Source organism: Shewanella sp. SM95 (assembly GCF_025653595.1).
In the GTDB taxonomy this organism is placed as follows: domain Bacteria; phylum Pseudomonadota; class Gammaproteobacteria; order Enterobacterales; family Shewanellaceae; genus Shewanella; species Shewanella oncorhynchi.
Map to the genome: position 1 here is coordinate 230,687 of NZ_JAKKSE010000001.1, position 115,343 is coordinate 346,029.

Below are 115,343 nucleotides of genomic sequence, written 5' to 3' on the forward strand. Positions count from 1 at the left end.
TTGAAGTAAATTCTGGGTCTGTAAGTTAAACATATCCTCTAATTCAGTACTGACCACTTGCACTTTTACGCCGGTTTTTGCGGTGAATTTAGGTAACATTTCTTGGGTTAAATAGTCAGTCCAAAATCCTTTTTCAGCGACCAAAGTGATGGGGGTTTTGTTTGTTAGCGGCGGGATTTGTGCCAATGAAAATTCTGCGTAACAAGGCATCATTATCGCTGCGGTTAAACAAAGAAAAATAAATCTGATCCGGTTTAACAAAAATAATACCTTAATGTTACGTATTGACTCTGAGTTAATATCATTAATTCAGCATTATGTATATTTAAGGATAGGTGGGATCAGAACTTATGCCGCGATTTTATGATGGTTTTTATTGTGTTTTTTTACTTTTTGAGCAAAAAGCCGGTAACTCGATCTTAGCTAAGTTACCGGAAAAGGGTGGGAGTAGTGTGAATCGTTAACGGTTTTGGCGTTGTTGTTCTCGTAATTGCCTCAAAGCAATAGGTAGATCGAAGTGTTGTTCAATCAAGAGTCGGAGCAGCTTTGATTTGGATATACTGCTTTCTTCTGCCAGTGTAGCAAGATGGGTTATAGCCGCTTCACTGAGGGAAAATGTTGCTTTGCGATAGTGTGTTTTAGTTTCTACTTTTGCCGGGAATAATACGTCTATTTCTAGGCTTTGTTTGTGCAAGCTCAACACATTGGAATGGCTCCGCGCCATGTCAGTTGTGTCTGTGGTTTTTGTGACAGTTGCATCTGCTTTATGATCTAGATTGCTTTTTATCTTATTCAGACTTTGTCCCATTGCGTACAAGTTTGCCGCTTCAATAAACTCATCTAACGAAAGCGAGTGCTGTAAGCAGCTAGATGACATAGCGTTTTTCTTGAGATCGCTGAGTCCCATTTTGCCCCCTTCGTTGAGTAGTCGTGTGAGTGGATTGAGTTTGATGGGTCAAATGATGATGCATTTGACTCACCCCCTGAGCGTGTATCGCGGGATGTAGGAGATTGGCTAAGCTGGCAGCACAATCGACTTGGAATAGTTCGCAGGCGATAGTGCGAATTTCTTCGGCTGCTTTTCCTGTGGGCTCGATTTCAATTACCGATAATCCTGATTCTTCACTGTCATCATAAACATTGCGGCAATATGTTATCGCGTCAAGGACATGGATATCATAGGTTTTACAGACTTCTTTGGCCTCTAAAATTCGGTTAGCTTGATTGGGGAGACTTGGACATTGGGTGATCACAAAAGAAGCCTGTAACTTGGGATTAATCATCTTACACGTCGCGACGATATCGTCCATGTGACACACGGTTTTTAAATCGCGGCGCTTAGGTCTTAAGGGCATTAAAATGTAAGCGGCGACTGACATGGTTGCTCGTAGCGCTAGGTTATCTTGACCACCGCAGTCGACGAGAACGACATCATAGTGTTGCTCAAGACTGAGTAAGTCATTACGGATCTTACCGTAAAGTTGCACGCAATTGATGCTGGCAAGTTGCGGATTGTTGTTTCTTGCATGGATCCAGTCAGAGGTGGTGCGCTGGGGATCGCAGTCCACCATAATGACTGAGGCGCTACATTCTGTGGTTAGAAATACAGCTATATTTTGGGCCAAGCAACTTTTACCGCTGCCGCCTTTTTCTCCACCGATTAAGACTATCATGACGCATTCCTTAATTCTTTTGATGACCCTTGTGCAGCGAGTTGATGTGTTTGGAGCTATCCGCATTGATGTCCGAAATCGAATGTAAACCTAATGTTAATCTCGGTCAATTGGCTGATTTTTTGACGTTTTTTAATTAAATTGTCGTAGGCGTTTTTTTGTCAGTATTTGGTCATATGCCGTTAATTTGACAAAAAAGATAAGACGAGGAATTTATAAAAATGTTTTTTATCTTATTGGTTTTACATTGTTTTATCTGTTATCCGTCTGCTAAAAGGTTTGTTTGTGGTGATCGGTAACTGTGCATAGAATTTAGGGTGTAGTTTTTTATTTCTTCCTTGGTACAAATGTTAATTTTATATTTCTAAATGTTATTTAATGATCTGAGTAAATTATCAGCTTCTCAGTCGAAAGTGGTCTTGTTTGGTGAGGCACTTGTCATCAAACTGCCAAATGCTGGCTTTATCATCTCTATAGACTGACGTCTAAATCGCTTGAAATTTCAACCATGGAGAAGGGATGCCAAATGGATATCAAAACTATTATGCCTATTAAGTTTGAACTCGTTGAAACTGCACCGTTATTTCATGAACTACTTAATCTGCGGGCCACAGTTGGCCTCCCTTCTATTGGCGTTGAACTTGCGGATGTACAGGCATTGTTCTGGGTCTCTATTCGATTAAGTGACAAGACTGAATTGGAGCATGCCGGCGCTGGGGCCGCTAAGTCTAATCTATTGGCAACGGCGTGTGTTTATGGCAACAAGCCCGGGCATTTGATGATTGAAGATTTTATTGTCTTACCCGAATACCAATCCTATGGGCTAGCAAAGATAATACTTGAGCGGGTGATGGCCTTTGTTGATGACCATGCGAGTGCGGGAACTTGTGTCAGTATGACCGCCCATGGTGAGCATGAGCGCTTATGTAGTGAATATGGTTTTCAGTATGCTCCCTGCGCTAATTTAGGGCCTAATTTGTTAAAAATTATCGCTTGATATTCATGTGAGAATGCCTTTTAGGTGTTAGCTAGCGCGTATTTAAGCCCTTGGGTATATCGTCACTTTTGCGTGAGTTAACGGCGACATTCGTTCGCTTATGTTGTAGCATCCGTAGGATTATCGTGACGTTCTGTATGAGATAACAACCTATGGATCAGCAACTCCTTATTGATGCTGTTAATCAAAAAATGCCCTTTGGTAAGTACGCTGGACGTAAGTTGCTCGAACTACCCGAACCTTATCTGGTGTGGTTCCATAAGCAAGGTTTTCCTCAGGGGAAACTTGGTGAGCAATTAGCCCTAATGTACGAAATCAAACTTAATGGCTTAGAAGGCATGCTAAAACCGCTGTTGAAATGAGTTCCCTTCTTTTAAGAAAAATACTGCTTTTGCGATAAGTGTTGTATTTCGTGATAGAGATTAGCGATTTATTGTTTTTAGCATGCTTTAATGCAGCATATTAGCAAAACAAAAGGAACGCAGGCATGATGGCAAAATGGGTAAAATTAGCGGCAGTAGCGACTTTAGCGTTAGGCATGTCAAGTGCTTGGGCTCAGGGTGTCACCCACGAAGGTACTGTTGTTGATACGATGAACGGTGGCGGTTACACCTACGTACAGATTAAAGAAGCTGATACCACTTTTTGGGCCGCGGGTCCTCAAACTGAAGTGAGCAAAGGCGATAAAGTGGCTGTGGTTGAGCAAATGTGGATGAACGAATTCACCAGCAAAACCTTGAACCGCACCTTTGATAAACTGTTATTTGTTGGCCAAATCGATAAGAAATAGTCAGCAGTATCGAGTGCGCTAACCTGAGCGCCTCTGTAATTCAACGGCTTCGATACTTTCGAGGCCGTTTTTGTTTTTAGCGTTCAATGCCGCTAAATCTGAGTTTGTGACTATCTCGATGGGGACAAAGGCGGCAAAATAGCGGCTATTTTTCTAGCCGTTATTACTCAGCAGGGGATCACTCAAGTGATGGCGTTTGAACAGTTCGAGATCCAGCCTTATCAGTCATGTTATGCACGTGAAGTGAGTGAGTTATTTCACCTTTGCGTGCACAGCATTACCCATGTTCGTTATGCGCAGGCGCAGCTTATGGCTTGGTCTGCGGCGCCAAGATCGGCTAAACATTGGGATTTACGGTTACGTCGCTCGAAGGCGTGGGTGGTTTTAGCCATAGATGAAGCGACTGCTTCTTCTGTTTGTTGCGGTTTTATCAATGTCGAAACCCATTTCCCCCGTCAAGGTTACTTAGATAGCTTATATATACATCCAGATTATCAAGGTCAGGGATTAGGTGAGCGCGCTTATCTTGTTTTAGAAGCTTGGGCTAAGGCACAAGGCTATGTGCGCTTGAGCTTGGACGCATCTTATCTCTCTAAAGGCTTGTTTACTCGGATGGGATTTATTCAAATACAGCGCAGTTATCAGCAAAAACTTGGGCAAGTGATCCCCGGTTTCTATATGGAAAAGAATATAGGAAAGAATATTTAACGCGCGTTTACTATGGTTTCAGCTAGAAAGTGATGTAAGGTATTCCACAGTAAAACATTAGCTTAACGCCGTTTAGTGACACTATTTAACTAAATAAGCACTGTTTAGCTTAAATTAGAATTCGGTTAATCTAAGTCAATTAATGATTCAAGATGGAGGGCAGAGAATGAAGATTCGACTATTTACGCCATCGGATGTCTCGCAGTTGGCGGCAATCTTTGAGGCGAGTGTAATGCAAGGCTCTGGCGAGTTTTACTCGTTTGCCGAGCGCTCTGCTTGGGCTTATATCGAAGGTGAGATCCGCAGTGAGAACTATTGGCTTGAACGCTTACAGGGAACCACTATTTGGGTTGCCGAAACCGATAATATCCTGGTGGGTTTTATCAATCTTAAGATAGGCGCCGACAGCGATGTTGAAGCCGCTGCTGAAGTGGAATGTTTGTTTGTTCATCCAGAATATGCCCGTTCTGGGGTGGCTACCTCTTTGTATTTTGCGTTGTTTGAAGAAGTTAAAATCTTAGCGCTGAAACGATTAACGGTTGAAGCATCCTATCTCGCGCGGCCTTTTTTTGAGAAACAGGGATTTCGCAGTATTCGTCGTAATGAACATAAGCGTTTTTTGAATGCGGCGGATAAAGCACAGGGCCAAGCTCAAGTGTTGGTTAACTTCAGCATGACGCTCGCCCTCTAACTCAGCTTATCAAGGGCTGTTCTGGTAGCTAAACGAAGCCGTTAGCACTGCTTTATAACATCGCCATAGAAGCGCCAATAAAAAACACTGCCAAAGATGACTTGTGGCAGTGCTTCTAGGTGAGTGCTTATTAAGCTGGCATGTAATCACTTACTCAATCGTTTGCTTGGTAGTTTGCGAATAACCAATAACCAATAACTAATAAATAGTGAAGCCGCATTATTGAATCGCTTTGCTAAATCACTTGTATTATGCGTTAGGCGATAAATCGAACACTAATGCGATAACTGGGTCGCTTGTTGCAGTAAAGTCGACACTCGCGAGTTGTGTCAGATGTGCGCCGTCCCCAGCCGTGAGTGTTGTGCCATTGATATCCAACGTACCTTCAATCAATTGAACATACAGATGACGATTTGCTTGAGCGGCGTTTCTACTCATCGTTACTTTTTCGCCTTCACTCAACACTAAACGATATAGGGTCGCATCTTGTTGCACTTTGAGCGTGCCATTTTCACCGTTTGGTGTCACTACAGCCGTCAGTGGTGAGCTTTGCTCAAATGCTTTTTGCTGATAGCCCGCATCTATGCCTAAAGTATCTGGGCGGATCCAAATCTGTAAAAAGTGCAGTGGCTCGGTTTTAGAGGCATTAAACTCGCTGTGGTAAATGCCTTTACCTGCGGACATCAATTGAAACTCACCTGCGGGTAAGGTTTTGATATTGCCGAAGCTATCCTTGTGGGCGATAGTGCCGGATATCACGTAACTGATGATCTCCATGTCTTTATGACCATGGGTATCAAAACCTGCGCTGGGTGCCACTCTGTCATCGTTGATGACTCTTAGGGATGATATCCCCATGTGCTCTGGGTCATAGTAGCTAGAGAAAGAGAAGGTATGTTGACTCTTTAGCCAGCCTAAGTCTGCTTGACCGCGATCTTGTGCTTTTCTTAATGTGATCATCTTGCTTTCCCCTTTATTTGATGCGGTTAGCGAATACGTTATCGACAGCGAATTTGCCAGCACCTGATACCGTCAATGAGACTGTGGCTGCTAATAGGGCGAGACCAAATTCGTAACCGTTATTGGCAAGGAACAGACCGTTGCCTATATGTACCGAGAAAATCGCCACAACCATAGTGAATGACAAGACGAGGGCCGTTGGGCGAGTCAGCAGGCCGAGTAATAGGAATAGGCCGCCGAAGAATTCACTTGAACCTGCCATCAATGCCATTAAGTAACCTGGCGTCAAACCAATGGATGCCATCCATTGTCCAGTGCCTTCTAAGCCGTAACCGCCAAACCAGCCAAACAGTTTTTGTGAACCATGGGCGATTAAGATGATCCCGATAGGAATGCGCAGTGCCAGTGGGGCAAAACTCGGGGCTGATTTCAGTGTTTTTGTGATCAGTGCTTTCATGGGATATTCCTCATTTCAAATTATTTAACGAATAGTTAAGTGTATTGTTCACTCAGTCTTAAGTCAGTTTGGCTGTAGTTCCGCAGAACCTCTCCATTGCTAAGCAGTGTAGACTTGACCTTTGGCAAAGAAAATCGGAACATTTTCAATGTCTACTTCAAATAATTTGAATATGAGGTTTTTATGTTGCCATCTATTAGTCTCGATGGATTAATCGTGCTCGATGCCATTGATAAGAAAGGCAGTTTTTCCGCTGCTGCCGAGTCTTTGTTTCGGGTGCCGTCGGCACTGACCTACACAGTGCAGAAACTGGAAAGCGATTTAGGCACAAAATTATTTGAACGTAAGGGCCAGCGCGCCGAGCTGACCTTAGTCGGTCAACTTGTACTGCGCCAAGGCCGAGAAATCCTTGCGGCAACATCAAGGCTCGAAGAGGCGGTGCGTCAACTCGAGACAGGCTGGGAGTCTTCATTGACCTTAGCTATAGATACAGTGGTGCCGGATTTACCTCTGCTGCAGTTGATTGGTGAGTTTACTGAGCTGGGTAAGCAAGTGACTGTGAATATCAGCGAAGAGTCCTTAGGTGGTGGTTGGGATGCGCTCTATTCTGGCCGTGCCGATATCGCTATCGGCGTAACAGGGGAGTTGCCCAAAGGCCAATATCATGTGGTTGAAATTGGGGAGTTGGAGTTTGTATTTGCTTTAAATCCCGCGCACCCATTGGCGCAACATGCAGGTCCAATTCCGACCGAGGCATTGCTGCAATTTCCTTCTATTGTGGTGGCAGATAGTTCGACTGCCCTAGCACAGCGATCAAGTGGTTTATTTGATAGTCGCCAAGTGATCCGTGTGCCGAACATGCAGACCAAAATTAAGGCGCAGCAATTGGGATTAGGTGTGGGTTACATTCCAAAGCACTTGATCTTAGATGCGTTGGCGGCGGGAAGCCTAGTGGCTTGTCATGTGGAAATGCCGCGCCCAACTCAAGCTGTGTTTATGGCATGGCGTAAATATGCTGAAGGCAAGGCGCAGGATTGGTTTACTGCACGTTTACCGCAATGTGATTGGCAATTTTAAGCTCAGGTTTGGTTAGTGCTTTGTAAGCAGCCACTCACTTTGTTCCTCACAGCATTAATGCTTACGCCATGAGGAGCATAGCGCCTAACCTATACGTTGGCTGTGGCTGGTGTAATGCACATGCTGTGACAATAAATCAGACAGATTCGGTGAGCGATTCAAGAATCGAATAAAGGCCTGTGGCAAAGTCAGTGACTCCATCGACTCCTGCCAGCGGGCTTGCAGCAATGGAGAATAACCTTCTTTACCAGCGGCGGTATAAGATGTTGAAACTCCTACGTAAAGTGACTCAGGTTCAACGGGATACCATAGTGATTGGCTGTCCTGCTGCATCATCTCCAATCTAAATAAACGCTCACCCAGTGGGCGTCGCCCATCGTAGTAATACCGTAGGCCGTAAGTGTAGGGGAAGCTTCCAGCACCTGTACCACGGACACTGTTGTTGGTTGCCGCGTTAATCGCCGATTCGAGCGCTTGATAGAGGAACTGGCCTTGAATTTCATATTTAACTAATGGCAATTCGAAGGGCAGCAACTGCCCCATCACATCCGCTAGCGTCAACTGACCTTGGGCCACTGACTGGCGTACACCGCCGGCATTATGCAGAGCAAAGTTCACCCTAGGGTCGACCAGTTTGGCTTCTTGGAACATGCTGCGACTCACCCAAGGTGCTATTTCACTGCCGTGGGGCAGGGCTTTAGAGGGTAAGCGGGTATGGACTAAGTTCTTCGGCACCAGTGCTAACACTTTGTTTTCCATCTCTGCGATAGCGGGTTTGTAGATATCTCGGATCACGCCATCGATATCGGCATCGGCATCATCCCAAAAGATATTCGGATGCTGATTAAGCTGCTGGCGCACAGCTTGGTAATCTTGGTTATCGACTGCCGTGTTAGCACTTAAGATAAAGTGTTGATCTAGCATGAAGTAGTTGCCGCCTGTTAAGCTCAGCATTTTACCTTCAGCGTCAAATACTACCTCGGCCAAGCCGACGACTTCGGCATACTTACCCGCATGCACTATGGGCGTGTTATTGATGACTTCACCGTAGGGCAGGTTGCTCAAACCTAAGGCGCGAAAATCCCCCTGTAGCGTATGCGTGTGACCGCCGACGATAAGGCTAATACCATCGACTTCGGCCGCGAGGCGTTTATCCTGATCTAAGCCTAAGTGACTGAGCACGATAATATGCTTAATACCTTGATTTTTAAGGTGCTCAACCGTGCGCGCGGTAGTGGCGATAGCATCGACAAAATGGGTGTCGGGATCGGGACGAGCGATCTCTTTCATCTGATCTAAGGTAATACCGACAATGGCTAATGTCTTATCGTGGAAGGGCTTAAGCAGGTATTTCGCGCGTTTTTGCTCATGATCATAATCCAAGATATTAGGCAAACCCCGCAGACAACCGGGTTTGTTGAGATCTTCTTGGCTTAAATCCATATTGCCCGCAAGCAATGGGAAATCAATTTGCTTGGCAAACTCGGCAAGTCTGGCGTTACCTTCATCGATATCGTGGTTGCCAATGACCATAGCATCAGGTGCCAACAGATTGAGTAAGTGGGCGTTGGCCTTACCTTTAAAATGGCTGAAATACAGCGTGCCCTGGAAGCTGTCACCACCATGCAGGAAAATAAAAGGCGTATTAGTTTGTGCAGCGGTGTGACGCGCTTTTGTGATGTGATGGCCGATGCGGGCATAACCACCGCTATGGCTGGTCACATCTAGCTTATGTTGGCCTATGTTAAGGCTAAATTGGACGCGGCAGGGTTCAAAATTCGAATGGGTGTCATTAATGTGCGCGAGTGAGAGTGTGTAGCTCTGTGTCATAACTTACCTCTATTACGGCGGGTGAGTATATACCCAAGCAACCTGAAAATGCGAGTTTCAGAGGGTTCTGAGTCATCCGCATTCTAAAAGAATAAAGGGAGCTAGGCTCCCTTTATATTAACAAGCACTAAACTTGGTTAGCCTTCAGCCGGATTTGGCTTCGTCATCATCGGATGCGGCTTCAAAATCACCGTCATCGGATAGGCGAATGCCTTTTTGCTTCATGCGCTTAGTCCAAAGTTTACGTGCCAATTGCTGCATATCGGTCGCTGGGTCGTTTAGATCGACAATCTCTAATCCTAACATAGATTCGATAATATCTTCTTGAGTTACGATTCCTTGGCTACTGCCGTACTCGTCGACCACCATCGCAATTTGGGTGTTACGTTTAATCATACGCTCAAAAAGTGGCAGAATTTTTGCGGTTTCAGGCACCACAAATAAACTCCGTTTAAGTTCACCAATCGGTGCTTCTGGCGTGTAACGCTCTGCTAGCAATACATCGGTGCGGGTAATGTAACCAATCACATCATCATGATCTTGGTCGTAAACTGGAATTCGGGTAAAAGGCTTGTCGCGGTATTGGCGCACAAACTCATTTTGGGTGAGATCTATGGGTAAAGAAAACATCACAGTGCGCGGCGTCATAATCGCCGTAACGGGCATATCTCGCACCTTCAGCATTTGCGTCAAAATTTTTGACTCTTGCTCATCAAGCTCACCGGATTCATGGCCAATTTTGGCCATAGCACTCATCTCTTGGCGTATGTAGTGGCCTTCATCACCTTTGCCCATTAGGCGAGTGACTTGCTGTGACATCCAGATCAGCGGTTTAGTGGTACGCTTCATCCACAGCACGGCAACAGAAACACTTGGTGCGAGGCGACGCCAATGGTTTGCACCCAATGATTTAGGAATGATTTCTGAGAAAAACAGGATAATAAAGGTTAATACGCCCGAGAAAACACCTAACATATCGTCACCAAATACTTTAGCCGCTTGCGCACCTGCAACGGCGGCACCGACGGTATGAGCGATAGTATTTAGGGTAAGGATTGACACCAAAGGGGCTTCGACATTCTCTTTCAATCTACGCAAGCGCGCGGCTGCGGCACTGTCAGTTTGTTCGAGTGATGCGATATAACTTGGGGTAACCGATAACAGAACAGCTTCGAACACACTGCACAGAAAAGAAACAGCGACAGCGACAAGCACTATAATGATGAGGGTTAACATATAGGTGGAATTACAACTCCGTATTTTAGGCCAATATTAGCCCTTGGAGATTCTATCATAGGTGAATTGAGTTACTGGCTAAAATTTATTTGCGTCTGTATAATTCGCCGCCCTGTTACAGGATCCGGTTTTTGGTGTTGAGGTTAGCTATATGAGTGAAAAGAAGATCAATTTATTAGACCTTGATCGTAAGGCGATGCGCGCATTATTTGCGGAAATGGGTGAAAAACCCTTTCGTGCCGATCAGCTCATGAAATGGCTATATCATTTCGGTGTCAGTGACTTCGAAGAGATGACCAACATCAACAAAGTGTTACGTCAAAAGTTGGCGGCCCGCTGCGAGATCGTTGCACCAGAAATTTCGAGTTTCCAAAAATCGACCGATGGTACGATAAAATTTGCAATCAATGTTGGCCAAGGCCAAGAAGTGGAAACGGTTTATATTCCTGAGGATGATCGTGCGACCTTGTGTGTATCTTCACAGGTTGGCTGTGCGCTGGAATGTACTTTCTGCTCGACGGGTCAGCAAGGTTTTAACCGTAACTTAACGGTTTCTGAAATCGTCGGCCAAATCTGGCGCGTATCGCACTTTTTAGGGTTTGCAAAAGACACGGGCGAGCGTCCGATCACTAACGTCGTGATGATGGGCATGGGTGAGCCATTACTCAATTTAGCCAATGTGATCCCTGCGATGGACATCATGCTCGATGATTTTGGTTTTAGTTTATCAAAGCGCCGCGTGACCTTATCAACATCAGGCGTAGTGCCAGCGTTAGATAAACTGGGCGATGCCATCGATGTGGCACTTGCTGTCAGTATTCATGCACCCAATGATGAGTTGCGTGACATTCTGGTCCCGATCAATAAAAAGTATCCGCTGGATGAGTTTTTAGCGGGTATTCGTCGCTATATTGCTAAATCAAATGCTAACCGCGGCCGCGTGACGGTTGAATATGTGATGCTAGATCATATCAACGACAGCACAGACCAAGCCCATGAGTTAGCTAAGTTAATGAAAGATACACCTTGTAAGGTGAATCTGATCCCATTTAATCCGTATCCAGGCTCGCCTTATGGCCGCTCATCTAATTCACGTATCGACCGTTTTTCTAAGGTTCTTATGGAATACGGTTTTACTGTCATTGTACGTAAAACCCGTGGAGATGACATCGATGCCGCTTGCGGTCAGTTAGCTGGCGATATTCGCGACAGAACGAAACGTTTAGCGAAAAAACGCATGCAAGAAAACCAGATTTCAGTCACAATGAATTAACTCTTTGTTTGCACAGATTTATAGGCTTGCCCATGAAGCATGGATTGCCAAGGTTTTCGTTGATTTTAAGCCTGTCGTTATTGATGACAGGATGCGTCACTGAGCGTACTTATACTGGGACAGATATTCCTGTTTCGGAACGAAAGTTAGACAAAGTCGCCGCCGCAAGAGAGCGGATGCAGCTCGGTTTAACCTATTTAAATCGAGGTAGCACGGAACAAGCCAAATACAATCTTGATAAAGCATTAGAATATGCTCCAGAGCTCGAAGATGTGCATACCGCTCTGGCTTATTACTATCAAACCGTGGGCGATTTAGTGCGTACCGAAGAGTCGTACATGAATGCCATTAGTACTAAGGACGCCTCTGGCGATTCCATGAATAATTTCGGGGTGTTTTTGTGCCAACAAAAGCAATACAACAAAGCTGAAAAAATGTTTTTGGCCGCAATTGAAATGCCCAAATATACGCGCACTGCCTCAAGCTATGAGAACTTAGGTCTTTGTAGTCGCGAAGCAGGACAAGCAGAAAAGGCACGACAGTATTTTCAGATGGCGTTAAAGTATGACCCGAGACGCTCGGTGTCATTACTGGAGTTGGCAGAGTTAGAAGTCGATCAAGGTGATTTTATTCAGGCGCGAAACCAATTAGCGCGCTATCACCAAGTGGCTGAGCAAACTCCAGAAAGTTTAGCGCTCGGGATCAAAATAGAGCAGGCAGTGAATGATGATGCCGCTGTGAAGAGATTTGGTATTTTATTGCTTGCCAAATTCCCAGCATCACCTCAGGCCAAGCAATACAGAGTTAATTTGCATCAATGAAAGATCATGAAACCAATGCGCCAGTTGAGTCGGTAGCACCGCAATCAGTCGCGCTAGATGTCACGCTTGGTACTTTATTAAAAGCCGCCCGCGAAAAAATGGGCCTTAGTATTCAAGATGCCGCTGTAAAGCTGCATCTACGTCCTCGTATTATTGAAGATATTGAAGCTGACAATTTTACAAATATTGCCTCATCGACTTATGTACGTGGCTATGTGAAAAACTACGCGCGTATGGTCAGTGCCGATGCGGCTTTGATTGAAGCTTGTCTTGTGCAGCAAGTGCCAGTCGTGACTGAGCCTGCAATGCAAAGTTTTTCACGCAAAACCACATATCAAGCTCGCGATACACGTTTAACTTGGCTGAGTATTTTTATCGTCATAGTGTTACTCGGTTCGTTAGTCGTCTGGTGGATGCAAAAAACGACTTTGCTGAGCACTATTGATGTGTCGCAACCCACGGCTGAAGAGGTCGCAGCAGCGAATCAGACGCTGCCAGGTGATGTGTTATTGACCGAAACGGATGCCAGTCCTCGTTTGACTGAGATTGCCGCAAACGGCTCAATGTCTATCGATGGTCCAATTAAAGATACTGATGCAAGCACTATTGATGTCAGCACAGGACCAACGGACAATAATTATCCTCAGACCGTTGATACGAGTAATGAAGATGGCGGTTCAGCAATCGCAGCCACTACGACAACGCCATCGGTTCCGCAAACGACAGCTCCTGTGGTCCAACAGCCTGTTAGTGCAACGCCTTCACCGACCACAACATCAACGACCACTGCCACTGCAGCAAGTACTTTAGTTGCTGTTGCAGGACAATCGATTATAGATGTCCAGTTGACGGGTGATTGCTGGATAAATATTGTTGATGCTAAAGGTAAAGCGTTAGTCGATGGTGTTAAAGGCGCTGGCGCAACAGTGCAAGTGAGCGGTGTACCGCCGTTTAAAGTCATTTTAGGTGCACCCCATGTAGCGACCTTAAGCTTAGATGGTCAAATTGTTAGCCTAGCGGATTTCCCCAAGGGACGAGTCGCGCGTTTAACCTTGCCTAAAGCCTAACGACCGCGTAATGATCTGCAGCACGTACCGAAATAGAGCGTATTAAGCATGTATAATGAAACTCCCATAAAAAGACGTCCTTCCACCCGCATTTATGTGGGTAATGTACCGATTGGTGATGGGGCGCCGATTGCTGTTCAGTCAATGACCAATACTAAGACCACAGATGTTGAAGCGACAATTGCTCAAATTCGTGCCTTAGAGAAAGTCGGTGCCGATATAGTGCGTATCTCTGTACCCACTATGGATGCGGCTGAAGCCTTTAAACTCATTAAGCAAGCGGTCAATGTTCCTTTAGTGGCCGACATTCATTTTGATTATCGCATTGCTTTAAAAGTTGCCGAGTACGGTGTCGATTGCCTTCGAATCAATCCGGGCAACATAGGCAATGAAGAGCGTATTCGTAGCGTGGTGGAATGTGCCCGTGACCATAATATTCCTATCCGTATTGGTGTGAATGGTGGGTCATTAGAAAAAGATCTAATGGATAAGTACAAGGAACCCACACCTGAAGCCTTGCTTGAATCAGCTATGCGCCATGTGGATATTCTGGACAGATTGAACTTTGATCAGTTTAAGGTCAGCGTTAAAGCCTCCGATGTATTTTTAGCGGTCGAATCTTACCGTTTATTAGCAAAACAAATTCGTCAACCCTTGCATTTAGGCATTACCGAAGCGGGTGGCGCGCGCGCGGGTTCAGTGAAATCGGCCGTAGGCTTAGGTATGTTATTGGCCGAAGGCATAGGTGATACCCTACGTATTTCCTTGGCCGCTGATCCGGTCGAAGAAATCAAAGTCGGTTTTGACATTTTAAAGTCGCTGCGTATTCGTAGCCGTGGCATTAACTTCATTGCCTGTCCATCTTGTTCTCGTCAAGAGTTCGATGTGATCAGTACAGTCAATGAGTTAGAGCGTCGCCTCGAAGACGTGACTACCGCCATGGATGTGTCTATTATCGGCTGCGTAGTTAACGGCCCAGGTGAAGCCTTAGTGTCGCACATCGGTTTAACGGGTGGGCACAATAAGAGCGGTTACTATGATGAGGGTGAACGTCAAAAAGAACGCTTTGACAACGACAACATTGTCGATTCCCTCGAAGCGAAAATTCGCGCAAAAGCCAGTCAAATGGCGAACCGTATTCAAATCAAAGACACAACTGAGTAATATGTACCCGCATTTGGGCATAGATTACGCCTAATGATGTTGAGCTAGGCCCCGAAACCGACGGGGTCGTTTTACGTTTTACGCTCAAAAGCCTATAATGCGTGACATTTTTATTAATTTAGCGAAATCGGACGAGTCGATACAGTGGCAAAACAGATCCAAGCGATTCGCGGAATGAATGACATTCTGCCAACTCAAAGTCCTCTATGGCAAAAAGTGGAAGCGGTACTACGTTCGAGCGTCAGTGCTTACGGTTACAGCGAAATCCGCACTCCAATAGTGGAAAATACCGATCTTTTTAAACGCTCTATCGGTGAAGTAACTGATATTGTTGAAAAAGAAATGTATACCTTCGCAGATAATAACGGTGACAGCTTAACGCTACGCCCTGAAGGTACCGCGTCGACAGTGCGTGCAGGTAACGAAAACGGTCTGCTATATAACCAAGAGCAACGTCTTTGGTATATGGGTCCTATGTTCCGCCACGAACGTCCACAAAAAGGCCGCTATCGCCAATTTAACCAATTTGGCGTTGAAGTGTATGGCATTGGCTCGGCTGATATTGATGCTGAAGTCTTGATGCTATCGGCACGCCTGTGGGAAAAACTCGGTATTAGCGAGCACGTCTCGCTAGAGCTAAATACCTTAGGTGATCCTGCTGAGCGCGCTGTTTATCGTGATGCCTTGATTGCGTTTTTAGAGCAGCATAAAGATGCGCTCGATGAAGACAGTAAGCGTCGCATGTACAGCAATCCGCTGCGAGTATTGGATTCAAAAGATCAAAATGTCCAAGCCATATTGGTTGATGCACCTGAGTTAATGGATTTTCTCGGTGAAGAATCGAAGACACATTTTTCACAATTGCGTGAACTACTTGATGCTGTGGGTATCAAATACACCATTAATCCGCGTCTAGTACGTGGTTTAGATTACTATAATCGTACTGTATTTGAATGGGTTACATCTAGTTTAGGCTCACAAGGTACTGTACTTGCGGGTGGTCGCTACGATGGTTTAGTCGCCCAGTTAGGTGGTAAAGATACTCCAGCGGTCGGTTTTGCTATGGGCTTAGAGCGCATTGTCTTGCTGCTTGAAACCTTAGAGCTGACCAAAGATATTCCGCCAGAAGTGGATGTGTATGTCACGGCCATGGGTGATAGCTGTCTGGTTGAAGCCATCAAGGTCGCGCAGGAATTACGTAACGCACTGCCAAACCTTAAAGTGATGAGTCACTGTGGCGGCGGTAACGTGAAGAAACAAATGAAGCGTGCCGACAAAAGCGGTGCGAGTGTGGCACTACTGATAGGTGAAGATGAACTTGCCGAAGGTATGGTTACGGTTAAACATTTACGCAATGACATCGAACAACAACGGGTAGCTCGAAGTGCCTTAGGCGCATTTTTGGCTGAACTGATCAAATAAAGGGGACGTGCGCGTGGAAATTTATAGCACAGAAGAACAACAAGTTGATGCTATCAAGCAGTTCTGGAAAGATTACGGAAATTCAATTTTAATCGGTGCCGTAGTGGGTTTAGGCGGCCTATATGCGTGGAATTATTATTCTGACGTTAAAGTGGCGCAAGCGGAAGAAGCTTCAAAAGCGTTCCAAAATTTGACCACTAAATCTGCCGATGAAGCCGCTATGCTTGCGGGTGTCGCCGAGTTTTCTAAAAATCACGATCAAAAGGGCTATCAAGCCTTGTTAGAATTGATCGTGGCCAAAACTGCGGTAGAAGCGAAGGATTATCCAAAAGCGATTGATGCTTTGAACAAGGTGATTGCGGCTAAACCTGGTGCTGGTTTAGATGTGATTGCGACTTTGCGTGTAGCACGAGTACAAGCAGAGCAAGGTCAAATTGATGCAGCTCTAGCGACCTTAGATCAAGTAACAGATAAAGCTTTCTTTGCTCAGCGCGATGAGTTGAAAGGTGATTTCTTAGTACGTCAAGGTGAAGTTGAGAAGGCAAAAACAGCTTATCAAGCTGCCATGGACAATGGTGGTGTGGTGACAAGCCCTGCGCTTAAAATCAAACTTGATAGCCTAAATCAGGCATAAGGGATCCCTTGATGAAGTCTTGGTGCAAAAACCTGCTAGCCGCTGGATTAAGTCTGGCCATGTTATCCGCCTGTTCGTCGAGCGATGTCGAAGAAGAACCGGTAAGTGAGTTAACTGCCATTCAGGCGACAGTGTTTCCTGAAGTGAGTTGGAGCACCTCTGTCGGCAATGGTGTTGGAGATTATTATTCTCGCCTCGCCCCCGCCGTTAGTTATGGAAAAATTTTTGCCGCCGACCGTTATGGTGAAGTGGTTGCCTTCGATGAGGCCACTGGCGAGCGCGTTTGGACTAAAGATTTCAGCGAAGAGTTTCGTGATAACGCTTTAGCTAAAAATAAAGGTGCGCGTATTGCTGCTGGTGTGACTGCTGCGCGTAATAAAGTCTTTTTAGGTGGTGAAAGTGGGCTGCTTGCTGCACTGAACGCTGAAGATGGTCAAGTGTTATGGCATGTCGTTGCGGGCGGTGAATTACTGTCTGCTCCCACTGTGGCCGATGACGTCGTGGTGGTCAGTACCAGCTCTGGTTCACTCGAAGCGTTTAACGTCGATACTGGCGCCAAGCTGTGGGTGTATGAAATGCAATTGCCGAATCTGACCCTGCGCGGTACAGGTTCTGCAGCTTACGAAGCGGGTGGTTTCTTCATAGGTACCGCCGATGGCAAAGTGGCTGTTGTGATTAAAAACAATGGTCAAGCTGCGTGGGAACAGGCGATTTACAATCCAACGGGCGGTAACGAGTTTACGCGTATGGCCGACGTGGATATGACCCCCTTGATCCTTGGCGACAATTTATATGTGGTGAGCTACAACGGTAACTTAGTGTCGATGGAACTGCGCACGGGTCGAGTTGTGTGGACACGTAAGTATTCTAGCTTTAACGAGTTAGCATCAGCGGGCCTAAGCTTGTACTTAGTTGACGATCACAGCCGTATCTACTCAGTTGATAAACGTAACGGTTTGGAACTGTGGAGTAATTCTGAGTTAGCTAACCGCACTCTGACATCTCCGGCTGTGTATAAAGACTATTTAGTTGTGGGTGATTTCGAAGGTTATTTACACTTCATCGATCGCAGTACAGGGACGATTGTCGGTCGTGTCCAAGTGGACAGCTCAGGATTATACAGCCAGCCGTTAGTGGTGGATGATAAAATCTATGTTCAAGGTCGCAGCGGAAAGTTGGCTGTTGTAACACTTCCATAGTTAAAAGTGTTATCCTTGCTGAGCCCCTGGAAGTGTGTTCCGGGGGCTTTTTATTGAAAAGTTTTTTAGAGGCAAAATCATGATCCCTGTAGTGGCCCTTGTTGGTCGGCCGAACGTAGGTAAATCCACCCTATTTAATCGTCTTACGCGCACGCGTGATGCGCTGGTTGCTGACTTTCCTGGCCTAACACGTGACCGTAAATATGGTCGAGCATTCTTATCCGGCTATGAGTTCATTGTGGTCGATACCGGCGGTATCGATGGCACTGAAGAAGGGATCGAGACGAAAATGGCTGAGCAATCCCTTGCTGCCATTGAAGAAGCCGATGTCGTTTTATTTATGACCGATGCGCGCGCGGGTTTAACCGCTGCGGATCTGTCGATTGCACAGCACTTACGTAGCCGTGAAAAAACCACCTTTGTGGTTGCTAACAAAGTTGACGGTATTGATGCTGATTCTGCTTGTGCCGAGTTTTGGTCTTTAGGTCTAGGTGAAGTTTACCAAATGGCGGCGTCTCAAGGACGCGGCGTGACTAATATGATCGAATACGCGCTGACCCCTTATGCCGAAGCGATGGGCATTGTGCGTCAAGGTGAAGACGAAGTTACTGAAGAGCGTGAATATACTGAAGAAGAAGCGGAAGCTGAGCAAAAGCGTCTGCAAGATTTGCCTATCAAGCTGGCGATCATAGGTAAACCTAACGTCGGTAAGTCAACCCTGACTAACCGTATTCTAGGTGAAGAGCGTGTCGTGGTATTTGATGAACCCGGTACGACCCGTGACAGTATTTACATTCCAATGGAACGCGAAGGTCGCGAGTACGTGATTATCGATACTGCGGGTGTTCGTCGCCGGAGTAAAGTACATCAAGTCATTGAGAAATTCTCAGTGATCAAGACCTTGAAAGCGGTTGAAGATGCTAACGTGGTTTTGCTTATCATCGATGCCCGTGAAGGTATCGCCGAACAAGATTTAGGTCTGTTAGGTTTCGCACTCAACGCGGGTCGCGCTTTGGTTATTGCTGTCAACAAGTGGGATGGTATCGACCAAGGCATTAAAGATCGCGTGAAGAGTGAGCTTGACCGTCGTCTTGGTTTTATCGACTTTGCCCGTATTCACTTTATTTCGGCGCTGCACGGTACTGGTGTTGGCCATTTATTTGAATCGATTGAAGAAGCTTACGACAGTGCCACACGCCGCGTCAGCACTTCTATGCTGACCCGTATTATGCAAATGTCGCAGGACGATCACCAGCCGCCATTAGTGAATGGCCGTCGTGTGAAGCTTAAATACGCTCACGCCGGTGGTTACAATCCGCCAATCGTGGTTATTCACGGTAACCAAGTGAGTAGACTGCCTGACTCGTATAAGCGTTACATGATGAACTACTTCCGTCGTTCATTGAAAGTCGTAGGTACGCCAATCCAGCTGCGTTTCCAAGAGGGTGATAACCCATTTGAAAACAAGACTGAGAAGTTGACTATGAGCCAAGAGCGTCGCCGCAAGCGCGCACAAAGCCATATCAAAGACAGAAAAACCAAATAGTGTTTTTTACCAGACACATTTGAAACAAAAGGAACCTTAGGGTTCCTTTTGTGTTTTAAGACTGTTTAATCAGGGTTTACATCAATATCAATGTCCTCTAGAGAGTAGATTCCAATAATTAGATTAAATATGGCTAGCAGATTAAACCAGCAACATACCTAACTTAATATCTCGAATATTTTAGACAACTGTTTGTATCGGTCGTGCTCTTTTGTTTAGCATTTAGCTGCTCAACAGGAACTTAGAAGTCTTTCTCGCCTTTTATTAAGGCAGGATGACCCGATATCGCTTTTGATGTGTACATTCCCGCCATCGTCGCCGCTTCGACGCAGCCTGCATTAAGGCCTGTCTTTATCCAATCGCCCGTCATATACAGGTTATCTATCCCTGTGCCATCTGTCGTGATGCGATACTGCGAGCTGTCTTTAACCGATAAGACATAACGTTCAGATGGGTCTACATTTGCGCGCCAATATTGGCTATCGAAGCGGGCAACACCTTGGCGGTCTTGTTCATCGTGTAACCATTCCCAAGGGAAGCTATCACCGACATTTTGCCAAAGTTTATGGATTTCGGTATTAAGTTGATGGATAGCACCCGCTTTAGCTTCTAAGGTTTTCCGTTGTTGGAAATCTACATCCGAGCTTGGTGGATAGGCCTCGACAGGCAATGCCGAGCAAAAGTAACTGGCATTTTTAGGTTCTAAGCCGCGCCAATCTTCTTTGTCTAGCAGTTGGTTCATCGATGCCCAAGTATCGAAGGGTTCGGTGAAGCCCGATAATACGGGCTCCTCGCTATCTTCAGAGTAATTAGGCCAGCCTATCCCATTCAGATCTTGGTTCATCCACAGTTGATAGGCTTGAGTGGCGACAGTTTGCACCTTATCAACGCAAAGCTTGAGGGCTGGGCTTTGTGCCATGACTTCACTCGCCACGTGGGGCACAGAACCTATGGATAGACCGAAGATCACTTTGTCGAAATCTACGCCTTTGACTAAACGCTTTTTCGGCAGGGCTTTGCCAAAGTGAGTTTCATACACGCTGTCCCAATCGCTCCAGAAGTGTTCAAGATTGATATTATGGGCTTTAAGCAGTGCCGATTGCTCAGGCTCAAGCTGCTCATAATTGGGCGTACTCGGCCAGCAAGCGAGACCTTTCACATCGACTAAAGGATCGTAGTTTGTGACAGTCGGCGCCAGAGCTACTTGCTCAGTGATCTCAATCGCTTGAATACTTTGATTACGGCATTCGAGATTATCAACTCGATTGAAGTAGTGGAAATTGACTCCGCGGCGTTTGAGCACTTCGTAAAAAGGTGTAAACACAACATCACCCATGCCCGCCTGCATTTTCCACATCACGCCACCTTGATAGCACAGGGCAATACGCAGCATAGCGCGGATAATTGTGCCCGCTTCGACATTGGGTTTGTCGAAGTTCCCTTTTTCATAGGCAAACACTAAGTCGTAAAAACCGCGCACTGGCGCACTGTCGACTGTGTACTTAAGGCTGGCGCCGTGTTTGGTTAACCATTCGCGATAATCATAGCCATTGATGGCATCAAAGCCTTTTTCAAATACATCGTCGGCAAACATGCCCTTGAGGATCGTGAGCCCCAGATCGGCGGCTATATATAAGTGGCGCAGTTCGTCATTATTATCTAAATGTCCGCTAAAACGTTTCACGAGTCTTTGATGCAGGGCATCGACAGCTGATTCTACAAAACCATCGTCACTTTCACTGTGTACATGCTCATCGCACTCGCGGCCAATCATTTGATTAAAATGGCATTCAAGCTTATCACCGAGCGCGTCGAGTGATTCTTTGGCATCTTCGACCGAATCCTCTAACTTATCTTTTAAGCGTTCAAACCAGCTGCTATCGAGCCAGTTTTTAGGTGTTCCCATGACTTTTTGATCTGCATCGAGCAGGTCATCCATGTCTTTGAGCCATTCTTTGATCCACGCAAAGGCGACTTTAACGACTTTCCAGAAGGTGAGGGTTTCGGTGCCATCACCTGGGATGCCTGGTAGCATTGGGAAAGTGATTGGCCAACTTACAGAACGGCCATCAACTTCTTCCTGTAAGACGATGAAGTTATGGGGTTTAAAGGCATCAAAAAAAGTCGCAAGCGGCGCGTTTGCTGGCCTATCCAATTCCTCATACGCTTTGCGCATTAAGGCAAACGCGTTTTGATAGAAACCAAACCAGATGTGTAAACCATGTTCTTCGATGCGTTGTCCCATAGCGGCATTGCGGCCACTAGCCCCTTTACCACCGATACGCCAGCCGAGTTGATAGACATCAATCTCATATTGATTCTGCCAGCCGGGTTTGTCGGTGAGATAACAGGCTGCTGTCATTGCCGCGACACCGCCACCGAGAATGGCTATTTTCTGTTTTTTGATTTCGGAGTTATCGACTAATACCTCGCCGGGCGGCACTTCAAAATCGAAGTTCACATGGTAAGGGAGTAAAACGTGCTGCTCACCAATCTCGACCCCGAGCGTATCCTTTAACGGGAAGCTGGCATTATTAAAAATGGTCGCGACAAAATCATTTTTTAGCAGGGCAACACTGTGCACTTTATTCACTTGGGCAGGCGCGGCGACGATGGCTTGATAAATGGCTTTTTGCCCTGACGAGTCGGGGAACTGTTTTAGAAATACTTGATCGATAGCGGGTTTAAATAACAGATGAAATAGCTGCTCTTCGCCAAGCTGGTCAAGTTCTGGAATAAAATCGGTTTGTTCTTTAAAGAGTTGCCAAGTTTGGGTTATCGCTTCAAGGGTTGAAAGCTGTGCCTCGGGTTTGGCATCGCAATTCACTTCAATTAATGGATGCAGGGCAAGTTCGGTTTCGGGTGAGAAATGTAAAAAACTTTTGGTCTCAAGGGATAATCGCGTCAGAGGCTCGCTAACCGCTGGCATAGTGTATTCACATAAATACTTAGGATAACCAAAGAGTTCTCTGCCATTAATTAAGGCCATGGCATCGTTCACCCAAATGTGTAGTGGCTGAAAATACACTTGGCTGATTTGTTTACTGTCGCTGCTATCTTGGCGCCCGACCATGACCCAAGTGATGATGTCCGTTTCTTGGATCCAGCCCTTAGCTCTGTCCTCTGGATAAGCGGAGTAGGCTTTTTCAATTTGAGTGAAGGTTGTCAGTACGTAGGGAGACAGCACCTTAAAATACATTGCGCTACCGGCAACTTGATTCAGGGTTTTATCGATAGAGCGTTGCAGGTTTTCCTGTTTCCCCTTAAGAAAAAAACCGTACATATCGGCTTTATTTAGCACTAAGGGCGAGTGCATCAACATACTGCCTTGGGGATAAATAAAGTCGGGGCGCTGTTTTTCCATGGCGTTCATCCTTAAATTTCAGTGTAAGTCCAATGATTTGGGAGTTATAGCCCAAAAAGCATAGGGCAAATAAGCAATTAAGCCCATTGATTTTACACTGGAATGATTAAGTATTTGAGGGGGGATAACGGGGTTGAGTAGCAAGTTGGATATTATCCAACTTGCTCAGATTTGGCAGGTTTAGCACAGAACGACTTTGTAAAACAAACCCGTGAGAGCAAGGGTACTTAGATTTAGTTACTTCGATTTATTTTGGTAGAAATCCACCTCTGTATTATCGTCCGAGTAACGTCGCTTAGTATCTCTGCGGCGCTGTTTCACGCGTTTATTCTTTTGCTTACCTTTGACGTTATCGCCCCATGGCGCATCATCGTCGTCAAATTCATAGGAGTGTGACATGGTCAAAATTCCAAAAATACCTGTGCCATTCGCAGCACCCGATCTTTTTACCCAAAGGAGAGATGAAGCTAAAGCGAAATATTTCATCACTGATGGTGAAAAGTTTTGTCCAAAGGCTATATCTTGCCACTGAAATGGCCGTATCTGAGATTTTAATGGGGAGTTTGTTGGTTATCCTTATGATAATTAAAGGATAAGTGTAATTATCATCAGAAATTATATTATATGATTGAAACTGGCACCCAGAATGAAAGGCGCCAAGTTTTGATACAAAATAATGAGTTAGTGTTACTTGACGCGCAGCATACGCGCGACAAACATACCATCACTATTAGCTTCAAAGGGCCAAACGGTCAACATTTCTGTTTGTTCACCCGTAAAAGGATGGCGTATCGGCGTGAGCGTGAACTCTGGATGTTGCTGTAAAAACGCCGTCACCACGTCTTGGTTCTCGAGCGGCGACAAGGAACATGTGGCGTAAACGAGGATGCCGCCCGCTTTAACTGCGCGGCTACTGCGGCTTAAAATATCGAGCTGTAACGCGGCTTTATCGGCCACGGCTTCAACACCATCCAACCAACGCATATCAGGATTACGTCGCCAAGTGCCAGTACAACTGCATGGGGCATCGACTAACACACCGTCGAAATGATCCGCTGGTACCGGCAGGGCATCACTCTTCCAACGGGCCACGCTAATGCCGTTAAAGTGAGCTCTTTGGGCGCGTTTAGTCAGTTCTTCTAGGGCATTGGAGCGAATATCTGACGATATAATGCTGCCCGTGGAGGGTGTTTGATTATCAGCAGCCTTGGTCAGCATCAAAGACCGCAACTGCAGGGTTTTGCCGCCAGCACCACTGCAGGCATCCCACCAATGGGCATTGGGTTCTGGCGCGCAAATTTGCCCTATAACCTGTGAAGCCAAATCTTGGATCTCAATGTTGCCGTCTTTATACAGGGCGATTTCATTAAGATTCATACTCTTGCTGCCAAGGTTAATGGCATCGTTAAAGTAATGACCATAACTAGCATCGATACCGAGCGCTTGCAGTTGTGTCGCCGCATCTTGACTCGTGATCCCCTGTGCGCGGCCCCAAATCGGTGGGCGACTGGACATAGCCTCAATTAATTGCGCTTGCTGCGCCGCATCTACAGGGCACCGTTGCCAGAACCACTCGGGTAATAAGTCCTGTGGTTTAAACTCAGCCGCGGGAAATAAATGCTGCATTAGCGTGAGTTTGTCGTCGAGGCTTTTAACGGCAAGTGCTTGAGCCTGCTGATAATCGATAGGTGACTGCGATAACTCATGCCAAGCAGTGGCGATATCTTGCCAAGCATGGGCTTCCAATAATGCACTGGCACTTAGGCTGGCAAAATAAACGGCAGATTCTTGCTGATCGCCTAATCGCTGAAACCAACCCCACCAGCGAAATAGACTAAATAAGGATTCACGAATGACTTTACGATCCTTCGAGCCGTGTTTTTTATGTTCTCTAAAGTAGTTTGCCAAAATACGGTCGGCGGGCATTTTACTGCTTTGAATTTCATCGAATAACTGCTTAATTGTACTGGCGTAACTGAGCGCACGTTTTTGCGCTGGGGTGCTCGCCTCTGTATTTAACGCTGACGATGTGTTTGAGTTAGATGCCTTATCGGAAGAGAAGCTGCTTGGATTACCCATAAATTTAGCCTGAATTATGCTCTCTGTGGCTGCGCCTTATGTAGGAGGCATAACTGTAACAGAGGGGAAAAATAAGTGGCGCAGAGTGTAGCAGTTTTGCCCGATAACAGGCAGAAAAAAAGCCCCAAAGTAGCATCAACTTGCGGGGCTTTTTGTGGTTGAGTCACTGAGACTCATGGTGTATTCAGTACCAAAGGGTTATTTGCAGGCTATTCGCGCAATGACCGCTTAGCAGATGACTATTTCGTCACCATCTTTTGGATTTGCTTAGCCCGTTCTTCATCACTCATTTCCACAGGTGGCGGCGTGATTATGCCTTTTTGGCACGCGGGTCTGAGTGCTAACTCATCTAACCAACGTTGCAAATGGGTCAGACCTTCCATATTGATGCCGCTCCACTCGTGGATCCGCACCCAAGGCCAAGTTGCGATGTCGGCAATCGTGTATTCGTCACCAGCAAGGTATTGATTTGTAGCTAGTTGAGTATTCATAACCTCGAATAAACGTCGACCTTCTTTTTGGTAACGGTCAATGGCTGCGGGGATTTTTTCAGGGAAGTACCTAAAGAATACGTTGGCTTGTCCCATCATGGGGCCGACGCCGCTCATTTGGAACATTAACCATTGGATCACCTGCGAGCGTTTTTTAGGATCGGCTGGCAGGAATTTACCTGTTTTTTCGGCGAGATACAGCAGAATCGCACCCGATTCGAATACCACAAAATCCGCGTTATCGCGGTCGATAATGGCGGGAATGCGACCATTGGGATTGATGGCAATAAACTCGGGCTGTTTTTGCTCATTGGTGCTGAAATCTAATTTGTGGACGCGATATTCAAGTCCCATTTCTTCCAGTGCGATGGAAATTTTAAAACCGTTAGGGGTCGCGGCTGTGTATAAATCTATCATGATGATTCCTTTAGGTTATAACGCTTATAGCTACTCACTTTAGTGTCCATGAATATTCATCATCAGGCATTAGCGCCGCTATTTTTTAGGGGTTAACGATACTATGGCAGGACGCTGCGCCATAGTGTTGAACCAAGCCTTGAGATGCGGCAAGTTATCAGTCACTTCGATGTCTAAATTTTTAATAAAACTGATAAAAACGTAAGCCGAAATATCGGCAATGCTGAATGCATCGCCTGCCACAAAGGGTGACTTGCTCAATTGTTGGTCTAAGGTTGGTAGGAAGTCAATGACCCTTTGGCGTGATTCTGCGCCCCAAGACTCGACACAATTTTCCCTGTCTTTATAGACACCGCTTAAATTACGAAAGGCTTGAAACCCGACCATTAATCCTTGTAACTCTATGATGCGTTGCCACATTTCTACTTTGGCGCGCTCAAGCGGTGTATTACCAAACAGTGAACGCTCACTCGGGTGGATTTCGTCTAAATAGCGGCAAATGGCAACAGATTCACACAGGTAGCTGCCATCATCGAGTTCGAGCAGTGGAATGCGGCCATTTGCACTTTTGGCTTTAAACTCAGCGCTTAAATTTTCTCCTCCGCGGATATCGACGTTCACTCTTGGCACTTCTATGCCTTTTTCCGCAAGAAAAATACTGACGCGGCGTGCGCTGGGAGTCGGAGCTAATTCGTAGAGTTTCATCTAAAGTCCTGTAGTTTTTATCAGTGCTTTATGCTCGATTTGGGCACATAAGGCTTTTTCTGAACGTTCGGTTAGGTTAGAATTTACGCCATATCTAAACGAACAGTCAAGAATGATTTACCCCTCAACTTTCTGTAGCAAAGAGGAATGGTGAAGCTGAACGTGAACGCGTATTCAAGAGATTAGGTCGCAGGCTATGGCACGGAGTTGTAATTTTGATCGGCAAGAAAAACTCATATTGGCGATGGAGCTTTTTTGGCAAAAGGGCTTTGCCGAAACCTCGATTTCCGATCTCGTCGGCCATTTAGGCATTAATCGATTTAGTCTCTATAACAGCTTCGGCGACAAGCAGAATCTTTACCGCGAGTGCCTCAGTTTCTACCTTGATCATTATTCTTTTGGCGCTTCAGATACTTTGCTGCATGAAAAAGCGGGCTTAGCTGAAATAGAAGCTTATTTAGCGCGCTTTGTTGCTTTGCAGAGGGAGCAAAAGTATGGCTGTTTTATGCAAAATGCCGTGCTCGAAAAGAGCCTTAACGATGAAAGTGTGCTGCAGGAATGTCAGCGATTATTTTGTCGATTACAGACCTCATTCATCCAAGTGTTACAAGTTTGCCAAGCGCGTGGAGAGCTATTAGCCCATGTGCAACCACATCAAGTTGCTGCTTTTTTAGTGCTGCAATTACAAGGGATTAGAGTGTTAGGCAAGGCGGGCGAATATGAGTTGTTAGACAATGCGTTTGTTGTATTGCAAGACTATTTACGTAGTTTGAGTGCTAATCAGACGGCATAACTGCAAATGACATAGTTTGATTGGCCTAGGTTTTTGCCTAGGCCATGTTTTTTAGAAATCTATTTTTTAAAAGTTTATTTTTAAAAGCTATTTCTAAAAGTCCAAGTCCAGCGCAAAACACAGATAGGCCATCAGTTGAGTGCAGCGTGCAAACTGCTCGGCACAAAAACTGGCTGCATCTGGGCGGCAGAGTTCCTCAAAGGCGATATTTTTAACTGCGATAAAATCTTTTCGTTTTAGCTCTATCAGCATAGGGTGGTTTTTATCAAATCCCTTTGGTGGTCGAGTTAAGCTATCGCCATCCATATTAAATCCATGACTTTGTAAGGTTTGTAGCGCCTTTTTATAGCCGTTGGGATTCTCATCGATGCAAGTGCGAATGGCATTTAAGGCTTTCGATTCTGGGTGCCAAATCCCAGCAGCAATAAAACAGCCATCTTCAGCGATATGTAGATACAGTCCCGGGGCATGTACGTCTTTGCCCTGAAAATGGCGAAATTGAATGCCGACATTGGTTTTATAGGGCGTTTTATCTTTGCTAAAACGGCTGTCTCGCTGGGGACGCATCAAGCTGCCGCCGACTTTTTTTGGTACGGCAGTGAGCCTAGGCGAGAGGGCGAGGATACTGGGCTGCATTTGCTCGATAAACTGCAGTGCAGGCGTTCGCACTGTTTCTTCGTATTCCGCCTGATGGGCTTTAAACCAGTCGCGGGAGTTGTTTTGTGCCAGTTGATTTAAAAATTGCAGGCTCGCCGCGCTGAACGTTGCACCAGTCGCGATGGGGATTTTAGTTGTTAGAGTGGCCATTATCAGGGAACCTTATTAATGCCGATAAACCGAGCATAAGCAGTATTAATGCCGATTGAGGAGCAAGGTGAGTTGCTGACATATCCTTCCATATCGCCCGCTCGTTCTTACTCACGATAGTTAAGACACTATAGTTAAAACACGATAGTTAAGACTGCCAAATAGGGTGCCAATACTGCCATCCTTCGGCAAGATCTTCACTTAAATTTTTGCATTGTGCCGCTTCTACCTTGTTTTCAATAAGTCGGTTATTTACACGTAAAGCTAAGTGAGAACTATTCTTATCTTTCTCGTTAGTGCCTATAATGCCGCCCTATTTTTAGATTGGTTTGTTAATAGGATGACGTTGAATGGGTTGCCTGCCTAAGTGTGATAAGTGGAAAGCGAATAGAAATCTGTCGCTTATGGGATTATGTATATTGCCCTCAATGCCGTTGTACGCCGCTGAGGTATTGGGCGAGCCTAAGGTTGAGCCGATTGAGATCCTGCAGGTTCATGGGCAGCAATATCGCAGGGCTATCACAGTCGCTAAACCCGGTGAAGCGATTATTTCCATGGATCAAATCGAGGAGATGCAGGCGACAACTTTCGCCGAAGTGATCGATGATATGGCGGGGGCGCATATCGATGGCGGTACCCGCAGTGGCGGTGAGCGGATTAATATCTGGGGCTTTGGCGAGACTGAAGATTTTAACGTTTATGTAGATAATGCCCCGGTGGGATTTGAGCAGTATCGTTACGGATCATTTTTCCTCGATCCTGACCTCATCAAACGAGTGGAAGTGATTAAAGGTGCCCATGATGTACGCTCGGGCAATGGGGGTTTTGGTGGTGCCATGTATGTGGTCACTAAATCGGCTGATGATTTTCTTAAATATGATCAATCCCTTGGCGCGCGAGTCAAAACCAGCTACGCCAGCAATAATGACGCTATGGGTTATACGGGGACAGTTTATGGCCGCGTGAATTCACATCTATCTGGCTTGCTGCATCTTACGCGTCGCGATGCGGGGGATGTCACTTTAGCCAATGGTGAAGAGTTTGAATATTCAGGTTATGAGCAAAATAACTACCTAGGTAAGATGGATTACACGCAGGGCGATCACCAATTAGCCTTGAGCGTGACCCATTATCTTGATGAGGGCCGCAAACCTTGGGCTAACCGCCGTGGCCCTATGCCTGCAATTTCGGACTACAACATCAAAAAGTACGGTTCCTACGAGCAGGCTCTGTATGCCACAACTGCCTACAACACCTATGAAGACAACACTTGGTCGGCAAATTATCGCTATTCGCCGAGTAATCCCCTGATCGATACCCAAGTGGTGATTTCCCATTCGGCGAATGCACGCCACTGGGTAAGACCCGATATCGCGTGGGAGAAAATGACGGTTTCTGTAGGCAACTTCGGTCACGAATCTTGGCTAGACTATAAACGTGACTACATTGATATCAACAACTTGAGCTTGATTGGTGACCATGAGATCACCACCGGATTACAGTACCGTAGTCTTGACCGCACTTCGTTAGTGTTTAACAAAAGTTATGAAACAAATCCCGAGAAAAACTTTGGCTGGTACACGCCTTATTATCAACCTGAAGGCCGTCAAGATACCTATGCTGCCTATATTCGCGATGCAATTCATCTTACTAATGACTTAACTGTGACTCCCTCGCTGCGATATGACTTTATCTACAGCATAGGTCGACCAAATATTGCACCAGATTACAATGATATTGCTGCGGGCCATGATTATAGCTCAACCCATCATTCGGGGTTCTCACCAAGATTAGGCATAGATTATCAACTGACAAATCACGCTCGGTTAAACTTTGATTACGCTTATAGCTTGCAAGCCCCTGTGGTGGATGAGATTTATGCCGTGCAATACGCTAAAGCCAGCATTACCGGCACGAGTCGCGACATTGATGTCGAACGCTTACATGCCTTCAAATTAGGCCTAATGACGCAGCATCAGCATGTACTTGCCAATGAGGATGCTTTGTCGACGCAAATCACCCTGTTTGCCAATTTAGGTCGTGATGATATTGCCCAGCGCCGCGGAGCTAAGTCTGATAAAAACCAGTTAATTCAAAGTGGTTACACAAATCTTGATGGTTACCATATTTACGGTGCCGATTTTGAAGCCCAATATCGCTATCAAGATGTGTTCAGTGATCTTGCGGTTTCATGGCTACAAGGACAGCACAATGGGTCACTCAGAGACAGCCAAGATGACGATGAATATTTAGCTAACATAGCCCCGCTCGATATTCGATTGCGTTTAGGCATGTATATCACAGATGACATTTCTATCGCTTGGCAGGGCGCTTGGTATGATGCGCAAACCAATGTTCCCCACGGTGATATCTTTAATGCCGAGTCGCCAAGCGAGAATTATTTCCTACAGAATGTGTATCTCGCCTATGAACCTCAAGCCATCTTAAAGGGATTAAGTGTGCGTTTGATGGTAAAAAATCTTACGGATCTGCAAGTGGTGCCGTTTCTCTCCGATGGGATCCCCGCAGTTGGGCGTGATGTTCGTTTGAGTTTAGCCTATGAATTTTAAAGACTAATCACCAAGGCTGTGTGGACTAGGCATATATAGCTCATAAAAAATAGGGTTATATTGCCTCAGCCCCCTGCCGAAAAATGCCAGTTTATGGCATAATCCGCGTTTTACTAGGCATATAGAACAGAAAAATGACTGAAAATGAATTGCTAAGTCGCTGTGGCGGCAAGTGTGAACTGTGTGGCAGCGAGCTTGAACTCTCTATTTATGATCTGCCAGCCTCCGATGGCCGTGACAATGAGATCATGATTTGTGAAACCTGCAGTGGCCAAATTGCGGCACCGGATACCATGGACATGAACCACTGGCGTTGTCTGAATGACAGCATGTGGAGTCCTGTACCGGCAGTTCAAGTGATGTCATATCGTATGCTTAAGCGCTTAAATGGCGAAAGCTGGGCGCAAGATTTGCTGGATATGCTTTATCTTGAAGACGATTTAAAAGCGTGGGGTGATGCCGAAGTTGCCGCAGCAGGTGACGATGCTACGCCAACGTTAGACAGTAATGGTGCAGTGCTCAATGCTGGCGATACTGTGGTCATCATCAAAGACTTAAACGTGAAAGGCACTAGCTTTGTAGCTAAGCGTGGCACAGCTGTGCGTAACATTGCTTTGACCAACAACCCAGAGCATATCGAAGGCCGCGTTAACGGTACTCGTATTGTGATTCTGACGTGCTTCGTTAAAAAGTCTTAAGTTTCGCTTAGTGTGAGCGCGATTTATTTAGCTCAACACAATAAAAACCGCCATGATCGTTAGCCGACATGGCGGTTTTTTTATTTTAAATTAGATGGTTAAGATACACAGCGGGTGATTTGATATTGGCGTGCATAGCCCTGCGGATTAAATTGCCAAGATAATATCCACGTGATCACACTTAAGCCACCGAGTAATAACCAAGCACTGTTAAAGCTGTTGAAGTTATCGCGAATTAATCCGGCAATCCAAGGCGAGATAGCCGCTATGGTATATCCCACACCCTGCACGAAGGCGGTTAATTTACCTGCTAACATAGGATTCTGTTGATGATCCATAGTGACAATCAGCCCGAGTGGAAAAATCCCGCCAATACCTAATCCTGCAAGTCCCGCCCATAAAAATAGCGATACTTGAGGGGCGAGTGCCAGTCCCATAAAGCCAATGAGTTGTAGCAAGCAGAGTAGGGCTATGATGGCGCGTCTATCCGTCGACTTGCTGGCAAGCCAAGGAAACACTAAGCCCGCGATCACTTCCATGCTGGTTAAAAAACCTAACACTAATCCAGATTGAGTTTGGCTATAACCTAGCTCGACCGCGTAGGGTGCTAACCATGCAAGTACGCAGACATAACAACTTGTGCCTAATGCAAAAAATATCGCCAATAGCCAACTGCGACGAAAACGCCAAAAGTTAAGTTGCAAAGCTTGCTCTTTTGCTTGGCTCGGTAATGCGGCTTTATGTTTAATCAGGAGCCACAGCACGAGTGCGAATATGCCTAGCCAAGTCCAATGACCTAGACCCGCGCGCCAACCTAAGTTCATCTCGATAAAAGGCGCGCTACTCGCCGCTAATGCGGCGCCGCCCATAATGGCGGTGACGTAAAGCCCCATCATTAAGGGCACCCGTTCACCGAAATTAAGCTTAATCATGGCGGGCATTATGGTTTGAATGAGGGCGATTGCGACCCCTGCCAGTAATGCCGAGCAGATAAGCCAATTGGCATCTATTGTCCAGAATCGCATTGCAGTAGCGGCGATCAGCAGTAGCAATGATCCTGTCATTACGGTATTGAATCCTAAGCGTTTGGCGATACTAAAGCCTACAAAACAACCCAGTCCCATGGCGAGCACGGGCAGCAATGTCAGCATAGATGCTAAGGTAAAACTTAAGCTGATATCCTTTTGTATGCTGGGCAGTAAAGGCCCAACGGAGGCGAGAATGGGTCGTAGATTTAGACCAATAAGGATGAACGCGAGTCCGAGCAGCAATAAATTCGCTTTCTCTGTCAGGGGGGATCGCATGGATTGTCTCCAAAAATAAGCTGAGTTTGATTTGCTGAAAAAGTGATTTGTAGCAGCATTTAGCATACTCATGATGATTTCCCTTCAACAACAGTAGGTTGAAACCACATCACTACAATTCAAAAAGAATCTCTTTCAGATGTATCTTGATATAAAGATATTTTAATTCTGCGAGAAAATGACTAAGATGTAAAGAATGATGTAAAGAATCTTTATATTGAGATAAACCTATGACAGCTAAAATGACGCTAACTAATGCCAGTCCTGCGGATACTAACGCGAGTTCTACGGATACAAAGAAAGCGGATTCGAATACCAAAGAAGATGGCCTCGATAGAATTGTTGAACAGTGGCAACAGCAAGGTGTGACTGAGGATTTGATCCCTATGGCTGTGCTCGGGCGAATCGCTCGTTTAACGAAATATATCGAAGTGGTACTGCTGCAATGCCACGCCGAATTTGGCTTAGGTCAGGGCGAGTTCGATGTACTCGCCACCCTAAGGCGTTCGGGTGAGCCGTTTACACTCTCACCTTCACAGCTTTATCAGAGCATGATGCTAAGTTCTGGCGCTATGACGAGCCGTTTAGACAGACTCGAGAATAAGGGGCTGATAGCGCGAACGCACAGTAAGGAAGACCGCCGCGCCGTCCATGTCTCGTTAACTGCTGAGGGTAAGGCGCTCATTGATAAGGCATTGCCGCAGCATATTCAATGTCAGAGTGCATTGTTAGCGGGCGTGAGCGCTGAAGATAGACCTATGTTGTTGCAGATTTTAAAATCTTGGCTGAACCAATTTGAGCCGCAATAATTCGTTTAAAATCCCACTTTAGTCTTTAAAGTAGGCTGATATGCAATAGCGGATCATTTTGGCAAAAATGCGGTAAACATGAGCCAACCGCGCGGGATAACATTTGATAGAACAAGGGAGTTGCCATGGTAAAAAGACGTGAAGCATTTGAATTAGCGGGAAAACGAGTCACAGCTGGGACGCAATTAGGGATCAAGCTGCCAGCCGCTAAGTTGTATACCGATACGCAACTCGATATTCATGTGGAAGTGTTTCACGGAGCCAAACCTGGCCCGACTTTACTGGTTTGTGCCGCTATTCATGGGGATGAACTCAATGGTATCGAAATTTGTCGGCGTTTATTAGCCAGAGTGAATCCAAAGAATCTGACTGGCACGTTAATTGTGGTGCCAATAGTGAATGTGTTTGGTTTTATTCAGCAATCCCGTTATTTACCCGATCGTCGCGATTTAAATCGTTGCTTTCCTGGTTCTAGCAAAGGGGCGCTCGCAAGCCGTTTAGCTAATCTGTTCGCCACTCAGTTATTAGTTCATGCAACCCATGTGATTGATTTACATACAGGGGCCGTCCATAGGGATAATTTGCCGCAAATTCGCTGTGATACTAATGATGAGACTATGCTGGCCATGGCGAATGCCTTTGGTGCGCCGCTTATTATGCATTCTAAAGCGCGCAGTGTTTCTATGCGAGGTTATGCTAATCAACAGGGTATTCCTTGCATTTTATATGAGGCTGGAGAGGCGTTACGTTTTAGCGAGTTGTCGATAAAATCTGGCCTCAAAGGTGTGCTCAATGTGATGCGCAGTTTAGACATGCTTAAAGGGCGAGTGAGTAACAAAGGCGCGAGTGTCAGTGCTATTCGCAGTTATTGGGTTCGTAGTGAATCCGATGGTTTAGTGAATATGAAGCTTAAACTTGGCCAGCGGGTGACTAAGGGTTATATCATTGCCCATATCGTCAGCCCCCACGGCGGTGACAGTGTGGCCATTCGCGCGCCAACCGACGGTATTATCATAGGAATAAGTAATATCCCTGTGACTAACGAAGGTGAGGGCATGTTTCATATCGCCCAGTTCGAAGGTGACGAGATTGAAATTGCCAACGAACAGCTCGATGAATTCCTGATGGAATATGCCTAGATTCTAGGTCCCATCACCTCTACAGTTTAAACCGCTCCACTGAGCTGGTGAGTGAATGGGCAAGCAGAGTGACTTCGTTGCTGCGTTTGGCCATGTCCATAGCTTCATTGGCATTTTGGTCTGCAGATTGTGCCGCCTCACTCATGCTCGACTCAATCCGCTGGCTGTAATCTAACTGCTCGTGGGCGGCGTGGGTGATCTCTAGGCTCATGTCATTGAGCGTATGTAAGGTGCTTTCTATATGGGCGATAGCATCCTGCAGGGTTTGGCTTTGTCCGACACATTCGTTTGCCTGATTTTGACCTGTGGTAATTGCACTCGCTGCCGTGGAGGTCTCTTTTTGCAGGGCCGTGATTATGGTTTGAATTTCAGCGGTGGCAGCTTGGGTACGTGAGGCCAGGGATCGCACCTCATCGGCCACGACGGCAAAACCACGACCATGTTCCCCCGCTCTGGCGGCTTCAATGGCGGCGTTCAGTGCAAGCAAATTGGTTTGTTCGGCAATGCTGCTAATGGTGGTTAAAATGCTGCCAATATTATCGCTTTGAATGCTCAAGCGAGACATGACTTCAACTGAGCTACTTAAACGGGCGCTCAGTTCGGCAATTTTATTGCGATTATCATCGGCAATTTGCTTCACTTGATTACCGTATTTCGAGGCTTGACTGATTTGTCTCGCCGACTCACTGGCCTGTTCTGTCACTAGATTTGAGCTAGTAAACATCTGTTCTGCTAAGGCTTTCGTTTCATCGACTCGACTGATTTGCGCCGTTGCGGCATTGGCGATGCGCTGGCCTTGCTCATTGGTTTGGGTGGCAGAGCTGTCCAATGAATGGGCATTTTGGCTGATATTGGTTAACAGCTTGGCAAGATCGTCACTCAAGGTATTCATGTTATCGATTAGGGCACCAAATTCATCGTTATGGCGTTTATGAATGCGTTTAGATAAATCCCCTCGGGCGATACTGGCGAGTGCGCCGTTCACTAAGGCCAAGGGATTGAGCATGGCCTTGGAGGTGAAGAAAGAGATAAAGCTCACCATGATGATAAATACCAGTGCTAGTACAATCGCTAAGGTTTGACCCTGTTGAATATCATTACTGGCGATGGTTTGCAGGCTGGTAAATCGGCGGTCGGCTAAGTTGATTAACTTATCTAAGGCGAGATTATTCGCATTAAACTCTTTATCGGCATCGAGGTAATGTTGCTCTGCTTGTCGTTGTGCCTCAACTACGGCTTCCTGCACTTTATAAAGTTCGGCAGGCGCTGCGAGTAAGGTATTGATAATCGCATATTCTTGCTCGAATATTTGCAGTAATCCTAAGGTATCAAGCCCATCTGTTTGTTGTTTTAAAAAGGTAAAGTTAGTGGTGAGGTTCCCCAGTAAAATACCGACATCCTGTAGGTGCGATTGAATAACATCCAAACTTTGAGTGTGGATCAGTTCCCCCATAGTGTTGGCTAGCGTATAGAGCATGTCGTCAATGCGAGTACCTGTGCCGACAATTTCTTCGAGTAAAGTCGGATTATCGGGGATGGAAAGAGTTTCGAGATCAATCATCGCATTACTGGCGTTGGTCTTGGCATGGATAAAGCGCTCAAAGAGTTGCAGGTACTGCCGTTTGGCTTGTTCATTGGCGAGTTTAGCGCTAAACATGGCTTGGCTTTGCTGCAAATAGGCTTGGTATCTTGCTTGCGCTTCGTTCAGGGATGTTTGCATCTTAGGTTGATCTGCAACTCGCTTAATTAACTCATTTTCGATACTTTGATATTTCTTCTGCAGCGCGGTAAATGCTTGCTGACTTTTGGTTAAGGCGACAGTGTCTTGCTGACTATGGGCTAGGGTGGCAAGGCGTGACATTTTTAATAGCACTAGTTGTAAGCTATTACTCTGCTTTTGCACGGGTACGGCTAAGGTTTCAATATTTTGATAGGCGGTTTGTACTTGGGAGAGTGAATAGTAGAAAAAGCTACTGCCAGCGATGAGCAGCGCGCCAATTGCACTAAAACTAAAGATGATTTTTTGTTTTATGGTAAGCGTTAACATAGTGCGAAAACCTCTTCTATGACTGTCCCTGTAAAATGGGTTTATTAATGGTTAGATCGCTGTTTTCGTTGAAATATTGATTTAAGTGTAGCAGAGTTCGTCATAAGTACAGTGATTAGTTCAATTGAACGTTTAGATTTAATTTAGGTTAACTAGTTGGTTTTATTATTTAAAATAATTTCAACCCTATCTTGAAAAGGATTAAAGATGAAATCAGTCGTGTTAGGTGAAAACCTTATCGTACCGACAAAAATTCTCTGCATTGGGCGTAACTATGTTGAGCATATCCATGAATTAGGTAACGAAATCCCCGAGGATATGGTGGTATTTTTAAAGCCCAATTCGGCTATTTCGACTGTGCTTCATTCTGAGCATCAAGGGGAAACCTTGCATTATGAAACCGAGCTGTGTTTTATGTTTCAAAATGGCCGTTTCAGTAGCGTCGCCGTCGGTTTAGATCTCACAAAACGTGATTTGCAAACTAAGTTAAAAGCTAAGGGATTACCTTGGGAGCGAGCAAAAGCCTTCGATGGTGCTGCGTTATTCAGTCCGTTTGTGGCGATTGATGATGCAGAGGCACAGCTGCATTTCACCTTGAGTATCAACGATAACTTGGTCCAAGAGGGGCATATCGATTTAATGATTTACAAACCTCAGACCATATTGTCCGAGCTACAGGCATTTATCAGTCTCGATGAGGGCGATATCGTAATGACAGGCACGCCCAAGGGCGTGGGAAGCATTCCCGCTAAAAGTGTATTTAACGTCACGCTGAGCCGTGGCCTGCAAGCGAGTGCTGAACCCTTACTCGAATGGCAGTGGTTAAGTGTTTAGTGATAAATCGCTGAGTAGCTCGCATGATTGAACCTGATGACGTAAAAAAGACTGCTGTATTGCAGGTGCCAATTTGTCAGCCACTGCAACAATTTTTGCTTGCGTTAGGGGCGAGTCAAGGCGCTGTTGAACGTTACTTACCACAGTTTAAAGCGTTGAACGTGCCGGCGGGAGAGGTGCTTCTTGGCCAAGGAAATGAGCAGTCACAGGCATATTTTGTTGTGGATGGTATCGTGCGGGCTTGCCATTATACTCAGGAGGGCACAGAGCGATGTAAGGAGTTTTATTTCGAGGGTGAACTGTGTTTTTTGTATGTCAGTTGGCTTAAGCAAATTCCCGCTCGTTACCAATTAGAGGCCTTAAGCGCCTGTAAACTTATCCAAATGCCGTTATCTGTGTTGGATGATACTTCGCTGCAGTCAGTGCAAATTGGGTTACTTAAACAGCAATTATTGTATAAAGAACAAAAGGAAGCCTTTTTACTGCTGCACACACCTGAGCAACGTTATCTGTATTTACGCGAACATTCACCACTTTGGCTTGAGCGGTTAAGCCAAGGTCAGCTAGCTAATTATATTGGCATTACGGCAATCAGTTTGTCGCGTATGCGTAGACGACTTCAAGACTCTCTTTAATGGTTTTTGCTCCCAGTTAACTTAAGTTAATGCGCTAAAGCGCGATTCCCATGATGCTGCGCCTTAAGTTGCGCTCTCAAGTCTATAAGGCTTTCAATCTGAGTGCGCATTATTGCTTAAAGCGAAGGAGCTTAATAAGTTGACTGCGTTTACTTTGTCTCAAATTTTGGTGGCGATAGCCATTATCTTCGATCTGATTTCGTTTCAATTTAAAGCGCGGGAGCGGATAGTCGCCTGCCTTTTTGTGTCTGGCATCTTGATTTCAATTCATTTTTGTTTGCTGGAGCAATGGACTGCCGCAGGCTTAATGGGCATAGCCACAGTGCGTTATCTCACCAGTATTTTTACCACCTCAAAAGTAGCCCTATGGTGTTTCTCTATTGCTGCACTTGTGATGAGCATTGTGACCTTTAATGGGGTAACGACTGTGATCAGTTGTATAGGCACCTTGTTTCAAACCCGCGCCGCATTCTGTCAAAGGGATAAAGATCTCAGGCTGCTTATGATAGTCGGAACCAGTTTTTGGCTCGTTCACAATGCCTTAGTGGGATCGCCTGTGGCAGTGTTAATGGAGGTACTCTTTATTGGCAGCAATTTGGTGGGCTATTATCGACACTATTTTCGTGGGCAGCTTAAGCAACTGCCGTGATCAGTTTAAATAATCTCATTGATAATTAGAGAGATATTTATTTTATAACGGCTAATCACAGGGACTGTTGTAATCGTCGCTTGGCCGTCGATGTGAAGCTAATGCCAGTGTGGGTTGGCTCTGGAATGATTAGAGTCCCGCGACGGCTTCCATATCGAGTTCAATATCTGTGCAGCCTTTAGCACAGTAAATTCCTGCGGCTTGTTCGGCTTTTGCCTGCTCTGGCAATATAACTTTAAGTGTCTGTTTACAGCTAGGACATTGCACTGGCTTACCTTTAAATACCCGTTTAATGAGATTTTTCTGTTCATTGAACGAGGTCGCTGTGGTTTGGTTTAACACGGCAAAGGGGCTAGTAGAAGCAGTTGTCATCGGTTGGCGGATCCTTAGGCTTGATAAAGTACTATCACGAGAGTGTCATCGCGAATAGCGAGATTATAGCCTGAGTTGCGCTGTTATTGAAAAGCCTCAATGTAAGCTCATGCTTAACCCATCGACCAGTGGTATTAATAGTCAATTAACGCATCGGCCATCACATACGATGGCCGACATTGTGCGAGAAACGACTAGAGGGTGTTTTGCCAAGTCGATGGGCGAGAGTAACGCGCGCCATCTTTGACTCTGGCGCGGATGTGTTTGACATCATTAAGCTTGAAAGCTTGGCGGTAGCTTAGCCAAGGTCCTGAGTCGAGTTGGTATTCCAACTCGGCATTGGGATATAAGCTATTGAGCACTAACTGCTGATGTTCAACACGTATTCCAGGCGGTGCTATGCGGTAGAAAACTCCTGCTTTTGCTAACTTAGGTTGCACTTTATTGGCGTAAACCGCAGCGAAAACTTGCCAATCCTGTTTGAGGACTTGCTCGGCTTGGCCATTGAGTTGGCGGGCAAAATGTTGAGTTTGCTGACTATAGATTTTACCTTGATAATCATAGGCTAATTCCCATGGTGCCTTATGCCATGCCCGTTCGGCGAGGGCGACCATGCGCGGGAATAACATGTATTCTGCTTGCTCGTCCGATTGCACCATTTCGCTCCAAAGATGTCCCTGCAAGCCGTAAAAACCGCGGCCAGCATGCAATTGGCTTTGAGTATCATCTGAGGTAAAGGGTTGATTAAGCGTGTTACGCCAGCGCTCGGCATGTGCGGGCAGATTATCGGGCATAAAGCTAAACACCTTAAAACTGTCTATTGCCCTCGAGGCCCAATGATTGCCGCGCTCATCTGGATGGCTAGCGTAGGGGAAATCGAAATAGGTGACTTCTGGCGTTGAGATAACGACCTTCCATCCAAGATTTGCTTGCTTATGGGCGATTTGATGGCCGTTGTTTGAAATCTGCGACCAAGCGTTAGATTGCACTTGGGCGGGCATGTTTTCGGGGCGCACTTCACCCATGCCATCATTCCAACCAGCGGCAATAATTCCTTTCTCTGCCAACATGTTCGCAACTCGCTCGATAAAGTAACCATTGAGCGAATGCAGTCCGGCTAACTCATCGGCTTTTTGTTGCTTCATCGCGATACACGCGGGGGATTCTACCCAAGCGCCTGCGGTTTCATCGGCGCCTATGTGGTAATGCACTAAAGGAATGCCTACGGCTTGGTGCATCTTTTTAACTTCATCAATCACAGTATCGATAAAGTGATAGGTGCTCGGCAGACACACATTGAGTGTGTTGTCGTGGTAATACTGAATCGACGAATATTGGGTTTTATCTGTAAATTCAGTCAGTAAAAACTCCTCCGCCTTAGCTTTGTCTCCCTTGGCGAGGTAATGGTGATAACGCGCCTCCATGGATTTTATTGCGGCGCGTGAATGCCCCGGCATGTCCAGTGAAGGGATCACTTCGATATGGTGAGCATCAGCCAGTTGTAATATTTCTTGGTATTGCGCCACGGTTAAGTAGCCATCGACGGGGTTTACGTCCGCTATGCCACTGCCCAGTTGTGGCAATAAACAGCTTTGCTCGGTTAAATCGAAACAGCGTTTTGCACCCACATCGGTCAGTTCGGGTAAGCCGGGGATGGCTAAACGCCAGCCTTCATCGTCGGCTAAGTGCAAATGCAGCTTATTGATTTTATAGGCGGCGAGCTGTGGGATAATGCGTTTAATAAAATCGAGCGAGTGAAAGTTACGGGCTAAATCGATATGCAGGCCACGAAAGGCGTAGCGAGGTTGGTCTTGAATATCGATGGCGACCAGTTGATCGTCACTTAAACTGATCAGCCCAGCTAGGCTTTGTAGGCCATAGAAGAGTCCTGCTTCACTGCTCGCTCGAATACTGATTTGCTCAGCCGTTATGGTTAACCGATAGGCTTCGCTGTTTTTAATTTCACTATCATGGGCTTCAGTGCTTGCGACTTTAGGAGCTTGAGTATCGAGTTGCAATAATAGCGGCGTGCCTTTGTCCTTGGCCGAAAAGCCTAAAGAATCGAGGTAATCAAATGCCGCTTGCCGTCCTTTAAAATCGACAGTCGCAGCCGTGAGTCGATAACCTTTGGCAAGGGATAAAGGCGCCGAGTTTAGGCTTTGGCTATGAAGTGGCGTGGGGATAAGTTTGCCGCTAATGTCAGGTGCTTTGTCTGCGGCTAAGGCTTGATATTGCTCTGCTAAATACTGGCCATCGGCAAAGGGGGTTGCATCGTTTTTTGCCAGTAAGAATTGTTTCTCTGCATTAAAGGGCGCCAGGTAGTCTTGCTCGGCTAAACCAGTTTCTTTATCGCGCCTTGTTTGAGTGCTCTTTATGATCTGCGCCTTATCGCCCATAGCGACAAAGAAGTTTGGCATAAACTCGGAACGGGTGATTTGGCTACCTTTGCTATAAAACTCAATACGATAAACTTGATTGGCGACGAAGCCCTTAAAGCTGGCTTTAGGAGTGATTTTATGTAAATCGCCATTGATATGCTCAATGCTAAAGTCACCCGCATCTACGAAATAAACGGGCGATAATTGGCTGAAATAAATTTGCCAGTCGCCGTGATTTAACTCTTCGCTGGATAACTTGTCGTTGGATAACTGAGTGGGCAAGGTCAGCTCAATGGCAGAGCGATAGCATTGGGCTTCTTTAGCGGGACAGGTTTCAAGATAACTAGCGGTTAGCTGATAATTTAATTGGAGCTTATCGGCCAATTGATTCAGCGCGACATGATTTGCCTCCTGCACAGCATTGGCGGCCTGTACTGATGGCATCGCAAGTATTGAAAGCACCGACGCCACGGGAAGCACTGCCATCATGCCGCTGACTAAGGCCGTCTTAATCCTCTGCCACTTTATTATCCCTTTCTGTGTTATTTGTCCTTTCACTTAGCTGAGTCCTTTTGTTGTAAAAACCACTGCGCGGCACCTATGAGGGCTGCATTGTGATGTTGGCTGGCTGAAATCGTCAAGTCTGTCAGTTGCGGGCCATAGACTAAGCTTTGCAATTTCTGTTTAAGCGCTTCAATAAAAAAGGGAAAGCTTTGGCTGACTGAGCCGCCAAGGATGATATCTTTGGGATCGTATACCAGTAAGCTTTGGGCGATCATGTGCGCCAAGTGTTCGCCAAAATGGGCGAAGGCTTGTAGCGCTTGGCTGTCACCTTCACAGGCTTTTTGGTACAAATGCTCGCCACTCATGTGATGATGAGTGGTGAAGTATTGCCCCGAGCAGTAGTGCTCAATAATGCCATCACGATAACTCAAACTACCTATTTCACCTGCGGCGCAATGTTTACCCGAATACAACTGACCATTAAAAATCACCCCAGCGCCTACGCCAGTGCCTAAGGTAATCCCGAGCATGTCTTGATTGTGATTGAGTACAGCTTCGCCGAGGGCAAAGAGGTTAGCGTCATTATTCACAACAACATCCATTTCAAAGGTATTTTGCAGTTGCTGGGCTAACCGCGTTGCCGTTAGTGCTGGGATGTTGAGCACTTCGAGTAAAGTGCCGCTGTGCATATCCACCATACCGGGCACCCCGATGGAAACTCCATTGGTTTCAGGCGTGAGGTGGCTGTGGATACAGGTCACGAGGAAATCGAATAACTGTTCGAAATTGCCATCGGCGGGAACAGGATACCGCCAAGTGTCGAGTAAGGTTTTACCTTCCACCTGTGCCAACATCAGTTTAGTTCCCCCAAGATCTAAACATAGGACGCTCATAATAGCTTGTTGCCTCTCGTGTTGTTTGTTGCCATCGGCTCGTCATTCTTTGAGGCCGCTTTTGTTGAAAATAATGTGGTGTTTTTAATTAAGGGACGAGCCGTTAGGGCGACATAGCCTATGTATGCCATAGGAATTAACAGCACTAACATCCCGAGCCGTAATTCGCCGGACAGCTCACTGATAACACCAATGATCGGCGAGATAAACGCGCCGCCGATAATGCCGGTACAGAGAATGCCGGCGAATGATCCATGATCTTGAGTGCGCGAATTAAGCGCCAGCGAGAAGATCACCGACCACATGATAGAAATGAAAAAGCCAACCAATGGGAAACAAATTAATGTTAGTTGGCTCGGTCCCCAAATCGCCACCAGAAAACAAACCAGTGAACTAAGGGAAAAACTGAGCAGCAAGATCTGACTGTCGATAAGTTTAAGTAGTAGCAAACCGAGTAGGCAGCCGAGCGTCATGTAAAACCAAAAATCGCTAACCACATTGGCGCCGACACTTAAGGTATCAAGACCATGATATTGCAGCAAAAAGACTGAGATACTGTTAGCAAGCCCTTGCTCAAGCGCAACGTAGGCGGCGATAGCGAAGAAGAATTTCAAAACGGTTTTATCTTTGAAAAGGCGTAAATGGGTCTCGAGGGCACCTGCCGACTCATCTGCCAGTTTATTCACTTTGGGCATCTTCACTAGGCTGGCAAAGAGCACCATGGCGAGCGCGACCACGGCGAATAACCAATACATAGCGAGCCAACTCATGTTCTCGGGCAATAGCTGTTGCACATAGTTGGCTGATGCAACACTGGCTTGATCTAAGGCGACAAAATGCTGATACACCAGCGGCGCTAAGGTCGCGGCGCCGCCAAAGGCAAGTTGGGCCAGTACGGAGAAAAAGGCAAAATGCTCAGGCCCCGCAGCTTGTCGCAATAAGGGATTCACTGCTACCTGCAATAAACTCATGCCAGTGCCAATACAAAACAGGCTAAACATGGCGATGCTAAAGGTGGGCAGACACACAAAAGTCACGGCGCCGATAAACGCCAGGCTAAAGGCTAAGATGATCACCCGCTTTTCACCGTACTTGTCCACCAAAATCCCCGCAGGAATCGATGTCACGCCGTAGGCGATAAAAAACGCAAAGGGAAATAACCCCGCCAACGTCAGGCCGATAGCATAACTGTCAATTAACGCAGGGAAAATCGGCCCCATGCTGTTGGTCATCAAAGAAATCACAAAGAAAGTGCAGAGAACAAACAGAATGATGAGTTTGTGTTTCATGTGCTTAGCCAATTGAATTAAGTGAAATTCATTGTGGCTTGACGCTCGCCTTGGTGGTGATACGAATGGTGCCTCTGTCGATACTTTTCTCACATAGTCAAATCGTGTTCGCGCTGATTTAGCTGATTTACATCAGGTGCTGTAAATACTTGCTGTAGATAGTGGGCAGCAGATAGCTGCTGCGGATGAGCATAGATAAAACGGTGTTTTAGCCTCTGCTGATAATGTGTTTACTTGTAAAATAGTTACCTTTAATTAACATTGGATAGAATAGTATTGGAGTGGCGGATTCTAGTATCACTGCAAGGCTGACTTGCTATAGACAATAGTGCGCGTGGCACTGCTATTTCTCGGCTCAAATAGGTCACAGCTGGCATTTAAAAATAAGGACTAAGTGGTTGAATAATTAAACAGGGTGGAATAACCGCTAGCTTGAGTGAATGCGTTGTTGTGTAAGGGCTGATTGAAGCTAAAGAAAAGGAATGAGCAACTGGAGTTTAATGGATGAAACCTCTGTGTGAAAAAGTGATCCCCGATGAAAATAGCTCTTGGCGTTACTTTCGTTATGAATGGGACCACATGGATCTCAATTGGCATTATCACCCCGAGTACGAAATCTGCTTAACCCTCAACAGTTATGGTATGCGTTATGTGGGCGACCATATTGCCCGTTATGGCGATTATGATTTAGTGATCATAGGCCCAGATATGCCCCACGGCTGGCAATCCGAGGTTAACCTTGGTGTTTCAACTGACGAGATATCAAATGGCAACGCGCTAAAAGACGACACTTCGAATGCGAGAGTGCAGGAAGTTGTTTATGTGGCACAAATTCCAGCGGTCTGGCTACACCAAATTGTGAATGAGCAACGTGAGTTAGCGTCTTTGCATTCACTTTTGACCCATGCCAAACGAGGTGTGTTGTTTAGTGAGGAAACGGCGCGTAAGGCCCATAGTGTGTTTATCGAAATGGAGACGGCCAATCCTTTTAGACGCTATATTTTGTTATTGGAATTATTAGCGTTATTACAACAGGATAGTCAGCAAGAACTCTTGTCGAGCACCTTGTTTACCCACGGTAGTAAACTCGACTTTACCGTGAAAAAGCTCGATAAAGTGATTGAGCATATTTATGACAATTACACTCAGGCCTTGTCGGCACAGGATTTGGCAAAGTTAGCGCACATGAGCACCAATCATTTCCATCGATTCTTTAAAAAACGCACCGAGAAAACCTTAACTGAGTTTATCAATCAACTCAGGATAGCTAAGGCGTGCAAGTTACTGCTGTCAAATCAAAGCCCGATATCAACCATCAGCGATCAGTGTGGTTTCAACAACTTATCCAATTTTAATCGGCGTTTTATTCAATTTAAAGGTGTCACGCCGAGTCGTTTTCGTCAGTGCTTTAGCAGTAAACAAAGGGCAATTTAACCATCCTTATCACGGATGCTTAGGCTGAAAATACTGCTCCACTAAGGTTTGGCTGTAGCGTATCGCTTGCGCCGTGATCTCCGCTGAAATCGGCTCAAATGGACGCTTCAGTTTTGGGTCGCGGTAATCCATTCCCGCTAACAGCGCATACCAAGAAGGGCGAAAGTAGGCGAGTTGCTGATCGTATTGGTAAAGCAGTAAATCAAAGTCTTCCCCTTGATACCAAGCTTGCAATAGTTGTGTCAGCCTTTGGGAAATGGTGACTTTTCTCGCCGCCGACCAATAGGGTTCACTGCGCTGGCTGGTGACATAATGGGCCTGAATATAATCCTTTATGCCGAGCACTAACTGCATGACTGCCTGATTGAGTGTTTGTCGACTTAAGGTCTCTGCCTGCTTATTCAATTGATAGCGTTCGAATAACGACATAAATTTTTCAAGGGTGAATTGGGTCATCATGATCGATGTGGCTTCGAGTGGTTCGATAAAACTTTGCGCAAGTCCTATCGCCAGCACATTGTTGTGCCAAGCCTTGTCACTGACACCGACCCGCATCTTGAGAAACCGTACTTGGGTTGATTCAGGCAGATTAACACTGTGCAATAATTCTTTGGCCGCGGCATTGGCACTGAGGTGGCGACTGCTATAAACATAGCCATTGCCAAGCCTGTGGGTGAGAGGGATTTGCCATAGCCAGCCTGCACTGAGCGCCGTTGCGCGGGTATGGTACTTGGCCTGCTGTGCTTGTGTTTGCAATGCTTGGGCTTGCAGCATTTGGGTTTGCTGTGTTTGAGTGGTGTCCATTAATGCAGGTACAGTGACGGCGCTGTCGTTGAGCAGTTCATTGGCGAAGGATTGAAAGGGTACGCCTAGGGTTTTATGAATCAACTTAGCGCTAAAGCCACTGGCATCGATAAAAAAGTCGGCGTTAAGTCGTTCGCCATTCGCCAGCATTAAGGTGTCTATATGTTGGTTTTGGGATGTTGAAACTTCAATGACATCGCCGATGAGGTGTTTTACGCCGCGTTGGCAAGCGTATTCTTTTAAGTAGTTGGCAAGTTCAGTGGCATCGAAGTGATAGCCGTATTCGTTAGCGTAGGGCAACGCTTTATTCGGCCTTGGGCTGAGATTGTGTTTGGCCAGTACGCCGCTGGAGAAGAACGCGTCGGGTTTAACGGCACTGCCATGACCGCGGCGTCTTGCATTGGCGTTGATAAAGAAAACTTCAGCGGGTTTCACATCCATTTGACAATAGAAGGGATGAAAGTATTGCTGCCCGTCCCCATTCCAGTTGATGAAATCGATGCCAGTTTTATAGCTGGCGTGGCATTGTTCCATCCAATCTTTTTCGCTAATGCCTAAGTTGTCCATAAAGCGTTTCAAGTGTGGCGTTGAACCTTCACCAACGCCTATGGTGCCTATGTTGTCCGATTCCACTAAACAGAGTTCAATGGCGGCAAATACGGGATTATTCGCGAGGGCGGCCGCGGCCATCCAGCCTGCGGTGCCGCCACCTAAGATAATGATTTTTCTGATTGCTTGTTTCACTTTCATGGCTTATACCTCTGCATTATCAACGCAAAAAGCCGACCCTAAGGTCGGCTATGCTGTGACTTAAGTTTAGAATTTATAGCTGGCACCGACGAAATAACGTGAACCAAATTCGATGGTATTTTGCGTCAATCCGTATTTAACATCATAGGATTGCACCACTTCATTGGTTAAGTTAACCCCTTCGAGTGAAATATCTAAGTTCTCCATTGCATGCCAAATAATCGAGGCATCCACTTGTTGATAGCTGTCGTTTAACACGTTTTGAATGTTACCTACGCCTAAGTATTCTGAACGCCAGTTATAGGCGATACGGGCGCTGAACAGATCATCTTCGTAGAAGAGTGAGCCGTTGAAGGAGTTTTCTGACACACCTTCAATCATCTGCTCGGTGCCATCGGGGCGCGTGCTCTTACTGTCCACATAGGTGTAGTTGGTTAAGAAGCCAAAACCGCTTTCAAAGTTATGTTGTAGCTGGATTTCAAGCCCAGTCACTGAGCCGCTACCGCCGTTGGCTGGGGCTGTGACACGGCATTTATCCCACTCGGATTCTGACGCGCCGCAACCTTCGATATATTGCGTCGACTCAGTGACAAACACTACGTTATCAATATCTTTGTAGAACAAGGCCGCCGACAGCATAGAAGATTCAGTGAAGTACCATTCGATGCCAAGATCGGCTTGATTCGCCTTATAGGGTTTTAAATTTGGATTACCGCCGGTCGCAGTACCAAAGTTTTTCGCTATCGCTAACCCAGGTTTAAGATCGCTGTAGTTGTTACGTGCCATCACAGCAGAGGCCGAGGCGCGTAGGATTAAATCTTCTTGCAGATCGAAGGCGACGTTGATACTCGGTAACCAATTATCGTAATTAACGGATTCATTGTAGGGTTTGCCATCGGCAAAACCGGTTGAAGTTTGGTCAGTGTTAACGTAGCGCACGCCAAAGTTACCACGGTAGAATTCGCCGCTGAAATCCGCTTGGGCGTACAGGGCCAACATATCCTCTTCGACAGTGAAGGTGTTACCGAGATCGGCGACTTCCACTAACTCGCCATTGGCGTATTTCTCGCTGATAAACGCCCACCATTTGTCTTCATCTAACTTGGCATAGGAGTCGAGCACATTGCCGCCGCTCTGGGAATGCAGGCCAGACAGTACGCCATCGCTCCAGTTGGCTAGGTTGCCATTAGGCACGAAACCTAGGATTTCTGCGGGGTTACGATTGAAGGCATTGCGCTCGAAATCACTGGTGTTGTACTTAATCCCGACTGCAATTTTATTAATAAAATCATGCTCGAGTTGATATTCGAAGTCAGACTGGGCGTAGGTGACTCTATGATCTTGCACTGTGGTTTCGTAGTTGGCTTCCTGCGCATGTTTGAACTGGCTAGCATCGTTGGCATCTAGGCTCGTGAGCATCACTTGATAGGGACCTGTGGCATCGTAACTAAAGCCACCATCGACACTGCCTTGACCATTAGGGAAGGCGGGATCGCCAATTTTGCCGCCTTGATCCGTCGCGGGGATCCACCAAGAAGATGAGCCGCCTTGGGTGCCGCCATCTGAGGTCGATTGGCCAATGACGCCGCTAAGGGTGAAACTGTCCCCGACGTATTTTCCGGTTAAGTTGAGTACGTCAGACTTCATATTAACCGCGTGGCGTACCACAGGGTTATAAATAATCGACGCATACGCTGGCAGAATTGTTGCCGATGCTGTGCCGCCTTGGGCGTTATTTACTACGTTGGTGGAGCCCGAACCGCGGGCGCCAACGGTTAAGAAGTTATGGTTTACGTGGGGGATATCGAGTTCAAAATTAAAGTAATCTAAGGTGAACTCTGTTTTTTCAGTCGGTGCAAATTGCAGTGTGACTTGGGCACTGGTCCGTTCGCGTTCGGCCCTAAATGCCTGTGAGCCAATCCCCCACGCCCCGACAGTTGATTCTTGGTCTTGTGCAGGATCGGCAGCGAAGTATTCATAATAACCGCTGAGCGATTCTAATACATGCCGACCACTGGTGAGTTTTTCTACTGAGTAAGCGCCTAAAATACCAAATTTTTCATCGTCATTTTTCCAGCTTCCGACGAAAGATCCACTCGGATCTGTTTCATCGTACAGGCTGCTTTGGCTCAACTCACCCGCCACTTGGTAAGTGTGAGCATCGAGATCTAAGGGCTTACGGGTTTTTAGATCGACAGTGCCGCCCAGCGCACCTTCTTCAAGGCTAGCGGTTGGCGTTTTGTGGACTTCAACCGCACTGACTTGCTCGGCTGACAATAATTCCATGTTGAAGGTACGAGTGGCAGGACCAAGATCATACCAAGAGGTGCTCGCAACGGTTTGACCGTTCAGCAAAATACGACTCTGTTCTGGCGCTGTACCACGAATGGTGACCCCACTCACTTCACCGTATTGCCTATCGACCGTCACCCCAGAAATGCGCTGCAGTGCATCACCGATGTTTTTATCTGGAAACTTACCTATATCTTCCGAGGTGATGGCATCGACCGTGGAATCGGCGAAGCGTTTGGTATTCATTGAGGCTTCAATCGAGCGACGTATGCCGCGTACTTGGATTACCTCAATATTTTCTGCAGTTGCCTCTTGTTGCTCCGCCGCGACTGCGGTTGAGCTCATCCCGAACAAGGCGTTAGCGATACATAATGCGAGCAAAGAGCTCTTAAATAGTTGACCTTCTGACATGTTATTGCATCCCTGTAGTGCTTTTATGTTGTTTTTTTCCCCAGTTAACTTACCTGTTATCGAATTGTTGATGCGGTACTTTTCACACTAGGATTGGTATTTTTCTATTGTGTTTAACGCGAGGGCGGCGGTGATTTCAACTTGAGTGGTGATGGGAGATTTATCGACTTAGCGTAGAAAAGTATGGCTTGTTGCTAGGATGGTATAACTAACGCTGGCTAGATTACTCACTATAGATAAGCCGAGCGAATGAGTGCGAGACTGTGTGCGAATTGAGATGCATGGGCGTTAACTCATTGCTTTTTAATCATTAGCCTCAAACATTATCTATAGGATGAGATCATGAAACTGAAATCGATAGCCGCCGCAGTTGGACTCTGTTTAGCGAGCGTAAGTCTTGCCCACGCCAGCGATAAAACCATTTACCTTACCTTTGATGATGGTCCAATTGACGCGACCTTAGGGCTGTTAGATGCGTTAAAGGATGCCAATATTAAGGCGACGTTCTTTATTAATGCGTTTCATATGTATGGCGAAGGGGATGAAAACGAGGCGTTAGCGGCTGTCGCCCTACAACGTTTGCTAGACGATGGTCATATTCTGGCAAACCACAGTTACGATCATATGCTGCATAACTGCACTGATGGCGTGCAATCTGGGGCGGCATATTGTAATCAAGTTGGACTCTGGCCGGTAAAATCCTATCAAGATGCGGCCACCGATTTCACCTATTTTGTGACGAACACGGCCAAAGTGGTTGAACTTATTCCTAATGCCGCCAGTTATCCCAATAACAAGATGACTAAGTTGGCACGTTTGCCTTACACCAATGGTTGGCGAGTGACCAGTAAACTCAAAGGCGACGGCTTGTGTGCGACATCCGATACTGTGCCGCCTTGGGACCCTGCTTTTGCTTGTACCGCCGAAACCTCTACCAACAGTTCGCAAGTTGCGGTGCAAATTCAAAACATGCTCGCCGAGAGTGACTATAAAATATTTGGTTGGGACTTTGATTGGGGGCCTGAGGATTGGGGCGTGGCTTTTCCCGCTGAATCTATGGCTGATGGGGTTGAGCTGGTGGATAAAATCAATCAAGTGATCAATACCTGTGCGGGCACCACAATGAACCCTCTTAACAGTCGTACGCAGAACTTAGATTGTAGTGATGGTTTACATAACGGGAAAGTGGTTATCTTGACCCACGACTTCTTGTTTGAGAATGCTCACCGCGGACAAGGTGCAACCATCAACTTGCCTAAAATTAAGCGTTTTGTTGAAGAAGCTCAACGTCAAGGGTATCGTTTTGATACGCTAGATAACTATGCCCCTGCTTGGCAGGATCAGCATAATTATCAACTACCTGAGTTTGTGTCCTATCAAGATAAAATCTATTCCTTAGTGCAAGCGCATTTCTCCCAAAGCAATTGGCAACCAAGCCAAACCCCAGCCTTGTGGAAAAACGAAAAGTAGTGATGTATTGGGCTGAGTATTTACTCGGCCCATCATATTGGTCGAGTAAAAGGCATGTTGCTGAACTTAGCCTGACAAAATTCAAAATAGCGGCATTTTTTACACTTTACCCACTTCGCTTTAACTCAGTATCTGTAATACTGCTCCGACATTGATTTGAAGTTTATCGGTGTTAGAAAAGTAGCGCATAACGAGCGCGATTGGGGAGAGAAGATGAGTACGTTTGTAAAATTAACCATAGCGGCAACCTTAGTGGTATTAGCCTTACTTGCTGCGGGTATTTACCGTTTCAACATGACCAATGATGATATTTATATGGTGATGGAAGATGGACAGGTGATGCAATACGATGAAGCTATGGCGCATGAAAAAACTCAGGCTCAGGCGAATGAGATCGAAACTGTGACACCTTTTGAGGTAAAGCCTGTGGCGAATGCATCGGAAGTGATGCTTAAACTCTTTAGCTTAAATACCGCCAATCCTGTTGAAATAACGCTGCCTGAGGGCGGCAAGTCCGTTGCACTGACACATTTTATTAAGATCAAGCAAACAGAGTTTGCTATGGGCGATTACCAAGATGGTGAGGTAAAAGGTCGAGCATTACTCGATTACTTGCGCATTACACCGTTAAATTTCGATCCCGCTCTAGAGCCGGACACCCAAAGTGACGCACCGATTCAAGATGATCCTAAAATGCAAACTATGCCCTTTGTGGCGCCCTTTATTGTGACGACTCAAGGTTCGGGCGTATTTTGGTATCTTGGATTGTTTAATCTGGATTTTAAACACAATAGCTTGAAACACTTAGGCAGTGTCATGCTTGGCGATCGAATCGAGGTGGATAGTATTGAACCTGTTTATCCTTTTGAAGCCCCATTTAAAATTGCTGTGACTTATCGTGATAGAGCGTCTGACCAACCCATGTCTGAAACCCCTGAAATAGTCAAAACCATAGAGATGATAGTGAGTGAGACCAGCATACATAAGTAACGTGTAAATGCCATTATGGATCTACGTAGGCTTATGCTAAGTTGTTTTTCGGTCTGTGGGTGATGTTTGCTTCAGTAGCAAGCGTTAGCAGGTAATAGGTCAGCATAAGATTTCGACAAGGAGAGTGTCATGCAAGTTAGCAAAATCACTGGGAAATTTGATGTTAAGCTCACTCCTGATAGCCCCTATGCTACTGGTATTGGTGGTGTGACGTTAGGACGTATGGGCTTAGATAAAACCTTTTATGGTGAGCTTGAGGGTCGCAGCAAGGGGGAAATGCTCAGTGCTATGACGTCAGTCAAGGGCTCAGCTGGCTATGTGGCCATTGAACAAGTGGTTGGTAATTTGTGCGGTAAGCAGGGCAGTTTCGTATTACAACATTTTGGCATTATGACCGATGGACAAAATCGTCTGATCTTAGAAGTGATACCCCATTCTGGGGCGGGGGAGTTGCAGGGGTTAACTGGCACTATGACCATCAATATTGAGAATGGCCAACATTTTTATGCATTCCAGTTTGGCTTTGAAGCTTAGTTTGACTTTGAAGCTTGAATAACGCCTGCGTTTTAGCTCAGTTTTCTGTAACTCTTCTCCTTTATGATCATTCGAGTCATCTTAATTCACCCTTCTTAATTTAAGCGAGTAAGTCTTTTCGATTGAGTCTGAAAATGGACATAAAAAAACCAGCCGAGGCTGGTTTTTTGATTCTTTTTCATAAAGCACTATCGAACCTTGAGTCTAGATCGGCGTGCTGTTACTTAAAATACGTTTAATTTAAAAAATGCCGTTGTCGCGAGAGTTAAGACACTTTTTTAACAACTTTAATTTTATCAACGACCTTTTTCACATCGTCGGTATTTTCGGCAATTTTCAGTGCTAGTTGACGTTCGGCATCGCTGGCAACTTCACCTTTCAATGTGACTATGCCATTGGCAACATCCACATTAATTTGGGTGCCGGATACGTCAGTTGAAAACAGTAAACGCGTTTTGATGACTGTGGCAACTTTAGAGTCAGTTAAGGTGGCAACAACTTCACTGGTGCCTTCTTTTTCATTCATCACAGTGAGTTGGTTATCGACATCTTTCACCCCATCTAAGCTCTTGATGAGCTCTGTGGCGAGGGCTTTATCCACACTGCTTTCCACTTTACCTGTTAATGTCACTTTACCATCTTTGACATCTGTAATGATGTCGAAGGAATTGAGATTCGTGTTGAGCAGTAAAGTGGTTTCTGCTTTACCATCGATCCACGCATCCTTGGTTCCGCCTTTCCAATCTTGGGCGGCGGCCACATTTAAACTGATTGAACCGACAAGTAAAGCCACTAGTACTGATGCTGTTGTAGTTTTCATAATCATATCCTCCGTTGTTTTCTCGAAGCTAGATAATGCGCCAATCGTGCCAATGTTTTTAAGGTAATGATTTTTAATGTTTAAATTGTTTTTTCTGGCGTTTTTATACCTTGGCATTTTCCTTTAGGTCGGTCTTTTTTACCGACAAAATGTAATTTTTTCTGGCATGCTGAGCCATCATTCGAGCATAAAAAACCGCACTCATCAGTGCGGTATTATGTCTGTAGTAAAAGTGGAGGGGAGTCGGTTAAATATGGCTCACTTAGCGACAGGGAATTAATGGTGATTGAGCGATCCCGTACCGTCGTAACTCATTTGCAGCCAAGCGGCACCCTCTGCAAGTTGGTTTGCAAGTTGTGGCTGATGCGCTTGCCTTACTGCTTGTTTTATTTGGATTAGCACTTGCTGCTCTATGTCGACAAGAGCGGTCATTGCCTGCGAAATTTGGCACTGTTGCAGCAATTCTGTTGCTTGAGTATAAGTGACGGGCACGGTGTGACTTAGGCCATTAATTGGCTCGTCAGCCAAACGTCTCAGCTGTTCAAACCGAGTTAACATTCGTTGGTGGATGTTAGCTTTGGCGGAAAAAACACGCTTAAGATTATAGTCTTCGACATACCTCCTCGCTTGGTTGTAAAATGTGAGTCCTTCCTGATTCAGCTTGATGATTTCATCGATCAACATGATATCGGCGCGGATATCAGTCTGATGTTGCACAACATTAGACTTCATTATGGGCCTCCTAATGCCAGTGTTCGACATAGATTGTTTAACTGCTTGGGTAAACTGATTTTGTTTCGTTCAGCTACCATGCATATTCTGTTCTCGTTTTTAATGATATTTTAACAGGCTGATTTTTAGACTGATATTCTCAGTTCATCGAGATATCATCTTAGAACATCGGCAACTATTACCGTTGCTGTTGTTAAAATTTCATGGCTGACATACAGTAGTTTTTCATACAGGGAGTAGATACGCATGGCTCGACTGACACTTTTTTATCACTTGCAGGATGTTGGCGCCGAGCAAGCAATCATCGAACTTGCTGGCGCTGCAGACTTTAATAAGCTACGCAGTGTCGATGACTTGCCTTGGATAGAGCAGCTAGGGGCAAATCACGTCGATGTTGCCATTATTGAGTTATCCAGTCTTAGTCGAGAAGATTACCTTGTGCTGCTGGATAATGCGGCCATGTCAAATATTGAGTTTATTTTTCTCTCCGACGGTCAGCCAAACCCTAATCTTGATCAGTTAATGTCTCATTTTGCTGGTTACCACTTTCGCAAACCTTACGATATGCCGCTAATCAGCGAAATTTTTGCTGATTTTGCACAGTATTTAGCATCATCGCCTAATCGACTGCATCCTTTTGCTAGCGAGCTAGACCAATACGGTTTGCTTGTTGGTTCATCAGCTCCTATGCACAAGCTATATCGCACTATTCGTCGCGTCTCTGCGACAGGCAGTAATGTGCTGATTATTGGGGAAAGTGGGGTAGGGAAAGAACTGGTTGCTAATACCATACATCTTGCCAGCCCTAGGGTGAACGAGCCTTTTATTGCGATTAACTGTGGTGCATTAAGCCCAGAATTGGTCGACAGTGAGCTGTTTGGTCATGTCAAAGGTGCATTTACGGGGGCGAATCGCGATCACAAAGGCGTATTTGAACAGGCTGAAGGCGGGACCTTGTTTCTCGATGAAGTCACCGAAATGCCGATTGATCATCAAGTGAAGTTACTCAGAGTGTTGGAAAATAGCGAGTATCGTCCTGTGGGTGGCGACAAAGTGCAACGTGCAAACGTACGTATTGTGGCAGCGACTAACCGTGATCCCAGAGTGGCGATAGAGGCTGGGCAATTTCGCGAAGATTTGTATTTCCGTTTGGCCCAGTTCCCTATCCGCGTTCCGCCATTAAGGGAACGTGGCGATGATATTCTCGGGCTAGCGCAGCATTTTCTTGCCTATCGTAATGTGGCCGAAAAGCAGAATAAAAGCCTCGCTGAAGACAGTGCGCAGATGATTGCGGCATATCCTTGGCCAGGGAATGTGCGTGAATTAAAACATGCCATTGAGCGAGCCTATATTCTGGCCGATCAGGATATTTTACCCAGCCATTTACAGCTACCTCAGACGAATGAAGTGGGTTTATGTGGTGGTGAACAAGTTGTTATCCCCCAAGGCATGCGCTTAGATGATTTAGAGAGAATCGCTATTTATCAAGCACTAGAAACCACTCAAGGTAATAAAACGGATACCGCCGAACAACTGGGGATCAGCGTTAAAACCCTCTACAACAAGCTCAGCAAGTACGAGCAGCAAGTCGAGACCGGTGAAACGACTGCTGAATAAACATTAATTATCAAATTAATATTGAAACAGAGCTAAGTTTTATACTCTTTTTTTTGTAAATAATAACTCCTATTCTACAGCCCTTAAACAGAAAAAGCGGAGATAGAATATGAAACACTTATTAACAACAGCATTATGGCTTTCTTTGACAGCCAGTAGTTTTGTAAACGCCACCCCAGCAGTAGGAAGTCTTGAAACAGTCGCTGAATTGCCAATACGACCTGGCAATGTCAGCGTCACTGCACAAGGTCGGATTTTTGCCACAATACATCCATTTGATACACCATCAGGTTTGCAATTGATTGAAGTTAATCGTGAGACCAACGCTTATAAAGCTTGGCCTTCAATGGATTTGCAAAAAACATCGGCAGCCAATACTGCTCAATTTGATACCTTATTAGGTATTGCTCAGGACAAGGCTGGACACCTCTGGACCGCAGATATGGGGTTAGAATTAGGCCAGACAAGGATTTGGGGATTCAACATTAAGGACGGCAGTCTATATAAACAAATCGTCCTACCACAAGCTCTCGCGCCTAAAGGCAGCTTTATGCAGGATCTGGTGGTCGACTCTCAAAAAGGCTGGATTTATTTAGCCGATATCGCCAACCCTGGCCTCTTAGCGGTGCGTATCGACGATGGTCATACAATACGTTTTTCAGGTCATAGCTCGCTGCAGGCTGAAACGGATGCAGTAATGAACATAGATAACAAAACAACATTGTTTAATGGCAAAGTTGCCAGTGTAGCGGTCAATCCAATCAGTTTATCTGCCGACGGAAGTACACTCTATTATGGTGCAATGAATGGCACTCACTGGTATCAGTTATCGACTGCGGCTTTACAAACAGGCAATAATGATAAAATTATCGCCACGGTAAAATTAGTCGGAGCCAAGCCAGTATCAGATGGCGCAGCAACGTCCAAACAAGGTAATCATTACTTTACCAATTTGAACCACAATGCCATTTCCATGCTAGATAACAAAGGCACACTAACAACAGCGGTCAGTTCTCCACTACTGGATTTTCCAGATAGTGTGCAATTTGGTGAAACAGGCTGGTTATATATTTCAGTGAATCAATTGCATAAAGCAAAAGCCTTTAATGGAAAAGCCGAAACAGCCAAACCGCCTTACCGCATCATGCGACTCTGGACCGGTGAGGATACTGCTGCGGGTCAATAACACCTTAGCTGCAACTGCAAAGTTGCAGCTTATATTTGCAGTATGAGTTATATCGCAACTGTTATTTACGTTGATGTAAGTCTTTGGTTTAACTCGAAAGCGTCTAGAAATGAGTTAGGTGTTGATTGTGCAAACTATCAATGCCTCTTATTGTGACTGGCACAGGTCAATATTGAATGGTGAGATAATTTTTGGAACAAGGAACAAGGAACAAGGAACAAGTTCAGTGAAACTCAATCAACCTTCTAAAAATGCATTTTATATTCAAACTCTGAGTACTCAGTACCGACCTCTATTATGGCTGTTTGCTGCTGGGTTATTACTGCTTGGTTTACTCTGCGCCAGAGCAACCTATTTACAACCCGATCCGATACTACAGCTCGTTCTCGGCTGGGTAACACTGTTTCTATTGTTACCCGTGTTACCGACTGCGTTTGTTCGGCAACAGTGTTGGTTAGATGCTGAGCAACAGCAATTGTGGCTCGGTAAAGGTTTCTTCAATGGGAGGTATATGGGATTGTGGCGGTGGCGTTCCTATGCCTTTTCGGACATCAAAGCAGTGCAACTTTATCAGCTGCAAATCACCCGCTGGCATCAGATCAGCCGCAATCGCCAAGCGGAAGATACTGTCCAACATTATCTGGCTTATTTAGAATTGCACCAGCCCAACGGTGCTCAATTGATATTGGGTGACAGTACTGATAGAAAGGAATTACAACAAGTTCTACAGCAATGCGCGCAGGCAATAGACTGTAAATTTCAGGATTTTAGTAACACCACTCAAAAATCACTTCCCAAAGGTAGCGAATTTAATTTCATGCGGGTACTGGTTCTGCTGGTTATATTTATTTTGTTGAATATTTTATATTTTTTGTTCGTTCTATAAATGCTCAGTCATCCAGCCTAAAAAGTTAGGCTGGATGTCCTCCACAACGATCACTCATCTTGCTCAGTGGTTTCCTGATAAGGAACAAACACTTTAAGAGATGCTGGCTGGACTTCTATAGTGAGATCCGCTGGCTCAAATACTTCACCATCAATCACATATTTACACTTAGGCTGGCTACTGATAGTGACCTTTTTAGCATGGGCATGATGGACTTTACTTGCACTCGCTTGTTGATCTCGCACACTCTTATTGCCTTCTTTTACCCATCCCGCAATCGCTAATTCAGCGAGGCTAAGCAACTGCTCTTTGGGTTCATCGCCAGCATCCAGCCAAGTAATGTCGAGCAAACCGTCGGTCATGTTTGGTTCGCCATCGCCCTGCGCCAACACGCTGGTAAACGGTGCGGCATTGGCAACGATTAGGCTATGGGTCGTCAATGTTGTGGGTTTTGCATCATCTAAGCTGAGCTGGATGGTTAAAGTGATATCGGCATTCACTGCGCGCCATAAGCCATCGAGGTAGGCAAACTGGCCGAGAGCATTTTTACGCTCACGGTTTGCGGATTCAATCATTTGTTGCTCAAACCCTATGCCCACAAGCAACAACACTAACGCCTCATTACAACGCGCGGTATCAATGGCTTGGCAATGCCCTTGAATAATATTATCCAGCGCCTGAGAGATAGGAATAAGCTTACTGCCTAAACCAAAGAGGGCATGGCTGAGAGCATTAGTTGTGCCAAGAGGAATGATGCCTAAGACGATATCCGTATCAACGATTTGAGAGGCCACTTCAGTCACAGTACCATCGCCACCACAGGCGATAATGATATCAGCGCCTGCATTACGGGCTTGCTCGGCGAAGACATTTGCGGTTTCGTCTGCTGTTGTGAGTTTTAAAGTCAGGTCAAAATAGGCTTTGAGTTCATCTTGGATTTGCTCGCTGTATTCTTGCCATTTCCCGCCACCAGAAACTGGGTTGGCGATAATCCACGCCACTTTGTGGATGTTAATTTTCCCTTGACTAAGCATGCGATCGAGCGCGCGTAATTGCCATTTGTTTAAGCCAGCGGTTTTGCGGATTTGCTTTATCTGTTGCAGTACTTCGGCGAAGTACTGTTGTTTATCTTTACAAACCAAATAAGCGGCGAGTACCAGCACTGAGCGGCCACGACCCATAGCACAGTGAATGAGTACCTGTTTATTGGCGCGCACTTGGCGGTGCAGCCAGTTAACAGCTTGATTGAGTTGGGCGCTGGTCGGTACGCTATGGTCGAGGATGGGAATATTTAAATACTCGATATGATCTTCAAATTGCGACCAATCTAAGCCATCAAATTCAGCGGTGACATCCAGAATGGCAGTGATCTTATTGGCTTTAATCTTTTCCAGATCTGCGGAAAAGAGTCTACAGCCGAGATACAGATGTTCATCAATCCTTTGCATGGGCGGTACTGAATCGTATTTTCTGGCCCAGTGGTTATAGAGTCGACAGCCTAATAAAAAGGGAATAAAACCCCAACGAATATACCAAGGAATAGTGCCATCTTGGCGTTTTCTAAAAATACTGGCGAGATTAAACCAATAGGCGGAACCGACTAAAAACAGTGACAGACTTGTCCATGCACAAATGAAAGTGAGCAGGGGAGAAGTGTCTGTTACTGCAAAATAGGCTAACAATACTGCACCTGCAGTGTACAAATATTTGATGTGGATCTTCGTTAGCATGCAAGTCCTCCAATGCCATTGTTCTTGGTTAAAATCGTTGCACTTGAATGGATAGATGTCGAGATGAGAGATGCAGAAATGAGCGAGTCTAAACCAAAAGGGTGGCAGTAGACGAGTCTATTGCCACCCTAAAGTCAGGTTTGTTTAGCACTTAGTATCTTTAGCTTTAACACCTTCTTTGACTTCTTCACAGGCATCTTCGATGGCGTTACCTGTATCAGTCATTACTTCATCGATTTTTTCGCCCGCGTCTTCGGCTTTGTTATCACTACAGGCCGTTAAACCTAGGGCGAGTAATAATGCGAATGCTGCACTTGTCATCAGGGTAAATGGTTTCATATCTATCTCCTTTTCTAAAAAAAATTATAGTCGCGGTGATTTACCCTTAAGGGCATTGATCAGCAGAGAAATCACTAATAACACAATAAATATGAAGAAAATGATTTTCGCTATTCCCGCCGCTGCGCCAGCAATCCCAGCAAATCCTAACAACCCGGCAATCACGGCAACAACTAGAAATACTAATGTCCAACCTAGCATAATAACCTCCTGCCCTTGTATTAATCCTTCTCATGACCGTTTGTGTCACTTGTAAGGTAACGGCTAATGGCTCTTACTTGATTGCGATCTTAATGCCAACTTTAAAAATTTTAAGTAGTTAATTGATTTTAAATATAATTTAAATCATTTTATTTAAAATGGTGTGAGTGAATTAAAAGAGGGGTAGGCAATTTTTACCTAAGCTTCGGTAAGAGTTTCAGCCTAATACGTTGAATCAAAGACTGTGAGCTGATGTCGTCCATAAGTAAAGACAAATAAAAGCCGACACTGTGAGTTTGTGTCGGCTTGAAGATATTATGATCTTATAATACAAGATGATATGAGCTAAATACGTTTAAAAACGATTTAATGGTTTCCAGCGTTGCAGGCTAACTGGAATGCTCGCGCCTTGGGATAACAGCAGGTTAATGCGGGATTGATATGCTGCGCCCACCATTAAATGTTTGGCTAAATCCACCGCATTACGGGCCTTATAGTCATCTAAATAACTGCCTTTGGCCCACGCATTAAATGCGCCGAGCGCTGGGCCTGCCCAAATTTGGTAATCCATTTCGCGGCCGATTTCGCCTGTGTTTGACCAGCGGCTAGACAGACCCAAATACCAGCGGAAAATCAGCGCCATCTTACGTTTTGGGTTATCTAGTGCACGCTCGATTTGCTTAGGATCGCGCTCGTTAAAGTGGGCGACAGTGCCCGCCCAAATATCATCGAGTGATGAACGGAACACTTGCTCTTCGAGCTTTTTACGCTCGTCTGCAGGGATGGCATCAATCGAATCGTAACGGGTGTAGATCTCATAAAGCTTATTGGCGCGCATCGGGAACAAAGTACCGCGCTTAACCACTTGTAATTTCACGCCCATTTCGAACATATCGGCGGCAGGCGCCATAGTCACATCGGCCATTTCTGTGGTGGCGAGTAACTTACGGGTGTGTTCGCTGGCGCCCGCTTCGACGCAAGCTTGGTTGATAGAACCTGTGACGATGAATGCCGCACCCATGTTGAAGGTGGCTAATGCTGCATCGGGTGTGCCGACGCCGCCGCCTGCGCCCACACGGATGGGCGTTTTATATTGATACTTAGCTTGGATTTCATCTTTAAGCGCCAAAATCGTCGGTAATAGCGTGACGAGTGGACGATTGTCGGTATGGCCGCCGGAGTCGGCTTCGGCTGTGATGTCGTCTGCCATGGGCACCAGTAATGCCATCGCCATTTGGTCTTGGCTGATAAGACCGTCACTCACTAATTGCTGGAGGATTTTGGCCGGCGCCGGCTCCATAAACTTAGTCGCGACTTCGGTGCGGCTGATTTTGGCTATGACTTTGTTGCCAATGACGATGTCGCCATGTTCGTCGCGGCTCAAACCCGCCGCGCGGTAATAGACGATTTGCGGCGTTAACCCTAAAAATGCCGAGGCTTCGACCGTGCGCACTTTATGTTTTAAGAACAGCTCAACACTGCCGCGCTCTAATGCGGGCTCGCTTGGGCTGTGAATTAAATTAAAGGCGTAAGGACCATTGGGTAGCGCCGCTTGAATGCGAGTAATGGCCGCTTCAACGCGGGATGGGATTAACCCCGCCGCGCCAAACGAACACAAAATGCCCGCTTGGCCCAGCGCGATAACCAGTTCTTCAGAGGCAATACCGTTAGCCATAGCGCCAGCGTAGTAAGCGTATTTAACCCCGTGTACGCGGCGAAAATTACTGTCGCCTAAACTTTGGGTGCCAAGGGCGGGCGCAAAGGCGCTGACGGGGTGTGAGCCTAGTGGCGCTTGGCTGTCGCTTGTGGTGATTTCGGCTGTTTGCGCTATGCCTAAGCCTTTTTCACTGTGATTCACTAAGTAACAGGCTTGGCTTAAATCTTTGAGTTTTTTGCTTAATGCGTCGATATCAAAGCACAGCTCTGCATCGTTGACTTGCCACGGCCAAGGGCTGAGTTTTTCGTTATTGCTATTGAATTGATCTAGAGTATGGCTAGTCATAGGTGTTCTCATGTTATTTGTGCCGCCTTGGTGATGTGGATAGCCAAGGCGGCGCAACTATTTGTTATTCGTTATTCGTTATTCGAGATTAGCGTCTTTCTAACAGCGTAAACTCGCTAGGCTTCTTCAATACAGATGGCGATATCTTTAACTTCATAAATCCGCAGGCCATCTTTACTCAAGTTGGCATCGCCCATAATGATGCATTTGCCATTGTCGTCTGTCACGTTGGTAATGTGTACATCTAGCGACATCTGCTTGTTTAATGGGTTAATTTGGCCGCGATATTTCCATTTGATATCCGATAAAATCTGCCCAAATTTTGGATTTTTAAAGCCAGCGCCAAGGTCTTGGTCAATCGCATAGGTTTGCATCAGCTCGATAATGGCTTCAACCCCTAAGGAGCCTGGCATTACCGGATCTTGATGGAAGTGGAATTGGAAGAACCAATCACTCGGGTCAATCGTGCGTTCGGCGTATAAATAGCCAAGGCCCGCTTTACCGCCAGCTTTTACTATGTCGGCCTTGTCGATAAAGTTAAGTTGACCGCCCGCTAAACGGTAATGCGGCTGACCTTTTGGTGCGTTAAAGCTGCGATGCTGTTTATCTAACAGATTGATTTGGCTATCGGCGGCTATACCATTTTGCACATGCCAAGGCTGTGTGGTCTTGCCGTTGTCTATGCCGAGTTGGTTTTTCAGCGCATCGCCCTTGAAGTAACCAAATACCGCTTTACCTTGGTAGAAAGGCTCGCCATCGCAGCTTAATTCAAAACTGAAATTCTGAATGATGTTGCTGCCAGCAATCACAGTCGATAATAAACGTGAGTCGTTCACTATGGTTTTGCCGCGTAAATCCACATGGCGCAGCAGCTTACCGCTACCGTCCAAGTTGCGGAAAAATAGCTCTTGGCCGGGGAAGCCCAAGGTGGTGCCCATATAGCCCGAGATAAAACCGTTTGGCTGCAGTGATATTTCCATCAGCACAGAATAGGGCATCACGGCGTGATGGCTGTTTTTATCGTAATACCAAGCAGTTGCAGGCACTTCGTATTCAGCGATGCAAGATGATGGCTTTTTCAGTTCGCCACGTTTGCCGTCAATGGCAATGACGCGGGTGGTCAGCTGTAAATCACCGCAAGGCGTGCGCGGTGGAATTAGGCCGCGATAGATGCTGAAATCGGGGCCGAAGCAGTTTTCGATATCGCCCGTGGCAAATTCGAACATGTGGTACGGCGTGAACGGTAGGGTATCGGGCACGCGGTTAGCATACTTTGAATCCGCAGGCGCGACTGGTGCGCTCACATGCTTAAGCGGCACTACGCCTTTATTGGTTGGCGCAGTTAAATCAGGCAGCTGCGCCATTAGCGGCGCCGCTAAGGATGTTGGTGTTGTCGAAACAAGCGGCGCAGCCGAAACAGCATTTTTAGCTACATTTCTAGTCGTATTGTTAGCTGTGCTGTTGGCATTATCCGCGAGGTAGCGGGTGCATTCGGCTTCTTCTTTGATCATCACCCCAAGGTTTTGGAAATCCACGACCACTTTGCCATTGAGCAAAATATCGATATTCGCCTTAGCATACGGGCGCGGGCTCATACCGATTTCGGTGATTTCCATGCGATAACTGAGCAGGCCAGATTGCGGCAAAACTTGACCGCGACAGCGCACTTTTTGTGACGCATTTTCTAGCGGTTGGAAACGACCGTCTTTTACACCGAGGTGCATCCCAATATGCAGCATAAAGAATTGTAGTAATTGACCACAGCCTTCGGCCATTAATGATCCCGCCATCACTTGGTCGCCCTTGAAATGACACGGGAAATACCAATGATCAGCTTCGAGCTGCTTATGGCCTTGAACTGAGCCTAAGCCCCACGCGCCGCCATGCACCTCAAGATTGCTGACCAGTTCAATCATCAGGAATTTTTCGGATGCAAAACATAAAGAGGGCTGCAAACCGTGTTGGGCTTGATGCGCCGCATGGGCACCGCCAAAACAGCCACCGATATCGGCGCCGAGCAGTTTATGGATTTGGCTGTAATCAAATTGGCTTTGTGCGCAGTTAAGCAGCGGATTAAAGCGCGGCTTATTCGGATTGTTCAAGGCAAGGTTGCGCGCTTTGATTTCAGCTTCGGTGTGAATAACACCTTTGCCGTCGGCCAGCTCTTTATCGGTGAAGAAGCCGGCACAGCCGCCATCCATTTTCAGGATCAGCTTGTCGCCCACGAAACATTCGTAGGAGAAGAAGAACAACAAGGTATCGCCATTGCGGGCAAAGTGATTGATGGAAATATCGTAGCGCAGGGTGTCGCCACCGCGCGGTAAGTCGCCAAGGAAGGTCAGGGTGCAATCGAGCAGGCGATACACGCGCTCGCCTTTATTTTCAAAATCGATACCTAAGTAGCTGATCAGCATCAAGTCGCATTGACCCGATTCGACCGCCACGGCCCAAGGGATTTGGCCATCGACCAAATACGGCGCGTCCACAGGAATGTCGTATTCCGTGGTCATAGTGCAAGGCTGATATTGGTTCATCTGGGCGTTTAATTTCGTTACCCGAGATACCAGCAAATAGTCAGTCGTTGGCAGGCGTACACGACGCGAATAGCTGTCGATAATGGCGTAATCTGGGCCAAATACTTTAGCAATATTACCTTCGGCGTACTCGACTAAATCTGCATAATCCCAAATGCAAGGCTTGCTTATCGGTGTTGGCGGCGTGTACTCAGGCACTTTTGCATGATTGGGAAAAAGCACAGGAGGTGGAAGAACCGCTGTCGCAGATGCCTGAACAATGGCTTGCTGTTGTACTGGCGCAGCTTGGCCATTGACGGCTAACTCGCTGGCAAGCTGGGCTTTCATCAAGGCATCGGCCAGTTTCAAGCCTTCAGCGCGACTTTGCAAAAAGGCTAAATGCGCCTCTCGGGCGAGTTGCTGATTGCTTAAAAATGCCGCGTCTTTTAGCTCTGCTTGAGTGGCGTTGTTATTGGTCGTGCTTAGGGCATTAATTGGCATGCTGCTTAATGTCTCTTTTTGTTGAGCCGTGGTTGGGCTGCTTGTTGCAAAGCTATTCGTGTCTTTGCTCGCTATTTGGGCCAAATGTTTACGTTGGCTGCGCGCTGGCAGTGCTGTCATGGCTCGGGCTTTTTGTTGTATAGCATCAAGGCCTGCGAGCGGCGTATCCAGAATATGCTGATAGATATCGCGGCCACCGAGTGTCACTTGTTTTATTAAGTGTTTTTGCTCAGAAAGCGTTAAGTCTTGATCTAGCCTTTGCTGCAAATTGTATGCTTGCGTGGCACTTTGGCTGAGCAGTAACTGCGAGCATTTACCTTGGCTAAACGTGGCAACGAGCGCGTGCTGCTGAGCTTGAGAAGAATGCTTGTTAAGTTGCGCTTGATTTTTAAGCTGCACCTGATTTTTAAGCTGAAGCAGCGCGCTCAACATGCTCGCCATTCCCGCCGCAGCAAAGTTGTGGCCTAGGGTATCAGCGGCTTGGCTGCGCTGGTTCACACTCGGCAGCAGGGTATTGAGTACCAACTCTGAATCGTCAAGTTGCTCAACCGCAATACTGGTTTCAATCAAGCTAATCTGGCTGCTATTCACCTTGGCTTGGGTTAGCAAGTCATCGCAAATGCGCGCTGTGTTGCTATTACCTTGTATGTCACAAATCGCGCCAAATACTTGGCCGCTGATGTGACCATAACTGTTGCCATAGCTGCTATTGGTATTAGCATTGTCAGCGGCATTACTTGGCTGGGCTGCACTTGATTGCGCTGTTGTGAGCACTAACGCGCCAGCACCTTCACCGACTTTCCAGCCTGCGTCAGTGGCAGTAAATGCCACTGGCGATACGGCGTTTTTAAGGATGACTTGCTCTAGACTGCCGCTTAAATCGACGGCGGCGATCACTACGGCATCTAAGGATTCTTGGGACAACAGATTTTCGGCCACATCGATACAGCGGGCGACCGATTGCTCCGCCGCCGAAATGGTAAAGGCAGGGCCGTTAAAGTCCCAAAGGGATGCGATACGTGACGCCATGATGTTGCCAATAAAACTGGTATATTGGTTCAGTTTGGCGGCATCGAGCACACTGTCCATGGCGATTTTTTCAAGGGCGAGATACTCAGCTTGTGTGAGTGTTATTCCTTGTTTTTTAAGGCTGTCTGCCAGTTGAGTGTGCAGGTTCACCCTGCCACGGAACTGGTGCAATTCAAGCTCTGTTTCCATCGCCACTAATACAGCAACCTTGCCGCCGGGCTTTAAGTTCGCATCGCGAATCGCTTCATCGGCCACTTTGATCAGCAGCAGTTGCTGGGAGATCAGGCGGTCATCTTCATTGGGCGGCACTTTAAAACGCAGGAAGTCAAAATCGAACTGGTCGATATACGCGCCCTGTGGTGCGGCTGCGAGGCCAGTTCCGCTTAAACCAAAGTTGGCCAGAATATCAGGGTGTTTGTCTAAGCCTTTCCAGCGTTTAGCGGGCAGCGGGATAAAGGCATGCTGCTTTGCGCTTATCGTGTTATCCAGTGCATTAATGGAGGATAAAGGCCCGAAGTGCGATGCTAAGCCAATGATATTTAATGGCGTGTGCTGATAACTTACAGTAGCTGCGGGGTGTTCACTCTTTTTGTTTGTATTGGCAGCATAGGATTCCAGCAACAAATGCGCGTTACAGCCGCCAAAACCAAACACGGAAACACCTGCGTGACGGCGGTCATTGCCGGCTTTATCGGGCCAAGCATGCAATTCTGTTGGCAGATTTTTAGCGCTAAACAAGCCCTTAGGCGAGGATATCGGCGCTGATAAGTTAATACTTGGCGGCAGTCGACCCGAGCGCATGGCAAAAATCATCTTCATGATCCCCGGCATTCCTGCGGCTGTGAGTAAATGGCCAAGATTAGATTTTGCCGAACCGATCAGCGGCACTGCAGAGCCCGCGAGTTTGTCCTCGAAGAAGCGCTCCATCGAGGCGAGTTCGACCTTATCACCGAGCGGCGTGCCGGTGGCGTGGCATTCAATCACTTCGATATTGGCAGGCTGAGTGTTTGCCGCGCTATAGGCGCGCTCGAAAGCTTGCACTTGGCCCTTGCTGTTGGGGCTTAATACAAACTGGCCTTTACCGTCGTTCGACAAACCAATGCCGCTGACGACGGCATAGATGTTATCGCCATCGCGCTCGGCATCTTCTAAGCGTTTTAAGACTAAAACCCCTGCGCCTTCTCCGGCGAATAAGCCTTTGCTGTTGCTATCAAAGGGCGCCGAAATACCGTGATCTGGATAGGCGTGAAAAATCGAGAATCCCATGTTGATAAAGAAGGGATCAGCGCCCGATACTGCGCCCGCAAGCATCATATCGGCCTTGCCTGTGGTCAGGTAATCGCAGGCGAGTTTAAGTGCGTAAACCGAGCTAGCGCAGGCGGCGTCCAGACTTAACTGAGTACCACCTAAACCGAGTGCATCGCTGACCAGCTTTGAAGCTGTGTGGGCAACGGCGCCATTGGCGACGATTAATACTTGCTCGACGTTTAACGCTTCTCCAGCGTGAGCTTGGTTAAAATCAGTCAGTTGAAAAGCGCTTTGGTTAAGTTTGTTTTGCAGCGCCTTTTCAACGGTTTGATGATACAGAGGCAAAAATAATTCGTTGGATCGGGCGGTCGGGAACGACAAGGTTCCCATCACGATACCTGTGCGCGCCAGTACGGTATCGCTTGGGACAATCCCGGCGTCTTGAAGGGCTTTGCGACTGCAATCGAGTGCCCATAAAAAGCTTTCATCTAACCCGTCAAAGGCGGACTCAGGCAGTTGATAACCCTTGGCATCAAACTCAAAGTGTTGGATATAGCCGCCTTTATCACAGTAAAAACGGTCAGATTGCCCCTGAACACCTTGGTAATCGGCGGGATTGGCATTGAGCTTTTCGCGACTGATTTGGGTGCGAGAGTCTTTTTTATCCAACAGATTTTGCCAGAAGGTTTGTGGATTATCGGCGTCGGGATACTGAGTCGCGAGGCCGACAATCGCAATTTTTGATGCGCGGTTTGACGCACTTTTTGACAAAATCATAGGCACGGTAGTTTTATCAATAGTAGGGGAATGCTGAGAACTCACTGGGGTTCTCCTTCTGGTGATACTGCTGATGATAAAGGGGCTGCGTTAGCACTTAATGGCTGAATGAGCGGCGTGAGCGAAAGCGGCACTCTGTGGCTTATCAGCTGAGCTAAACACTTGAGTAAGCTGGTGATCGCGTCGGCACCCTTGGCATTGCAGGCAATGGCGAATGTAGTTGCGTTCTCGGTGCTTTGGCCTGCATGGGCATGGCTGATTTTATCTATAAGTGTGCTGGTTTGCCTATCGGCGCCCACTTCGACAAACAGTCTTGCACCTTGCTCAGTGGCATTTTGAATGAGCGCACTAAAGTCGAGTGGCGAACAAAATGTATCGGCAATCGCGCGGCCAATGCTGTGGCTATCCACGGTTACTGGCGCAGTTTGCGCAGCACTGATAAAGCGAATAGACGAGCCATGTGCTGCCGCTTCCAGCGCCTTAGGTTTCAGTGCCTCAGGTTTCACTGCTTGAGTATAGAAATCTTGTACTTGCCCATGGACTAACATGGCTGGCGCGGTATGCATTGCCGTGACGCGATTGGCGGCAATCCCACGCTTACCTAACTTTGCAAGTAGGGCTTTACAGCTTGTTTCGCAGCCGGCAATAACGCAAGTATCACCTTGAATGATGGCTAAATAAGCGCGAGGAAACTCTGGCAGTAATGCTTTGATTTCGTTGCTATCGGCGCGCACCACAAAGCTGTTCCACACTATGGATTCATTATCCTTAAGCTGCCATGCTCGGCGTACTGCGGTTAGCTCGCCAGAAATGGCATGGTTGAAAATATCGCTATTTTCGGTGGCCTTGATCATAGCATGGGGCGTTTGCCACACATCAAGGCTGGCCCACATGGCCGCTTCGCCCATAGAGTAACCGAGCGCCATTTTAGGCTTAATATTAAAGACTTGGGTCAACAGTTTAGTGAATAGGTAGCTGGCGCCCACGCCACTAATCGCTTGCTGACTTAAGCTCATGCCCGCTGCGGTTTTTACATCTGCCGCATAAATCTGCGGTGATTGCAGCATGGCGCTTAAGTCGCCTTCACGTTCTAGCTGGTGATATAGCGCGGGGAAATACTCATGCAAGTTATTGAACATATTGGCATAAACTGTGCCAACACCGGGATATACAAAGGTCAGCCCCGCATCCCCTAGCGGCTTAGCGGTAAAGCAGCTACCCGCTGGCGTCTTAAAGTGTTGACCGTGATGACGCACCGCATCATTTTCAAGCGCCGTAAGCATGGCCTTAGCTTCAAGTTTGAGATCATCAATCGATGCCGCCATCAAGACTAATGCCAGAGGTGCGTTGGCATCATAGCGTTCAAACCAAGGTTTGAGTTGCTCAGCGCGAAAGTCTGCGTGAAAGCCTACGCCATTTTCCAGAGTGTTAACTAGTTGCAATACTTGCGCGATGAGTGAATCAATATTGTCAGCACTTATCGGCACAAACAGCCGGTTTTCATCAACAAGAGCTTTGGGCGCGATAACTTGTGTGCCTTGGGTCAGTACTAGGCTTTGGCAAATATCTTGGCCTGAATCCAGCAAGGTATCTGCTGGGTTTGATCTTGTTGCCGCTAGATTCTTTGCTACAAGATTTAGACATAAAACCCGCGCTTGATGTTGGTCGCTAAACCAATAGCCAGTTTGATGATTGGTGTCGTTTGTCTGTTTTATATCAGTAGTGCCTTTAAGCGGCGCTTGTGTTCGCGCAGCGAGGGCGGTTACGCCTTGGCGCAGCGCAACAAAGGCCTCGTTGAGAGTGTTGGCGACAGTCTGATGTTGAACGGTTTGAGCTGGATTACGCTTTGCCGCCGCTAATGCAGCATTAGCAACCGCCGCTGCATTAGCAACACCTGCATTTACAACACCAGTAGTTTCATTACCAGCGGCAAAGCCAGCAATAAACGCGTGGGCGTGAAGACGCAGTTTGGCGGCGCGTAAACCATCAAGCAAATACAGGGACTGAGTCAAAGCCTGGGGCAGATTGCCATCATTGAATTTAAGTTCAACGAGCTTGCCTTGCTCAATGGCTGTTGTTGCTTGGCCTAACAACGCAGTGAGCGACTTTTGCTCATGCACTGACGGTTCATGAGCTGTCGATTGGTTGGCATCGGCAGCGCAAATCTGAACTCTTTCACGTTCAGTAAACGTCCCTAATACTTGGGCTGAGTGAGAGTCAAGGTTGACGGCATCGCCAAGCAACACTGCAATACGCAGTGGCTTAGCGCTTTTGTCAGCTATCGACGTTTCAGCTTGGCCGTTATGGGTCGTTGCTAAAGGGGGGGCTAAGTTCACTCGACTTTTGCCTCCACGCTTTCAATGGCTTTATTCGCAGCGGTTTGATTAGCAGCAACTTTATTCGCAACTTTATTGGCTAAGAATGCACCGTTAAGGTTTTTGCTGATGGTGACTTTGGCGTTGTTCATCTCGCAGCTTAAGCGGCCATCTTGATGATACAGTGCAATATTGGCTTCAAGGGCACGGCCAGAGTGTTTTACCACCTCGAGCACTAGATACCCTTTATCGCCAAAGGCAAACGGCGCATGGGAAATAAACTCACCAATGCTTGATGGCAAACTCGCCGCGCCATATTTGAGTCTCGCCCATACCAGCATCGCCTGCAGCAACAAATCTTCCGCAAAGGCTTGTGAGCCTTTAGGGGCCAGATTGGGCACAAAACTCCCGCAGTCCGCTAACGCAACATGGGGAAGGCTTACCTTGGCGACTAAGCTCGCATCGTCAAACTTCACCACAGACTCAATACCTTGCAGTCTTGGGCCGTGGAAAAGCGTGCCGTCGCTGTAAAGGCTGCTCGCGGTTGTGATGGCAGAAAGCCCTGCCAAGCTATGCGCGTCAAAGGCAGTTGCTTTGCTGTTAGTGGCTAAGTAATCACTCGCCGCGTCATCAATCACTAAGATGGCTTGATATTGCGGACGACCTTCAAAGCTGATTAAGGCACTGAATTGTTCACTCAAGCACTCGTCAGTATCTTTCGCGGCTTTATCCGTTAACGCAATCGGTGCAAGTTCAAGTTCCAGCGTGATGGGGGCTGCACTTTCTAACACTCCATTTTGTAACACGGCAGTGTCGAAAATAATGCCCTTCAACAGCTTGTAGCTTTGCACTTTGACAGGCTGCTTGAGCACATCAAAGGCGGCTTCACGCATCCACTGAATCGCGCACACAGTCGGTAATACGGGATTACCATTAATGCAGTGATCTTCAATAAAGATCATTGCCTTAGGGTCCAGTGTGCGCTTTAGTTTTACAGCTTTAGGCAAAGCATGCGGATCCGACGCGTCAGTGGTCAGATCCGCTTCAGGCTTTTTTAGATTGCTACCTTGAGTTGCTTGCTCGTCACTTGGAACTGTGCCTTGCATGTCAGTACCGACCAGCAATTGTGCGCCTGTGTTGCTCAGTAATTGGCTAGCAAATAACTCAGCGCCTGCCTTTAGCGGGATCACATAAACACCGCGATCGATAAACATCTTTTTCAGCGCAGGATTCACCATGCCGCCGTCCCACGGACCCCAATCGAAGCTCATCACTTTGGCATTTGGCAGTTGCTGCGCCAGTTGCAGTGCGGCTTTGTTGAGTATGTCGTTGGACATGGCGTAATCGCTTTGGCCAGTATTGCCGTAAAAACCCGCTGCCGAAGAGAATAGGGCAATCAGTTTTAATTTATCTAAATCCAGTGCGGCAAATAGATTGCTTATACCTGTGACCTTAGTGCCATACACCCGTGCTAACTCATCTAAGGTTTTGTCTTGGATGTGTTTATCGGCAAGTACGCCCGCACCATGGATGATGCCAGTAATAGGCGACAACTCGGTGATCGGCACTATCGTGCTGGCGATCGTATCTGGATTGTTAACATCGAGACTTAAGTACTCGGCGCTCGCGCCCACAGCGGTAAAGGCTTGCAGTGCGGCTGCAATTTCTAGGCTGCTTTGAACAGGCCATACTAAGGCATCCACTTGTTTTGGCGTGGGTTTCTCGCCCAAGCTTTGAATGTGGGTAATAGCTGCGGCTTTAAGTTCACTGTTATTTTTACCCTGTGCCCAAGCGGGAATGGCTTGTTGGCTGCTTCTGCCAGCAAGGATAAAGTGCGCCTTGCTGCGTTTGGCTAAACTTAGCGCACATTCAAAGGTCACGCCTTTTGCGCCGCCAGTCACCAGTATTTTATCTGCACTCGTCAAGTTTGCCGCGCTGTGGCGGGTATCAGCCTTGCCTGCAACTAAGGTCACACGCTCAAGTGCTTGGGCTGCGCCTTGGCTAACACCGACTTCCAATACGTTATCGGTTGCAAATAGCTCAGCGATCACCGCATTGGCCAGTTGCTTGGCATCAAGTGCTGGCGTGATATCTAAGGCGCGGCAATGTACGCTTGGCCACTCGTGACTCAAAGTTTTAGTCAGACCTGCCAATGCCGCTTGGTTTAACTCGCTGCGGGCAATTTGGCTGTGGTTAAGATAACCAAAGCCACCGTCGATACGACTGACGCTGATAAAACTACTACCAGTATTGGCGGTTGCTGCTGTTGTTAGCAGGGGTTGTAAGTACTTGGCGAACAAGAATGCTTGCTCAACCGACGCTTTGGCGGCACTGGACAACACTAAACCTTTCGCATCGGCTGAGGTTTTATGTTGTGGTTGCAGATGAATAAAGCCTGCAACTGTACCTAAGCTTTTGATCTCATTAATCACTGCGCTGATGCTGGTATCGTCAATCGCCGCCAATGTGAAGCTGGCAATGTGGCTATTGAGCGGTGATGCACTGGCTACAAGGCTTTCTGGCGAGCGCACAACCGCAACCGTTAGACCTTGAGCATGCAATTTCTCGGCAAGTACACCAGCATTGTGACCATCATCGCTAATGATAATGCAGGCATCTTTAGCAAAAACACGTGGCAGAGCTTTTTGTGCTGATTGCTTTGACGATTGCTGTGGCGATAGTTGCGCTAGCTCAGCCGCCGCTGGCAACTTTTTTAGCACCACCTCACTATGGGGTGGTAAATCATGTGGTGGTAAATCGATAGTAGGTTCAGGCTGAACGACTGCGCTAACTGGCGCGGCATTCTGGCTTACCGCGTTTTGGCCTAGCTTGCCTTGCATATAGCTAACGATTTCACCTAAGGTACGACACTCGGCCAGATCTTCAGGATTGAGTTCAGGTAAACCCGGTAGCTCGTCTTGCACTGTGCCTAAGATTTCAACGCGCTTGATGGAATCGATACCTAGATCGGCTTCCATATCCATGCTGAGTTCTAGCATTTCAGTGGGGTAGCCCGTCTTGTCGGCCACCACAGCCATCATGGTTTGTTGGACAAGTGCAGCACTTAAGCCGTTATTCGCAGGAACTTGTGCTGGCGTTGCTTCAACGTTTGCCGCTGGTGCAACTGCTACCGCGCTAACTACTGGCAATTTGCTGTTCATGTAGTCAACGATTTCGCCTAAGGTGCGACACTCGGCCAGATCTTCAGGATTAAGCTCAGGTAAGCCCGGTAGCTCATCTTGAACTGTGCCTAAGATTTCAACGCGCTTGATGGAATCGATACCTAGATCAGCTTCCATATCCATGCTGAGTTCCAGCATTTCAGTCGGATAGCCTGTCTTGTCAGCCACCACAGCCATCATGGTTTGTTTAACAAGTGCAGCGCTTAAACCGTTGGCGGCAGGCGCGGCAGTTGTCACATGAGTTGCTACGATAACTGCGCCCGCTGCAGGCAGCTTGTCATTTTGTGTAAGCTTACTTTGCATGTAGTTAACGATTTCACCCAAGGTGCGACACTCGGCCAAATCTTCTGGGCTGAGCTCAGGTAAACCTGGCAGTTCGTCTTGCACTGTACCTAAGATTTCAACGCGCTTGATGGAGTCGATACCGAGATCGGCTTCCATATCCATGCTGAGTTCCAGCATTTCAGTGGGGTAGCCTGTCTTGTCGGCTACCACAGTCATCATAGTTTGCAGCACTAACGCAGCACTTAAACCGCTGGCTGCAGGAGTTGTTGGCGTTGTTGTAGAAACTACAACTTGGCCAGCCGCTGGCAGTTTGCTGTTCATGTAGTCAACGATTTCACCCAAGGTACGGCACTCGGCCAGATCTTCTGGACTGAGCTCTGGTAAGCCTGGTAGCTCGTCTTGCACTGTGCCTAGGATTTCAACGCGCTTAATGGAATCGATACCGAGATCGGCTTCCATATCCATGCCAAGTTCCAACATTTTAGTGGGGTAACCTGTCTTATCGGCCACCACTGCCATCATAGTTTGTTGTACTAACGCAGCGCTTAAACCGCTGGCTGCAGGAGTTGTTGGCGTTGTTGTAGAAACTACAACTTGGTCAGCCGCTGGCAATTTGCTGTTCATGTAGTCAACGATTTCACCTAAGGTACGGCACTCGGCCAAATCTTCTGGGCTGAGTTCAGGTAAGCCCGGCAGTTCGTCTTGCACTGTGCCTAAGATTTCAACGCGCTTAATCGAATCTATACCTAAATCGGCTTCCATATCCATGCCAAGCTCTAGCATTTCAGTGGGGTAGCCTGTTTTATCGGCAACCACAGCCATCATGGTTTGTTGTACTAACGCAGCGCTTAAACCGCTCGTTGCTGTTGCCGCAGGTGTCACTTCTGGCATCACTACAGCAGGCATGACTAATGCTGGAGCAGCAGGAGTTGCTGGCGCAACTTGTACAGTCACAGCAGGTGAATAAGCAACGGGAGCGGTTTGCACAACAGGCGCAACAGGTGTGCTAACCGCGGGTCTCGTCGCAACAGCTTGAGCCGCTACTGGTGCAGCATTATGTGGCATTGTCGTTGCAGCAACAGGTGCAGGAGCCGGCGCAGTTGCTCGTGGCTGACTTGCAACTGCTGGAGTAAAGTTAATCGGCGCATTGTTTAGCATGGCCAAGGCCGCTTGGCAGCTACTGCTTTGCAGTTGCATAAATTCGGCGTGGCTTTGCAGGGTTTGCGCTTGATGCTGGTGGAACATTTCCATCGAGCGTTGCAGGCTTTCAGGGATTGCAATGCCAAGGCTTGCCATCTTGGCTTGTTCAGTCATCAGTGTCGTGAAGGTATCGCCGTATTGCTGCGGGATAGCTAAAAACTGTTGATGCAACTGCGCCGCTTGAGATTGTGCGCTGAAAAATGCCGTTAATGCATCGCCGCTGACGCTTGGGTTCAATTGCGCCGTCGCTTGTTGCTGGTGATTGTTTAAGCCTTGCGTCACGCTTGAGGATTTTTGTTTCATTTCAACAGTTGCCACTTGATTCGCTTCCACTTCTATTATTTTTTCAACCACTTTTTCGACGATGACTTCTTTCTCAACGATTTTTTCGACTTCTCTTTCGACAACCGTTTCAACGATGCGATCCACATATTGCACTTGGCTAGTCACGCTGCCTGTGGCGAGGGATTTAGCCATCTTAGCTTTGGTTGCAGCACTAATATGGTTAGTGGCAGTGAGTTTGATGTTCATCGCTGATGGCGCTTCACGTTCGGCAATTTCTTGTGACGTGACGGCTTGATAGGGGTCAACCTCAGTTAACGCCACGCCGGCTACGGCTAATTGCACTGCGGCTAAGCGTAATTGACTGTCACTGTCGCCCTTAGGATTCGGGTTCATGCTGACAAGGCAAAGCTCATTTAAGTGTTCACCTAAGGTATTTTCAACTAACTTTTGCAGTATGTTCTTAGGGCCAAACTCAACAAACACACGGGCGCCAGCGTCATACATGGCCTGCAGTTGTTCGCTAAAGCGAACCGATTGCAGCATGTGTTGTTTAAATTCTGCTTTAATGGCTTTGCCATCGCTTGGGTGCAATTGACCTGTACCGTTGGCATAAAGTGCGACTGAAGGCGCGCTGAATTTAGCTTTATCAATGGCTTTGGCAAATGGCTTTTGTGCGTGTCCAACCAATGGGGTATGGAACGCGCCTGAGACAGGCAGGGCAATCGCTTTAAAGCCCAGTTCACTAATGGCTTTCGCGGCCAGCTGAGTTTGCTCTGTGCCACCTGCGATGACTAATTGCGTCGGCGCGTTGTAGTTGGCAATTTTAACGCCATCAAACTGGGCTAAACAGCTATTGATCGCATCGATATCATTCTTTTGCTTAAGAATAATCGCGAACATGGTTCCTAAATCAACTTGAGTCCCAGTATCGCTCGGCACTTGCGCCATGGCATGTCCGCGGGCGAAGGCCAGTTCGACGTAATCCTCATTGGAAATCACGCCTGCCGCGCAAAGGGCTGACAGTTCACCAAAGCTGTGACCTGCCACCATATCGGGGGCAAAACCCGCTTGCGTTAATAGCGAATATTGCGCCATTGAAACCGCGCCTATGGCGCTTTGGGCGAACAGGGTATTGGTCAGCGCCGCTTCTTGGGCTTTCACAGCATCGGCATCGAATGCTGGAATAGGGTAGAGGATGTTCGATAACGGTGTTTGACCGTGGTGAGCAAATACTTTATCGCTGGCCGTCACTTGTTGGCGCATTTCCGGGAAATGGCAGGCGAGTTCGCGACCCATGTTCAGGTACTGTGAACCTTGACCAGCAAACAGGGCAGCTACTTTCTTTGATTCATTTTTAGCGACCAAGGCATGGGAGCGGTAGCTGATACCAGAAGGTAATTGCCACGCCTCGCTTGCACTGGTTTCTAGGTGCCCGCTTTCTAAATGCGCACTGCTTTCTAGATGAGAGATGGCTTGATTTAACTGAGCTTGCAGCTGTGCGATATCCTTAGCCACAAAACCTAAACGGGCATCTGTGTCTGCCAGCGGGCGCAGCGGATATTGCTGAGCGATAGCGTTTAGGCTCGCAGCGCTGCTCTTATTCGCGTTTGCGCTCGTGTTCACGCTTTGGCTCAGCGCAGCTTTTAACTCGCTCAGTAGCGCGGCTTTACTGGCGGCGGCAAACAATAGTGTCTGCGGCACACTGCGCTGACGATATTGCTCGTCACGGCTGTGCTCAGGTTTGTATTCTTCTAATACAAGATGGAAGTTCGTGCCGCCAAAACCAAAGGAGCTTACACCTGCACGGCGCGGCGTTGCATCAGCGCGCTGGAACCATGGGCGAGTTTCGGTATTTAAATAGAATGGCGAACTTTCGATATTCAGTTTTGGATTAGGCTTGCTAACGTTAATGGTCGCAGGCAATACCTTGTGGTGCAGCGCTAGCGCGGCTTTGATCACCCCCGCAGTGCCCGCAGTGGATTTAGTGTGGCCCACTTGGGATTTCACTGAACCTAACGCGATATGTTGATTTGTGTCGTTGCCTTGGGCAAATACCGATTTTAAGCCATTGAATTCAGCCACATCACCTGCGGCAGTACCCGTGCCATGGGCTTCAACTAAGCCAATGCTGTGCGGGGCAAAACCCGCGTCGTCGTAGGCGCGCTCCAATGCTTTAGCTTGGCCTTCAGGGCGCGGCGCATAAATACTCTTAAACTTACCGTCAGATGAGGCGCCAACGCCTTTGATGACGGCATAAATTCGGTCGCCATCGCGCTCGGCATCTTCAAGGCGTTTAAGCGCGACCATGCCGATCCCTTCGCCGATCATCATGCCTTTTGAATCGATATCAAAGGGTTGAATGGTTTCATTGGTGGTGAAGGCTGGCGTTTTTGAGAAGCTCATGTACATGGATGGCGAGTTATCGGTACAGACACCGCCGGTTAACATCATGTCGCTGCGACCTTCGGTCAGTTCAGTCAACGCCATACGCATAGCGGCAAGCGAGCCCGCACAGGCTGCATCGACCACACAGTTCATGCCGCCAAAATCAAACCGGTTGGCGATACGGCCTGCAATCACGTTGCCTAAGGACCCTGGGAAAGAGTTTTCTTCCCAGTGGATATATTGGTCTTGGAACTTTTTGATCAGCATTTCGCTGTCTTCATCGCTCAGGCCGCTGCTTTTGAATACTTTTTTAAGCACTGGATATTGCAGGCGCGAGTTCAAGCTCTGACTGATTTTTTGACCACCGCCAACCCCTAGGGTGATGCCGATACGATCGCGATCATAATCGGTGGGCAGATTGGCATCGGCGAGCACTTCTTTGGCGACAATCAGCGACAGCAGTTGCGAGGTATCTGTCAGCTCAAGAATATTGGGCGGCAGACCGAATTCCATTGGATTGAAGTCGACTTCTGGTAAAAAACCACCGCGTTTACAGTAGCTTTTATCGGCTTTGCTTTTGTCGGCATCGTAGTAATCTTCGGCGCGCCAATGGGTGTCTGGGATGTCAGTAATGGCATCGATTTTTTCGCTGATCAAATCCCAAAATTTATTTAAATAACGCGAGTTGGCGAAGATACTGGCCATGCCGACGATGGCAACGGGCATATCTTTTAAACGTTTGTTGAGTCGTTTATCTTTTTTTGACTCAGCTTTTGAGTCAGTGGTTGAATTAGGTACAGAAGGGGTATGGCTCATAAAGAGTCTCCACGGGTCGACCTGGATACGGTGACCTTGTTTTGGGATTCAGCCGCGCTTGTCTTTGGCGTGCCATGGGCACCGGGAAAACGGGCTAAGAAGGTGTGATAGTTGCGAACAAGCAACTTTCGTAAATGAAACGGCCCATGTCTGAGGACATAGGCGATATATCTATTGGTCGCTTGGGTATTACTGTCTTGATAAATATCGAGGTAAATCCAATCACTTGCTGTGTCTACGCCTAATAGTACTGAGCTTGGTGCTTGCTCAGTGAGCTGCGGCGGTATGGTGAGTGAGACCACTTGCACCACAGTATTGCCGTCGGTACTCGGCAATGCGAGCGCCTTAGCCAAGGTTTCTGGATTGACCGTATAGGTTTGGATATCGCTGCCTTGCGTCACAGGCAATTGATTAAAATAGCGTTCGGGGACTTGCGGTGCTTCAAATTCATCGAGCCGCGATATGCCATAGCGCTTTAAGCAACGGGCAAGGCCGGAGCGCGACACATTGGGATTAATAAAGGTTTGGGTAACCTGAAGTAATCTATCTAAGGTGAGTTTGAGTTGATAGCGTAATCCCACCACCACATATTCTTCCATCGGCGTGAGCGTGGTATTGAGGTGATGGGGCGTGTTCGAACTGTTACTAATGGACTCACGTTTCCGCCATTTGCGGACTGTTGCCTCAGTAATATTTAAAATTTTTGCCAACTGGCTGACGCTCAGATCCGATTGCTGGATAAAGAGTCGCATTTCAGGCGTGGTGGTGGCGTTGCGATGCCGAGGTGCGCTGTCTTTTTTCGCCGCTTGAGTCGTGCTCTTGGGGGCGTAAGACGGCGCTTTAGATTGAGAGTCGCGAGCTGCCATTAATAATAATTATCATCCGACATAATCTATTGGGACTGAGAAGCCATTTTGGCTGAGTCAGCTGTTGCACTCTTGAAAAACATAGTGACACTCATCGTAAAACCTGTGCTTATCATCTGTGTCACTTAATGGGGATGCAGATTACCTGAGGTTTCGGGTCGATACAATCATCTGGGACTGGAATTTATTGGCTTTCGTTGAGTAATGGTATTTTCTGTGCGTTATGTTGGGTTTTTACTGACAGCTTGGGCTTTTTAATACTTTGATAGTGGAAGAATTAAATTTTTAGGGTCGATAAAGACCGCTTTTTTGAGTTAGCGGGGTAAAATAGCCCAATATTGGCTTACGTCCCTTTCGTCATGAATGAGACTGTGTGGCTAAACCTGTTAATTTGGGCGCAAAACCTTGGCGCAATTGCAGCAAAAATTTGCGCTTAGGATGGCGTTCAGGGTCGTTCTAAGAATTGCTCTAATTAGAGTGCAGCTAAGAATTGCTCTTATTAGAGTGTGGCTAAGAATTGAAATAGGGCTTAGTTGAAACTATTTAAGATGCATAATGAACTCAGATAACGATGAACCTAGACAATACCGAGATAAGAATGTTGCTAAGTGCTCTCCAAAAAGCCAGACAATGATAACCATCAGCCGCAAGGCTTTGTCCTGCAAGGCCCTCAAATGACCGACTCCAGAACATATAGCAAAAACGGCGTGAATGTGGATCTATTTTTTATTCCACTGAGCGATATTTCATTGCCGCAAACATCACTCGCTCAGTCTTGGTTAAGTGATGATGAACTCGCCAAGGTCGCGCGTTATCGCGATCCCAAGGCGCAAATGAAGGGATTACAGGTCAGGGCAGCGTTGCGGGTCGTGTTATCTCGCTATGCTGATTTATCGCCACACGAGTGGTGTTTTGAATATGGCGCTAAGGGTAAGCCGAGTTTAACGGCAAAATTGCAACAGCAAACGGGGCTTGAGTTTAACTTAAGCCATAGCGGCGATTGGTTATTGATTGGTGTGACTCAGTTTCATGGTGTTGAGTCTGGTTTATTTGGAGTCGATATAGAAAGGTCACGGCCGAAGACGGATATCTATCCAATCCTAAATCACTATTTTTCCGCCCAAGAAACTGCGGCTTTATTAGCTCTCGCCGATGAAGCGAGTCAGCGGCAGCGCTTTTTCGATTTATGGGCGTTAAAGGAATCCTATATTAAGGCGACTGGCCTAGGTTTAGCGCAGTCGCTTAAATCCTTCGGCTTTGATCTTAAGCCATTCGAGCAATTGGTGGCCGGATCGGTTGAGCTTAGATGCCAAGATGCAGCGTTGATGCCGTTCTATGGTGTGGCGCCTTTGCTGAGTGTCTATCCTAATATCCCGCTGCAAACCATTGATGCAAGTTCATTGTATTGGCAAACCTATTTTGGGCGTTTGACCGAGGAATACCGTTTTGCCGTGAGCTTAGGGCATGCTGGTAACACCGAGATTTCCATAATGCTAACGGCGCAACTGAGCAGCATAGAAGCCTTACTTACCAATTATGGTTAACTGGTCTTATTCATCTTCGGTTAAACATTGCTGGGTATAGTCATGCCCATAATATTTTGAATTTGAATGAAATAAATGAGGTTTAACAATGAAACGGATTAAGTGCCTAATACCTGCCACTATGATGGTGTTGCTATCTGGTTGTGGTTATTTTGGTGGCGATGAAAAGCAGCAATTGGAGCAGGCTTGGTTAGCCCAAGATCCACAGTTGCAGCAAGTGGTTAAGCAAATTCGTGCCAATGGCTTAGATGTTGTGGCTCAAAGCGCGGCAGCAGGCACTGTTTCGGCCTGTGTGGCTGAGAAACTCAGCCAAGATCCGCTGGGTAAGTTAGTCAATGTTGAAGGCTCGCTGGTGGAGTCTGCTAAAGTGGCAGAGCTGCTGGGTGACTTACAGAAAGTAATGGAGCAAGACATCAGTTTTGATCAGGTCGCGAGCTTGCTACAAAAGGGCGCCGATGCGGCGGCCTATGCTAAAAGTCTTATCGAGCAACAAGGTTTAGATCAAGCCTTACAAAGCCTTAAGCAAATGGTGACCGCGAGCGAGCAATTTGCCCAGCAAGACTTAGGCGGGCATTTTCAGCAGTTATTGCTTGAGTGCAAAACTTTAGTCCCAACGCCAGAGTCTGCGAATTAATTCTCTTACTTTAATCTAGCCTTTAAAGATTGCACGAGAGAACATGCCGTGCAAATGACTATCCGTACTTCACTCTTTTGCTTACAGAACACGACTCGCCAAGTGTCAGAATGGTTAGTGCTAGTGTAATTTTTCCATAAAACGCCCTGAAGATTCAGGGCGTTGATTTGGTTATTTCGCGCTTGGTAGTGGGACGATTTCAAAGCTTTCATCGAACTTTACTAAGGTCGACGCTATCTTACCGAAGGCATCTTTATCACCCTCTAACTTGGCAGTACCCTTAGCCAGTAACTCTTTAAGTGTGACTTTTCCGAGTAAAATCCCCGTAATATAGCGTTTATCAATATAAAGATTGGCATCGGCCTCCATCGGTTTATCAACCTTAATATTGCTTAAATTACCGTTACTTAGTTCAACATAGAGCGTTTCTTGGGTGTCGGGGTTAATCACATTAAGCCTGATTAGCCCAAGTTCAGCAGCTTTGAGGCTATCGACTTTTACGGCGAGGAAGTCAAATAGGGTCGATATGTCCATTTCTCCTAAAATATCTGCAGAGGCCGATTTAGGCGCGCCGGGTTGAATGCCTACGCGTAACTCTTGGGCGCCAGTGAGGTAAATGTTGCGCCAGCCAGCACCTTCGGCTTGATAACCCAGTTGCTCATAGGTATCGGCAAGTAATTGTCTTGCCTCTTTGTTATTAGGTTCTGCCATCACGACTTTATTGAGTGCGGTGGCCACAAAACGGTACTCGCCTTGGGCATAGTCGGCTTTGGCGTGTTTCACTACGGCTTTGGCACCGCCCATATACTCCACAAATTTCGTCGCTTCATCTTTTGTCGGTAGTGGGTTTAAGTTGGCGGGATTCATATCGAAATAGCCAAGGTACATGTTGTACACGGCTTTGGCATTATGGCTGTAGGTGCCATGGTAACCATTGGTGTACCAAGTATCGCGCACAGCCTTAGGGATAGTGGTTTGAATCGCATCGCCAATATCTTGAATACCCACGCCATTATTGGCTAAACGCAGGGTTTGATTATGCACTAGGCCATAGTTATCCCTTTGCATTCTTAAGTATTGGTTTATATCAGTATTGCCAAATACGGGGGCTGAGTGGGCAGTGAATATAACCTGTGCATCATTACCAAAATGAGTCAGTAATTCGTTGATATCCTTAGACCATTTTATCGCATCTCGAACTTTTGCCCCGCGTAAGGTATAAATGTTGTGCATGCCGTGGTAGGTGAGCTCAGCGGTCCACAATGCTTTCATTGAGGGAATATAGGTGGCCATTTCCGAGGCGGCTTCTGTGCCTGATGCATCCATAAACACCATGTCGATACCATCAATGGTGAGTGTTTCCCACTTATCTTTGGCATTTAAGGTGACATCGGGTTTAACGTAGGTCACTTCGCCTTTGGATAATCCCTTAGCAAGTGCGGCATCGACAATGCCTTGATCGTTTCGCTCTAATGTTGCGCCGTATTGATAGGCGGCGCGGCGGCTCATGGCATTACCGGCAAGCACGTTTTCGTCGACAATTTCTTTGGTGATGTTATTGGAACCATAGACTTTGACGTTTGGGAACATGTCTTTGATTGCGCGGGAGCCGCCAAAATGATCTCCATGACTGTGGGAATAAATCATCGCGACTACGGGTAAGTTATTGCCCTCGGGCAAGTGTTTTAGCGCAAACTCGAGGGATAATTTTGCCGCTTCTTTGGTCAGCAGCACGTCATAAAGGATCCAACCCGTTTTACCGCGGATAAGGGTTAAGTTCGATAAGTCTGTGCCACGCACTTGATAAATGCCATCTGTGACCTTGTATAAGCCGTTAGACACCATATTCAATTGAGCTTGGCGATAAAGTGAAGGGTTTACTGTGTCTGGAGTTTTGTCGCCAATAAAGCTGAAATCGGCACGTAAAATGGCTGCTGTTGGTTCATCGAGTTCAGCAATAAGATTTTTAGAAAACTCTTCAAAGGCTTTTTTGTCAGCAAAATTAAGGCTTGCTGCTGAGGTTTTATTTACCGCAATGGTTTGCTCGGTGGCAGGCTTTCCCTGATAGTGCAGGCTGATATGTTCATGCTCGTGTTCAGCGGCCACGGCGCTTAAAGAGAAGCTTGCGATAATACTCATTGTCATCAAAGATTTTTGCATTATTTTACCTACCGAAAAGTGGGATAGTGTCGTTGATGGTTTGAGTATAGCCAGCTTGTGTATTTAGATAACTCGAGTTAGTTTGGGTTGTAATATTCATATAGTGAATGAGTGCACTCCCTTATGCCGACACGAAAGCCATTAGATTTAAATTTATTACGCGTGTTTATGGTGGTTTACCGTACTCGTTCATTCACCCAAGCGGCACAGGAGTTAGATTTAACTCAGTCTTCCGTGAGTAATGCGATAAGCCGGTTTAGGGCTTGGGTCGGGGAGTCGCTGTTTAATCGGGTTGGACGGGGAATTGAGCCTACATCGGTGGCAAGGGAGATGTACCGTAAATTTGAGCAGCCCATGGCGGATATTGAAACCGTATTACTGGGGTTTGAGCATTTTGATCCCAACTCGAGCCAGCGGCGCTTTTATGTATATGCTAATGAGTCGGTTATCGAAGCGCTGCAATCAGGCGTGCAGGCTTTGTTACAGAATGCGGATATTGAAGTCATTTTCCGCGAGTCACCGCCGCAGGAGGATGAGCTATATCGCGATATTTTGCTTGAGCGGGTCGCCGTTGCCATAGACATTAAGCCCGCCCAGCAAAGTTTGCTCTCGAGTAAACTACTCTTCACCGAAACCCTCGTTTGTATCGTCAGTCGGCAGCATCCTCGTATTCAAGGTGTCATTAGCCATGAACAGTATTTTGAGGAGAAACACGTCTTTTTGAATCTAAGGCGTTTTAATTTGACTGCAGGGGATTTGTTTACCGAAGGCGTGTTACCAAGGCGCAAAATGTACAGTGAGCAATCATCTCTATTGAGTATGTTTGCAACTGTTGGCAAAAGTGAGGCGATAGGCATAGCGCCTTTGCGGTACGCCAGTCAGTACGCCGAGTTGTTCGGCATCCAGATTTTACCTATGCCACTGAAAACAAGACCCATTGATTTGTATATGGTGTGGAGCAGTAAATACACCCAAAACCCGAGCCATCAATGGCTGCGAAGCTTATTGCTCGATGCCAGTGCGAGCACTGTAAATGAAAAAGCTCTGAATCTTGCAAGCAGTTAGGCTAGCGATTCAGAGCTTAGTTTCGGTATGTAACCTTGGTTTTTGCTCAGTTCTAAACCTTAGTTCGTAATCTGATACTCGAACGAACGTTAATTACTGCCTTGCGAGTCTGTGGCTTTCGCCAGGTTGCTCGAAGTCACTGCGATACGGGTTGATATCTAAACCGCCGCGGCGCGTATAGCGGGCGTAAACGGTCAATTTAGTGCAATGACAGAAACGCTTCAAATCGACAAAAATCCGCTCGACACATTGCTCGTGGAACTCGTTATGTTGGCGGAAAGAAATCAAATAGCGCAGCAGTTTCTCGCGATCGATTTTAGGCCCTTGATAACGGATCATTACGCTGCCCCAGTCGGGTTGCGAAGTGATCAAACAGTTGGATTTCAGCAGGTTTGAATTAAGCGTTTCCGCGACCGTTTGCTTATCGTCCGTGCTGTTTTCCAAGTAATCAGGATTAAAACTATAATCGCTGACTTCAATATCGAGATCGTCAATACACGTGCCTGGTAACTCGATAATACGCTGAATGCCAAAGCTTTTTGGTTCGATGATTTTAACGCTGATATCACCTTGAGCACATTGACTTAAGTCTTGCACTAAGGTTTTTTGCAGTGAATCTATGCTATCGAACTTGGTTTGATTAAAGCTATTGAGATACAGTTTGAACGATTTCGACTCAATCAGGTTCAGGCTTTCATAGCTTAAATGAAATTCAGCTATGGCCACCATAGGCTTACCTTTAGCATTTAACCAAGACAGCTCATAACCCGTCCAGATATCGGCACCATGAAACGGTAACGTCCCAGTGAGTGCAATAGCATTACGGTTTAGTGAGCGTGGAACCCCTTGCAGCAGCGACGCATCATACTCGGCTTGATAGTCTGTGGCTTTACCTAAAGTCAGGCCAACAAGCGCTTGCGCATCACTATAGGGATCGTGATTCTGTGTCATCAATACTGTTTCCATGTCAAAATAGGCGCACATTATACCTGAAATTGGATTGTGCTTAAGTGTCTTGTCTGCCCGCACTCGATAAATTTTTGCAAAACTATCATCAAGCTTACTTAACGAGTTTAGGTGAACTACCGCGTTATTACCCACAGGGTGAGCCTTCTGTGTGTATTCAAGGCGAATTTCAACCGGATCTTGAACAGGCCGTTCCTTGGCAGCCAGTGAAACGCAAAGTTGAAGGCAGTTTCGCCAATGTAGAGCATGCACTGGAGTTAACTTTATGGCCAGAGATCAATGATTTTTACGGTCATTATTTCTCCGCCCCAGTATTATTTGACTCTAAGTGGGGCACCGGGGAGTTACTGCAAGTCTGGAATGATGACGATTTTAACTGCCTGCAACAAAACTTGATTGGTCATCTGATGATGAAGAAAAAACTGAAGCAGTCACCAACTTGGTTTATCGGTCTGTTAGATGAGGGAGATAAAATGCTCACCATCAATAACAGTGATGGTAGCGTATGGATTGAAATCCCTGGTGAAGTGCAATCTGAGCAATTGTCCTCGAGTTTGACTGCGTTTATCGAAGCATTATCGCCACGGATAGCACCACCCGTTAAACATGAAGAATTACCTATGCCCGCATTAGAACATCCTGGTATTTTCGCCAGTTTTAAACGTATGTGGCAAAACCTTTTCGGTAAACGTTAACTTCTGTGAGCGACATTTTTATTATCAACCTAAGTATTAACTCAACCTAAGCGTGGCTTATCTTAGGTTGAGTTCTGCAAGGGGATAAACAGATGTTATTGATGATCCCAAGACAGATTCGACACTATGCGGCAAGGCTCGCAGCGAAAATGGAACATATCCAATAAAGGTTCATCGAGTTTCCAATCATGACTGCCACAACGTGGGCAAGGTCGCGTTTTTTCTGTGGCTAAATCTTGGCCGCCAACGCGATATAAGTAGTAATAGGTCGGGATCTGAGTGAGATATTCGATACGACCGCGCAAATCCCAACCTCTACGAAATAAATCACTGTCCGGACTCGATAATTCCTCAAGTGCGGCAAATTCTGCCTTGGTGGCCGCCGCCATTTGTAACTCATCACAGGCTTGCCATTCGCTCTGCCAACGGATAATGCGCTTATGATCGCCATTAAAGGTTGCGGGTAAACGGTACAGGGGAATGGGCAATAAATTGTCGCCGCTGCGTAGGGGCGAGCACATATGCACAAAACTGGTGTATAGCAGTTGCCAGCTGGGTGTTTCGGTATTACTTACTTCAGAATTGATATCCTGACCAATAAACTTTTCCCGCGGCGCGAGTAGTTTAGCGTCGGTTAATTCTACTAAGGCTTTTTTGACCCAAGGGCTGTGATATTTGTGCGCTAAACTGCTTTTCTCTGGCATCAATAAACGCACTCTAAACTCACCATCATTAAAGGCGACCGCAAATTCTCGCCCTAAGATTTGACCATTAGCTCGATAGGCTTCAAGGAGCTGATTAATTGCCTTCTCGGCGGCAGATATCGTGGTGTCGGCGAAGCATTCGAAGCGCAGTTCAGTGACAAACATTAAGCTGTTTTTCCTTGGATTTCTAATAAGTTGATGCGTTGTTTAAGTTCAAGCAGTTCGTTTTTTAATTGCATTATTTCTGTTTTTTGCTGCTCAGCATGACGTTCAAAATACGCCTGTTGCATCTGCATGCGCTCGGCGAGCACAGCAAGGGTTAAGGTATCGTTAGTTGCGGGAACGTCAGTTGTAGGGCTGATAGTTTGCAACTCAGCTAAACGCTCGCGATCTGCCTTAGGCATAGATTTAAATTGCTGTAAGCCTTGGATCAATATAGGTAAAGGTAGGCTACTACCTAAACGGGTTTTAATTAAGGCAAGGCTCGGTACTTTACCGCAGGCTTCGAGCGAACGTGCGGCCGCTAATACTTGGTCAAGGGGACTCATAATTAGCAAAATTCCTTAATTTGTTGAATTGTTTAAACCAATTTTAAAATAATAATTAATTTTTTCATTTAAAAACAGTGTGTTGTCTTGTGGCATTTATTTTGCTTATTGTCCAGCCGAAATACCATTTTTTAAGCTTCAATAATAATTACACAGGATGTCACATGATGAACCATAAATTGAATAACAAACTTATCGCCATCACTTTTTTAGGGCTCGCAAGCTTAGGTCTTAGCGGCTGCGTGGTCAATGTCGGTGATGGAGAATCGGGCTGGGATAGCAGCGAATCTTGGGAGAAAGTGCAGGATAAAAATCGTATTAACTTAACCAAGCTGAGCTTAGGTATGCCTAAAGACCAAGTGATAATCTTAATGGGCACTGCTGATTTTAGTGAAGCCTATATTCAACAAAGTGCTCAACAAGGTGAAGCCAATAAAGAAGTCTTAGTGTTGTTTTATCGTACCCAGCGTAATAATGGCGATGGAAAAACCACTAAGGATGAATGTACGCCTATCGTGCTGAGCAACAATGCCTTAGTGGGTTGGGGTGAAACGGCTTACGGTAAAATCTGAACCAACGAGTCTTATCGTTTACGTAGCTGAGTGTCTAATTGCTCAATGGGCTCAGTCCAGAGGGCATCGGCTTCTAAACCTTCAATGATAAAGCTCTTTTGGGCAGGGGTCCAAAAGGGCGCTTGGCTTAAATGGATGTGATGGTCGATATCATGGGTTGCAATAAACTGCGCTATGGCCTCGTCGCTACTGTCTAAACCGAGTTGCTCAAACAAGTGGCTTAAGTCTACTGGAGTTGTATCCATCATTATTTCCTTTTCAGTATAGTGCCTTCGTTTAGAGTAAGCGCCTGATTGAAAAATGCAATCTATGATTAAAATTTGCACTTTTTAGTTTCCTTGGTAGATTAACAGTTACGCATAAAAAAGTGTGAGCTAAGTCAAGGAATGCTAACGATGGACAATGAAATTCTGGAGGACTGCCGCGCAGTCTATTTGACCGCGGAAGACTTACGCATTGCCGCTTCTATTCTCTATAACGCTTACCATGATGATCCTTTTTTTGTCGATTCACTCTTTACCTCAGACAAAGCCGCTTATGAGCAAAAATTGCGCGCCGCAATCAGGGAAGAACTCAATACGTTATGGCAACAAAAACAAGCCCTCATAGGTTTATTCGACCATGAAAGACTCTTTGGGTTAGCCTGTGTAGTTACTCAAGAAGTGCCTTTAGGGGAAGGGCGTTATTGGCATTGGCGCTTAAAGATGTTGTTAGGTACAGGTTGGCAATCGACTCAAGCACTAATGAACAAAGAGTCCAGTATTATTGAACTTTTACCCAGTAAGCACTGCGGTATTTTGCAGTTTATTGCTCTTGCACCAAATGAACAGCACAAGGGACTTGGACATAAGTTAGTGCAAGCTGTGGTGAGTTGGTGTGATGAGCAGCCTGATTTGGATGGCATTGGTGTGTTTATCGCTCAGGAGAACCACTTGCAACTGTTTACTCAGCATGACTTTGTATCCATAGGCGAGCTGAGTATCGGCAGTGTCCATGGCCAGCTTTTATTCTATTCGGTTCAACAAGATGACTAACTCTTATAAACGTTTCGCCGATTTTTATCCTTTCTATTTATCCCAACACCAGCACCCGACTTGTCGGCAATTACACTTTGTTGGCAGTTGTTTAGTTCTGCTGCTGATTGGCATTGCCTTGGTTTCACAAACCTGGTGGCTATGTTGGTTTATTCCTATTGTTGGTTATGGTTTTGCATGGGTGGGACACTTCGTATTTGAGAAGAATCGACCCGCGACATTTCAGTATCCTTTTTACAGTTTGATGGCAGATTGGGTGATGTTTGCGCAGATGATCCGCCACTTTTTTAAACGTTAAAAAAATTGCCCGAGTGAGATGCCCATGCCCGTGTGAGAGATCGCTTACAAACGTTGTAGGACATAATGTTTTCTTTTTGATTGTTTTTTGTTCTGCAACATTTAATTTTAAATAGAATCATTGGGTTGTATTTATTTTCCTTTGGTTGGTCCGTAATTAATTTTGTCGTCCGTTCTTTGAGCCGAACAAAAACGTTAGGGTTAACGTAGAATTCACTCATGGCCAAAGCAAATGGATAGCAAGGAAAGCGAAACAGGCCAAAGGGACGCAAGAAGCAACGAATTAAGATTTCAAGGTTGAAATCGCTGACGGTAGGAAAACTGTCATTCGCCTCGGATAGGCTAAGGAAAAGCAGGATTGCTTTTCAAGGATGATTAGGGACAGTGAGTTTTATCGTCAGGATGATGAATTTCAGGAAGAATACAGGACACGCTTAAGGATTAAGCATGAACTCGAAACAGGATGTGTCGAGATAAGGATAAAGTATAAGGGTGAACAGCTTGTACTAATCTATGGAAAATAAATTTTGCAGGATGCAATAGGAATACGTCATAGGAAGTGACAGGCTCTGTAAAAAGGATTTACAGGTCAAGGGACTGAGTGTTATCTCACGTAAGTTTGATACACAGGGACGAAAAGGGATTACAGGGACGACGCAGGACGCAAGCAGACGCATGGATGGTGCAGGGAGCACAAATCGAGCAGGAAGGCTTACAAAGGATAAATGGGGCGCACTTTAGTTGCGCCCTTTTCTTTGGTTCATTTTCAGCATTAATCTGGCTTTGCCAAGCTATAACGCTATTCACACAGACTTTATCTTAACGCTGCTTAAAGACATCTTGCCGTAAAACATGTTTACCAGTCTTACTTCTCTTATTGCCCAATGATTTACTCTCTGTGTTCTGGTCATTCGCCGAATGCTTGTCGAATTTTGAGCGATAGCGGTTTATGCATAAGTCCTTCAGGGGAGAACATCTAGCACTTGCTTACTTTTGATTTGAATTGCCATCCTCCGTGTAAGAGATCTCTCACAAGTATGTAAGTAATTTGTAAGTCTAAAGGGTGGTTATGTCTCTGGGTTAGTTATTATTTTAATCTATATCAGTAGGTTAACCTGTTTGTTATCAGTTGGGTTCACCATTTTTGTTAACATTTTAAATAATCCACAATGAGTACTTTCGTTGGTTGGCGTAGAATTCATCTTGTAGAAGGAATTGCGGGCAACAGGATGTTGGCGATCAGGATGATCGAACAGTGACTAAGGAATGTGACTTAAGGAAAGATAGGGATATAGGCCTTTCAGGATGAAAGAGAGCCAATACCAAGGAAGGGAGACTATCAAGGATTGATAGACTCATTGCATAGGATGGCAATGGCACAGGGAGTGCAATTGAATGGATGCAATACCCGTTTCATGGATGATGATGGAACCGCTCAGGAAAGAGCAAGCTTGGGACTGGATGACCAAGAGATAGGGAAGTACATGAGTACAAGGACCTCAAGGATTGAGCAGGGATGAAGCAGGACGCAGATTGACGCATGGATGGTGCAGGGAGCACAAAAATAGCGGGATAGCTTAACAGAGAATAGGAGGGCGTGGCTTTAGGGCCGCGCCCTTTCTTTTTTAACTTTTACAGTGATCTATTTTTTAGCCGTATTTACGATAAAAAAGAATGCTGTCTTGCTCTCAATATTAGCTCACATTTTATTTGAGCCAACATTGTCGATAAAAGCTTAATGGCATTTGCCTGAGTTACAACCACTTTGCGTACCACAACCGCCAAATTTTCCCTGCGCTGTAGGTGCTTCTTGCCATTCGGGCTCTGGGAAGATAGGCCATTCTATTTTTTGAATTTTCTTACCTTGCATCCAAATATGGCCACGGTATTGGTTAATGCCGTCGGTGCTGAATTCAAATAAATATTTCGCTTTCCAACAAATTCCCGTGGTGCCGCCAATACTTGGGCGGGCAGTTTCCATGGCAATGGCTAACAGTTGAACTTTTTGTCGCCAACATTCTTTTTCGGCAAAAATACGGCTCAACTCTGCCATTTGGCGTAGTTGCCAAAAGAATGCGGCAATCACGACGAGGCCAATAATTAACAGTAAATCTGACATCATTTGCTAGCTGCCTTAAACAAACCACCTATGGCTTGTGATAGTTGAACACTTCGATTGGGATTTCTTAATTCGCCTAGTAGTTGATTGCGCAAACTAGGAATAGCCACAATATCAGCAAAGACCTGATTAAAAAAGGCTTGGGGCTGCAGTGCTAAAGCTTCTAAGTAAAGACTGCGACTTGAATCTTGTTTTAATACCGACCAGTTTCGTCCGGCAATGCTGATGAGGGCATTGGTATCTAAAGAGGATTGGCCGTGTAGATGCTCAAACGCTTTTTGGCTGTGTTTAGCGCTAGAAGCTAGAGCGCGAAGGAAATAGGCTTGGTGTTCTGGAGCCGCGTCTTGAAGTTTCGCTAGAACCTTATCGGCGAGTGTGTCGCTAATCAGTAAGTGTTCAAGACATTGGCATAGGGCGATTTGCACTTCAATGGCGGCTGTATCAAAACTCGATACCAAGTGCTGCTCATGATCAAATTCTTTTGCACGTACACACACATCAGCTATGCCTTGCATTCCAATATGTTGCCATTGTGATGGGGCAACTTGGCCTGACAGATATTGCACGGCAAACTCGTATTGTGATGAAGCGCGTTGGCCAAGTTGTTTACGAACGAGTGCGTTAAATACGGCCAGTTTTTCTTGGCTTGGCTTGAAATTAAAGGGATTATTCGCGAGTTGTTCTTGCTGCTCATCACTGAGCGGCTGAGTGGGATCTTGCCCTAATGCCGCTAATATCATTTCGATAAATTGTGAGCGCGGTGCAGGCGACAGTAATCCTTGCTCATCTAACGCCAGTTTTAGAAACCAAATAAAGTGTTGCTGACTGGCATCCCAAAAGACGATAGCAAACTGCGCATGTCCTTGAATAGGGTAAGGATAAGGGGTAGCGAGAGATTCTATTTGGTGAAACGCGAGCATATCAATATGTTGCACCCTACGGCCAAGATCATACACTTGGAACTGGGTTTTGGCTGTGGTTAAAAACTGGCTTAAAGTTGTAATTTCAGTCATTTGGCTGCCATATCAATCAAAGAGGCTCAATAAATTGGCGCCATTATAGGGGGAAGTGCGTCTGGATGGTATGATTGCGGCACTTTAATCGACCTATTCGGCCAGTGAATTGTGGGGAGTTCTTGAATCACAAAGGGCTAATATGAGAATGGATCTGAAAGCTATGTTATACAGTCAAACCCAAGCTAAATTGGCTCAGATTACCCACGCGCTGCAAGCGGCCGAGTTGTGGTCTGAGCAAGCGCCTTCTGCCGCTGCAATGGCAAGCACAGCACCTTTTGCCTGTGATCTTATGCCCCTTGAGCAGTGGCTGCAGTTTATTTTGCTGCCTAGAATGCAGACTTTAATCGAAACGGGGGCGCCATTGCCGACTCAAATTGCGATTGCCCCTATGGCTGAACATGTTTGGCTGGATATACCCCCGCGCCAAACTTTAATTAGCCTATTGAATGAATTGGATATGTTGTTAAATGAATCAAGATGATATCTGGCTTGAAACGCCTGAAAATGCAGTGAATGTATCCCAAGAGGATGATTTAGAAGAGCAGGCGCCTGAGATTGAAATTCTTTATGAAGATGAGCACTTAGTGGCAATTCATAAACCCGCAGGCTTATTGGTCCATCGCAGTTATTTAGCGCGTCGGGAGCGATTTTTTGCCATGCAGCTGACCCGTGACTTAGTGGGCTGTCATGTGTTTCCTGTACATCGTCTCGACAGGCCGACATCCGGCGTGCTCTTGTTTGCCAAGAGTAGTGAAGTGGCCAATGCACTGTGTGAGCAATTTGCTTCCCATACGATTGAAAAACAATATTTGGCTTTAGTGCGCGGTAATATGCATGAGAGCGGTATTTTAGACTATGCGCTTAAGGTTGAGTTGGATGAGTTGGGTGATAAGAATGCCGATCCTAACAAAGCCGCGCAGGAAGCTGTGACGGCTTATGAGCCGTTACTCAATACTGAAATTCCGTATCAGTCAGGCCGATATCCCACTAGCCGTTTCGCACTGGTGCGCTTGAGCCCTAAAACGGGGCGTAAGCATCAGCTCAGAAGACATATGGCGCATTTACGCCACCCCATCGTCGGTGATACCACCCATGGCGATGGTAAGCAAAATGCATTTTTCCGCGAGCATTTTGGCATTAATCGCCTGTGGCTTATCGCAAAAAAACTCACCTTTACACACCCAATAACTCAAACTCGGCTCAGCATAGAAACCGAGCTCGAGTCCGAGTGGGAAACCGTGTTTGCCGAGCTAGGTTGGGATGAGGTGACCTTGAGTCAGCAAGCTGAGTTATTCATCGCCCAAGAGGCGTGAACAGCAAGCGGCCAATGCTTGATATGGTGATATCAACTTAGCCGCGTGAATAAAATTAAGTGCATTCACTTTGCTTTGTTATTGAAACTAAAGTCATCGAATTTTAAACGAGGTGGAGTGCTTAATCGAGGAGTTGTGGCGTTTGTGCTGTTTGTGGCCGCAGCTCTTGCATCATGACGGCTAAGGTTGAGAATCCAGACGTGAGTGCAAGTGGTGATATGAGATTTTGCTGGGCAGAGTGGAAGTAGTTTTTACGTCGAATATGGGTTGTTTTGTGGTGCTGCTTGAGGTGTTTTTGGCGGGTGGACTGTCGCATTAGATATTTTCTCACGCTCAATGGCTTGATTTATAAAAAATTTGCGCCTTAGCTTGCTCATACGCTGAACAATAAAGTAAGGTCAGCCTAATAAGGTTTGCAACGCGATGTGGAGTGTATCATGAAAAAGGTGAATCTGGTGTTTGGCACTGTTTATGGTAGTGCACAATTTGCCGCCGAAACCCTAGAGAAAGAAATGCAAGTTTTAGGTTATGATGTCACATTGTGGCAACCTAATGAGGTAGCAAGCTTTATTCCTCCTCAGGATGAATTGCTAGTGGTGGTGACTTCGACGACCGGACAAGGGGACTTACCCGATGATATTCAGTCTTGGTATCATAATCTTAAACATCTAGCACCCTATTTACCTGAGCTTAGATACAGTGTGATAGCTCTAGGTGATTCAAGTTATGAGACTTTCTGCGGTGCAGGTAAGTCTGTAGATGCACTCTTGAGTGAACTTGGCGCTAAGCCGCTGGTGGAATTACTCGAAATTGATGCCTGTGAAACCATGGAACCTGAGGTTGAAGCGATAAAATGGCTAGAACGCTGGAATCAAGTCGTCAAAACCGAGCTCGTCGCTTAGGTAGTTTCGTCAATCTACAGTGGTTTAAATTTGCCCAGCGCTTAAGCCAAGCGCTGCTTATTCCTATTGCCATTTTACCCGCCGCTGGGGTTATGCTCGGCTTAACCGTTAGTCCGATTCCTTTTATGCCCGAAGAGCTGACAGTGCTGATGCTGGCGGTAGGCAAACTCATTTTCGCCATTATGCCGATGTTATTTGCCGTGGCTGTCGCTATTGGTTTTTGTCGCGATCAAGGCATTGCCGCCTTTTCGGCAGTGTTTGGTTATGGGGTGATGACGGCGACGTTAGCCGCACTGGCCGATTTGTATCGACTTCCAACCCAACATTTATTAGGAATGGATACCTTAGATACTGGGATTGCAGGTGGCATGATGCTTGGTGGTATTACTTGCCTCGCAGTCCGTTGGAGTCAATATATTCGCTTGCCTGCGATTTTCTCTTTCTTCGAGGGACGTCGCAGTGCATCTTTACTTATTATTCCCCTAGCGATGGGCTTAGGTTATGTGCTCGCCCATGTGTGGCCACCCTTAGCTTTATTGATTGAGCGCGTATCCGACTGGGCGGTTTATCAAAAACCGGCCATCGCCTTTGGTGTTTATGGCGCATTAGAGCGGTTACTTATACCCCTTGGTCTACACCATATTTGGAATGCGCCTTTTTACCTAGAGGTGGGCCAATATCAGTTATTGGGGCATGAAGTCGTTCGTGGTGAGGTGGCGCGCTATTTAGCGGGCGATCCGCAGGCAGGAAACCTTGCCGGTGGTTATCTGATTAAAATGTGGGGATTACCGGCGGCTGCACTGGCAATGTGGCGCTGTGCTGATCCCTCAGAGCGGAATCGCGTGGCGGGTATTATGCTCTCGGCGGGGGCGGCCAGTTGGTTAACTGGGGTGACTGAACCTATCGAATTTGCTTTTATGTTTGTGGCGCCGATTCTATTTATTATTCACGCCTTACTCACTGGGCTCGCTTATTTTGTCTGTATTATGCTGGATATTCACCACAGCATAGTATTCTCCCAAGGGCTGGTGGACTTTACGCTGCTATTTCCATTGTCCCGTAATGCCAGCTGGTTTATTTTCCTTGGGCCTTTAACCGCCATAATATATTACCTGTTGTTTAGGTTGAGTATTTTAGCCTTTAATTTGAAAACTCCCGGTAGGCTTGAGCATAACGACAGCAAAGGACCCAAAGAAAGTTTACGGGCGATTATTGCAGCGCTCGGCGGGCGTGAAAATATCGTTGAACTTAATGCTTGTTTGACACGGTTACGCTTGAGCGTGCACAAGCCTGAGTTAGTCAATAAGGTGCGTTTGAGTCAGTTGGGTGCTAAGGGCGTGATTGTTATGGGCAAAGGTGTGCAGGTGGTTTATGGCACTAAGGCCGAAACCCTGCGTAAAGTATTGCAGCGTTACTTAGATACTCGGCGCTAGGATTGTGTTTTTACAAAATTAACTGCTTAATTTTTACATTTTATTGATTCAAGCCTCTGAAATATCATTTTTATTTTCGCATTATAGGGTTTTCATACTGTTCAGCATGATTTGCTATGGCAAACTCGATGTAGGGACAATATAGGAGAGCCAACTTTGCAACAAATGACTGAAACTCGCGGTAATACTTCGCCATCCATAGAACGTAAAATCTTACTGACGGATTGCGCTGATGCCCAAGGCCTCATCGCTAAAATCACCAGTGTTTGTTTTACTCATAAACTGAATATCATCAAAAACAGTGAGTTTGTGGATAATGCCCAAGGGCGTTTCTTTATGCGAACTGAATTAGAGGGCATTTTTAACAGCGAACAGTTATTGCAGGATCTGCGTGACGTACTGCCTACGCAAAATCATATGACGTTAGTTAGCGCGGGTAAAAAACGTATTGTGGTGTTAGTTACAAAGGAAGCGCACTGTTTAGGCGATTTGTTAATGAAATCCTATTATGGTGGTTTAAGTGTCGAGATTGCCGCTGTGGTGGGTAACCATGATGCACTACGTGAATTGGCAGAGAAGTTTAACATCCCTTTTCATCTGGTGAGTCACGAAGGCTTAGACCGAATTCAACACGAGCAAGCACTGTTGGCTGCGGTATCTCAATACGAACCCGATTATTTAGTCTTGGCTAAGTATATGCGGGTATTAACGCCTGATTTTGTGGCGCAATATCCTAATCGCATCATCAACATCCATCATTCTTTTTTACCTGCTTTTATCGGCGCAGCACCCTATCGCCAAGCCTGGGAGCGCGGGGTGAAAATTATCGGTGCGACGGCGCATTTTGTGAATAATTGCCTCGATGAAGGGCCGATCATTAAACAAGACGTGATTCCCGTCGACCACAGTTATAGCGCCTTAGAAATGGCACGTGCTGGGCGCGATGTTGAAAAGAGTGTATTGAGTAAAGCGCTGCAATTAGTGCTCAACGAACAAGTGGTCGTGTACGGCAATAAAACGATCGTTTTTTAAGATGTAGGTGAGTCGTGGCAATGGCATGACATTCAGCGGCATTTATTTTAACCCGCGTCTGTCATGAAATCAGCTATCATTATGTTTATTGGAGATTTTATAGTGCTCACATTGGGGTGAACATAGCGGTATAGTGTATTGCCCATGCTCGAATTACAGGTCGGAGTGCTGGATGTCAACTCGTCAAAGCCTTATTGTTGGAATGAAAGACTTGCCCGATAGTTTGAATTTATCTTGGGCACAGCTAGATGAGCAGTTTTGTGTGCTACGGATGAGCCAAGCCTTTTACAGCCGTTGCAAACGCTCTGCGGCGCAAATCATTAATCAACCCATTAGCCAATTGTTTAGTGCTTTTAATGCTGAACTATGCGCCGATATCGTGAGGCGACGCGGCCAAGAAATCGGTTTTCAATTACAAGATCATCGCGGCATACGTGTGCATCTCGCGCTGCATTCTTTGCCTGAAATGGGATGGTACTTGATTCTATCCGACATCAATTTTGAAGATCCGCAGATGAAGGAGTTGCACTCGGATTATCGTCGAGCGATTCAAGCCAGCGATGCTTGGCTGCAACACATTGAAGATGTGATTAAATCCTCCCAAGAAGAAGTATTTAAAGTCGCAGTTTCTAAGGCGATGTCACTCACTGGCAGTCGATATGGCTTTATTCTGTTGCATAACGAAAAGTTAAAAACACTCACACTCGCCGCGCGTTCTGAGTATCCCCACGCAGAGGCGAATCAAGCCGATTTTGTTGAAGATAATACCCAAGTGTCAGAACTTGAAAGCCGCGTATGGCTCGAATGTGTGCGAGATTATAAGCCGATCATCCAAAATCAAACCGATTCCCAAAGGCGCTTAGGGGATTTGCCCTTAGATAAACTGCTACTTGGAGGGCGTTACTTGGCGGTGCCGATTTTATTTCGCAGTCGCTTAGTGGGCATGCTGTGTGTGGTCGACCGTAACGAGCCTTATAGTCGTAATGATGCGAGATCATTACTGACTTTTGCCAGCATTTTATGGCACAGCATTGAACTACCACGCACATTGCGCGCGGTATCCCGCCAGTCCAAAATCATTAAAGCGCAAAAAGAGCAATTATCTCAATCGTTAACCCAGCTTATTAGTGCCATTTCTGAGGCATTAGAACTGAAAGATGCCTATACCGCAGGGCATCAAAAGTCGGTGGCGCAATTAAGTTATTTGATTGGTGAGAAATTAGGTTTAGACCCGCTGCGTTTAGAAGGGCTGAAGATTGGTGCCTTAGTTCATGATATCGGCAAGTTAGCGATTCCATCGCAGATCTTGACAAAACCGTCAAAACTTTCAAAAGAAGAATACGCATTAATACAGACCCATCCGCTCCATGGTGCTGAAATTATTGAAGATGTGGAGTTTCCTTGGCCCATTAAAGAGATGATTTTACAGCATCATGAGCGGCTCGATGGCTCAGGTTATCCCGCGGGCTTAAAGGATAAGGCGATTTTATATGAGGCGAAAATTATTGCCGTCGCCGATGTTGCCGATTCGATATTGTCCCACAGGCCTTATCGGCCATCGTTAGGGCTGGAGAAAATGACTGAAGTGCTGCGTGCGGGTAAAGGGACACTTTTTGACCCTGAGATAGTCGAAACTTGTTTAGCGATTTTGATTAATCGAGAGTTGAGTATTAGCGATCATATCGGTGCTGCGCCGCTTGAACCTTTAGTCACGATTTCACTCGACCATGAGTTAGTTGATATTAAGCGTTTACTTACGACTGCCCATGCTAAGGTGGCCGTGGTATTGGATGAGCAACATAAGATACTTGGGGTGATCACGAGTCGCTTACTGGAACATTGGTTTAGCCCATTACTTGGCACTGCGGCTGAGCGTGAACTGGATAGGGCATCTTTACATAAAAAAGCCCATCAGATCATGGAGCATTCAGTGCCTATTATCAGTGAGGTGGCCACATCGGAAGATGCATTACTGCAGTTGAATCTTTTGGATTCAGAATATCTTGTGGTGGTGAACAAAGCGCAGCAGCCATTGGGGATTATCGGCTGGCGGGCTATTGCCATGACGAGAAATGCATTCCGTGAAGTAGAGCGTTTGATTTAAGTGTCTTATTAAACACTTTATTTTTAAGCCTGATAATGACAGCGCAACCGTAGGCTAAATTTTACCGACAATAAAAAAGATGCCCTTAGGCATCTTTTTATGGAATTCATGTTATCGAACAAATGCTGTGACTGTTAATCAACAATACGCAGTAATTCGTTGATGCCCACTTTACTGCGAGTTTTTGCATCCACTTTCTTAACGATAATAGCGGCATAGAGGCTGTACTTGCCACAGGCTGATGGCAGGTTGCCAGAAACAACCACAGAGCCTGCTGGTACACGACCGTAATGCACTTCGCCAGTTTCGCGATCGTAAATTCGAGTGCTTTGGCCGATATACACGCCCATAGAAATCACTGAGCCTTCTTCAACCACCACGCCTTCAACAATCTCAGAACGTGCACCGATAAAGCAGTTATCTTCGATGATGGTTGGGCCCGCTTGCAATGGCTCAAGTACGCCACCAATACCTACGCCGCCAGATAAATGCACGTTTTTACCGATTTGTGCACATGAGCCAACGGTCGCCCAAGTGTCAACCATAGTGCCTTCATCAACATAGGCGCCTAAGTTCACATAGGATGGCATCAACACGGTATTTTTACCTATGAATGAGCCTTTACGTACTGTAGCCGAAGGCACCACGCGAATGGCTTCCGCTTTAAAGCGGGCTTCATCATATTCGGCAAATTTTAACGGCACTTTGTCGAAGTATTTGGTTTCGGCGCCATCGATAACCACGTTATCGAAAATACGGAAGGACAGTAATACCGCCTTTTTCAGCCATTGGTGCACATGCCATTGTCCGTCGATTTTCTCGGCGACACGGACTTCACCTTTATCGAGCATATTGATGACATTTTGCACATCGCTGCGCACACCTGCGTCAACTGTGCTTGGTGTGATGTCGGCGCGTGCTTCAAAAGCCGCCTCAATACGTTGGCGTAAAGCCTCCATTTACTTCTCCCACTGGTCTCGTTAATTAACTGATTCGATATTCTTTGCACTCAGGGCACTGATTAAAGCATCCCTGAGGGTATTCTCTTGGGTTTCGTTAAGTTGCAAGCCATCATTAGTCTGCAGCATAAAAAAATCTTCGGCTCGTTCACCAATGGTGGTGATCTTGGCCGCGAGTAACGTCGTGTTGCAACGGTAAAAGATATCCCCGACTTTTGCCAGTAATCCTGGCGAATCTAAGGCGATAAGCTCCATCATACTTGTACCATGACGACTGCTTTCGAGGAAACTCACTTGTGTCGGTACATTAAAAGGTTTCATCTTGCGCGATAGTTTTCTAAAGCGCGGTAGTTTTGGACTGTCGCTCGACAGGGCTTTCTCAAGCGCCTTACGGATACTTTGGATGCGTGAAAGCTGGCTAACGGGCTCACCATCCTGCTCTAAGATCACAAAGGTATCGAGGGCATAATTATCTTTTGAGGTCATGATGTTGGCATCATGGACGTTGATATTTTTATTGTCGAGTACCGCCATCACAGTTGCGAACAATTTAGGTCTGTCTTGGCAATAGACAAATAGCTCAGTACCACCACGGGTGGTGTGTTTGGACACTAAGACTAAAGGCTCATCCTGTTGTTTGTGCTTTAAAATCGCTTCGGCGTGCCACGCGACTTGATTTGGCTGATGGCGTAAAAAGTAATCTGCCTTAAAACGTTGCCACAGGGCATCGAGATCTTTCTCTTTCAGTCCACGGCGCAGCAGCTCTTTTTTCGCCTTAGCTTGGTATTCACGCACTCTGGCACGAATATCGACGGGTTTTTCTTTACCGCGGGCGAGCACCCTTTGGGTCGAAAAGTACAAATCGCGCAGCAGTGAGCCTTTCCAGTTGTTCCAGGTTTTTTCGTTGGTGGCGCAGATATCGGCGACGGTTAAGCAGTACAGATAGCTTAAATGCACGGCATCGCGGACTTTATTGGCAAAGTCGGCCACCACATCGGGATCGGAAATATCACGGCGCTGGGCGGTGACAGACATCACTAGATGATTCTCAACCAGCCAAGCGACTAGACGGCCATCGTGATCGTTTAACCCGTGCAGCTTACAAAAGGCGAGGGCATCGCTTGAGCCTAGTTTACTGTGATCGCCACCGCGGCCTTTGGCGATATCGTGGAAGATAGCGCCTAATACCAGTAAGCCCTTTTTCGGCAGTTGGTTGATCAGAATCGAGCCTAAGGGAAATTCTTCCTTTTGTTCGGCTTGGGAAAAACGCTCGATATTGAGCAGTAATCTGTGGGTGTGTTCATCGACTGTATAGGCGTGGAACAGGTCGAACTGCATCTGGCCTTCAATATTTCGCCATGCGGGTAGATAGGCCGATAACACACCGTGTTTATGCATTAAAGACAAAGCAACAATGCCGCGAGGGTGGCGCAGAATTTCCATAAAGGCTTGGCGACAAAGCGGGTTTTCTTGTAAGGCTTGCGGCTGGGCGCGTCTTGCTCGGCGCAGCGAACGCAGCGTTGGTGCGTAAATGCCTTTGATGTTGGAGTTTTTAGCGACTAACAAAAACAGCCGGACAATTTCTTCGCCGCTATCGAAAAGATCATCGCTTAGCGCTTCGATAAAAGTGCCGCGGCGCTGGTAGTGTTTATCTATCGATTGAATTTCTAAAGCTTTTGTGTGCCCCAGTGTTGCCCGTTTAAACAGCTGCAGCAACATTTCGTTTAGCTCCATCACTCGGCGTACCGTGCGATAGTAACGTTTCATCATTTGCTCAACAGCAAGCTGGGTGGCGTCTTCATACCCCATAAGCTCGGCAACTTGGCGTTGTACATCAAAGAGTAAGCGATTTTCATCGCGACCGACCACCATATGCAGAGCAAAGCGTAACTTCCACAAAAAGTGCTGACATTCGAGCAGCTCTTCTAATTCACCGGGCTCTAAAAAGTCGTATTGGACTAATTCTTCGAGGCGAGCGGCGCCAAAGTGACGCATGGCTACCCAAGCAATGGTTTGAATATCCCTAAGACCACCGGGACAACTCTTGATATTGGGTTCTAAATCGAAGGCACTGGCTCTGGCATGGCGGGCATTTTGCTCATCCCGTTTTGCGATAAAAAAATCGCTTGAAGTCCAAAAGTCACTCTGACGAATCGCATCATAAAGTTGATCGAATAAAAATTCGGGCCCTTCGAGCAATCGTGCCTCTAACAGATTGGTGGCTATGGTGATGTCTTCACGGCCGAGGATAATCGTGTCGTTTAACGTACGGACACTGTGGCCGATTTCCAGATTGGCATCCCATAGAAAGGCAATAAACTGACTGAGTGCTGCTTCGGCGGCGGGTGACAAGATATCATTAAACAGGAACAGCAAGTCTACATCTGAGTGGGGATGCAGCTCCCCACGGCCATAGCCGCCCACGGCAATCAGGGCAATATCATATTCCCTTAGACCGTGCTGTTCCCAAGCTTGCTTGACAAGGGCATCGACAAATTGACAGCGCTGCGTGACGAGCTCTTCAATCGGGGTTTTAGCCTTAAAACTGGCCAAAAGAATCTGATTCTGTTCGATTAATGATTGTTTAGCGAGCAGAGCTATATTCATCGAGTCCCTTGTTTTTATTTTTGTGGTGGCCTATCGCTCGTGATTGATGATACGTGGGAAATCCTCATCCTCACGCAGGGTAAGTACTTCAACTCCTTTTTCAGTCACCAGTAAGGTATGTTCCCACTGGGCTGAATTTTTACCATCGGAGGTCGTTACCGTCCACTTATCATCGCGATCGAGTATGGTCGTGTGGCGACCGGCATTGATCATAGGTTCAATGGTGAAACACATGCCTGGGCGTAATACTGTGTTATCGCCGTTACGGTAATGCATGACCTGAGGTTCTTCATGGAAACCCGAGCCAATACCGTGGCCACAATAATCTTGCACGATGGAATATTTCTCAAGGCCTGTTTTGCTTGCTTTGATGAATTTTTCGATAGTATTGCCAATTTCACCCAGTTTTAAACCTGGACGAACCTTACGAATAGCTAAATACAGGCTTTCTTGCGCGATGCGGCACAGACGTTTGTCCTTCGCGCTCACCTCACCGATTAAAAACATCATCGAGGTATCGCCGTGATAACCGTCTTTAATCACTGTGATGTCGATATTGAGGATATCGCCTTCTTTCAATGGTGGGTTGTCGTTTGGAATGCCGTGGCAAATCACATGGTTTACAGAAGTACAAATGGATTTGGGAAAACCATGGTAGTTAAGCGGCGCCGAAATCGCACCTTGCTCTTCGGTATATTTGGCGCAGAGGTCATTGAGCTCATTGGTGGTCACGCCCGGTTTAACATGCGGCGCGATCATTTCTAATACCTGTGCGGCTAGTTTGCCCGCAGCACGCATTTTTTCAATTTCTTCAGCGGTCTTGATGACTATACTCATTGCGTTTTCTCTTGTGTCTTTAATGTCTGTTGGCCACGCAACCTAATGCAAAAATTTGTGCTTTAGGGCTATTTATGGTATAAAGCGCGCCGTTATGTTTAAGTCTTGATGAATTGTCTAAGCCAGCTTTTGCGCTGCTTTGATACTTGCAAGACTAAAGATGGCGGCCATTATACATGGCTATTTGTCTAAATACTAAATCACACACGTGTCGACACATTCTTCGGGGTGCCCTCAGTTGTTATATAAGGGGTCGAAGACATGGGATACGTGGAGGTCTAACCCCCTAAATTTTAAGGTAATAGAAATGACTACAGTTTCAATGCGCGATATGCTTCAGGCCGGTGTCCACTTCGGTCACCAAACCCGTTACTGGAACCCAAAAATGAAGCCATTCATTTTCGGTGCTCGCAACGGTGTTCACATCATCAACCTTGAGCATACTGTGCCAATGTTCAATGAAGCGCTAGCTTTCATCAGCAACGTAGCTTCAAAGAAAGGTAAAGTATTATTCGTTGGTACTAAACGTGCTGCTGGCGAAGCGATCAAAGAAGCTGCTCTGTCTTGTGACCAGTACTATGTTGATCACCGCTGGTTAGGCGGTATGCTGACTAACTGGAAAACCGTTCGTCAGTCAATCAAACGTCTGAAAGAACTGGAAAGCCAATCAGTAGACGGTACTTTCGACAAGCTGACCAAGAAAGAAGCGCTGATGCGTACTCGTGAGCTTGAAAAGCTGGAAAAATCTTTAGGTGGTATTAAAAACATGGGCGGCCTGCCAGACGTATTATTCGTCATTGGTGCTGACCATGAGCATATCGCTATTAAAGAAGCTAACAACCTGGGTATCCCTGTTGTTGCAGTTGTTGATACTAACTCTGCGCCAGATGGTGTTAACTACATCGTTCCTGGTAACGACGACGCTATGCGTGCTATCCGCCTGTACACTTCTTCTGTTGCTGCTGCTGCAAAAGCTGGCCGTGGTCAAGATTTGGCTGTTCAAGCTGAGCAAGACGGTTTCGTAGAAGCCGAATAATAATAAGGCGGGATGATTATCATCACCCTTATTAACCAAGATTTTTGATTGGTTAACAGGGGCCATTCGGCCCCTGTTTTATATCTGCAAATTAGTCGATTTTTTATAGAGGATTTAACAATGGCAATTACTGCTGCCCAAGTTAAAGAACTGCGCGACCGTACTGGCGCAGGCATGATGGATTGTAAAAACGCTCTGACAGAAGCTAACGGCGACATGGAGTTAGCAATTGACAACATGCGTAAGTCTGGCGCTGCTAAAGCGGCTAAAAAAGCGGGTAACATCGCTGCTGACGGTACAATTCTGATCAAGAATGGCGAAGGTTTCGCTGCGCTATTAGAAGTTAACTGTCAAACTGACTTCGTTGCTAAAGATTCAAACTTCTTAGCATTCGCGAACGCAGTATTAGATGCCGCTGCTGCATCTAAAGTGACGCTTGAAGATTTAAAAGCACAGTTCGAAGATGCACGCGTTGCATTGGTAACTAAAATCGGTGAAAACATCAACATTCGTCGTGTTGAGTACATCGATGGTGCAAACCTATCTTCATACCGTCACGGTGAGCGCATTGGCGTTGTTGTTGCCGGTGAAGCTGACGAAGAAACCTTAAAGCACATCGCAATGCACGTTGCTGCTTCTAAGCCTGAATACGTGAACCCAGAAGATGTTCCTGCAGAAATCGTTGCAAGAGAACAAGCTCTGCAAATCGAAATGTCAATGAACGAAGGCAAATCGGCAGAGATCGCTGAGAAGATGGTTCTAGGTCGTATGAAGAAGTTCACCGGTGAGATTTCTCTGACTGGTCAAGCTTACATCATGGAACCAAAGAAAACTGTTGGCGAAATTCTGAAAGAGAAAGGCGCTAAAGTCACTAACTTCATTCGTTTAGAAGTGGGTGAAGGTATTGAGAAGAAAGAAGAAGATTTCGCGGCTGAAGTTGCTGCTCAAATCGCTGCTTCTAAAAAGGCTTAATCGCCAACGCTAAATACCCCCAAGACCGCGGCAATAGCTGCGGTCTTGTTATGACCAGGATAAAAATTATGAGCACCAATCCAAAACCCGCATTTAGACGCATTCTTCTTAAATTAAGTGGCGAAGCACTGATGGGCGACGAAGGCTTCGGCATCGACCCTAAAGTATTAGATCGCATGGCTCAGGAAGTGAAAGAGCTGGTTGAGCTGGGTATTCAGGTGGGTGTGGTTATTGGTGGTGGTAATCTGTTTCGCGGTGAAGGCCTAGCAAAAGCAGGCATGAACCGTGTGGTGGGCGATCACATGGGTATGCTGGCAACGGTTATGAACGGCTTGGCAATGCGAGACGCCCTGCACCGTGCCTATGTTAATGCTCGTCTGATGTCAGCTATCCCGTTAAAGGGTGTGTGTGATGATTACAATTGGGCTGAAGCGATCAGCTTGCTAAAATCTGGCCGAGTGGTTATTTTTGCTGCCGGTACAGGTAATCCTTTCTGCACGACCGATTCTGCGGCCTGTTTACGCGGCATTGAAATCGAAGCTGAAGTCGTATTGAAAGGCACTAAAGTCGACGGTGTATACTCTGAAGACCCAATGAAGAACCCAGATGCTGTTAAGTATGATGAAGTGACTTATGCGGAAATTCTGGAAAAAGAATTAAAAGTAATGGACTTAGCCGCCTTTACTATGGCGCGTGATCACGACATGCCTATTTTAGTCTTCAACATGAATAAGCCTGGCGCTCTACGCCGCGTTATCATGGGTGAAGAAGAAGGCACGTTGATCAGAGCGAAAAAAGTTATTTAATGACCAAGAAGGACATTTAACGTGATTGAGAACATTAAGAAAGATGCGCAAGAGCGTATGGGTAAATGCGTTGACGCGACTAAAAACCAAATGGCAAAAGTGCGTACCGGTCGTGCCCACCCAAGCCTGTTGGATTCCATTCAAGTCTCTTACTACGGCACTATGACGCCACTAAACCAAGTGGCTAACGTGGGCGTTGAAGATTCACGCACTCTGTCTGTGACTGTGTTTGACCGTAGTGCTATCCAAGCCGTTGAAAAGGCTATTATGAGCTCTGATTTAGGTCTGAACCCTATGTCAGCTGGCGCGACATTACGTATTCCATTACCCGCGCTGACCGAAGAACGTCGTAAAGACTTCATCAAAGTGGTGCGTAACGAAGCTGAAAACGGTCGTATTGCTATCCGTAACGTGCGTCGTGATGCGATTTCTGAAGTGAAAAAGCTTGAAAAAGCTAAAGCTTGTACTGAAGATGATGTGCGTCGCAGTGAAGAAGAAGTGCAAAAGTTCACCGATGCTCACATTAAAAAGGTCGATGAGATTTTAGCGGCCAAAGAAATTGAGTTGATGGAAGTCTAATCTCAGTTCGATAAGCTAGAGTTGATGCGCCGTGTAGGGGTATACTACACGGCGTTTGTCTATTTTAAAGGGCTGTATTAGATGTCATCCACAGTGGAACTTGATCCGCACCCTAGGACGAGTGAGAGTGATTTATACACTCAAACGACCTTGCCGGGACAATTACCCGAACTCGTGAAACAGTCGTTACCTAAGCATGTTGCTATTATCATGGATGGCAATGGGCGTTGGGCACAAACCCAAGGTAAACCACGAGTGATGGGACATAAGGCTGGTGTTAAGGCCGTTAGAAGAGCCGTAAGCACGGCAAGCCAATTAGGCATTGAATCGCTAACCTTATTCGCATTTTCTAGCGAGAATTGGCGTAGACCCGATAAAGAAGTCAGCTTGCTGATGGAGTTGTTTTTTACCGTATTACAGCGCGAAATTAAATTGCTGGATAAGAATCAGGTTAAGCTCAACATTATTGGCGATATCAGCCGCTTTTCGGCGCGATTACAGAAGCAAATTGCTGCTGCCCAAGAGAAGACATCTCGCAATACTGGCTTGGTTCTGAATGTTGCGGCTAACTATGGTGGCCGTTGGGACATACTTCAAGCAGCACAAAAATTAGCGGAAAAGGTCGAAACTGGCGAAATGACCAGCAGTCAGTTCACCGAAGAAGCCTTAAGTGCACATTTGTGCATGCAAAATCAGAGTGAAGTTGATTTAATGATCCGCACGGGCGGGGACTGTCGCATCAGCAATTTTGTGCTGTGGCAGGCGGCCTATGCAGAATTGGTGTTTACCGACACCCTTTGGCCTGATTTCGATGAACAGGCTTTTCATGAAGCGATAGCCATTTTTGCAAGTCGCCAGCGCCGTTTTGGTCTGACTGGAAGTCAGATTGATGAGATGCGTGCATTGTAAAACCTCATGAGGGATTTTTTTTGCTAAAACAACGAATAATAACAGCAACTTGGTTAGTTCCATTAGTTTTAGGGGCGATATTTTTGCTCCCTGCCAGCTACTTCGCCTGGGCCTTAGTTGCCGTCTTCCTTATTGCAGCAAAGGAATGGGGAAGAATTATCGATAATCAGTGTGATGTCACTCAGTGGAGCTTTACCTTCACAGTTGGTATCTTATTGGTGGCAATTAATCTGATTGTGCCAATTGATGCCGTTTGGTTAAGCCACCAGTTACATCCTATCTATTTGGCCATTCTCTATATTGGTGCATTCTGGTGGTTAGCATCACTATTATTAGTGGTAACTTATCCTAAAAGCGCTAAGTTCTGGCAAAAGAATCCTATGTTTAAGTCCATGTTTGGACAGTTAACCTTAGTGCCTTGCTTTGTTGCTCTTATCGCGCTCAAATCCATTAGTTCACAAACTTCTCCCTATTACGGCCCAGTGTTAGTACTGTTAGTGATGTTGATTGTGTGGGCAGCAGATTCTGGGGCTTACTTCGTCGGTAAAGCGATAGGTAAAACGAAACTGATGCCTGCAGTGAGCCCTGCTAAAACCTTGGAAGGCCTAGTTGGTGGTTTAGTGACGACTATGCTCGTGGTTGCCGGTGTTATGTATTATTCGCCAGAGCAAGAACTGGGTTTAGTTGTGGCAGTGACCTTATTTGTTGCTTTAGTGTCAGCGCTGGGCGATTTATCTGAGAGTATGTTTAAGCGTGCGGCCTGTATTAAAGATTCTGGCACTATTTTGCCCGGTCACGGCGGCGTGCTCGACCGCATCGACAGCCTGACTGCAGCCTTGCCGGTGTTTACCCTGATCTACATTGCATTCTGGATGTAACGCTATGCAAAATATGGTGATTTTGGGTGCTACTGGTTCAATTGGTGCTAGTACCTTAAGCGTGATTTCGGCTAATCCATTGGCTTATAGCATCTATGGATTGGTGGCCAATGCGAGCGTTGATAAGATGCTGGCTTTGTGTGTAGCCCATAAACCGAAAGTCGCACATATGGTGGATGAAGAGGCTGCGAAACAGTTACGCGCCGTTTTACCCGCTGCGCTCAATATCCAAGTCACTACTGGCATAAACGATTTACTCGGTTTAGTGACGGCTGCCGAAGTGGATACCGTAATGGCAGCGATTGTCGGGGCGGCAGGGCTAGTACCAACCCTTGAAGCCGTGAAGGCGGGAAAGCGAGTATTACTGGCCAATAAAGAAGCTTTAGTCATGTCGGGTGAGTTGTTTATTGAGGCGACTAAGCGCTCTGGTGCTGTGCTATTGCCCGTGGACAGTGAGCATAATGCTATCTTTCAATGTTTACCCCTAGAAGTGCAGGCTAACCTCGGCCGTTGCGATTTAGCTGCGTCGGGTATATCCCATATTTTGTTAACCGGTTCTGGCGGACCTTTCCTGCGGTCGGATCTTGCGACACTTGCGGCCATGACGCCTGCCCAAGCCTGTAAACACCCTAATTGGTCCATGGGACCTAAAATCTCTGTTGACTCCGCCACTATGATGAATAAGGGTTTAGAGTTCATTGAGGCGCGGTGGTTGTTTAATACTCAGGCTGAGCAACTTAAAGTGGTTATTCATCCGCAAAGCGTGATCCACTCTATGGTGCAGTACCGTGATGGTTCGGTTATCGCCCAAATGGGTAACCCAGATATGCGCACACCGATTGCCCATTGCATGGCTTATCCGCAAAGAATTCATTCGGGCGTTGAACCTTTAGATTTTTTCAAAGTCGGACAGTTAAGCTTTTATGAACCTGATTTTGAACGTTTCCCCTGTTTGGCTTTGGCTATGGAGGCGTGTGCCCAAGGCCAAGAGGCTACAACCGTATTAAACGCTGCCAATGAGGTCGCTGTTGAAGCATTCTTGCAGGGGCAAATTGGTTTTACACAAATTGCAAAAGTGAATGAGGCTTGTTTAGTCACTGTGCCTAAACGTCCTATGGGCAGCATAGAAGATATTTTAGCCTTAGATGCGCAAACCCGCGTCTATGCGCGTGAGACATTAGCAAGCATCGCTTAGCAATAGCTGAGTGATTAAATTTATAACGTAAGGAGTGGGATGTTAGATTTTTTATGGAACTTAGGTTCTTTCATCGTTGCACTGGGTCTGTTAATTACTGCCCACGAATACGGCCATTTCTATATCGCGCGACGTTGTGGCGTGAAAGTCGAACGTTTCTCCATTGGTTTTGGTAAGGCTATTTGGCGCCGTGTTGGTAAAGACGGCACTGAATATGTGTTAGCCATGATCCCCCTTGGCGGCTATGTCAAAATGCTCGATGAGCGTGTTGAAGACGTTCCCGATGAATTAAAAGATCAAGCGTTCAATCGTAAAACCGTATGGCAACGTATTGCGATTGTGGCCGCAGGTCCAATTGCTAACTTTATTTTTGCCATCGTTGCCCTGTATTTTATGTATCTGATTGGTGTGCCATCACTTAAGCCTGTGATCATCTCGACGACCCCCGGGACTGCTGCTGCGCAAATTCAAATCACAGAGCCAATGCAAATAACGGCCATTTCCGGTCAGGCTGTGCGTAACTGGGAAGAGGTGAATTTAGCTTTAGTCGGCCACATAGGTGATGAAAGTCTGAGTGTATCGCTAACGCCATTGAATGGTTTGCAAGGTTTAGACTCTAGTGCGCGGTCTTATACCTTAGATACGCGTAATTGGCGTTTTGATCCTGAAAAAGAATCCCCGATTACGGCATTAGGGTTAGGGATTTATCGTCCCGAAATCGTCCCCACCATTGCTGCGATTAGTCCTGACAGTGCCGCTGCGAATAGTGAGCTAAAAGTCGGTGACACCTTAGTCGCAATAAATGGTAAAAATTATACCGATTGGCAGGCTTTTGTTGACATTATTCAACATTCTGCCAATGTGCCTGTGAGTTTAACTGTGCGTCGCAATGGCGAACAGTTTAATGTGGCAGTGACACCCTTAAGCAGTAAAAATGCCGATGGCCAAGAGATAGGTATGCTCGGGGTGAGCCCAACCCAAGCACAATGGCCAGACAATATGCGTTTACAACTTGAATATGGACCAATCGATTCTTTCGGTATAGCAGCGGATAAAACATGGCAACTTGTTGCTGTGAGCTTTAAGATGATTGGCAAATTATTTACCGGCGATGTGTCGGTGAAAAACCTGAGTGGACCCATTTCGATCGCACAGGGTGCGGGCAGTAGTGCAAACTATGGCTTGGTCTATTTTCTCGGGTTCCTCGCGCTCATCAGCGTCAATTTAGGCATCATTAACTTGCTGCCTTTACCTGTGCTCGATGGGGGACACCTGCTGTATTACTTTATTGAAGTAATAACTGGTAAACCTGTACCTGAAAAGGTGCAGGAAATAGGATTCAGATTTGGGGCAGCAATACTGCTGATGTTGATGAGCGTTGCGCTTTTCAATGATTTTGCCCGACTCTGAGCAAGGACAGACTAATAATTAGAAGTGCTCTATGAGATTGAATAAACTTTTTGCCTCGATGTTATTCGTCGGTGCGTCGTTTTCAGGGACTGTGTTGGCTGATACTTTCCAACCGTTTGAAGTGACCGACATCCAAGTTGAAGGTTTGCAACGAGTTGCACTCGGTGCTGCCTTGTTAAGCTTACCAGTAAAAGTAGGTGACACTGTTGACCAGTTAAGAATCCAGCAAGCGATTAAAAGCTTGTATGCATCGACTAACTTTGAAAATGTCTCCGTGAGCCGAGATGGCGGCGTATTAGTGGTGAAAGTCACTGAACGTCCTACCATCAGTGCCGTGACATTCGATGGCAACAAAGACATTAAAGACGAACAGTTACAGGAAAGTCTGGACGGTTCTGGCGTTAAAGTCGGTGAGTCGCTCGATCGCACTATGTTGACCGGTATTGAAAAGGGTCTGCAGGATTTCTACTACGGCGTGGGTAAATACGGCGCGAAAGTGGAAGCTCAAGTGATTAACTTACCCCGTAATCGGGTTGAGCTGAAATTTAAGTTTACCGAAGGTTTAGCGGCCGAAATCCGCCAAATTAACGTGGTCGGTAATCATGAGTTCACCGATGCTGAGTTGATTGGCATGCTGGAACTTAAAGATTATGTGGCTTGGTGGGATCTGTTCGGCGAACGCCGTTATCAGAAGCAAAAGCTGCAGGCCGATCTCGAGACCATCAAAACCTATTATCACAATAAAGGTTATATCCGCTTCGAAGTCACCTCGACTCAAGTGGCCATGACGCCTGACCGTAAAGGTTTATATATCACCATCAACGTAGATGAAGGTGAGAAGTATAAAGTTAAAGAAGTAAACCTGACGGGTGATTTGATGGGCCGTGAAGAGTTGATGAAATCAATTCTGCCAATCAAAGCAGGTGATATGTACAACGGCGGTGATGTGACTTTCACCGAAGAAATGTACAGCAAGTATTTAGGCCGCTTCGGTTATGCTTACCCTGAAGTGAAAACCTACCCTGAAATTGATGATAAGACTAAAGAAGTCACCTTAAACATCAATGTTAAACCGGGTAAACGTGTTTACGTACGGGCGATTAACTTCACTGGTAATACAGTGACTAAAGATGAAGTGATGCGCCGTGAGCTGCGTCAGATGGAAGGCGCTTGGTTAAACTCAGCGCAAGTTGAGCAATCTAAAGCCCGTCTTAACCGTTTGGGCTTCTTTGAAACCGTTGACACTGAAACCATTCAAGTGCCGGGTACTGATGACTTAGTTGATGTTGCGGTTAAAGTGAAAGAGCAGCCATCGGGCTCATTTAACGCGGGTGTCGGTTATGGTACTGAATCAGGTCTGAGCTTGCAGTTTGGCGTACAGCAAAACAACTTCTTAGGTACAGGTAATCAAGCGGGTATTAGCTTGAGTACAAATAAGTACTCTAAAAACGTTAACTTATCCTATACCGATCCGTACTGGACAAAAGACGGAGTGAGTTTAGGCGGGAGCGTTTATTGGAGTGAGTTTGACGCCAATGAAGCTAACTTAGAACGCTATAAAAACAGTTCGTATGGTGTGGCGCTTAACTCGGGTTTCCCGATTAACGAATACAACCGTATCAATGGTGGTATTGGCTATCGTCACAACACGATTTCTGAAATTTCTGCCTATGAGCAGGCACGTCGTTTCTATAACATCTATCGTGATGATGATCCGAATGCCGACTTAAGTTTTGATAACTTCGAACTCAGCCTAGGCTGGTATCGTAGTACCTTGAACCGTGGCACTTTCCCAACAGATGGCTCGTCCCAGCGTCTGAATGGCAAAATGACTTCGCCAGGGTCTGATTTACAGTATTTTAAGACAGACTTTGACACTAACTTCTATTTTCCTGTTAACCGCAGTCAGAGCGTTGTGCTCTTGGCCCGTGGTCGATTAGGTTATGGTAACGGTTATGGTCAATTTAATGATAATGACCAAATTTTGCCTTTCTGGGAAAACTATTACTCAGGTGGTAGTAGCTCACTACGTGGCTTTAAGTCAAACTCGGTCGGTCCTCGCTCCTTCTATATGTATAGTGGTAGCGAACCTTGCTTGGATCCATCGGGTGATGGTTGTAACTTCCCTCAACCGGATCCTGATAGCATTCAAGTCAGTTCTGGCCGCTCTATCGGTGGTAATGCTCTTGCAACGGCAAGTATGGAGTTGATTGTACCAACCCCATTCTTGGATGAGGCTTACACTAACTCAGTTCGTACTAGCTTCTTCGTCGATGCGGGTAACGTCTGGGATACTGAGTTTGACTATGATTTTTATCGAAATAGTTTGCCTGCGGAAGAGTTTGCTAAGTTACAGGACTTTAGTGATCCAGCACGCCTGCGCGCCTCTTGGGGCCTGAGTGTGCAATGGTTATCACCTATGGGACCTATGGTGTTCAGCTTGGCGTGGCCGCTTAAAGAATATGAAGGTGACCAAACGGAGATCTTCTCTTTCAATATTGGCAAAACTTTTTAAAAGGCATACACTCGGCAAGTTTTGCTGACAATAACAAGGTAACAAGGAGTTTATTTTGAACAAGATGGTAAATTGTGCGCTGATGACGTTAGTTTTGTTAGGCGCGCCGTTAGTGGCACATGCTGAGAAAATTGCCGTAGTGGATATGGGCGCTGTGTTTGAACAGCTCCCACAACGTGAACAGATCTCTCAATCTCTGAAGAAAGAGTTTGGTGATCGCGTAGCTGATGTCCAAAAAATGCAAGAAGAAATGCGTTCTCTGATGGAGAAACAGCAACGTGATGGTGCATTAATGAACGATGCACAAAAAACTGAGCTGGTTCGTAAAATGGAATCGCTAAAATCTGAATATCAGTTAAAAGGCAAAGCATTGGATGAAGACCTACGTCGTCGCCAAGGTGAAGAGCAAAATAAACTGTTAGTTAAAGTGCAAAAAGCCATCAACACTATCGCTGAAAAAGACCAATATGATTTGGTATTACAACGTGGTGCTGTCATTTATGTTAAGCCTAACGCTGACATCAGTGGCAAAGTGGTTGAAGCCTTAAGCAAAGGCAAGTAATAGATGAATAGTGTGACT

95 protein-coding genes (2 of these 95 running past the window's edge) are annotated in these 115,343 nt (G+C 46.4%); 53 read left to right on the top strand and 42 right to left on the bottom strand.

Going from position 1 to position 115,343, the window contains the following annotated elements; genetic code table 11:
• From L5M29_RS01080 to L5M29_RS01090, 3 genes are all read right to left on the bottom strand, one after another.
• Positions 1–210, bottom strand: the 5' portion of a protein-coding gene (locus L5M29_RS01080) for an ABC transporter substrate-binding protein (RefSeq protein ID WP_263166089.1). The gene continues 1,194 nt to the left of window position 1, outside the view; only the first 210 of its 1,404 coding nucleotides appear in the window; the start codon lies at positions 208–210; the stop codon falls past the left edge of the window.
• Positions 211–460: 250 nt separating this feature from the next.
• The gene (locus tag L5M29_RS01085) at positions 461–907 is read right to left on the bottom strand and encodes a CopG family transcriptional regulator (RefSeq protein ID WP_263165745.1); all 447 of its coding nucleotides are present in this window, start codon (positions 905–907) and stop codon (positions 461–463) included.
• On the bottom strand, positions 867–1,673 hold the full coding sequence (locus L5M29_RS01090; protein ID WP_263165746.1) for a division plane positioning ATPase MipZ: 807 nt from the start codon (positions 1,671–1,673) through the stop codon (positions 867–869). The genes L5M29_RS01085 and L5M29_RS01090 overlap by 41 nt, the downstream gene beginning before the upstream one ends.
• 526 nt (positions 1,674–2,199) lie before the next feature.
• Here L5M29_RS01090 and L5M29_RS01095 point away from each other — a divergent pair.
• From L5M29_RS01095 to L5M29_RS01115, 5 genes are all read left to right on the top strand, one after another.
• Positions 2,200–2,670 carry a GNAT family N-acetyltransferase gene (locus L5M29_RS01095; RefSeq protein WP_105251887.1) on the top strand — a complete coding sequence of 157 codons (471 nt, stop codon included), beginning with the start codon at positions 2,200–2,202 and terminating at the stop codon, positions 2,668–2,670.
• A gap of 152 nt (positions 2,671–2,822) precedes the next feature.
• Positions 2,823–3,032 (top strand): DUF3820 family protein, encoded by a 210-nt coding sequence (locus L5M29_RS01100; RefSeq protein WP_006082494.1) that lies wholly within the window; start codon positions 2,823–2,825, stop codon positions 3,030–3,032.
• A 125-nt stretch (positions 3,033–3,157) separates the two neighbouring features.
• The gene (locus L5M29_RS01105; protein WP_006082493.1) at positions 3,158–3,460 is read left to right on the top strand and encodes a hypothetical protein; all 303 of its coding nucleotides are present in this window, start codon (positions 3,158–3,160) and stop codon (positions 3,458–3,460) included.
• Between the two features lie 186 nt (positions 3,461–3,646).
• The gene (locus L5M29_RS01110) at positions 3,647–4,168 is read left to right on the top strand and encodes a GNAT family N-acetyltransferase (RefSeq protein ID WP_219250966.1); all 522 of its coding nucleotides are present in this window, start codon (positions 3,647–3,649) and stop codon (positions 4,166–4,168) included.
• A 166-nt stretch (positions 4,169–4,334) separates the two neighbouring features.
• Positions 4,335–4,859 (top strand): GNAT family N-acetyltransferase, encoded by a 525-nt coding sequence (locus L5M29_RS01115; protein ID WP_263165748.1) that lies wholly within the window; start codon positions 4,335–4,337, stop codon positions 4,857–4,859.
• 249 nt (positions 4,860–5,108) lie between these two features.
• Here the strand turns inward: L5M29_RS01115 and L5M29_RS01120 are convergent, their stop codons facing one another.
• Together L5M29_RS01120 and L5M29_RS01125 are read right to left on the bottom strand one after the other, a co-directional pair.
• Positions 5,109–5,819, bottom strand: coding sequence for a pirin family protein (locus tag L5M29_RS01120; protein ID WP_263165749.1), 711 nt, complete (start codon positions 5,817–5,819; stop codon positions 5,109–5,111).
• Between the two features lie 13 nt (positions 5,820–5,832).
• Positions 5,833–6,276: a DoxX family protein gene (locus L5M29_RS01125; protein WP_263148742.1), complete on the bottom strand. Its 444-nt coding sequence runs from the start codon at positions 6,274–6,276 to the stop codon at positions 5,833–5,835.
• A gap of 183 nt (positions 6,277–6,459) precedes the next feature.
• On the opposite strand from L5M29_RS01125, the gene L5M29_RS01130 reads away from it, so the two are divergent.
• The gene (locus L5M29_RS01130) at positions 6,460–7,353 is read left to right on the top strand and encodes a LysR substrate-binding domain-containing protein (protein WP_168824535.1); all 894 of its coding nucleotides are present in this window, start codon (positions 6,460–6,462) and stop codon (positions 7,351–7,353) included.
• Between the two features lie 84 nt (positions 7,354–7,437).
• Here L5M29_RS01130 and L5M29_RS01135 read toward each other — a convergent pair whose 3' ends face one another.
• Together L5M29_RS01135 and L5M29_RS01140 are read right to left on the bottom strand one after the other, a co-directional pair.
• Entirely contained in the window at positions 7,438–9,183 is a 1,746-nt protein-coding gene (locus L5M29_RS01135; protein WP_219250961.1) for a bifunctional metallophosphatase/5'-nucleotidase, read from the bottom strand.
• Positions 9,184–9,327: 144 nt separating this feature from the next.
• Positions 9,328–10,419, bottom strand: coding sequence for a CNNM domain-containing protein (locus L5M29_RS01140; protein ID WP_028761257.1), 1,092 nt, complete (start codon positions 10,417–10,419; stop codon positions 9,328–9,330).
• 151 nt (positions 10,420–10,570) lie between these two features.
• Here L5M29_RS01140 and L5M29_RS01145 point away from each other — a divergent pair, with 151 nt between their 5' ends.
• The 8 genes from L5M29_RS01145 to der all read left to right on the top strand — a co-directional run bounded on the left by L5M29_RS01145 (position 10,571) and on the right by der (position 19,545).
• Positions 10,571–11,692, top strand: a complete 1,122-nt coding sequence (locus tag L5M29_RS01145) for a bifunctional tRNA (adenosine(37)-C2)-methyltransferase TrmG/ribosomal RNA large subunit methyltransferase RlmN (RefSeq protein WP_028761256.1) — start codon at positions 10,571–10,573, stop codon at positions 11,690–11,692.
• A gap of 32 nt (positions 11,693–11,724) precedes the next feature.
• Positions 11,725–12,513 (top strand): type IV pilus biogenesis/stability protein PilW, encoded by a 789-nt coding sequence (pilW, locus tag L5M29_RS01150; protein WP_028761255.1) that lies wholly within the window; start codon positions 11,725–11,727, stop codon positions 12,511–12,513.
• Positions 12,510–13,580 (top strand): RodZ domain-containing protein, encoded by a 1,071-nt coding sequence (locus L5M29_RS01155; RefSeq protein ID WP_219250960.1) that lies wholly within the window; start codon positions 12,510–12,512, stop codon positions 13,578–13,580. Before pilW ends, L5M29_RS01155 begins: the two co-directional genes overlap by 4 nt.
• A gap of 48 nt (positions 13,581–13,628) precedes the next feature.
• Entirely contained in the window at positions 13,629–14,744 is a 1,116-nt protein-coding gene (gene ispG / locus L5M29_RS01160) for a flavodoxin-dependent (E)-4-hydroxy-3-methylbut-2-enyl-diphosphate synthase (protein WP_105251894.1), read from the top strand.
• A gap of 144 nt (positions 14,745–14,888) precedes the next feature.
• A complete protein-coding gene (hisS, locus tag L5M29_RS01165) occupies positions 14,889–16,166 on the top strand; it encodes a histidine--tRNA ligase (RefSeq protein ID WP_113939438.1) in 1,278 nt (425 codons plus the stop codon).
• A 13-nt stretch (positions 16,167–16,179) separates the two neighbouring features.
• Positions 16,180–16,800, top strand: a complete 621-nt coding sequence (locus L5M29_RS01170; RefSeq protein WP_113939439.1) for a tetratricopeptide repeat protein — start codon at positions 16,180–16,182, stop codon at positions 16,798–16,800.
• Between the two features lie 11 nt (positions 16,801–16,811).
• Positions 16,812–17,999, top strand: a complete 1,188-nt coding sequence (bamB, locus tag L5M29_RS01175; RefSeq protein WP_113939440.1) for an outer membrane protein assembly factor BamB — start codon at positions 16,812–16,814, stop codon at positions 17,997–17,999.
• 79 nt (positions 18,000–18,078) lie between these two features.
• The gene (gene der / locus L5M29_RS01180; protein WP_006082478.1) at positions 18,079–19,545 is read left to right on the top strand and encodes a ribosome biogenesis GTPase Der; all 1,467 of its coding nucleotides are present in this window, start codon (positions 18,079–18,081) and stop codon (positions 19,543–19,545) included.
• Between the two features lie 241 nt (positions 19,546–19,786).
• Here der and L5M29_RS01185 read toward each other — a convergent pair whose 3' ends face one another.
• The 5 genes from L5M29_RS01185 to L5M29_RS01205 all read right to left on the bottom strand — a co-directional run bounded on the left by L5M29_RS01185 (position 19,787) and on the right by L5M29_RS01205 (position 26,601).
• Positions 19,787–22,909 (bottom strand): NAD(P)-binding protein, encoded by a 3,123-nt coding sequence (locus L5M29_RS01185; protein ID WP_263165753.1) that lies wholly within the window; start codon positions 22,907–22,909, stop codon positions 19,787–19,789.
• A 237-nt stretch (positions 22,910–23,146) separates the two neighbouring features.
• The gene (locus tag L5M29_RS01190; protein WP_006080915.1) at positions 23,147–23,308 is read right to left on the bottom strand and encodes a hypothetical protein; all 162 of its coding nucleotides are present in this window, start codon (positions 23,306–23,308) and stop codon (positions 23,147–23,149) included.
• Between the two features lie 288 nt (positions 23,309–23,596).
• The gene (locus L5M29_RS01195) at positions 23,597–24,988 is read right to left on the bottom strand and encodes an RsmB/NOP family class I SAM-dependent RNA methyltransferase (RefSeq protein WP_263165754.1); all 1,392 of its coding nucleotides are present in this window, start codon (positions 24,986–24,988) and stop codon (positions 23,597–23,599) included.
• A 239-nt stretch (positions 24,989–25,227) separates the two neighbouring features.
• On the bottom strand, positions 25,228–25,896 hold the full coding sequence (locus L5M29_RS01200) for a glutathione S-transferase family protein (protein ID WP_113941046.1): 669 nt from the start codon (positions 25,894–25,896) through the stop codon (positions 25,228–25,230).
• Positions 25,897–25,974: 78 nt separating this feature from the next.
• Positions 25,975–26,601: a glutathione S-transferase family protein gene (locus L5M29_RS01205; protein WP_113941047.1), complete on the bottom strand. Its 627-nt coding sequence runs from the start codon at positions 26,599–26,601 to the stop codon at positions 25,975–25,977.
• A 196-nt stretch (positions 26,602–26,797) separates the two neighbouring features.
• Between L5M29_RS01205 and L5M29_RS01210 the strand changes: the two genes are divergently transcribed.
• On the top strand, positions 26,798–27,394 hold the full coding sequence (locus L5M29_RS01210; protein ID WP_263165757.1) for a TetR/AcrR family transcriptional regulator: 597 nt from the start codon (positions 26,798–26,800) through the stop codon (positions 27,392–27,394).
• Positions 27,395–27,487: 93 nt separating this feature from the next.
• Here L5M29_RS01210 and L5M29_RS01215 read toward each other — a convergent pair whose 3' ends face one another.
• Positions 27,488–28,201 carry a DUF2461 domain-containing protein gene (locus L5M29_RS01215; RefSeq protein ID WP_263165759.1) on the bottom strand — a complete coding sequence of 238 codons (714 nt, stop codon included), beginning with the start codon at positions 28,199–28,201 and terminating at the stop codon, positions 27,488–27,490.
• 350 nt (positions 28,202–28,551) lie between these two features.
• On the opposite strand from L5M29_RS01215, the gene L5M29_RS01220 reads away from it, so the two are divergent.
• Positions 28,552–30,771 carry a TonB-dependent receptor gene (locus L5M29_RS01220; RefSeq protein ID WP_263165761.1) on the top strand — a complete coding sequence of 740 codons (2,220 nt, stop codon included), beginning with the start codon at positions 28,552–28,554 and terminating at the stop codon, positions 30,769–30,771.
• Between the two features lie 134 nt (positions 30,772–30,905).
• Complete coding sequence (locus L5M29_RS01225) at positions 30,906–31,469, top strand: PhnA domain-containing protein (RefSeq protein WP_011790067.1); 564 nt, start codon at positions 30,906–30,908, stop codon at positions 31,467–31,469.
• A gap of 98 nt (positions 31,470–31,567) precedes the next feature.
• On the opposite strand, the gene L5M29_RS01230 is transcribed toward L5M29_RS01225, so the two are convergent.
• Entirely contained in the window at positions 31,568–32,773 is a 1,206-nt protein-coding gene (locus L5M29_RS01230) for an MFS transporter (RefSeq protein WP_263165762.1), read from the bottom strand.
• A gap of 230 nt (positions 32,774–33,003) precedes the next feature.
• On the opposite strand from L5M29_RS01230, the gene L5M29_RS01235 reads away from it, so the two are divergent.
• Positions 33,004–33,582 (top strand): MarR family winged helix-turn-helix transcriptional regulator, encoded by a 579-nt coding sequence (locus L5M29_RS01235; protein WP_263165765.1) that lies wholly within the window; start codon positions 33,004–33,006, stop codon positions 33,580–33,582.
• Positions 33,583–33,707: 125 nt separating this feature from the next.
• Positions 33,708–34,721, top strand: a complete 1,014-nt coding sequence (locus L5M29_RS01240; protein ID WP_028760658.1) for a succinylglutamate desuccinylase/aspartoacylase family protein — start codon at positions 33,708–33,710, stop codon at positions 34,719–34,721.
• A gap of 19 nt (positions 34,722–34,740) precedes the next feature.
• Here L5M29_RS01240 and L5M29_RS01245 read toward each other — a convergent pair whose 3' ends face one another.
• Positions 34,741–36,768 carry a methyl-accepting chemotaxis protein gene (locus tag L5M29_RS01245; protein ID WP_263165767.1) on the bottom strand — a complete coding sequence of 676 codons (2,028 nt, stop codon included), beginning with the start codon at positions 36,766–36,768 and terminating at the stop codon, positions 34,741–34,743.
• Positions 36,769–36,975: 207 nt separating this feature from the next.
• Between L5M29_RS01245 and L5M29_RS01250 the strand changes: the two genes are divergently transcribed.
• From L5M29_RS01250 to L5M29_RS01260, 3 genes are all read left to right on the top strand, one after another.
• Positions 36,976–37,602 (top strand): fumarylacetoacetate hydrolase family protein, encoded by a 627-nt coding sequence (locus tag L5M29_RS01250; protein ID WP_131525338.1) that lies wholly within the window; start codon positions 36,976–36,978, stop codon positions 37,600–37,602.
• A gap of 23 nt (positions 37,603–37,625) precedes the next feature.
• On the top strand, positions 37,626–38,237 hold the full coding sequence (locus L5M29_RS01255; RefSeq protein ID WP_263165768.1) for a Crp/Fnr family transcriptional regulator: 612 nt from the start codon (positions 37,626–37,628) through the stop codon (positions 38,235–38,237).
• Positions 38,238–38,376: 139 nt separating this feature from the next.
• Positions 38,377–38,886: a YgjV family protein gene (locus L5M29_RS01260; protein WP_028760654.1), complete on the top strand. Its 510-nt coding sequence runs from the start codon at positions 38,377–38,379 to the stop codon at positions 38,884–38,886.
• 129 nt (positions 38,887–39,015) lie between these two features.
• Here the strand turns inward: L5M29_RS01260 and L5M29_RS01265 are convergent, their stop codons facing one another.
• The 4 genes from L5M29_RS01265 to L5M29_RS01280 form a co-directional block, all read right to left on the bottom strand.
• Positions 39,016–39,258 (bottom strand): hypothetical protein, encoded by a 243-nt coding sequence (locus tag L5M29_RS01265; RefSeq protein WP_006080930.1) that lies wholly within the window; start codon positions 39,256–39,258, stop codon positions 39,016–39,018.
• Between the two features lie 194 nt (positions 39,259–39,452).
• Positions 39,453–42,194, bottom strand: a complete 2,742-nt coding sequence (locus L5M29_RS01270; RefSeq protein ID WP_263165771.1) for a family 20 glycosylhydrolase — start codon at positions 42,192–42,194, stop codon at positions 39,453–39,455.
• Positions 42,191–43,033, bottom strand: coding sequence for an ROK family protein (locus L5M29_RS01275; protein ID WP_263165774.1), 843 nt, complete (start codon positions 43,031–43,033; stop codon positions 42,191–42,193). Before L5M29_RS01275 ends, L5M29_RS01270 begins: the two co-directional genes overlap by 4 nt.
• Positions 43,030–44,322, bottom strand: a complete 1,293-nt coding sequence (locus L5M29_RS01280; RefSeq protein ID WP_173245919.1) for an MFS transporter — start codon at positions 44,320–44,322, stop codon at positions 43,030–43,032. The genes L5M29_RS01275 and L5M29_RS01280 overlap by 4 nt, the downstream gene beginning before the upstream one ends.
• Positions 44,323–44,826: 504 nt before the next feature.
• Here L5M29_RS01280 and L5M29_RS01285 point away from each other — a divergent pair.
• A complete protein-coding gene (locus tag L5M29_RS01285; protein ID WP_263165776.1) occupies positions 44,827–45,756 on the top strand; it encodes an AraC family transcriptional regulator in 930 nt (309 codons plus the stop codon).
• Between the two features lie 9 nt (positions 45,757–45,765).
• Here the strand turns inward: L5M29_RS01285 and L5M29_RS01290 are convergent, their stop codons facing one another.
• Together L5M29_RS01290 and L5M29_RS01295 are read right to left on the bottom strand one after the other, a co-directional pair.
• Positions 45,766–47,310, bottom strand: a complete 1,545-nt coding sequence (locus L5M29_RS01290) for a tryptophan halogenase family protein (RefSeq protein ID WP_263165777.1) — start codon at positions 47,308–47,310, stop codon at positions 45,766–45,768.
• Between the two features lie 66 nt (positions 47,311–47,376).
• On the bottom strand, positions 47,377–50,013 hold the full coding sequence (locus L5M29_RS01295; RefSeq protein WP_263165780.1) for a TonB-dependent receptor: 2,637 nt from the start codon (positions 50,011–50,013) through the stop codon (positions 47,377–47,379).
• 342 nt (positions 50,014–50,355) lie between these two features.
• Between L5M29_RS01295 and L5M29_RS01300 the strand changes: the two genes are divergently transcribed.
• The 3 genes from L5M29_RS01300 (at position 50,356) to L5M29_RS01310 (ending at position 53,007) form a co-directional block, all read left to right on the top strand.
• A complete protein-coding gene (locus L5M29_RS01300) occupies positions 50,356–51,483 on the top strand; it encodes a polysaccharide deacetylase family protein (RefSeq protein WP_263165782.1) in 1,128 nt (375 codons plus the stop codon).
• Positions 51,484–51,696: 213 nt separating this feature from the next.
• A complete protein-coding gene (locus L5M29_RS01305; protein WP_263160695.1) occupies positions 51,697–52,473 on the top strand; it encodes a hypothetical protein in 777 nt (258 codons plus the stop codon).
• Positions 52,474–52,602: 129 nt separating this feature from the next.
• Complete coding sequence (locus tag L5M29_RS01310; RefSeq protein ID WP_113941065.1) at positions 52,603–53,007, top strand: DUF3224 domain-containing protein; 405 nt, start codon at positions 52,603–52,605, stop codon at positions 53,005–53,007.
• A 265-nt stretch (positions 53,008–53,272) separates the two neighbouring features.
• Here L5M29_RS01310 and L5M29_RS01315 read toward each other — a convergent pair whose 3' ends face one another.
• Together L5M29_RS01315 and L5M29_RS01320 are read right to left on the bottom strand one after the other, a co-directional pair.
• Positions 53,273–53,827: a BON domain-containing protein gene (locus L5M29_RS01315; protein WP_105249747.1), complete on the bottom strand. Its 555-nt coding sequence runs from the start codon at positions 53,825–53,827 to the stop codon at positions 53,273–53,275.
• A gap of 276 nt (positions 53,828–54,103) precedes the next feature.
• Entirely contained in the window at positions 54,104–54,559 is a 456-nt protein-coding gene (locus tag L5M29_RS01320; protein ID WP_028760642.1) for a hypothetical protein, read from the bottom strand.
• A gap of 246 nt (positions 54,560–54,805) precedes the next feature.
• On the opposite strand from L5M29_RS01320, the gene L5M29_RS01325 reads away from it, so the two are divergent.
• The 3 genes from L5M29_RS01325 to L5M29_RS01335 all read left to right on the top strand — a co-directional run bounded on the left by L5M29_RS01325 (position 54,806) and on the right by L5M29_RS01335 (position 58,248).
• The gene (locus tag L5M29_RS01325; protein WP_263165784.1) at positions 54,806–56,176 is read left to right on the top strand and encodes a sigma-54 interaction domain-containing protein; all 1,371 of its coding nucleotides are present in this window, start codon (positions 54,806–54,808) and stop codon (positions 56,174–56,176) included.
• 109 nt (positions 56,177–56,285) lie between these two features.
• Entirely contained in the window at positions 56,286–57,362 is a 1,077-nt protein-coding gene (locus L5M29_RS01330; RefSeq protein WP_263165786.1) for a major royal jelly family protein, read from the top strand.
• A gap of 226 nt (positions 57,363–57,588) precedes the next feature.
• Complete coding sequence (locus L5M29_RS01335) at positions 57,589–58,248, top strand: hypothetical protein (protein WP_263165787.1); 660 nt, start codon at positions 57,589–57,591, stop codon at positions 58,246–58,248.
• Between the two features lie 50 nt (positions 58,249–58,298).
• On the opposite strand, the gene L5M29_RS01340 is transcribed toward L5M29_RS01335, so the two are convergent.
• The 8 genes from L5M29_RS01340 to L5M29_RS01375 form a co-directional block, all read right to left on the bottom strand.
• The gene (locus L5M29_RS01340) at positions 58,299–59,978 is read right to left on the bottom strand and encodes a diacylglycerol kinase family protein (protein WP_263165789.1); all 1,680 of its coding nucleotides are present in this window, start codon (positions 59,976–59,978) and stop codon (positions 58,299–58,301) included.
• Between the two features lie 144 nt (positions 59,979–60,122).
• Positions 60,123–60,317, bottom strand: coding sequence for a hypothetical protein (locus L5M29_RS01345; protein WP_028760637.1), 195 nt, complete (start codon positions 60,315–60,317; stop codon positions 60,123–60,125).
• Between the two features lie 24 nt (positions 60,318–60,341).
• Positions 60,342–60,518, bottom strand: coding sequence for a DUF1328 family protein (locus L5M29_RS01350; protein WP_028760636.1), 177 nt, complete (start codon positions 60,516–60,518; stop codon positions 60,342–60,344).
• A 355-nt stretch (positions 60,519–60,873) separates the two neighbouring features.
• Complete coding sequence (gene pfaD / locus L5M29_RS01355; protein ID WP_263166091.1) at positions 60,874–62,520, bottom strand: eicosapentaenoate synthase subunit PfaD; 1,647 nt, start codon at positions 62,518–62,520, stop codon at positions 60,874–60,876.
• A gap of 116 nt (positions 62,521–62,636) precedes the next feature.
• Positions 62,637–68,588 carry a beta-ketoacyl synthase N-terminal-like domain-containing protein gene (locus tag L5M29_RS01360; RefSeq protein WP_263166092.1) on the bottom strand — a complete coding sequence of 1,984 codons (5,952 nt, stop codon included), beginning with the start codon at positions 68,586–68,588 and terminating at the stop codon, positions 62,637–62,639.
• A gap of 41 nt (positions 68,589–68,629) precedes the next feature.
• Positions 68,630–70,924, bottom strand: coding sequence for a PfaB family protein (locus L5M29_RS01365; protein WP_263165791.1), 2,295 nt, complete (start codon positions 70,922–70,924; stop codon positions 68,630–68,632).
• Positions 70,921–79,056, bottom strand: a complete 8,136-nt coding sequence (locus L5M29_RS01370) for a type I polyketide synthase (RefSeq protein WP_263165792.1) — start codon at positions 79,054–79,056, stop codon at positions 70,921–70,923. The genes L5M29_RS01365 and L5M29_RS01370 overlap by 4 nt, the downstream gene beginning before the upstream one ends.
• Positions 79,053–79,922, bottom strand: a complete 870-nt coding sequence (locus L5M29_RS01375; RefSeq protein ID WP_263165795.1) for a transcriptional regulator — start codon at positions 79,920–79,922, stop codon at positions 79,053–79,055. Before L5M29_RS01375 ends, L5M29_RS01370 begins: the two co-directional genes overlap by 4 nt.
• Before the next feature lie 674 nt (positions 79,923–80,596).
• Between L5M29_RS01375 and L5M29_RS01380 the strand changes: the two genes are divergently transcribed.
• Together L5M29_RS01380 and L5M29_RS01385 are read left to right on the top strand one after the other, a co-directional pair.
• The gene (locus L5M29_RS01380; RefSeq protein ID WP_317633240.1) at positions 80,597–81,466 is read left to right on the top strand and encodes a 4'-phosphopantetheinyl transferase family protein; all 870 of its coding nucleotides are present in this window, start codon (positions 80,597–80,599) and stop codon (positions 81,464–81,466) included.
• An 88-nt stretch (positions 81,467–81,554) separates the two neighbouring features.
• Positions 81,555–82,100 carry a hypothetical protein gene (locus L5M29_RS01385; RefSeq protein ID WP_263165797.1) on the top strand — a complete coding sequence of 182 codons (546 nt, stop codon included), beginning with the start codon at positions 81,555–81,557 and terminating at the stop codon, positions 82,098–82,100.
• A gap of 171 nt (positions 82,101–82,271) precedes the next feature.
• Here L5M29_RS01385 and L5M29_RS01390 read toward each other — a convergent pair whose 3' ends face one another.
• A complete protein-coding gene (locus tag L5M29_RS01390; protein WP_263165799.1) occupies positions 82,272–84,260 on the bottom strand; it encodes an alkyl/aryl-sulfatase in 1,989 nt (662 codons plus the stop codon).
• Positions 84,261–84,383: 123 nt separating this feature from the next.
• Here L5M29_RS01390 and L5M29_RS01395 point away from each other — a divergent pair, with 123 nt between their 5' ends.
• On the top strand, positions 84,384–85,325 hold the full coding sequence (locus tag L5M29_RS01395; protein ID WP_263165802.1) for a LysR family transcriptional regulator: 942 nt from the start codon (positions 84,384–84,386) through the stop codon (positions 85,323–85,325).
• A gap of 93 nt (positions 85,326–85,418) precedes the next feature.
• Here L5M29_RS01395 and queF read toward each other — a convergent pair whose 3' ends face one another.
• The gene (gene queF / locus L5M29_RS01400) at positions 85,419–86,276 is read right to left on the bottom strand and encodes an NADPH-dependent 7-cyano-7-deazaguanine reductase QueF (RefSeq protein ID WP_263165804.1); all 858 of its coding nucleotides are present in this window, start codon (positions 86,274–86,276) and stop codon (positions 85,419–85,421) included.
• A gap of 59 nt (positions 86,277–86,335) precedes the next feature.
• Here queF and syd point away from each other — a divergent pair, with 59 nt between their 5' ends.
• Positions 86,336–86,986 (top strand): SecY-interacting protein, encoded by a 651-nt coding sequence (gene syd, locus L5M29_RS01405; RefSeq protein ID WP_173245867.1) that lies wholly within the window; start codon positions 86,336–86,338, stop codon positions 86,984–86,986.
• Positions 86,987–87,081: 95 nt separating this feature from the next.
• On the opposite strand, the gene L5M29_RS01410 is transcribed toward syd, so the two are convergent.
• Together L5M29_RS01410 and L5M29_RS01415 are read right to left on the bottom strand one after the other, a co-directional pair.
• A complete protein-coding gene (locus L5M29_RS01410; protein WP_131523815.1) occupies positions 87,082–87,855 on the bottom strand; it encodes a Zn-ribbon-containing protein in 774 nt (257 codons plus the stop codon).
• On the bottom strand, positions 87,855–88,238 hold the full coding sequence (locus tag L5M29_RS01415; RefSeq protein WP_113938966.1) for a hypothetical protein: 384 nt from the start codon (positions 88,236–88,238) through the stop codon (positions 87,855–87,857). The genes L5M29_RS01410 and L5M29_RS01415 overlap by 1 nt, the downstream gene beginning before the upstream one ends.
• A 164-nt stretch (positions 88,239–88,402) precedes the next feature.
• Between L5M29_RS01415 and L5M29_RS01420 the strand changes: the two genes are divergently transcribed.
• Positions 88,403–88,810 carry a DUF3192 domain-containing protein gene (locus L5M29_RS01420; protein WP_263165808.1) on the top strand — a complete coding sequence of 136 codons (408 nt, stop codon included), beginning with the start codon at positions 88,403–88,405 and terminating at the stop codon, positions 88,808–88,810.
• A gap of 11 nt (positions 88,811–88,821) precedes the next feature.
• Here L5M29_RS01420 and L5M29_RS01425 read toward each other — a convergent pair whose 3' ends face one another.
• Positions 88,822–89,055 (bottom strand): DUF2789 domain-containing protein, encoded by a 234-nt coding sequence (locus L5M29_RS01425; protein ID WP_028760620.1) that lies wholly within the window; start codon positions 89,053–89,055, stop codon positions 88,822–88,824.
• A gap of 150 nt (positions 89,056–89,205) precedes the next feature.
• On the opposite strand from L5M29_RS01425, the gene L5M29_RS01430 reads away from it, so the two are divergent.
• Positions 89,206–89,844 carry a GNAT family N-acetyltransferase gene (locus L5M29_RS01430; protein WP_028760619.1) on the top strand — a complete coding sequence of 213 codons (639 nt, stop codon included), beginning with the start codon at positions 89,206–89,208 and terminating at the stop codon, positions 89,842–89,844.
• Positions 89,837–90,142 carry a DUF962 domain-containing protein gene (locus L5M29_RS01435; protein WP_028760618.1) on the top strand — a complete coding sequence of 102 codons (306 nt, stop codon included), beginning with the start codon at positions 89,837–89,839 and terminating at the stop codon, positions 90,140–90,142. The genes L5M29_RS01430 and L5M29_RS01435 overlap by 8 nt, the downstream gene beginning before the upstream one ends.
• Positions 90,143–91,876: 1,734 nt before the next feature.
• Here L5M29_RS01435 and L5M29_RS01440 read toward each other — a convergent pair.
• Both L5M29_RS01440 and L5M29_RS01445 read right to left on the bottom strand, forming a co-directional pair.
• On the bottom strand, positions 91,877–92,263 hold the full coding sequence (locus tag L5M29_RS01440) for a DUF3301 domain-containing protein (protein WP_263165811.1): 387 nt from the start codon (positions 92,261–92,263) through the stop codon (positions 91,877–91,879).
• A complete protein-coding gene (locus tag L5M29_RS01445; protein WP_263165813.1) occupies positions 92,260–93,273 on the bottom strand; it encodes a DUF3549 family protein in 1,014 nt (337 codons plus the stop codon). The genes L5M29_RS01440 and L5M29_RS01445 overlap by 4 nt, the downstream gene beginning before the upstream one ends.
• 163 nt (positions 93,274–93,436) lie before the next feature.
• On the opposite strand from L5M29_RS01445, the gene L5M29_RS01450 reads away from it, so the two are divergent.
• Both L5M29_RS01450 and truC read left to right on the top strand, forming a co-directional pair.
• Entirely contained in the window at positions 93,437–93,757 is a 321-nt protein-coding gene (locus tag L5M29_RS01450; RefSeq protein WP_263165815.1) for a YqcC family protein, read from the top strand.
• Entirely contained in the window at positions 93,744–94,589 is an 846-nt protein-coding gene (gene truC / locus L5M29_RS01455; RefSeq protein ID WP_263165817.1) for a tRNA pseudouridine(65) synthase TruC, read from the top strand. Before L5M29_RS01450 ends, truC begins: the two co-directional genes overlap by 14 nt.
• 121 nt (positions 94,590–94,710) lie before the next feature.
• Here truC and L5M29_RS01460 read toward each other — a convergent pair whose 3' ends face one another.
• Complete coding sequence (locus L5M29_RS01460; RefSeq protein ID WP_105249725.1) at positions 94,711–94,905, bottom strand: hypothetical protein; 195 nt, start codon at positions 94,903–94,905, stop codon at positions 94,711–94,713.
• Between the two features lie 121 nt (positions 94,906–95,026).
• On the opposite strand from L5M29_RS01460, the gene L5M29_RS01465 reads away from it, so the two are divergent.
• The 4 genes from L5M29_RS01465 (at position 95,027) to L5M29_RS01480 (ending at position 100,060) form a co-directional block, all read left to right on the top strand.
• Entirely contained in the window at positions 95,027–95,491 is a 465-nt protein-coding gene (locus L5M29_RS01465) for a flavodoxin (RefSeq protein ID WP_113938961.1), read from the top strand.
• Entirely contained in the window at positions 95,443–96,924 is a 1,482-nt protein-coding gene (locus L5M29_RS01470; protein ID WP_263165819.1) for a PTS transporter subunit EIIC, read from the top strand. Before L5M29_RS01465 ends, L5M29_RS01470 begins: the two co-directional genes overlap by 49 nt.
• Before the next feature lie 165 nt (positions 96,925–97,089).
• The gene (purU, locus tag L5M29_RS01475; protein ID WP_263166097.1) at positions 97,090–97,956 is read left to right on the top strand and encodes a formyltetrahydrofolate deformylase; all 867 of its coding nucleotides are present in this window, start codon (positions 97,090–97,092) and stop codon (positions 97,954–97,956) included.
• A 172-nt stretch (positions 97,957–98,128) separates the two neighbouring features.
• Entirely contained in the window at positions 98,129–100,060 is a 1,932-nt protein-coding gene (locus L5M29_RS01480; RefSeq protein ID WP_168823188.1) for an HD domain-containing phosphohydrolase, read from the top strand.
• A gap of 134 nt (positions 100,061–100,194) precedes the next feature.
• On the opposite strand, the gene dapD is transcribed toward L5M29_RS01480, so the two are convergent.
• The 3 genes from dapD to map are packed head-to-tail and all read right to left on the bottom strand — an operon-like array spanning position 100,195 to position 104,487.
• Positions 100,195–101,019, bottom strand: coding sequence for a 2,3,4,5-tetrahydropyridine-2,6-dicarboxylate N-succinyltransferase (gene dapD, locus L5M29_RS01485; protein WP_028760609.1), 825 nt, complete (start codon positions 101,017–101,019; stop codon positions 100,195–100,197).
• 21 nt (positions 101,020–101,040) lie between these two features.
• The gene (glnD, locus tag L5M29_RS01490) at positions 101,041–103,626 is read right to left on the bottom strand and encodes a bifunctional uridylyltransferase/uridylyl-removing protein GlnD (RefSeq protein ID WP_168823186.1); all 2,586 of its coding nucleotides are present in this window, start codon (positions 103,624–103,626) and stop codon (positions 101,041–101,043) included.
• Between the two features lie 30 nt (positions 103,627–103,656).
• Positions 103,657–104,487, bottom strand: a complete 831-nt coding sequence (gene map, locus L5M29_RS01495) for a type I methionyl aminopeptidase (protein ID WP_226058787.1) — start codon at positions 104,485–104,487, stop codon at positions 103,657–103,659.
• 283 nt (positions 104,488–104,770) lie between these two features.
• Between map and rpsB the strand changes: the two genes are divergently transcribed.
• From rpsB to lpxD, 11 genes are all read left to right on the top strand, one after another.
• On the top strand, positions 104,771–105,499 hold the full coding sequence (gene rpsB, locus L5M29_RS01500) for a 30S ribosomal protein S2 (RefSeq protein WP_028760607.1): 729 nt from the start codon (positions 104,771–104,773) through the stop codon (positions 105,497–105,499).
• A 120-nt stretch (positions 105,500–105,619) separates the two neighbouring features.
• Positions 105,620–106,471, top strand: coding sequence for a translation elongation factor Ts (gene tsf, locus L5M29_RS01505; protein ID WP_028760606.1), 852 nt, complete (start codon positions 105,620–105,622; stop codon positions 106,469–106,471).
• Between the two features lie 68 nt (positions 106,472–106,539).
• Entirely contained in the window at positions 106,540–107,277 is a 738-nt protein-coding gene (pyrH, locus tag L5M29_RS01510; RefSeq protein WP_006080981.1) for a UMP kinase, read from the top strand.
• Between the two features lie 21 nt (positions 107,278–107,298).
• Positions 107,299–107,856, top strand: a complete 558-nt coding sequence (frr, locus tag L5M29_RS01515; RefSeq protein WP_012088724.1) for a ribosome recycling factor — start codon at positions 107,299–107,301, stop codon at positions 107,854–107,856.
• A gap of 81 nt (positions 107,857–107,937) precedes the next feature.
• Positions 107,938–108,765, top strand: a complete 828-nt coding sequence (locus L5M29_RS01520; protein ID WP_028760605.1) for an isoprenyl transferase — start codon at positions 107,938–107,940, stop codon at positions 108,763–108,765.
• A gap of 20 nt (positions 108,766–108,785) precedes the next feature.
• Positions 108,786–109,643 (top strand): phosphatidate cytidylyltransferase, encoded by an 858-nt coding sequence (locus L5M29_RS01525; RefSeq protein WP_105249720.1) that lies wholly within the window; start codon positions 108,786–108,788, stop codon positions 109,641–109,643.
• 4 nt (positions 109,644–109,647) lie between these two features.
• Complete coding sequence (ispC, locus tag L5M29_RS01530; RefSeq protein WP_263138103.1) at positions 109,648–110,838, top strand: 1-deoxy-D-xylulose-5-phosphate reductoisomerase; 1,191 nt, start codon at positions 109,648–109,650, stop codon at positions 110,836–110,838.
• Between the two features lie 39 nt (positions 110,839–110,877).
• A complete protein-coding gene (gene rseP, locus L5M29_RS01535) occupies positions 110,878–112,248 on the top strand; it encodes a sigma E protease regulator RseP (protein ID WP_263165821.1) in 1,371 nt (456 codons plus the stop codon).
• Between the two features lie 31 nt (positions 112,249–112,279).
• Entirely contained in the window at positions 112,280–114,763 is a 2,484-nt protein-coding gene (gene bamA, locus L5M29_RS01540) for an outer membrane protein assembly factor BamA (protein WP_263138105.1), read from the top strand.
• A gap of 64 nt (positions 114,764–114,827) precedes the next feature.
• Positions 114,828–115,325: an OmpH family outer membrane protein gene (locus L5M29_RS01545; RefSeq protein WP_028760600.1), complete on the top strand. Its 498-nt coding sequence runs from the start codon at positions 114,828–114,830 to the stop codon at positions 115,323–115,325.
• Positions 115,326–115,328: 3 nt separating this feature from the next.
• On the top strand, positions 115,329–115,343 hold the 5' portion of the coding sequence (gene lpxD / locus L5M29_RS01550) for a UDP-3-O-(3-hydroxymyristoyl)glucosamine N-acyltransferase (RefSeq protein ID WP_263165823.1). 1,011 nt of this gene lie beyond the right edge of the window; 15 of the gene's 1,026 nt are visible here — the first part of the coding sequence; the start codon lies at positions 115,329–115,331; the stop codon falls past the right edge of the window.

What these genes read in the sequence shown, in the direction of transcription:
- L5M29_RS01100 (WP_006082494.1), top strand. Translation starts at nt 2,823, where the DNA reads ATGGATCAGCAACTCCTTATTGATGCTGTTAATCAAAAAATGCCCTTT.
- L5M29_RS01125 (WP_263148742.1), bottom strand. Translation starts at nt 6,276, where the DNA reads ATGAAAGCACTGATCACAAAAACACTGAAATCAGCCCCGAGTTTTGCC.
- L5M29_RS01155 (WP_219250960.1), top strand. Translation starts at nt 12,510, where the DNA reads ATGAAAGATCATGAAACCAATGCGCCAGTTGAGTCGGTAGCACCGCAA.
- L5M29_RS01195 (WP_263165754.1), bottom strand. Translation starts at nt 24,988, where the DNA reads ATGGGTAATCCAAGCAGCTTCTCTTCCGATAAGGCATCTAACTCAAAC.
- L5M29_RS01350 (WP_028760636.1), bottom strand. Translation starts at nt 60,518, where the DNA reads ATGCTAGGTTGGACATTAGTATTTCTAGTTGTTGCCGTGATTGCCGGG.
- L5M29_RS01420 (WP_263165808.1), top strand. Translation starts at nt 88,403, where the DNA reads ATGATGAACCATAAATTGAATAACAAACTTATCGCCATCACTTTTTTA.
- L5M29_RS01230 (WP_263165762.1), bottom strand. Translation starts at nt 32,773, where the DNA reads ATGCGATCCCCCCTGACAGAGAAAGCGAATTTATTGCTGCTCGGACTC.
- L5M29_RS01225 (WP_011790067.1), top strand. Translation starts at nt 30,906, where the DNA reads ATGACTGAAAATGAATTGCTAAGTCGCTGTGGCGGCAAGTGTGAACTG.
- L5M29_RS01290 (WP_263165777.1), bottom strand. Translation starts at nt 47,310, where the DNA reads ATGAAAGTGAAACAAGCAATCAGAAAAATCATTATCTTAGGTGGCGGC.
- pfaD (WP_263166091.1), bottom strand. Translation starts at nt 62,520, where the DNA reads ATGACTAGCCATACTCTAGATCAATTCAATAGCAATAACGAAAAACTC.
- L5M29_RS01545 (WP_028760600.1), top strand. Translation starts at nt 114,828, where the DNA reads ATGGTAAATTGTGCGCTGATGACGTTAGTTTTGTTAGGCGCGCCGTTA.
- L5M29_RS01215 (WP_263165759.1), bottom strand. Translation starts at nt 28,201, where the DNA reads ATGGCCACTCTAACAACTAAAATCCCCATCGCGACTGGTGCAACGTTC.
- L5M29_RS01415 (WP_113938966.1), bottom strand. Translation starts at nt 88,238, where the DNA reads ATGAGTCCCCTTGACCAAGTATTAGCGGCCGCACGTTCGCTCGAAGCC.
- L5M29_RS01210 (WP_263165757.1), top strand. Translation starts at nt 26,798, where the DNA reads ATGGCACGGAGTTGTAATTTTGATCGGCAAGAAAAACTCATATTGGCG.
- L5M29_RS01520 (WP_028760605.1), top strand. Translation starts at nt 107,938, where the DNA reads ATGTCATCCACAGTGGAACTTGATCCGCACCCTAGGACGAGTGAGAGT.
- bamA (WP_263138105.1), top strand. Translation starts at nt 112,280, where the DNA reads ATGAGATTGAATAAACTTTTTGCCTCGATGTTATTCGTCGGTGCGTCG.
- L5M29_RS01360 (WP_263166092.1), bottom strand. Translation starts at nt 68,588, where the DNA reads ATGATTTTGTCAAAAAGTGCGTCAAACCGCGCATCAAAAATTGCGATT.
- ispG (WP_105251894.1), top strand. Translation starts at nt 13,629, where the DNA reads ATGTATAATGAAACTCCCATAAAAAGACGTCCTTCCACCCGCATTTAT.
- L5M29_RS01275 (WP_263165774.1), bottom strand. Translation starts at nt 43,033, where the DNA reads ATGAGCGTCCTATGTTTAGATCTTGGGGGAACTAAACTGATGTTGGCA.
- L5M29_RS01375 (WP_263165795.1), bottom strand. Translation starts at nt 79,922, where the DNA reads ATGGCAGCTCGCGACTCTCAATCTAAAGCGCCGTCTTACGCCCCCAAG.
- L5M29_RS01220 (WP_263165761.1), top strand. Translation starts at nt 28,552, where the DNA reads ATGGGTTGCCTGCCTAAGTGTGATAAGTGGAAAGCGAATAGAAATCTG.
- L5M29_RS01470 (WP_263165819.1), top strand. Translation starts at nt 95,443, where the DNA reads ATGGCTAGAACGCTGGAATCAAGTCGTCAAAACCGAGCTCGTCGCTTA.
- L5M29_RS01200 (WP_113941046.1), bottom strand. Translation starts at nt 25,896, where the DNA reads ATGATAGATTTATACACAGCCGCGACCCCTAACGGTTTTAAAATTTCC.
- L5M29_RS01280 (WP_173245919.1), bottom strand. Translation starts at nt 44,322, where the DNA reads ATGAAACACAAACTCATCATTCTGTTTGTTCTCTGCACTTTCTTTGTG.
- L5M29_RS01285 (WP_263165776.1), top strand. Translation starts at nt 44,827, where the DNA reads ATGAAACCTCTGTGTGAAAAAGTGATCCCCGATGAAAATAGCTCTTGG.
- L5M29_RS01115 (WP_263165748.1), top strand. Translation starts at nt 4,335, where the DNA reads ATGAAGATTCGACTATTTACGCCATCGGATGTCTCGCAGTTGGCGGCA.
- L5M29_RS01325 (WP_263165784.1), top strand. Translation starts at nt 54,806, where the DNA reads ATGGCTCGACTGACACTTTTTTATCACTTGCAGGATGTTGGCGCCGAG.
- L5M29_RS01310 (WP_113941065.1), top strand. Translation starts at nt 52,603, where the DNA reads ATGCAAGTTAGCAAAATCACTGGGAAATTTGATGTTAAGCTCACTCCT.
- L5M29_RS01190 (WP_006080915.1), bottom strand. Translation starts at nt 23,308, where the DNA reads ATGTCACACTCCTATGAATTTGACGACGATGATGCGCCATGGGGCGAT.
- rpsB (WP_028760607.1), top strand. Translation starts at nt 104,771, where the DNA reads ATGACTACAGTTTCAATGCGCGATATGCTTCAGGCCGGTGTCCACTTC.
- L5M29_RS01085 (WP_263165745.1), bottom strand. Translation starts at nt 907, where the DNA reads ATGGGACTCAGCGATCTCAAGAAAAACGCTATGTCATCTAGCTGCTTA.
- L5M29_RS01135 (WP_219250961.1), bottom strand. Translation starts at nt 9,183, where the DNA reads ATGACACAGAGCTACACACTCTCACTCGCGCACATTAATGACACCCAT.
- L5M29_RS01205 (WP_113941047.1), bottom strand. Translation starts at nt 26,601, where the DNA reads ATGAAACTCTACGAATTAGCTCCGACTCCCAGCGCACGCCGCGTCAGT.
- L5M29_RS01450 (WP_263165815.1), top strand. Translation starts at nt 93,437, where the DNA reads ATGTTATACAGTCAAACCCAAGCTAAATTGGCTCAGATTACCCACGCG.
- L5M29_RS01145 (WP_028761256.1), top strand. Translation starts at nt 10,571, where the DNA reads ATGAGTGAAAAGAAGATCAATTTATTAGACCTTGATCGTAAGGCGATG.
- L5M29_RS01105 (WP_006082493.1), top strand. Translation starts at nt 3,158, where the DNA reads ATGATGGCAAAATGGGTAAAATTAGCGGCAGTAGCGACTTTAGCGTTA.
- L5M29_RS01250 (WP_131525338.1), top strand. Translation starts at nt 36,976, where the DNA reads ATGAAATCAGTCGTGTTAGGTGAAAACCTTATCGTACCGACAAAAATT.
- L5M29_RS01255 (WP_263165768.1), top strand. Translation starts at nt 37,626, where the DNA reads ATGATTGAACCTGATGACGTAAAAAAGACTGCTGTATTGCAGGTGCCA.
- queF (WP_263165804.1), bottom strand. Translation starts at nt 86,276, where the DNA reads ATGACACAGAATCACGATCCCTATAGTGATGCGCAAGCGCTTGTTGGC.
- pyrH (WP_006080981.1), top strand. Translation starts at nt 106,540, where the DNA reads ATGAGCACCAATCCAAAACCCGCATTTAGACGCATTCTTCTTAAATTA.
- L5M29_RS01140 (WP_028761257.1), bottom strand. Translation starts at nt 10,419, where the DNA reads ATGTTAACCCTCATCATTATAGTGCTTGTCGCTGTCGCTGTTTCTTTT.
- ispC (WP_263138103.1), top strand. Translation starts at nt 109,648, where the DNA reads ATGCAAAATATGGTGATTTTGGGTGCTACTGGTTCAATTGGTGCTAGT.
- L5M29_RS01425 (WP_028760620.1), bottom strand. Translation starts at nt 89,055, where the DNA reads ATGGATACAACTCCAGTAGACTTAAGCCACTTGTTTGAGCAACTCGGT.
- L5M29_RS01320 (WP_028760642.1), bottom strand. Translation starts at nt 54,559, where the DNA reads ATGAAGTCTAATGTTGTGCAACATCAGACTGATATCCGCGCCGATATC.
- L5M29_RS01120 (WP_263165749.1), bottom strand. Translation starts at nt 5,819, where the DNA reads ATGATCACATTAAGAAAAGCACAAGATCGCGGTCAAGCAGACTTAGGC.
- L5M29_RS01385 (WP_263165797.1), top strand. Translation starts at nt 81,555, where the DNA reads ATGAAACGGATTAAGTGCCTAATACCTGCCACTATGATGGTGTTGCTA.
- L5M29_RS01340 (WP_263165789.1), bottom strand. Translation starts at nt 59,978, where the DNA reads ATGCTAACGAAGATCCACATCAAATATTTGTACACTGCAGGTGCAGTA.
- rseP (WP_263165821.1), top strand. Translation starts at nt 110,878, where the DNA reads ATGTTAGATTTTTTATGGAACTTAGGTTCTTTCATCGTTGCACTGGGT.
- L5M29_RS01345 (WP_028760637.1), bottom strand. Translation starts at nt 60,317, where the DNA reads ATGAAACCATTTACCCTGATGACAAGTGCAGCATTCGCATTATTACTC.
- L5M29_RS01240 (WP_028760658.1), top strand. Translation starts at nt 33,708, where the DNA reads ATGGTAAAAAGACGTGAAGCATTTGAATTAGCGGGAAAACGAGTCACA.
- pilW (WP_028761255.1), top strand. Translation starts at nt 11,725, where the DNA reads ATGAAGCATGGATTGCCAAGGTTTTCGTTGATTTTAAGCCTGTCGTTA.
- L5M29_RS01465 (WP_113938961.1), top strand. Translation starts at nt 95,027, where the DNA reads ATGAAAAAGGTGAATCTGGTGTTTGGCACTGTTTATGGTAGTGCACAA.
- L5M29_RS01435 (WP_028760618.1), top strand. Translation starts at nt 89,837, where the DNA reads ATGACTAACTCTTATAAACGTTTCGCCGATTTTTATCCTTTCTATTTA.
- L5M29_RS01090 (WP_263165746.1), bottom strand. Translation starts at nt 1,673, where the DNA reads ATGATAGTCTTAATCGGTGGAGAAAAAGGCGGCAGCGGTAAAAGTTGC.
- der (WP_006082478.1), top strand. Translation starts at nt 18,079, where the DNA reads ATGATCCCTGTAGTGGCCCTTGTTGGTCGGCCGAACGTAGGTAAATCC.
- purU (WP_263166097.1), top strand. Translation starts at nt 97,090, where the DNA reads ATGACTGAAACTCGCGGTAATACTTCGCCATCCATAGAACGTAAAATC.
- L5M29_RS01315 (WP_105249747.1), bottom strand. Translation starts at nt 53,827, where the DNA reads ATGAAAACTACAACAGCATCAGTACTAGTGGCTTTACTTGTCGGTTCA.
- bamB (WP_113939440.1), top strand. Translation starts at nt 16,812, where the DNA reads ATGAAGTCTTGGTGCAAAAACCTGCTAGCCGCTGGATTAAGTCTGGCC.
- glnD (WP_168823186.1), bottom strand. Translation starts at nt 103,626, where the DNA reads ATGAATATAGCTCTGCTCGCTAAACAATCATTAATCGAACAGAATCAG.
- L5M29_RS01295 (WP_263165780.1), bottom strand. Translation starts at nt 50,013, where the DNA reads ATGTCAGAAGGTCAACTATTTAAGAGCTCTTTGCTCGCATTATGTATC.
- L5M29_RS01130 (WP_168824535.1), top strand. Translation starts at nt 6,460, where the DNA reads ATGTTGCCATCTATTAGTCTCGATGGATTAATCGTGCTCGATGCCATT.
- dapD (WP_028760609.1), bottom strand. Translation starts at nt 101,019, where the DNA reads ATGGAGGCTTTACGCCAACGTATTGAGGCGGCTTTTGAAGCACGCGCC.
- L5M29_RS01460 (WP_105249725.1), bottom strand. Translation starts at nt 94,905, where the DNA reads ATGCGACAGTCCACCCGCCAAAAACACCTCAAGCAGCACCACAAAACA.
- L5M29_RS01305 (WP_263160695.1), top strand. Translation starts at nt 51,697, where the DNA reads ATGAGTACGTTTGTAAAATTAACCATAGCGGCAACCTTAGTGGTATTA.
- L5M29_RS01380 (WP_317633240.1), top strand. Translation starts at nt 80,597, where the DNA reads ATGACCGACTCCAGAACATATAGCAAAAACGGCGTGAATGTGGATCTA.
- L5M29_RS01390 (WP_263165799.1), bottom strand. Translation starts at nt 84,260, where the DNA reads ATGCAAAAATCTTTGATGACAATGAGTATTATCGCAAGCTTCTCTTTA.
- L5M29_RS01185 (WP_263165753.1), bottom strand. Translation starts at nt 22,909, where the DNA reads ATGGAAAAACAGCGCCCCGACTTTATTTATCCCCAAGGCAGTATGTTG.
- L5M29_RS01245 (WP_263165767.1), bottom strand. Translation starts at nt 36,768, where the DNA reads ATGTTAACGCTTACCATAAAACAAAAAATCATCTTTAGTTTTAGTGCA.
- L5M29_RS01445 (WP_263165813.1), bottom strand. Translation starts at nt 93,273, where the DNA reads ATGACTGAAATTACAACTTTAAGCCAGTTTTTAACCACAGCCAAAACC.
- L5M29_RS01330 (WP_263165786.1), top strand. Translation starts at nt 56,286, where the DNA reads ATGAAACACTTATTAACAACAGCATTATGGCTTTCTTTGACAGCCAGT.
- L5M29_RS01410 (WP_131523815.1), bottom strand. Translation starts at nt 87,855, where the DNA reads ATGTTTGTCACTGAACTGCGCTTCGAATGCTTCGCCGACACCACGATA.
- tsf (WP_028760606.1), top strand. Translation starts at nt 105,620, where the DNA reads ATGGCAATTACTGCTGCCCAAGTTAAAGAACTGCGCGACCGTACTGGC.
- L5M29_RS01300 (WP_263165782.1), top strand. Translation starts at nt 50,356, where the DNA reads ATGAAACTGAAATCGATAGCCGCCGCAGTTGGACTCTGTTTAGCGAGC.
- L5M29_RS01430 (WP_028760619.1), top strand. Translation starts at nt 89,206, where the DNA reads ATGGACAATGAAATTCTGGAGGACTGCCGCGCAGTCTATTTGACCGCG.
- L5M29_RS01370 (WP_263165792.1), bottom strand. Translation starts at nt 79,056, where the DNA reads ATGAGCCATACCCCTTCTGTACCTAATTCAACCACTGACTCAAAAGCT.
- L5M29_RS01265 (WP_006080930.1), bottom strand. Translation starts at nt 39,258, where the DNA reads ATGACAACTGCTTCTACTAGCCCCTTTGCCGTGTTAAACCAAACCACA.
- truC (WP_263165817.1), top strand. Translation starts at nt 93,744, where the DNA reads ATGAATCAAGATGATATCTGGCTTGAAACGCCTGAAAATGCAGTGAAT.
- L5M29_RS01395 (WP_263165802.1), top strand. Translation starts at nt 84,384, where the DNA reads ATGCCGACACGAAAGCCATTAGATTTAAATTTATTACGCGTGTTTATG.
- L5M29_RS01440 (WP_263165811.1), bottom strand. Translation starts at nt 92,263, where the DNA reads ATGATGTCAGATTTACTGTTAATTATTGGCCTCGTCGTGATTGCCGCA.
- L5M29_RS01235 (WP_263165765.1), top strand. Translation starts at nt 33,004, where the DNA reads ATGACAGCTAAAATGACGCTAACTAATGCCAGTCCTGCGGATACTAAC.
- L5M29_RS01480 (WP_168823188.1), top strand. Translation starts at nt 98,129, where the DNA reads ATGTCAACTCGTCAAAGCCTTATTGTTGGAATGAAAGACTTGCCCGAT.
- L5M29_RS01095 (WP_105251887.1), top strand. Translation starts at nt 2,200, where the DNA reads ATGGATATCAAAACTATTATGCCTATTAAGTTTGAACTCGTTGAAACT.